Source organism: Brachybacterium epidermidis (assembly GCF_015209585.1).
GTDB classification, from domain to species: Bacteria; Actinomycetota; Actinomycetes; order Actinomycetales; family Dermabacteraceae; genus Brachybacterium; species Brachybacterium epidermidis.
On the sequence record NZ_JADEYR010000003.1, the window covers coordinates 1 to 115343 of the forward strand.

General features: G+C 70.8%; 92 protein-coding genes, 1 tRNA gene and 3 pseudogenes (1 of these 96 running past the window's edge). 50 read left to right on the plus strand and 46 right to left on the minus strand.

Features of this window, described 5'->3' with window-relative positions:
• The 3 genes from IOE58_RS04255 to IOE58_RS04265 form a co-directional block, all read left to right on the plus strand.
• The coding region (locus IOE58_RS04255; protein WP_193865193.1) for an ABC transporter transmembrane domain-containing protein at positions 1-1865 on the plus strand (1865 nt) is incomplete at its 5' end.
• Positions 1862-3733: an ABC transporter ATP-binding protein gene (locus IOE58_RS04260; protein ID WP_193865194.1), complete on the plus strand. Its 1872-nt coding sequence runs from the start codon at positions 1862-1864 to the stop codon at positions 3731-3733. The genes IOE58_RS04255 and IOE58_RS04260, both read left to right, overlap by 4 nt.
• Before the next feature lie 47 nt (positions 3734-3780).
• A complete protein-coding gene (locus IOE58_RS04265) occupies positions 3781-4635 on the plus strand; it encodes a class I SAM-dependent methyltransferase (protein ID WP_193865356.1) in 855 nt (284 codons plus the stop codon).
• A gap of 912 nt (positions 4636-5547) precedes the next feature.
• On the opposite strand, the gene IOE58_RS04270 is transcribed toward IOE58_RS04265, so the two are convergent.
• Together IOE58_RS04270 and IOE58_RS04275 are read right to left on the minus strand one after the other, a co-directional pair.
• Positions 5548-6447, minus strand: coding sequence for a hypothetical protein (locus IOE58_RS04270; protein WP_259890824.1), 900 nt, complete (start codon positions 6445-6447; stop codon positions 5548-5550).
• Positions 6448-6827: 380 nt separating this feature from the next.
• Positions 6828-7643, minus strand: coding sequence for a DUF6318 family protein (locus IOE58_RS04275; RefSeq protein ID WP_193865195.1), 816 nt, complete (start codon positions 7641-7643; stop codon positions 6828-6830).
• A gap of 299 nt (positions 7644-7942) precedes the next feature.
• Between IOE58_RS04275 and IOE58_RS04280 the strand changes: the two genes are divergently transcribed.
• From IOE58_RS04280 to IOE58_RS04300, 5 genes are all read left to right on the plus strand, one after another.
• Positions 7943-9679 carry an ABC transporter transmembrane domain-containing protein gene (locus tag IOE58_RS04280; RefSeq protein WP_193865196.1) on the plus strand — a complete coding sequence of 579 codons (1737 nt, stop codon included), beginning with the start codon at positions 7943-7945 and terminating at the stop codon, positions 9677-9679.
• Positions 9679-11808 (plus strand): ABC transporter ATP-binding protein, encoded by a 2130-nt coding sequence (locus IOE58_RS04285; protein ID WP_228018921.1) that lies wholly within the window; start codon positions 9679-9681, stop codon positions 11806-11808. The genes IOE58_RS04280 and IOE58_RS04285 overlap by 1 nt, the downstream gene beginning before the upstream one ends.
• A gap of 209 nt (positions 11809-12017) precedes the next feature.
• The gene (locus tag IOE58_RS04290; protein WP_193865197.1) at positions 12018-12941 is read left to right on the plus strand and encodes a transporter substrate-binding domain-containing protein; all 924 of its coding nucleotides are present in this window, start codon (positions 12018-12020) and stop codon (positions 12939-12941) included.
• A 213-nt stretch (positions 12942-13154) separates the two neighbouring features.
• Entirely contained in the window at positions 13155-13928 is a 774-nt protein-coding gene (locus IOE58_RS04295; RefSeq protein ID WP_431831692.1) for an amino acid ABC transporter permease, read from the plus strand.
• A 301-nt stretch (positions 13929-14229) separates the two neighbouring features.
• A complete protein-coding gene (locus IOE58_RS04300; RefSeq protein ID WP_193865359.1) occupies positions 14230-14991 on the plus strand; it encodes an amino acid ABC transporter ATP-binding protein in 762 nt (253 codons plus the stop codon).
• A gap of 125 nt (positions 14992-15116) precedes the next feature.
• Here IOE58_RS04300 and IOE58_RS04305 read toward each other — a convergent pair whose 3' ends face one another.
• Both IOE58_RS04305 and IOE58_RS04310 read right to left on the minus strand, forming a co-directional pair.
• On the minus strand, positions 15117-16073 hold the full coding sequence (locus IOE58_RS04305; RefSeq protein WP_348981865.1) for an endonuclease domain-containing protein: 957 nt from the start codon (positions 16071-16073) through the stop codon (positions 15117-15119).
• 495 nt (positions 16074-16568) lie between these two features.
• Positions 16569-18851: an HAD-IB family hydrolase gene (locus IOE58_RS04310; protein ID WP_193865198.1), complete on the minus strand. Its 2283-nt coding sequence runs from the start codon at positions 18849-18851 to the stop codon at positions 16569-16571.
• A 253-nt stretch (positions 18852-19104) separates the two neighbouring features.
• Here IOE58_RS04310 and IOE58_RS04315 point away from each other — a divergent pair, with 253 nt between their 5' ends.
• From IOE58_RS04315 to IOE58_RS04335, 5 genes are read left to right on the plus strand one after another with little or no spacing between them, the layout of a single operon-like run.
• On the plus strand, positions 19105-19881 hold the full coding sequence (locus IOE58_RS04315) for an SDR family NAD(P)-dependent oxidoreductase (protein ID WP_193865199.1): 777 nt from the start codon (positions 19105-19107) through the stop codon (positions 19879-19881).
• Between the two features lies 1 nt (position 19882).
• A complete protein-coding gene (locus IOE58_RS04320; protein WP_228018923.1) occupies positions 19883-20968 on the plus strand; it encodes a lysophospholipid acyltransferase family protein in 1086 nt (361 codons plus the stop codon).
• Positions 20965-22671, plus strand: coding sequence for an FAD-binding oxidoreductase (locus IOE58_RS04325; RefSeq protein ID WP_193865200.1), 1707 nt, complete (start codon positions 20965-20967; stop codon positions 22669-22671). Before IOE58_RS04320 ends, IOE58_RS04325 begins: the two co-directional genes overlap by 4 nt.
• A 25-nt stretch (positions 22672-22696) precedes the next feature.
• Entirely contained in the window at positions 22697-23488 is a 792-nt protein-coding gene (locus tag IOE58_RS04330; RefSeq protein ID WP_348981866.1) for a histidine phosphatase family protein, read from the plus strand.
• A 12-nt stretch (positions 23489-23500) separates the two neighbouring features.
• Positions 23501-23887, plus strand: coding sequence for a hypothetical protein (locus IOE58_RS04335; RefSeq protein ID WP_193865201.1), 387 nt, complete (start codon positions 23501-23503; stop codon positions 23885-23887).
• Between the two features lie 289 nt (positions 23888-24176).
• Here IOE58_RS04335 and IOE58_RS04340 read toward each other — a convergent pair whose 3' ends face one another.
• Positions 24177-25316, minus strand: a complete 1140-nt coding sequence (locus IOE58_RS04340) for an alpha/beta hydrolase (protein ID WP_193865202.1) — start codon at positions 25314-25316, stop codon at positions 24177-24179.
• A 585-nt stretch (positions 25317-25901) separates the two neighbouring features.
• Here IOE58_RS04340 and IOE58_RS04345 point away from each other — a divergent pair.
• The 3 genes from IOE58_RS04345 to IOE58_RS04355 are packed head-to-tail and all read left to right on the plus strand — an operon-like array spanning position 25902 to position 28202.
• Positions 25902-26675 carry a ThuA domain-containing protein gene (locus tag IOE58_RS04345; RefSeq protein ID WP_193865203.1) on the plus strand — a complete coding sequence of 258 codons (774 nt, stop codon included), beginning with the start codon at positions 25902-25904 and terminating at the stop codon, positions 26673-26675.
• The gene (locus tag IOE58_RS04350) at positions 26665-27942 is read left to right on the plus strand and encodes a Gfo/Idh/MocA family protein (RefSeq protein WP_259891383.1); all 1278 of its coding nucleotides are present in this window, start codon (positions 26665-26667) and stop codon (positions 27940-27942) included. Before IOE58_RS04345 ends, IOE58_RS04350 begins: the two co-directional genes overlap by 11 nt.
• A gap of 26 nt (positions 27943-27968) precedes the next feature.
• On the plus strand, positions 27969-28202 hold the full coding sequence (locus IOE58_RS04355; RefSeq protein ID WP_193865204.1) for an SDR family NAD(P)-dependent oxidoreductase: 234 nt from the start codon (positions 27969-27971) through the stop codon (positions 28200-28202).
• A gap of 16 nt (positions 28203-28218) precedes the next feature.
• On the opposite strand, the gene IOE58_RS04360 is transcribed toward IOE58_RS04355, so the two are convergent.
• The 4 genes from IOE58_RS04360 to IOE58_RS04375 form a co-directional block, all read right to left on the minus strand.
• Positions 28219-28291, minus strand: a tRNA-Arg gene (locus tag IOE58_RS04360).
• 162 nt (positions 28292-28453) lie between these two features.
• The gene (locus IOE58_RS04365; RefSeq protein WP_193865205.1) at positions 28454-29449 is read right to left on the minus strand and encodes an LppM family (lipo)protein; all 996 of its coding nucleotides are present in this window, start codon (positions 29447-29449) and stop codon (positions 28454-28456) included.
• A gap of 180 nt (positions 29450-29629) precedes the next feature.
• Complete coding sequence (locus IOE58_RS04370; protein WP_193865206.1) at positions 29630-30682, minus strand: SGNH/GDSL hydrolase family protein; 1053 nt, start codon at positions 30680-30682, stop codon at positions 29630-29632.
• 5 nt (positions 30683-30687) lie between these two features.
• Entirely contained in the window at positions 30688-31335 is a 648-nt protein-coding gene (locus tag IOE58_RS04375; protein WP_193865207.1) for a cell division protein CrgA, read from the minus strand.
• Positions 31336-31449: 114 nt separating this feature from the next.
• Between IOE58_RS04375 and IOE58_RS04380 the strand changes: the two genes are divergently transcribed.
• The 3 genes from IOE58_RS04380 to IOE58_RS04390 are packed head-to-tail and all read left to right on the plus strand — an operon-like array spanning position 31450 to position 33235.
• Positions 31450-32274: a DUF881 domain-containing protein gene (locus tag IOE58_RS04380; RefSeq protein ID WP_193865208.1), complete on the plus strand. Its 825-nt coding sequence runs from the start codon at positions 31450-31452 to the stop codon at positions 32272-32274.
• Entirely contained in the window at positions 32271-33035 is a 765-nt protein-coding gene (locus IOE58_RS04385) for a class E sortase (RefSeq protein ID WP_228018925.1), read from the plus strand. The genes IOE58_RS04380 and IOE58_RS04385 overlap by 4 nt, the downstream gene beginning before the upstream one ends.
• Entirely contained in the window at positions 33035-33235 is a 201-nt protein-coding gene (locus IOE58_RS04390; RefSeq protein WP_193865209.1) for a hypothetical protein, read from the plus strand. Before IOE58_RS04385 ends, IOE58_RS04390 begins: the two co-directional genes overlap by 1 nt.
• A gap of 86 nt (positions 33236-33321) precedes the next feature.
• On the opposite strand, the gene IOE58_RS04395 is transcribed toward IOE58_RS04390, so the two are convergent.
• From IOE58_RS04395 to IOE58_RS04435, 9 genes and pseudogenes are all read right to left on the minus strand, one after another.
• Positions 33322-33999: an anthranilate synthase component II gene (locus tag IOE58_RS04395; protein WP_193865210.1), complete on the minus strand. Its 678-nt coding sequence runs from the start codon at positions 33997-33999 to the stop codon at positions 33322-33324.
• Positions 33992-36223 carry a Stk1 family PASTA domain-containing Ser/Thr kinase gene (gene pknB / locus IOE58_RS04400; protein WP_311199702.1) on the minus strand — a complete coding sequence of 744 codons (2232 nt, stop codon included), beginning with the start codon at positions 36221-36223 and terminating at the stop codon, positions 33992-33994. Before pknB ends, IOE58_RS04395 begins: the two co-directional genes overlap by 8 nt.
• An 11-nt stretch (positions 36224-36234) precedes the next feature.
• The gene (locus IOE58_RS04405) at positions 36235-37731 is read right to left on the minus strand and encodes a serine/threonine-protein kinase (protein ID WP_193865212.1); all 1497 of its coding nucleotides are present in this window, start codon (positions 37729-37731) and stop codon (positions 36235-36237) included.
• On the minus strand, positions 37728-39173 hold the full coding sequence (locus IOE58_RS04410; RefSeq protein ID WP_193865213.1) for a peptidoglycan D,D-transpeptidase FtsI family protein: 1446 nt from the start codon (positions 39171-39173) through the stop codon (positions 37728-37730). The genes IOE58_RS04405 and IOE58_RS04410 overlap by 4 nt, the downstream gene beginning before the upstream one ends.
• Positions 39170-40411 carry an FtsW/RodA/SpoVE family cell cycle protein gene (locus tag IOE58_RS04415; RefSeq protein ID WP_348981867.1) on the minus strand — a complete coding sequence of 414 codons (1242 nt, stop codon included), beginning with the start codon at positions 40409-40411 and terminating at the stop codon, positions 39170-39172. The genes IOE58_RS04410 and IOE58_RS04415 overlap by 4 nt, the downstream gene beginning before the upstream one ends.
• Before the next feature lie 994 nt (positions 40412-41405).
• Positions 41406-41942, minus strand: a pseudogene (locus tag IOE58_RS14210) (PP2C family protein-serine/threonine phosphatase); the annotation flags it as partial.
• Positions 41939-42448, minus strand: a complete 510-nt coding sequence (locus IOE58_RS04425) for an FHA domain-containing protein FhaB/FipA (protein ID WP_193865214.1) — start codon at positions 42446-42448, stop codon at positions 41939-41941. The pseudogene IOE58_RS14210 and the gene IOE58_RS04425, both read right to left, overlap by 4 nt.
• A 7-nt stretch (positions 42449-42455) precedes the next feature.
• Positions 42456-43169, minus strand: a complete 714-nt coding sequence (locus IOE58_RS04430) for an FHA domain-containing protein (protein ID WP_193865215.1) — start codon at positions 43167-43169, stop codon at positions 42456-42458.
• 223 nt (positions 43170-43392) lie between these two features.
• Positions 43393-44166 carry a L,D-transpeptidase family protein gene (locus IOE58_RS04435; protein WP_228018929.1) on the minus strand — a complete coding sequence of 258 codons (774 nt, stop codon included), beginning with the start codon at positions 44164-44166 and terminating at the stop codon, positions 43393-43395.
• Between the two features lie 171 nt (positions 44167-44337).
• Here IOE58_RS04435 and IOE58_RS04440 point away from each other — a divergent pair, with 171 nt between their 5' ends.
• The 6 genes from IOE58_RS04440 (at position 44338) to IOE58_RS04465 (ending at position 52227) form a co-directional block, all read left to right on the plus strand.
• Entirely contained in the window at positions 44338-45180 is an 843-nt protein-coding gene (locus tag IOE58_RS04440) for a serine hydrolase domain-containing protein (protein WP_348981880.1), read from the plus strand.
• Positions 45181-45205: 25 nt separating this feature from the next.
• On the plus strand, positions 45206-46018 hold the full coding sequence (locus IOE58_RS04445; RefSeq protein ID WP_193865217.1) for a serine hydrolase domain-containing protein: 813 nt from the start codon (positions 45206-45208) through the stop codon (positions 46016-46018).
• A gap of 164 nt (positions 46019-46182) precedes the next feature.
• Positions 46183-49392, plus strand: a complete 3210-nt coding sequence (locus IOE58_RS04450; RefSeq protein WP_193865218.1) for an alpha-mannosidase — start codon at positions 46183-46185, stop codon at positions 49390-49392.
• Positions 49393-49658: 266 nt separating this feature from the next.
• Positions 49659-49823: a hypothetical protein gene (locus IOE58_RS04455; RefSeq protein WP_193865219.1), complete on the plus strand. Its 165-nt coding sequence runs from the start codon at positions 49659-49661 to the stop codon at positions 49821-49823.
• A gap of 117 nt (positions 49824-49940) precedes the next feature.
• On the plus strand, positions 49941-51089 hold the full coding sequence (locus IOE58_RS04460) for an NAD-dependent epimerase/dehydratase family protein (RefSeq protein WP_193865220.1): 1149 nt from the start codon (positions 49941-49943) through the stop codon (positions 51087-51089).
• A gap of 10 nt (positions 51090-51099) precedes the next feature.
• The gene (locus IOE58_RS04465) at positions 51100-52227 is read left to right on the plus strand and encodes a glycosyltransferase (protein WP_193865221.1); all 1128 of its coding nucleotides are present in this window, start codon (positions 51100-51102) and stop codon (positions 52225-52227) included.
• A 48-nt stretch (positions 52228-52275) separates the two neighbouring features.
• Here the strand turns inward: IOE58_RS04465 and IOE58_RS04470 are convergent, their stop codons facing one another.
• The gene (locus tag IOE58_RS04470; RefSeq protein WP_193865222.1) at positions 52276-52725 is read right to left on the minus strand and encodes a hypothetical protein; all 450 of its coding nucleotides are present in this window, start codon (positions 52723-52725) and stop codon (positions 52276-52278) included.
• Positions 52726-52844: 119 nt separating this feature from the next.
• Between IOE58_RS04470 and IOE58_RS04475 the strand changes: the two genes are divergently transcribed.
• Positions 52845-53486: a hypothetical protein gene (locus tag IOE58_RS04475; RefSeq protein WP_193865223.1), complete on the plus strand. Its 642-nt coding sequence runs from the start codon at positions 52845-52847 to the stop codon at positions 53484-53486.
• Between the two features lie 296 nt (positions 53487-53782).
• Here IOE58_RS04475 and IOE58_RS04480 read toward each other — a convergent pair whose 3' ends face one another.
• The 3 genes from IOE58_RS04480 to IOE58_RS04490 form a co-directional block, all read right to left on the minus strand.
• Complete coding sequence (locus IOE58_RS04480; RefSeq protein ID WP_193865224.1) at positions 53783-54640, minus strand: WD40 repeat domain-containing protein; 858 nt, start codon at positions 54638-54640, stop codon at positions 53783-53785.
• Positions 54641-54793: 153 nt separating this feature from the next.
• Entirely contained in the window at positions 54794-54991 is a 198-nt protein-coding gene (locus IOE58_RS04485; RefSeq protein WP_193865225.1) for a hypothetical protein, read from the minus strand.
• A 305-nt stretch (positions 54992-55296) separates the two neighbouring features.
• Positions 55297-56127 (minus strand): uroporphyrinogen-III synthase, encoded by an 831-nt coding sequence (locus IOE58_RS04490; RefSeq protein WP_193865226.1) that lies wholly within the window; start codon positions 56125-56127, stop codon positions 55297-55299.
• Between the two features lie 94 nt (positions 56128-56221).
• Here IOE58_RS04490 and IOE58_RS04495 point away from each other — a divergent pair, with 94 nt between their 5' ends.
• The 5 genes from IOE58_RS04495 (at position 56222) to IOE58_RS04515 (ending at position 60527) form a co-directional block, all read left to right on the plus strand.
• Complete coding sequence (locus tag IOE58_RS04495; protein WP_193865227.1) at positions 56222-56515, plus strand: hypothetical protein; 294 nt, start codon at positions 56222-56224, stop codon at positions 56513-56515.
• A gap of 293 nt (positions 56516-56808) precedes the next feature.
• Entirely contained in the window at positions 56809-57885 is a 1077-nt protein-coding gene (locus IOE58_RS04500; RefSeq protein ID WP_193865228.1) for a nitroreductase family protein, read from the plus strand.
• Position 57886: 1 nt separating this feature from the next.
• Complete coding sequence (locus IOE58_RS04505; RefSeq protein ID WP_193865229.1) at positions 57887-58918, plus strand: lysylphosphatidylglycerol synthase domain-containing protein; 1032 nt, start codon at positions 57887-57889, stop codon at positions 58916-58918.
• Entirely contained in the window at positions 58915-60141 is a 1227-nt protein-coding gene (locus tag IOE58_RS04510; RefSeq protein WP_193865230.1) for a polysaccharide pyruvyl transferase family protein, read from the plus strand. The genes IOE58_RS04505 and IOE58_RS04510 overlap by 4 nt, the downstream gene beginning before the upstream one ends.
• A 35-nt stretch (positions 60142-60176) precedes the next feature.
• Positions 60177-60527, plus strand: a complete 351-nt coding sequence (locus tag IOE58_RS04515; RefSeq protein ID WP_193865231.1) for a hypothetical protein — start codon at positions 60177-60179, stop codon at positions 60525-60527.
• Between the two features lie 49 nt (positions 60528-60576).
• Here IOE58_RS04515 and IOE58_RS04520 read toward each other — a convergent pair whose 3' ends face one another.
• The 10 genes and pseudogenes from IOE58_RS04520 to hemE form a co-directional block, all read right to left on the minus strand.
• Positions 60577-61395: a WD40 repeat domain-containing protein gene (locus tag IOE58_RS04520; protein WP_193865232.1), complete on the minus strand. Its 819-nt coding sequence runs from the start codon at positions 61393-61395 to the stop codon at positions 60577-60579.
• Positions 61396-61407: 12 nt separating this feature from the next.
• The gene (locus IOE58_RS04525; RefSeq protein WP_193865233.1) at positions 61408-61761 is read right to left on the minus strand and encodes a hypothetical protein; all 354 of its coding nucleotides are present in this window, start codon (positions 61759-61761) and stop codon (positions 61408-61410) included.
• 88 nt (positions 61762-61849) lie between these two features.
• Entirely contained in the window at positions 61850-63181 is a 1332-nt protein-coding gene (gene hemL, locus IOE58_RS04530) for a glutamate-1-semialdehyde 2,1-aminomutase (protein ID WP_193865234.1), read from the minus strand.
• 91 nt (positions 63182-63272) lie between these two features.
• Complete coding sequence (gene hemB / locus IOE58_RS14215) at positions 63273-64268, minus strand: porphobilinogen synthase (RefSeq protein ID WP_348981881.1); 996 nt, start codon at positions 64266-64268, stop codon at positions 63273-63275.
• A 153-nt stretch (positions 64269-64421) separates the two neighbouring features.
• Positions 64422-65234: pseudogene (locus tag IOE58_RS14220) on the minus strand (uroporphyrinogen-III synthase); the annotation flags it as partial.
• Entirely contained in the window at positions 65234-66241 is a 1008-nt protein-coding gene (hemC, locus tag IOE58_RS04540) for a hydroxymethylbilane synthase (RefSeq protein ID WP_193865236.1), read from the minus strand. The pseudogene IOE58_RS14220 and the gene hemC, both read right to left, overlap by 1 nt.
• On the minus strand, positions 66238-67560 hold the full coding sequence (locus tag IOE58_RS04545; RefSeq protein ID WP_396121474.1) for a ferrochelatase: 1323 nt from the start codon (positions 67558-67560) through the stop codon (positions 66238-66240). The genes hemC and IOE58_RS04545 overlap by 4 nt, the downstream gene beginning before the upstream one ends.
• Positions 67561-67642: 82 nt before the next feature.
• Entirely contained in the window at positions 67643-68293 is a 651-nt protein-coding gene (gene hemQ, locus IOE58_RS04550; protein ID WP_348981868.1) for a hydrogen peroxide-dependent heme synthase, read from the minus strand.
• Between the two features lie 88 nt (positions 68294-68381).
• Positions 68382-69911, minus strand: coding sequence for a protoporphyrinogen/coproporphyrinogen oxidase (locus tag IOE58_RS04555; protein ID WP_193865237.1), 1530 nt, complete (start codon positions 69909-69911; stop codon positions 68382-68384).
• Complete coding sequence (gene hemE, locus IOE58_RS04560; RefSeq protein ID WP_228018931.1) at positions 69908-71176, minus strand: uroporphyrinogen decarboxylase; 1269 nt, start codon at positions 71174-71176, stop codon at positions 69908-69910. The genes IOE58_RS04555 and hemE overlap by 4 nt, the downstream gene beginning before the upstream one ends.
• Before the next feature lie 81 nt (positions 71177-71257).
• On the opposite strand from hemE, the gene IOE58_RS04565 reads away from it, so the two are divergent.
• Positions 71258-72544, plus strand: coding sequence for a glutamyl-tRNA reductase (locus IOE58_RS04565; protein ID WP_193865238.1), 1287 nt, complete (start codon positions 71258-71260; stop codon positions 72542-72544).
• Between the two features lie 260 nt (positions 72545-72804).
• Here the strand turns inward: IOE58_RS04565 and IOE58_RS04570 are convergent, their stop codons facing one another.
• Together IOE58_RS04570 and IOE58_RS04575 are read right to left on the minus strand one after the other, a co-directional pair.
• Entirely contained in the window at positions 72805-74127 is a 1323-nt protein-coding gene (locus IOE58_RS04570) for a M18 family aminopeptidase (RefSeq protein WP_193865239.1), read from the minus strand.
• Between the two features lie 97 nt (positions 74128-74224).
• Complete coding sequence (locus IOE58_RS04575) at positions 74225-75553, minus strand: UDP-glucose dehydrogenase family protein (protein ID WP_193865240.1); 1329 nt, start codon at positions 75551-75553, stop codon at positions 74225-74227.
• A 164-nt stretch (positions 75554-75717) separates the two neighbouring features.
• Here IOE58_RS04575 and IOE58_RS04580 point away from each other — a divergent pair, with 164 nt between their 5' ends.
• On the plus strand, positions 75718-75936 hold the full coding sequence (locus IOE58_RS04580) for a hypothetical protein (RefSeq protein WP_193865241.1): 219 nt from the start codon (positions 75718-75720) through the stop codon (positions 75934-75936).
• 257 nt (positions 75937-76193) lie between these two features.
• Positions 76194-77945 (plus strand): hypothetical protein, encoded by a 1752-nt coding sequence (locus tag IOE58_RS04585; RefSeq protein ID WP_193865242.1) that lies wholly within the window; start codon positions 76194-76196, stop codon positions 77943-77945.
• Here IOE58_RS04585 and IOE58_RS04590 read toward each other — a convergent pair.
• On the minus strand, positions 77878-79368 hold the full coding sequence (locus IOE58_RS04590; protein WP_193865243.1) for a hypothetical protein: 1491 nt from the start codon (positions 79366-79368) through the stop codon (positions 77878-77880). The two genes, IOE58_RS04585 and IOE58_RS04590, sit on opposite strands and share 68 nt — an antisense overlap.
• Before the next feature lie 212 nt (positions 79369-79580).
• Between IOE58_RS04590 and IOE58_RS04595 the strand changes: the two genes are divergently transcribed.
• From IOE58_RS04595 to IOE58_RS04605, 3 genes are all read left to right on the plus strand, one after another.
• Positions 79581-80660 carry a glycosyltransferase family 2 protein gene (locus tag IOE58_RS04595; protein WP_193865244.1) on the plus strand — a complete coding sequence of 360 codons (1080 nt, stop codon included), beginning with the start codon at positions 79581-79583 and terminating at the stop codon, positions 80658-80660.
• A gap of 266 nt (positions 80661-80926) precedes the next feature.
• Positions 80927-81760 carry a glycosyltransferase gene (locus IOE58_RS04600; protein ID WP_228018933.1) on the plus strand — a complete coding sequence of 278 codons (834 nt, stop codon included), beginning with the start codon at positions 80927-80929 and terminating at the stop codon, positions 81758-81760.
• Positions 81760-82698 carry a lysylphosphatidylglycerol synthase domain-containing protein gene (locus IOE58_RS04605; RefSeq protein ID WP_193865245.1) on the plus strand — a complete coding sequence of 313 codons (939 nt, stop codon included), beginning with the start codon at positions 81760-81762 and terminating at the stop codon, positions 82696-82698. Before IOE58_RS04600 ends, IOE58_RS04605 begins: the two co-directional genes overlap by 1 nt.
• 54 nt (positions 82699-82752) lie before the next feature.
• Here IOE58_RS04605 and IOE58_RS04610 read toward each other — a convergent pair whose 3' ends face one another.
• The 4 genes and pseudogenes from IOE58_RS04610 to IOE58_RS04620 form a co-directional block, all read right to left on the minus strand.
• Positions 82753-83547 (minus strand): zinc-binding metallopeptidase family protein, encoded by a 795-nt coding sequence (locus IOE58_RS04610; protein WP_250646990.1) that lies wholly within the window; start codon positions 83545-83547, stop codon positions 82753-82755.
• 100 nt (positions 83548-83647) lie between these two features.
• A pseudogene (locus IOE58_RS14755) lies at positions 83648-83698 on the minus strand (hypothetical protein); the annotation flags it as partial.
• A gap of 153 nt (positions 83699-83851) precedes the next feature.
• The gene (locus IOE58_RS04615) at positions 83852-86017 is read right to left on the minus strand and encodes a DUF6541 family protein (RefSeq protein ID WP_193865246.1); all 2166 of its coding nucleotides are present in this window, start codon (positions 86015-86017) and stop codon (positions 83852-83854) included.
• A gap of 35 nt (positions 86018-86052) precedes the next feature.
• Positions 86053-88593 carry an acyltransferase family protein gene (locus IOE58_RS04620; RefSeq protein WP_228018935.1) on the minus strand — a complete coding sequence of 847 codons (2541 nt, stop codon included), beginning with the start codon at positions 88591-88593 and terminating at the stop codon, positions 86053-86055.
• Positions 88594-88749: 156 nt separating this feature from the next.
• Here IOE58_RS04620 and tgt point away from each other — a divergent pair, with 156 nt between their 5' ends.
• Complete coding sequence (tgt, locus tag IOE58_RS04625) at positions 88750-90006, plus strand: tRNA guanosine(34) transglycosylase Tgt (RefSeq protein WP_396121475.1); 1257 nt, start codon at positions 88750-88752, stop codon at positions 90004-90006.
• A gap of 7 nt (positions 90007-90013) precedes the next feature.
• Positions 90014-91702 (plus strand): outer membrane protein assembly factor BamB family protein, encoded by a 1689-nt coding sequence (locus IOE58_RS04630; RefSeq protein WP_348981869.1) that lies wholly within the window; start codon positions 90014-90016, stop codon positions 91700-91702.
• Positions 91703-91832: 130 nt separating this feature from the next.
• Here IOE58_RS04630 and IOE58_RS04635 read toward each other — a convergent pair whose 3' ends face one another.
• Positions 91833-92582: a hypothetical protein gene (locus IOE58_RS04635; protein WP_193865248.1), complete on the minus strand. Its 750-nt coding sequence runs from the start codon at positions 92580-92582 to the stop codon at positions 91833-91835.
• 218 nt (positions 92583-92800) lie between these two features.
• Positions 92801-95821 carry a glycoside hydrolase family 2 TIM barrel-domain containing protein gene (locus tag IOE58_RS04640; RefSeq protein WP_193865249.1) on the minus strand — a complete coding sequence of 1007 codons (3021 nt, stop codon included), beginning with the start codon at positions 95819-95821 and terminating at the stop codon, positions 92801-92803.
• 408 nt (positions 95822-96229) lie between these two features.
• Between IOE58_RS04640 and IOE58_RS04645 the strand changes: the two genes are divergently transcribed.
• The gene (locus tag IOE58_RS04645; protein ID WP_193865250.1) at positions 96230-97753 is read left to right on the plus strand and encodes a DUF3375 family protein; all 1524 of its coding nucleotides are present in this window, start codon (positions 96230-96232) and stop codon (positions 97751-97753) included.
• Between the two features lie 9 nt (positions 97754-97762).
• Here IOE58_RS04645 and IOE58_RS04650 read toward each other — a convergent pair whose 3' ends face one another.
• Together IOE58_RS04650 and IOE58_RS04655 are read right to left on the minus strand one after the other, a co-directional pair.
• Positions 97763-98212 carry a hypothetical protein gene (locus tag IOE58_RS04650; protein ID WP_193865251.1) on the minus strand — a complete coding sequence of 150 codons (450 nt, stop codon included), beginning with the start codon at positions 98210-98212 and terminating at the stop codon, positions 97763-97765.
• A gap of 141 nt (positions 98213-98353) precedes the next feature.
• Complete coding sequence (locus tag IOE58_RS04655; RefSeq protein ID WP_396121476.1) at positions 98354-98725, minus strand: MGMT family protein; 372 nt, start codon at positions 98723-98725, stop codon at positions 98354-98356.
• Positions 98726-98832: 107 nt separating this feature from the next.
• Here IOE58_RS04655 and IOE58_RS04660 point away from each other — a divergent pair, with 107 nt between their 5' ends.
• Together IOE58_RS04660 and IOE58_RS04665 are read left to right on the plus strand one after the other, a co-directional pair.
• Positions 98833-99903: a YeeE/YedE family protein gene (locus IOE58_RS04660; RefSeq protein WP_193865252.1), complete on the plus strand. Its 1071-nt coding sequence runs from the start codon at positions 98833-98835 to the stop codon at positions 99901-99903.
• Positions 99904-99981: 78 nt separating this feature from the next.
• Complete coding sequence (locus IOE58_RS04665; protein WP_193865253.1) at positions 99982-100212, plus strand: sulfurtransferase TusA family protein; 231 nt, start codon at positions 99982-99984, stop codon at positions 100210-100212.
• A gap of 105 nt (positions 100213-100317) precedes the next feature.
• Here IOE58_RS04665 and IOE58_RS04670 read toward each other — a convergent pair whose 3' ends face one another.
• Positions 100318-101145, minus strand: a complete 828-nt coding sequence (locus IOE58_RS04670; protein ID WP_193865254.1) for a hypothetical protein — start codon at positions 101143-101145, stop codon at positions 100318-100320.
• 227 nt (positions 101146-101372) lie between these two features.
• On the opposite strand from IOE58_RS04670, the gene IOE58_RS04675 reads away from it, so the two are divergent.
• The 6 genes from IOE58_RS04675 to IOE58_RS04700 all read left to right on the plus strand — a co-directional run bounded on the left by IOE58_RS04675 (position 101373) and on the right by IOE58_RS04700 (position 108636).
• Positions 101373-102044: a DUF4194 domain-containing protein gene (locus IOE58_RS04675; protein ID WP_193865255.1), complete on the plus strand. Its 672-nt coding sequence runs from the start codon at positions 101373-101375 to the stop codon at positions 102042-102044.
• Complete coding sequence (locus IOE58_RS04680) at positions 102044-103423, plus strand: D-serine ammonia-lyase (RefSeq protein WP_193865372.1); 1380 nt, start codon at positions 102044-102046, stop codon at positions 103421-103423. Before IOE58_RS04675 ends, IOE58_RS04680 begins: the two co-directional genes overlap by 1 nt.
• 97 nt (positions 103424-103520) lie before the next feature.
• Positions 103521-104588, plus strand: coding sequence for an ABC transporter substrate-binding protein (locus IOE58_RS04685; RefSeq protein ID WP_193865256.1), 1068 nt, complete (start codon positions 103521-103523; stop codon positions 104586-104588).
• Position 104589: 1 nt separating this feature from the next.
• Positions 104590-105585, plus strand: a complete 996-nt coding sequence (locus IOE58_RS04690; RefSeq protein WP_193865257.1) for a FecCD family ABC transporter permease — start codon at positions 104590-104592, stop codon at positions 105583-105585.
• Positions 105582-106688 carry a FecCD family ABC transporter permease gene (locus IOE58_RS04695; RefSeq protein ID WP_311199684.1) on the plus strand — a complete coding sequence of 369 codons (1107 nt, stop codon included), beginning with the start codon at positions 105582-105584 and terminating at the stop codon, positions 106686-106688. The genes IOE58_RS04690 and IOE58_RS04695 overlap by 4 nt, the downstream gene beginning before the upstream one ends.
• Positions 106689-106698: 10 nt before the next feature.
• Entirely contained in the window at positions 106699-108636 is a 1938-nt protein-coding gene (locus tag IOE58_RS04700; RefSeq protein ID WP_193865258.1) for an SIP domain-containing protein, read from the plus strand.
• 51 nt (positions 108637-108687) lie between these two features.
• Here IOE58_RS04700 and IOE58_RS04705 read toward each other — a convergent pair whose 3' ends face one another.
• A complete protein-coding gene (locus IOE58_RS04705) occupies positions 108688-109737 on the minus strand; it encodes a hypothetical protein (RefSeq protein ID WP_193865259.1) in 1050 nt (349 codons plus the stop codon).
• A gap of 153 nt (positions 109738-109890) precedes the next feature.
• Here IOE58_RS04705 and IOE58_RS04710 point away from each other — a divergent pair, with 153 nt between their 5' ends.
• Together IOE58_RS04710 and IOE58_RS04715 are read left to right on the plus strand one after the other, a co-directional pair.
• A complete protein-coding gene (locus IOE58_RS04710) occupies positions 109891-113280 on the plus strand; it encodes an ATP-binding protein (RefSeq protein ID WP_193865260.1) in 3390 nt (1129 codons plus the stop codon).
• Between the two features lie 147 nt (positions 113281-113427).
• The gene (locus IOE58_RS04715; protein WP_193865261.1) at positions 113428-113937 is read left to right on the plus strand and encodes a hypothetical protein; all 510 of its coding nucleotides are present in this window, start codon (positions 113428-113430) and stop codon (positions 113935-113937) included.
• On the opposite strand, the gene IOE58_RS04720 is transcribed toward IOE58_RS04715, so the two are convergent.
• Positions 113900-115343, minus strand: the 3' portion of a protein-coding gene (locus tag IOE58_RS04720; RefSeq protein ID WP_193865262.1) for a phosphotransferase. Its footprint extends 56 nt past the window's final position; 1444 of the gene's 1500 nt are visible here — the last part of the coding sequence; its start codon lies beyond the right edge, outside the window; it ends in the stop codon at positions 113900-113902. The two genes, IOE58_RS04715 and IOE58_RS04720, sit on opposite strands and share 38 nt — an antisense overlap.

The following is a 115343-nucleotide window of genomic DNA, read 5'->3' on the forward strand; positions in this document are numbered from 1 at the left end:
GCCCCGCACCCCTGGACCGGCAGCACCCCGCCGTCCTGATCCCCGGACTGAAGCGCCTGATCAAGGGATCCTGGGAGCAGAAGGGCTGGTTCACCCTCGCCGTGGCCGGCGCGATCGGCTTCGCCCTGCTGCAGATCGCGACCTCCGCGATCATCGGCCGCGTCACGGAAAATGTGGTGGTGCCCTCCTTCGAGGCCGGTCGAGCCAGCCCGGCCCTGCTGGCAGGCGGCGGCCTCGCGATCCTGGGCATCGGCGTTGCCCGTGCCGTCTCGGTGGTGGTGCGCCGCGTGTTCGCCGCCGCCACCCAGTACGACCTGTACCGCCTGTACCGCGAGCGCATCGCCGCCGTGTACGCGAAGGTCCCGCTGCTGTGGCACCGCCGCCAGTCCACCGGCACCCTGCTGAGCTCCGTGCACTCCGACGTGGAGGCCACCTTCTTCGCGATGGCCGCGTTCCCGTTCGCGCTGTCCACCGTGGTGATGCTGGTGTACGCGATCGCGGTGGTGTGGCGCATCGACCCGGTGATCCTGCTGGTGATGCTGGCGCTGATCGTGGCGCTGATCATCCTCAACGTGCTGCTGCAGCGCTACGCCGCCCCCATCGCCGTGCAGTCCCAGCGGCTGCGCGCCGAGGTCGCCGAGATCGCCCACGAGTCCTTCGACGGCGCCAACGTGGTGAAGTCTCTGGGCCGTGAGGACATCGAGGAGCAGCGCTTCACCCGCGCCGCCGAGGAGCTGCGCCGCAACGGCATCCGCTTCGGCTACGTGCGCGGCTGGTTCGATCCGCTGATCGACGCCCTGCCCAACCTGGGCATCCTCGCGGTCGCCGTGCTGGGCGCCTGGCGGATCGGTGAGGGCCACCTGAGCACCGGCCAACTGGTGGAGGTCGCCTACCTGTTCACCCTGATGTCCCTGCCGATCCGCTCCTTCGGCTGGGTGCTGGGGGACCTGTCCCGCACCGTCGTCGGCGGCGGGCGCGTCCAGCAGATCCTCGACGTCACCCAGGAGCGCACCTACGGCCCCGACCAGCTGCCCGCCGGGCCCGGCCGCCTCAGCTTCGAGGACGTCTCCTTCACCTACCGCGACGATCCCGAGACCCTGATCCTGGGCCGCACCGCCAGCGCCGCCGACCAGCACGTGCGCATCAGCGAGGCCGTCAGGGGCGTGTCCCTTACCGCCGATCCCGCCACCGGCACCCGGGTGCTCGCGGTGGTGGGCGCCACCGGCTCCGGCAAGTCCACCCTGGCGCTGCTCGCGGCCCGCCTGCTGGACCCCACGGCCGGACGCATCGCCCTGGACGGCGCCGACCTGCGCTCCCTCACCGCCGACGCCCTCACCAGCGACGTCGCCCTGGTGCTGCAGCAGGCCTTCGTGTTCGACGCGACCGTGCGCGAGAACATCACCCTCGGTGAGGACATCGACGAGCAGACCATCCGCTGGGCACTGCGCGTGGCCCAGGCCGACGGCTTCGTCGACGCCCTGCCCGGCGGCCTGGACGCCGAGCTGGGGGAGCGCGGCGGCTCCCTCTCGGGCGGGCAGCGACAGCGGATCGCCCTGGCCAGGGCCCTGGCCCGCCGGCCGCGACTGCTGATCCTCGACGACGCCACCAGCGCCTGCGACCCCAGCGTGGAGCTGGCCATCCTCGACGGGATCAGGCGCGAGATGACCTCCTCCACGCTGCTGCTGATCGCCTACCGCAAGTCCACCATCTCCCTGGCCGACCAGGTGGTGTTCTTGGACCACGGCGCAGTCGCCGCCCAGGGCACCCACGCCGAGCTTCGCGAGCACAGCGACGGGTACCGGGCCCTGGTGGACGCCTACGACGAGGCCGCCATCGCCCACGACCTGATGGAGGCCCCCGGATGAGCGCCCCCACCTCCTCCCGCCTGGGCAGCGAGGCCACCAACGACGAATCGGCGCTGGCCACCATCCGCCGCGGCCTGGCCCTCACCCCCGAGGCGCTTGCCGGCGTGTGGATCACCCTGCTGCTGGCCGTGATCGCCACCGCCGGCAAAGTCGTCGTCCCCATCGCAGTGCAGAGCATCCTGGACCGCGGCATCATCGAGCCCGCCCAGCCCGACCTCGCCTTCGTGGCCACCGCCGCCGGGCTGGCTGCCTGCGTGCTGCTGGTGACCGCCAGCTGCAACATCCTGATGAACCGTCGGCTGTTCCGGATGGCCGAGACGGCCCTGGCCACCCTGCGCACCCGCGCCTTCCGCCACATCCACGACCTGTCCCTGCTCACCCAGGGCACCGAGCAGCGCGGCGCCCTGGTCTCCCGCGTCACCAGCGACGTCGACACCGTCAGCCAGTTCATGAGCTTCGGCGGGATCATGCTGGTGGTGATGAGCATGCAGCTGGTGCTGGCCACCGGCGTGATGCTGCTGTACTCCTGGCCTCTCGCGCTGGTGGTGTGGCTGTGCTACCTGCCGGTGTTCTTCCTGCTGGGCGCACTGCAGAAGCGCATCCGGGCCCGCTACCAGCAGGTGCGGGCCGCCGTCGGCCGCATGCTGGGCTCCGTCTCGGAGTCCCTGGTGGGCTCGGCCACCGTGCGCGCCTACGGGATCGAGGAGCGCACCCGCGCCGGTCAGGTGGACCGGGTGCGGGACGTGCGCGACGCCCAGTTCGCCGTGCTGCGCCCGCAGTCGGCCAGCTTCTTCCTGTCCGAGACCGGGGACGGCCTGGCCACCGCCGTGGTGGTGGTGATGGGTGTGCTGATCGGCACCGGCTCCCTGGGCATCGACCTGCCCGGCGCGGATCTCACCGCCGGCAGCGTGGTCGCCTTCGTGTTCCTGGTGTCCCTGTTCAGCATGCCCGTGCGGATGGGCATCGAGATGCTCTCGGAGGCCCAGAACGCCGTGGCCGGTTGGAGGCGCGTGCTGGGTGTGCTGGACACCCCGGCCGACGTGGCCGACCCGGCCGGCGCCATGGACCCCCACACCGGCCGCCGCACCGACCCCGTGCCTGGTGTGCGCGCCCTGCCCCAGGGCGGCCTGGACATCGAGGTGGACCAGGTGCGCTACGCCTACCCCGACGGGCCCGAGGTGCTGCACGGCATCGACGTGGACGTCCCCGCCGGCAGCCACATCGCCATCGTCGGCGAGACCGGCAGCGGCAAGACGACCCTGGCCAAGCTGCTCACCCGCATGATGGACCCGGTGGGCGGCGAGATCCGCATCGGCGGGGTGCGGCTGGACCTGATCCCCTACGCGTCCCTGCGGGACCGCGTGGTGATGGTCCCGCAGGAAGGCTTCCTGTTCGACACCACCGTGGCCGGCAACCTCGCCTACGGCAGGCCCGACGCCACCCGGGCGGACATGCTGCGGGCCCTGGACGAGCTGGGGCTGAGCGCGTGGTGCGAGGACCTCCCCGAGGGCCTGGACACCCCCGTCGGCCAGCGCGGCGAGTCCCTCAGCGCGGGGGAGCGGCAGCTGGTGGCGCTGGCCCGCGCCTACCTTGCCGATCCCGATGTGATCGTGCTGGACGAGGCCACCAGTGCTGTGGACCCCGCGGCCGACGTGCGCCTGCAGCAGGCCATCGACGGCCTGGCCCGCGGCCGCACCACCCTCACCATCGCCCACCGTCTCTCCACCGCCGAGCGGGCCGATCAGATCCTGGTGCTGGACCACGGCGACCTGGTCGAGTGCGGCACCCACGCCGAGCTGGTGGACATCGAGGGAGGCATCTACGCGGGCCTGCACCATTCCTGGGTGGCGCACAGGGAGGCGCGGTGAGCTCCCCGGGATCGCCCCAGGCCGGGTCCGGGTGGGGCGCGCCGCGTGTGCCGGCCGGACCTGCCCCGACCGTCCCGCCCGTCTCCTCTCGTCATCAGCCGCGATTTCGCAGCGCCGAGCGGAAGGAGGCCCTCGCCGCCGCGTTCCAGGACCAGGGCGAGGACTACGACCGCCTGCGGCCCGGCTATCCCGGCGCCGTCGTCGAGGCGATCCTCACCCACCTGCCCGATACCGACGACGACGGTTCCGCTGCCGGCGCTGACGGCGGCGCCCGTGCCGTCGACCTCGGTGCTGGCACCGGGAAGCTCGCATGGGCCCTGGCCGAGCGGGGGCTTGACGTCACCGCCGTGGACACCAGCGCCGCCATGCTCGAGACCGCGCGCAGGCGAGGACCGTCGGCCCCCTCGCTCACCACCCACCTCGCACCTGCCGAGTCCACGGGCCTGCCTGAGGGGATGGCCCACCTCGTCACCGCCGCGCAGGCCTGGCACTGGTTCGACGCCCCGGCCGCCACCATCGAGGTGACGCGACTGCTCGCCCCCGGCGGGGTGCTCGCGCTGGTGTGGAACACGCTGGACGTCGCGATCCCCTGGGTGCACCGGCTGTCCCGGATCATGCACGCCGGTGACGTGCAGCGGGAGGACTTTGAGCCCGCTGTCGGTCCTGAGCTGGCGCTCATCGAGCGCCGGGTGCACCGCTGGGAGGACCCCATGCCCAGCCATGACGTGATCGACCTGGCCCGCACCCGCAGCTATGTCATCACCGCCGCCGCGGAGCGCCGCAACCGGGTGCTCGCGAACCTGGACTGGTACCTGCACGAGCACCTCGGTCACGCACGCGGAAGCATCATCGGCGTCCCGTACCGGACCGACCTGTTCCTGTACCGCGCGGCCGTGCCCTGAACCAGTCCCGCTACTCTGGCGATCGAACAGCTGACCACGTGCGTCCATGCCAGGGAGATGATGCGGATGAGCGCGAGATCCGGGGCTGGCCGTTGAGCGCGCGATCCGGGGCTGGCCGTTGAGCGCGAGATCCGAGGCCCGTCGTTGAGCGCGAGATCCGGGGCTGGCCGTTGAGCGCGAGATCCAAGGCCCACCGTCACCGGGACGAGGTGGGTGAGGTCCTCGCCGTCCACTCCGACCGGCCCGGTCCGCTGGTGGCCGGGATATTCGTGCTGGTGTGGGCGGTGTTCGCCGGTCTCACCCTGATCAACCCCGGTGAGAACGCGCTGTTCATCATCGGGCCCATCGCCACCTTCGCGCTCATCTTCGGCCTGATCCTGCTGTACATCAGTGGTGAACGGCTGGTGGTGTGCGAGCGCGGCCTGGTGATCGGCTCCGTCGCCCCAGGGCTGCGCCCGTACGTGGTCCGCTACGAGCAGATCGTGCCCGGCAGCGTGGTGCCCGTGACCGGCGCTCGGAAGTACGGGCGCGAGACCGGCCACTCCGGCTTCCCGCAGTCCACGGTGCGCCGCAGTGCCTGGACCGGCAGGGGCGTGCACTTCGTCGGCCCCTCGCCGAAGGAGGCGCGGCGCCACAACGCGCTGCTCGCCCCGCTGCAGGATCCCCCACCCCTGTCCATCGACGGGCGCTGGGTATGGTTCGCCGGCACCAGTTCCACCCCGCATCGCGGCCGGTTCGGTAGGACCTGCCCCGCGCTGCGGCCGGTTTGGCCCCCCGGTGAGGCTCGAGGGGCGTGTAGTTGGCGCTATCCAGGGCCGATTCCGCCAACTGCCTCGACGTCGCGGCGTCGGCCCGCGTGGCAGCCGCGGCCCGCGCGTCGGCGTACGCTGCCCGGTCGCCTTCAGGCTCGGCTCAGGGCTTCCACCCGTGCGCCAGGAGCTCGGACCGTACGATCTGGACGGCGTTCGCGCCGGAGGTCTGGACGTCATCGTTGGACAGACGGATCTCGTGGAACCCCGCAGATCTGGCTCGTCGGGCCCGCCGGATGTCGCGTCGGACCTGCTCACCATCGTTGTGGCCCTTGCCCTCGTACTCAGCGCACAGCCGATAGTCCGGCCACTGGAAGTCGGGGCGGTGCAGTTCCTCGCCGCGCGGTCCGTACAGCGGCTCATTGATGAGCGGCTCCGGCAGGCCGGCGTCACGGAACGCCAGTCGCAGCATCGTCTCCCGCGGGGAGTCCGAGCCCACGCGCACGTCGGCCAGCGCAGTGCGCAGCTTGGTGGCGTAGCGCCCCGTGCACACGGAACCCAGTTCGTCGAGGGTGCACCACGGGTTCTGACGCCCCTGTTCAATGGTGGGTCGAGGGCACCGCACCAGGTGATCCCCGATCGAGACCAGTTGCAGGTGTGTGAGGTGGGGAGCGAGGTCGCGCCAGGTGCGAGCCCGGGTCGACATGCGGAAGGCCGAGTCGGGGATGGCAGGCTCACCGGACGAGGCGCGGTGCTTGCCGATGACCCGCCCCACCTCTTCCGGCCGGAAAGTGAACATGTGCCAGCGGACTACGCGATCCGAGCTCCGATTCACACCCGGGATCGCGAGATGGGTCTGGCGGCCGGAATGCCAGGTCGCATCCTGCAGCGGGAGCGGCATCCCCAGCAGCCTCGCGGCCGAGAGTCCGACGACCACAGCTTCGGGAGTGTTCCGACACACTGCGGTGACGACGTCGAGCTCGGTGACGGCGCGGCCCCGGTGGGCGTAGAGGCCCCGGCGCATCTGGTAGAGATCGGCCCGCCGCAGTCGATCTTGTGACACCCCGTTCGCGAGAGCCTCCGACCGCGAGAAGACCCGCCAGGGGAGGGCATCGGGCAGTGGTCTCGGTGAACGGGGCACGTACCCAGGATGGAGCGGGGACGACGACGCGTCGGCAGGGTGTGGACCGAGGGCATGTAAGGAGGAACCTCGGGGCGCCCGGCCGGCGCGTGGGGACTGGGCTGGGGCGTCTGGCCGGTGCGGTGGGAGAGGGTTTGATGCGTCCGGCCGGCGCACGGGGGGAAGTGGACTCGGTACGTCTCCCGATCAGTACTCATCGGTACGTACGGACAGTTGGCGTTCGGGCCTAGCCATTCCGCCAACTGGACGTAGGTCGACGTACGTGTACACCGTCGGCGACGTGAAGAGACGAGCCTTGCCGCTCAGCCTCCGGTGCCTCCGTCAGCGGGTTCGGTGCCGCCGCCGTCCTGGGTGCCCGCGCCGGTGCCGCCGCCGTCCGATGCGCCGGTGCCCGCGCCGGTCGGCAGATAGCTCATGTCGCCCACCAGCCAGCGCTCGCCGTTCCACACCATCTGGGCCTGGATCTGGCCGGTCACGGCCTCCAGGGGAATCGACTCCTTGGTGGGGTCGTCCACCAGGATGCTCTCGGCCTGTGTGAAGGTCACCGTGGCCAGTCCGCTCGCGGGAGCATCCCCGGGGGCGGCGGAGCCACCATCCCCGGGGGCGGCGGAGCCACCGTCTGCGGGTGCGTCGCTGTCCGCGGCTGCGTCGCCATCGGCCGGAGCGTCCCCGCCCGCTGCCTGGAAGCTCGTGGACTCCACCGTGAACTCGCCGTCCACCAGGTAGCCGCCCTGCTCGTTCAGCACCCGTGCGTTGGCGAGGAAGGTCATGCACACCGAGCAGTTCGGATCCGTCGACTGCTCCCATACGGAGGTGTCGCCCGTGGTCATCATGTACGTGTAGGAGTCCAGCAGGTAGGTCAGGGTGGCCTCGGCGCCGGCCGTGGTCTGCTCGGTCATCGCAGCGGGGGGCTCGGGCTTGGCTATCTCGGGGCGCGGCGGCTGATCGGCCGGGTCCACGTCCGGCCGATCGTCGGCAGGATCCTGCTGCCCCTGCGATGACGAGGAGTCCTGGCCATCGGGCCCGCCCATCAGCCCAGTGATCCCCATGTAGCCGAGGGGGAGCACCAGCAGCAGGGCGAGCACGATGATGACGAGGCGCTGGACAGGTCTATCCACCCGGCCACGGTAGCGGACACCTGCTGGGTGCCCAGAAGGGCGGTGGCTGGCAGTGCGGTGACCGGAGGGGCGGTGTGCAGAAGGGCGGTGGCTGGCAGTGCGGTGACTGCAGGGGCGGTGTGCAGAAGGGCGGGGGTGGAGAGGGCGGGGGAGCCTCCACGCCGGTGCGCACGCGACCTGCTGGGGTGGGGAAGCCACTGCCCGGATGTCCACGGGTGGTCTGTCGGCCGTCTCGACTATGCTTCACGCTGCGCACGAACACGCCCCGTCCGCGCCCGTGCGCCCCTGGAAGGAGCCCCGTGATACTGCTTCGCCTCATCCTGAGGGCGCTCAAGCCGTACCTGCCGTGGGTGCTGCTGGTGGTGCTGTTCCAGATCATCGGCGTCATGGCCGCGCTGTACCTGCCCACCATCAACGCCGACATCATCGACGAGGGCGTGGCCAAGGCCGACATCCCCACCATCTGGCGCCTGGGCTGGATCATGACCGCCGTGTCCTTCGGGAACATCTTGGCGCTGGTGGCCGCGAACTACTTCAGCGCCCGCTCCGCGATGGGTGTGGGCCGCGATCTGCGCTCGCGCGTGTTCGCCCAGGTGCAGAGCTTCTCCCCGCGGGAGATGAGCGAGTTCGGCACCCCCTCGCTGATCACCCGCAACACCAATGACGTGCAGCAGGTGCAGCTGCTGATCTTCTTCGGCCTGAACTTCCTGGTCCAGGCCCCGGTCACCGGCGTCGGCGGGGTGATCCTGGCGCTCAGTGTGGAGCCGGGGATGGCCTGGCTGATCGCCGTGATGGTCCCGGTGATGCTGGTCAGCGTCGGCTTCCTGATCCTCAAGGCCGCGCCGATGTTCCGCCAGATGCAGGAGAAGATCGACCGCATCAACGGCGTGCTGCGCGAGCAGATCACCGGCATCCGCGTGCTGCGGGCCTTCGTGCGGGAGGAGCGCGAGCGTGAGCGCTACGCCGAGGTGAACTTCGAGCTCACCGACCTGAACCGGCGCATCGGCCTGCTGATGATCCTGATCAACCCGATCATCATGTTCATCATCAACATCTCCAGCGTGCTGGTGCTGGCCGTGGCCGCGCCCCGCATCGATGCCGGGCAGATGGAGATCGGCTCGATCACCGCGTTCATCGCCTACCTGATCCAGATCCTGATCGCGGTGATGATGGCGACCTTCATGACGATGATGATCCCGCGCGCGATGGTCTCCTCCGAGCGCATCACCACGGTGCTCGAGACCGATACCAGCGTGGTGCAGCGCACCGACGGGCTGCGCGACATCCAGGGCCCGGTCGAGCTCACCTTCGAGGACGTCTCCTTCACCTACCCCGGCGCGGAGAAGCCCGTGCTGCAGGACATCTCCTTCACCGCCCGGGCCGGTCAGACCGTCGCCATCATCGGCGGCACCGGTGCCGGCAAGACCAGCCTGCTGAACCTGGTGCCGCGCCTGGTGGACGTCACCGAGGGCAGCGTCAGGCTCAACGGCCACGACGTGCACGAGCTGCACGCCCAGGTGCTGTGGGACCGCGTTGGCCTGGTGCCGCAGCGGCCGTACCTGTTCTCCGGCACCGTCGCCTCCAACCTGCGCTTAGGCAACCCGAACGCGACCGACGAGGAGCTGTGGCACGCCCTCACCATCGCCCAGGGGCGCGACTTCGTGGCCGCCATGCCGCAGCAGCTGGACTCCCCGATCGCCCAGGGTGGCACCAACGTCTCCGGCGGACAGCGGCAGCGCCTGTGCATCGCCCGCGCCCTGGTGGCCCGGCCCTCCCTGTTCCTGTTCGACGACTCCTTCAGCGCCCTGGACCTCACCACCGATGCGAAGCTGCGCCGAGCCCTGGAGCCCGAGACGCGCGACGCCCTGGTGCTGGTGGTCGCCCAGCGCGTCACCACCATCACCTCCGCTGATCTGATCCTGGTGCTGGACCACGGCAGGATCGTGGACCGCGGCACCCACGCAGAGCTGCTGGAGAGCTCGGAGACGTACCGCGAGATCGTGCGCTCCCAGGGCGTCGAGGAGGAGGTGGCCTGATGACCGCGTCAGACAAGACCCCCGCGAAGGACCGCCGCAGGAACCGTCGGAAGGACCATGACGCGACGCCCGGGGGCTCCCCCGACGTGCCCACCACCGCGCCTGTCGTCGCCGGCGACGAGGCCGCCGAGGCCGAGGAGATCGCCAGCGAGAAGGCCGCCGAACGGGGGCTGCGCCCCGGCCAGAGCGCCAAGAACTTCTGGCCCTCCGCCAAGCGACTGGTCCGCGAGATCGGCCCGGAGCGCAAGTACCTGTACGCCGCGATCCTGATCGGCTTCGTCTCGGTGGGGCTGTCCGTGGTGGGGCCGAAGATCCTGGGTCGCGCCACCGACATCATCTTCACCGGGCTGATCTCCCGGGAGATGCCGCCGGGAGCCTCGAAGCAGGAGATCATCGACGGTCTGCGCGCTTCGGGTGAGGACCAGTTCGCCGAGATGCTCACCGGCATGGAGCTCACCCCCGGGCAGGGCATCGACTTCACCTCCCTGTACCAGGTGCTGGGCCTGGCGGTGGGCCTGTTCGTGCTCTCGGCGCTGCTGATGTGGCTGCAGGGCCTGGCCCTGAACCGGATCCTGGTGCGGATGGTCTACCGCCTGCGCCGCGAGGTCGAGGAGAAGCTGCACCGCCTGCCGCTGGCCTACTTCGACCGGATGAAGCGCGGGGAGATCCTCTCCCGCGTCACCAACGACATCGACAACATCCAGAACACCCTGATGAACACCGTCACGGGCCTGGTCAACTCGATCCTCACCGTGATCGGCGTGCTGGTCATGATGTTCACCATCTCCTGGCAGCTGTCGCTGATCGCGCTGGCCGTGATCCCGGTGGCGCTGCTGATCACCGGGGTGGTGGGCAAGAAGGCCCAGCAGCTGTTCGCCCAGCAGTGGGACGCCACGGGCGTGGTGGGCGCCGAGGTCGAGGAGGCCTTCACCGGCCACGACCTGGTCACCGTGTTCGGTCGCCGCGATCAGGTGGGCGAGCGGTTCGAGGAGCGCAACGAGGCCTTGTTCAAGGCCACCTTCGGCGCCCAGTTCATCTCCTCCCTGATCATGCCGCTGATGATGTTCGTGGGGAACCTCAGCTACGTGGCGGTGGCGATCGTGGGCGGCCTGCGAATCGTGCAGGGTCAGATCACCCTGGGCGACGTGCAGGCGTTCATCCAGTACTCCCGCCAGTTCACCCAGCCGCTGTCGCAGGTGGCGTCGATGGCCACCATGCTGCAGTCCGGTGTGGCCAGCGCCGAGCGCGTCTTCGAGCTGATGGACGCCACGGAGCAGGAGCCTGAGACCGAGAAGGAGGGCGCTGCGGCGGGCATCCGCGAGGGCCGCGTGGAGTTCGAGCACGTGCGCTTCTCCTACAGCCCCGACCGCGAGCTGATCCGCGACCTGTCCCTGGTGGCCGACCCCGGTCACACGGTGGCGATCGTGGGCCCCACGGGCGCCGGCAAGACCACCCTGGTGAACCTGGTGATGCGGTTCTACGAGGTCGACGGCGGCCGCATCACGATCGACGGCATCGACATCCGCGACCTCACCCGCGACCAGCTCCGCTCCCGCACCGGCATGGTGCTGCAGGACACCTGGCTGTTCAAGGGCACCCTGATGGAGAACATCCGCTACGGCCGCCTGGACGCCACCGACGAAGAAGTGATCGAGGCGGCCCGCGCCACCCACGTCGACGACTTCGTGCGCCAGCTGCCTGAGGGCTACGAGACCGTGGTGGACGACGACGGCACCTCGCTCTCGGCCGGTGAGAAGCAGCTGTTGACCATCGCTCGCGCCTTCCTGGCCCGCCCCAGCCTGCTGATCCTGGACGAGGCCACCTCCAGCGTGGACACCCGCACCGAGGTGCTGGTGCAGAACGCGATGAACCGCCTGCGCGAGGGCCGCACCTCCTTCGTGATCGCCCACCGCCTCTCCACCATCCGCGATGCGGATCTGATCCTGGTGATGGAGGACGGCGACATCGTCGAGCAGGGCAACCATGACCAGCTGCTCGAGCAGGGCGGCGCCTACGCGCGCCTGTACCGCTCGCAGTTCGAGGGCGCCGCCACGGACCTGGACGCCGAGGACGCTACCGCCGATGAGGAGCCTGCCACCACCACAGGTGGCATGTCGATGGGGTTCTGAGCCGACGGGCGGATCGCCGCTCGCGTCCCTGGTTGCGGGTTCAGCGCGCCCGCATCGCGCCCCGCGCGTCCCTGGCGCGCCCGCATCGCGCCCCGCGCGTCCCTGGCCTGCCCGCGGCGCTCCGCGCTCGCGTCGAAGTGGCATGTTAAGCCTCTCTCATTCCACGGAGAGTTCATAGAAGTATGCGCATGCATGCATAAGCTTGCTGCGTGAGCACCCCCAGACGGACCCTGCTGCGAGCCCTGCCGGCCGCAGTCCTCGTCGGCACCGCGGCGTCGGTGACCGTTGGCTGCACCCGGGCGAGTGAGCGCCTCGATGCCGAGTCGAACACCGTGCCCGAGGTGGACCTCAGCGGGATCGAGCGCCAGGACGACCTGGCTGCGATGGTTCCCGCCCCGATCCGCGAGCGCGGAGAGCTCATCAACGGTGCCGCCCTGAACTACGCCCCCGGCGAGTTCGTCGGCTCCGATGGGGAGGCCGTCGGGTACGACATGGACGTGCTCGCCGCCATCGGACAGGTGCTGGGCCTGTCCACCCGCACCGAATCAGCGGTGTTCGCGCAGATCATCCCCTCGATCGGCTCCAAGTACGACGTGGGGATCTCCAGCTTCACCATCAACGCCGAACGGCTCGAGAACGTCAGCATGGTCTCCTACTTCCAGGCCGGCATCGCCTATGCCGTGCGCACCGGGAACCCCTACGACATCGACCCGGCCGACCTGTGCGGCAAGCGCGTCGCCCTCCAGGTGGGCACCTACCAGGAGGAGCTGTCCCTGGAACGCTCCGACCAGTGCCGTGATGCCGGCAGGCCCGGGTACGACATGCTGGCCTACGTCTCCAACTCGGACGCGGCAACCAATGTCGCCGGCGGCAAGGGGGACATCCTCATGGCCGACTCCCCGGTGACCGCCTACGCAGTGGCGCGCTCGCGCGGCACTCTCGAGCAGATCGGCGACATCGAGGAATCTGCGCTCAACGGCATCGTCGTGCCCAAGGACCAGCCCGAGTTCGCCGAGGCCCTGCGGGGGGCCGTCCAGTACCTCATCGACTCCGGCCACCTCCGCGAGATCTTCGCGGCCTGGGGCAACGAGAACGGCATGCTCGAACGAGCAGAAGTGGACCCCCAACCGTGAGCAGCACCGTCTCCGACGCCCCTGGCCTGCGCGACGCCGCCGGCAACGAAGTCACCCCCATCCGTGCCCGCCCCGCCCCGCGCCCGGGGACCTGGATCGCCGCGGTGGTGGTGGGTCTGCTGACCCTCGCCCTGGTGAACTTCCTGATCACCAATCCGGTGTTCGAGTGGGACACGGTGGCGACCTACATCCTGGACCATCCTGGACGTCAAGGTGGTCCAGGGCGTCGGCTGGACGCTCCTGCTGACGCTGCTGTCGATGGTGCTGGGCACCGTCGTGGCGCTGACCGCCGCCATCATGCGCCGCAGCGACAACCCCGTGCTGCGCGCGGTGAGCTGGGGGTACATCTTCGTGTTCCGCGGCATCCCGGTGTACACCCAGCTGGTGTTCTGGGGCCTGTTCACCGTCATCGTCCCCAAGATCGCCGTGGGCGTGCCCTTCGGGCCGGAGCTGTTCTCCTTCTCCACCCGCGACCTGGTCACCGCCTTCTGGGCCGCCGTGATCGGCCTGGGGCTGAACGAGGGCGCCTACCTGGCCGAGATCATCCGCTCCGGACTGAACTCGGTGGACCGCGGCCAGGCCGAGGCCGCACGCGCCCTGGGCATGAGCGAGGCGAAGATCCTGCGCAGGATCATCGTGCCCCAGGCGATGCGGGTGATCGTGCCGCCCCTGGGCAACGAGACCATCGGCATGCTGAAGACCACCTCGCTGGTGCTGGCGGTCCCGTTCACCCTGGATCTCACCTTCGCCACCAACGCCATCGCCAACAAGCTGTTCACCCCGATCCCGCTGCTGATCGTGGCCGCACTGTGGTACCTCGCGATCACCAGCGTGCTGATGGTGGGCCAGCACTACCTGGAGAAGTACTTCGGTCGCGGCTTCGACGACCGCACCCCTGCGCGCCACGGCGGCCGCGGCGCCCGTCAGGCCGCCGTGAACCGCGCCGGCACCACCCCGAACGACCCGCTCCCGGAGGTGGAGCTGTGATGACCCAGGATCCCCGCAACGCCCCTGCTCCTACGGCGAACCGCGCCGACGCCGCGCCCGTTCCTACTGGGGCCCGCGCCGATGCCGCGCCCGTTCCTACTGGGGCCCGCGCCGATGCCGCGCCCGTTCCTACCGGGGCCCGCGCCGATGCCGCGCCCGTTCCTACCGGGGCCCACGCCGACGCCGCGCCCGTTCCTACTGGGGCCCGCGCCGACGCCTCACCCGCCCCCACCGGGAACCGCGCCGATGTCTCGCCCGCTCTACCGGGGCCCGCGCCGATGTCTCGCCCGCCCCCACCCCGCTGGTCGCGGTCACCGACCTGCACAAGAGCTTCGGTGACCTGCACGTCCTGAAGGGCTGCTCCCTGGAGGTGGCGCCGGGGGAGGTGTGTGTGCTGGTCGGCCCCTCGGGCTCGGGCAAGTCCACCCTGTTGCGCTGCATCAACCAGCTGGAGAGCCCGACCGCCGGTGAGGTGCGGATCGACGGCGAGCTGCAGGGCTACCAGTCCGAGCCGCTGGCCGACGGCCGCTGGCAGCGACTGTCCAACAAGCAGATCGCCGCCCAGCGCTCCCGCATAGGCATGGTGTTCCAGCGCTTCCACCTGTTCCCCCACCTCACAGCTCTCGGCAACGTGATCGAGGCGCCGATGCAGGTGCTGGGTACGCCGCGGGCACAGGCGGAGAGCGATGCGCGCGAGCTGCTGGACCGCGTGGGACTGGCCGATCGTGCCGATCACTACCCGGCCGAGCTCTCCGGCGGGCAGCAGCAGCGCGTGGCCATCGCCCGTGCCATGGCGATGAAGCCCGAGCTGATGCTGTTCGACGAGCCCACCAGTGCCCTGGACCCTGAGCTGGTCTCCGAGGTGCTCGCCGTGCTGAAGGACCTGGCGCGGGAGGGCATGACGATGGTGGTGGTCACCCACGAGATGGGCTTCGCCCGCGAGGTGGCCGACCAGGTGGTGTTCATGGACGACGGGCGAATCGTGGAGCAGGGACCGCCCCAGCAGGTGATCGACGCGCCCCGCTCCGATCGGCTGCGGGAGTTCATCGCCTCGGTGCTGTGATGTCGTGACCCGGCTCTATGGCGAACGACGGGATGCATATGAGGCGTCGCTGACAGTTTCAGCGCTCCGGTGACGAAATCGTCCCGTTGTTCGTCACTTGCGAAGCCCGCGATCTCGCTCAGCCCTCAGGCGGCCAGCAGCTGCGCCACCCGCCGTCGGCCCTGTCTGCCCACCTGGGCAACGGTCTCCAGAAGCGCCTCCTCGGTCGAGCGCCAGCTGTGCCACACCTGGGAGTAGCTCAGCCGCAGGATCTGCAGTCCGTGCCGACGCATCGCCAGATCCCGCCGGCGATCCTCGTTGAACGATTCCGGTGAACTGTGGTGCGTGCGCCCATCGATCTCCAGGAAGAGCCCGCTGACGTACGCGTCGACGAATCCGGCCCCCTCCACATACACCTGCTGCTCCACATCATGGCCGCGTCGGCGCAGCGCGCGCACCACCCGCGTCTCCGAGCCGGAACCGCTGGCTGCGGAGATCCCGCCGATGCGCTGACGATGCCGACGTGGGGCGTCATCCAGCAGGGCCTGGACCTGCGCGATGGACAGCAGCCCCTTCTCGATCGCGGACTCGAGGAGCACCGCCGCCGACTCCCCGTCCACGCAGCGGATCGCGTGCGCCAGGGCCAGTCGGAGGGAGGCGATGGCGTCCGTTTCAGGCCACGCCCGCAGGCCCGATCCGTGCGCTGCTGCCCACTGCGGGCACGCACTGCCCAAGCGGGGACGGTAGATGTGCAGGTCGTCATCCCGTTCCCGGGGAGGAACCCATAGACCGTGCAGTGCCGCCGCATCAACGCAGGTGAGGCGGGCGCCTGCGGGCAGTGCCTTGACGACCTTCGGGTTCGCGCCGGTCTTCGCGTACCAGCCGGGCGCGATGCTGCGCAGGTGCCCGCGCCGCACGGCGGTACGGATCTGGGCGTGGGTGAGTCCCTCATCTAGCAGGGCGGAGCTGGTGGCCACGCCGAGATCGGCGTCCGCCACGCGATGGGTGCCGCGCGGTGCTGGACGTGGCCGGAACGGAGCGCGCGCTCCCATCGGGACCACCAGTCTGCTGGGAAGGAACATGGCCCAAGGGTGGTCGTTCACCAGAGCCGATGGTGTGTGTGGCGCCGACGTGTGGAGAACCGGGGTGGGAGGAACGTCGTGGTTGCGTTACTGGGGGCGGGCGGGATGCTGGGTGAGCCGGGTGGATGCTGATGAGCCGAGTGCTGGGTCGGCCGGGTGCTGGGTGGGCTGGGTGCTGGTCTATCTGGCCGGACCGCTGGTGGGCCGGGTGCTGGTCGGTCTGGCCGGGCTGCTGACTGACGGTGGGACTCCAGTGAGGCGCGAAGCGCATTACGGCCCCGGAATCGGCGATTCCGTCCCACCGATTGCGAAACGGGAGAAATCGGGCACCGGTTGGGCGGGGCAGGGGCAGCGCAGCGCTGCGGGCAGGCTGGTGGCAGGTAGGGGTAGCGCAGCGCTGCGGGCAGGCGTGAAGGCACGGCTGGTGGCAGGCAGGGGAAGCGCAACCCTGCGGGCAGGCTGGCCTGCAGGCGGGCGGATGACCTGCAGGCAGGCGGATGACCTGCAGGCCCCTCCTCACCAGTCGGTGATGCGCCAGCGGTTCTTCTTGGCCACCGAGAACAGCCCCAGGTCCGGGGAGATCGCGGTGGGGGAGCCCACCAGGGACAGCCACGCGGCATCGGCGTGGGAGTCGCCGTAGCCGTAGGAGGCCTTCAGGTCTGCGCCATGGCGGTCGGCGTACTTGCGCAGCCAGTTGGCGCGGGCCTCGTCCACCAGCGGGGGAGTGGCGAGGTAGCCGGTCATCACGCCGTCGGCCCCGGCGTCCATGTGGGTGGCCACCACGTCGTCGAACAGGTCGGCCAGGGGCTCGACCAGCACGTCCAGGGCGCCGGTGACCAGCACGGCGCGGTGCCCGGCGGCGCGGTGGCGCTCGATCACCTCGAGCGCCTCGGGGCGGATGGAGGCGCGGATCTTCCGGCCCAGCTCACCGTTCATCAGCTCCCGCAGGTCCTGCTCGCGGTAGCCCTCGTACCGGCGGTTGACCAGGCGGATCAGCTCGGAGCGGTCACGCTGCTCGGCGCGCAAGTAACCGGGCAGGGAGGTGAGCACTCCGCCGATCTCCGCCGGCCACACGCGGCGCGGGCGGGTGGCGCGCACCACCGCGAAGTACTGCTGGACGATGTTGGTGGCGATCACCGTCCCATCCAGGTCGAACACGGCCAGGGCCGCCGGGTCGCTGGACAGCTCCGGGGCGGGGCGCTCGGCCCGCTTGCGCTGGGCGGCCTTGGCGCGGGAGTACGCCTTGGTGAGCTCGGTGACCGCGGGCAGGTGCAACTGCTGGAAGTAGTCGCGCCAGTTGATCTCGGTGACGTCGAAGTCGTGCTTCTCCAGGAACTGCGCCGGGAGCTCCTTGCGCAGGGCCCGGGTGTTCGCGTCGTCGAACACCATCTCGGTCTTGGTGTACTGGCGGTACAGCTCGATGTACTTGCGCAGCGTGGTGAGCCCGTTGGTGGCCTTGTGCAGGCTGGAGGTCCACTCGCGGGTGCGGCGGGAGGCCGGCAGGTAGGCCACGGCCTTCTGGCCGGCCTTGGCGGCGATCTCCTTGGCGCGGAAGCGCTGCTCGACCATCTCCACGGCCGGGAAGCTCCACTCGGGCACCACGATCGGGCGGCCCTTGTCGTCCTCCAGGGGCTTGGTCACGAAGTACTCGCGCACGGCGGAGACCATCTCGTGGAACGGCAGCGGGTTCGAGGCGCCGGAGACCACCTGGAAATAGGCGTCGTCGCCGCGGCGGGAGACGTCCTGGGTGGCCAGGGCCACGATCACGTTGACCACGAAGTCCACTGGGATGATGTCCAGGATGGAATCGGCCAGGCCCGGGAACTCCTGCAGCATGCCGCGGCCGTACGCCATGATCAGCGGATCGGCCACCTTGTAGCCGTCGATCCAGCCGGGGTAGGGGCTGTGCAGGGCGGACTCGATGATGGAGGGGCGCACGAAGGAGACCCGGTGGCCGGCGCCCGCCCACAGGTCCTCCGCCACGCGCTCGGCCATGGCCTTGGTGAAGGTGTAGATGTCGGTCCAGCCCACGGACTGGGCGCGGGTGCGGCCGAAGTCGACCAGGCGCTCGTCCACCCAGGCACGGCGGGCGGTCTCGGCGGCGGCGGCCACGGCCTTGGGGCCCATGCGGCCGTCGCGCAGGCGGGCGGTGCGCATCTGGGCGCGCAGCGTCTCGGGTCGACGCGACTCCGCCTCGACGCGGGCACGGGCATCCTGGGCGGCCTCGTACTCGCGGCGCCAGTCGACGTCGTGGACCAGGCGCCCCTCCTGGCGCAGGCCCTTGGAGATGCCGCCCACGTACGCGGTGGAGACGTGGATGACGTGCGGGTCCTGCCCGGAGGCCAGCAGCGCCTCGTACAGGTTGCGGGCCCCGCCCACGTTGGTGCGGAAGGCCTCGTCGATCGGCGGATCGAAGGAGACCGAGGAGGCGGAGTGGATCACCACGTCGTACGGCTCGGTCAGGGCCGGCAGGTCGGTGAGGTCGCCCTCCAGGGCCGACACCCGCGCGGCGAAGATCTCCCTGACCTCGTCCTTGCCGACCTTCTCGGCCCAGGTGGAGAACACGGGCTTGCGCAGCAGCTGCTCGAGGCGGGCCTGCCCGCTGACGCTGCCCTTGGGGCGCACCACGGCGGTGACGTGCACGTCCTCGGTGGTCTCCAGCAGGCACTGCAGCACCGCCTGTCCCAGGAAGCCGGTGACGCCGGTCAGGAGGATCCGACGACCCCCGGTGCGAGCATCGCCGGCGTGCGGAGAGGTGCTCTCGACGCTCTCGTCGGCGGCGGGAGTGGTGTTGTTCATGGGATCCCTCGATGGACGGGTTCGGCGGTGCGGGCGCGGTCGATCCCGTGCCGGGACGGGGTGCCCGGAGCGGATCCGCCTGCCCAGGCGATTCCACCGCGAACAGGCGTTCCTGTGCTGATCGGCGGCGGTCGCAGCGCAGGCCCGCCGTGCTCCCGAGATGGCCCCCGGGGCGGTTCTGCGATGTTCCCGTGCTGGTCAGCGGCTTGTCGTCATGCCCTGGTCAGGGCCTCGCTAGTGTATCGTAGCCGCCATGCACAGGGCCCTGATCACCGGCGGCACCGCGGGCATCGGGGCCGCTTTCGCCACTGCTTTCGCCAAGCGCGGCGTCCCCCTTGTCCTGGTCGCGCGCGATTCCGCACGCCTCGAGGAGTTCGCCGCACAGCTGCGCGCCGAGCACGGGGTGGAGGTGGAGACGATGGTCGCCGACCTCGTGGAGCGCGACGCCCAGCAGCGCGTGGCCGACCGCCTCGCTGCCGACGCTGATCCGGTCGACGTGCTCGTGAACAACGCAGGTTTCTCCGTGCGCGCGAGCCTGCTGGAGGAGGACCTGGACGAGCACGACCGCGGCTTCGAGGTGATGGTGCGGGCCGTCCTCAAGCTGGGCGGCGCGGCGGGCCGGGCCATGAGCGCGCGCGGCCGCGGCTGGATCATCAACGTGGGCTCCGTCAACGCCCTGATCACCCAGAACAACTACTCCGCCATCAAAGCATGGGTGGGCAACTACTCCGAGTCCCTGGGCGTGCAGCTGGCAGGCACGGGCGTCTCCGTCACCGCACTGATGCCTGGCTGGGTGCACACCGAGTTCCACTCCCGCGCCGGCATCAAGGGCTCCTCGATCCCTGACTTCCTGTGGCTGGATGCGGACCGCCTGGTGGAGGAGTGCCTGGCGGACGTGGCACGCGGCAAGCCCGTGAGCATCCCCAGCACCCGCTGGAAGCTGATCGCCGCGGTGCTGCGCAGCACCCCCCGCGGGCTCGTGGCCAGGCTCAGTGCCCTGCTGTCCCACCGTCGCAACCGGGAGCGCTGAGATGAGGGACGAGGCCGACGGCCGCACCCCCGGCGACGATCCGACCCCCGGGGACGCCCTGCCCGAGGGCACGGAGGATGCCGCCGTGGGCGGCCCCGAGCAGTCCGCGGACGACAGCTCCGCGCGCGAGCAGTCCGCCTTCGAGCGCACCGTGCGCGAGATGCTCGCCCGCGACAGGACCGCCAAGGCCGACGAGAAGGCCGCCAGGGCTGAGGAGAAGGCATCGAAGGCCGAGGCCAAGGCTGATGAGAAGGCCGCGAAGGCCGAGGCCAGGGCGGAGGCGAAGGCCGCCAAGGTGCAGGCGAAGGCCGCCGAGGAGCAGCGTGCCCGCCCGGTGCCGTCCCTGTCGGCCCGCTCCCGTGCCGAGGGCTGGGACGAGCCCGAGGGGGATCTCGCCAAGTACCGCTCCCATTGGCGGTCGGCGGTGCGCTTCGTCCTGCAGCGCGTGATCTTCAAGGCCGTGGTGCGCAGCGCCGTCACCCCGAAGTCGGTGGTGGCCCGCCGCGTGCGCACCGTGCGCGGCCCGTACGTGCTGGTCGCCAACCACACCAGCCACGTCGACGCGCCGATGATCGCGCTCAGCCTCCCGTGGAGCCAGGCGAAGTTCCTCTCCACAGGCGTTGCTGCCGACTACTTCTTCAACGTCTGGTACCGCCGCTTCTTCGTGCGCTGGATGTTCAACGCCTTCCCGGTCGACCGCGGCGGCTCCCGCAAGCACTCCGGCACCTCCCGGAACCTGCTGCGCTCGGGCGTGCCGATCCTGGTGTTCCCCGAGGGGGGTCGCCAGAAGGACGGGCGGATGAAGGACTTCAAGCCCGGTGGCGCGGCGCTCGCCATCAGCGTGGGAGTGCCGGTGATCCCGGCCGCCATCGTCGGCGGCTACGAGGCGATGCCCAAGGGCCGCAACTGGCCCGCGCCCGGCCGCCCGCCGGTCACCGTGGTGTTCGGCGACCCGATGATCGCCGACGAGGGCGAGACTGCGGTGGAGTTCTCCACCCGCATCCATGAGCGCGTCAAGGACCTGTACGACGACCACTACGAGGAAGTCCTGGGCGGCGCCGCCCAGGGCGAGGAAGGACCGGCATGAACTCTCCGCTGAGTGCCAAGGACGTCAAGCGGCACCGGTGGTGGGGCTGGGGCCTGGACGACGTCACCTTCAACTGGCGCAACAAGCCCGGCTTCGCACCGCTGGCCCAGGACGTGATCGGCATGGACCTGCACACCATGCCGGACCCGGTCACCCCCGAGCTGAGCGAGCACACCGTGCCGCCCGGTCGCCTGGGCGAGGACACCCGCGCCGCCCTGGTGGACGTGGTGGGCCCGGAGAACCTGCTGGACGACGACGAGTTCCGCGTCATCCACTCCTTCGGCCGCTCCCTTCCTGACCTGTTCCGCGCCCGCAACGGTCACTTCGAGCGCCTGGTGGACGCGGTGGTCTACCCCGGCAGCGAGGAGGAGATCGCCGCGGTGCTGCGGATCGTGCTGGAGCAGGACCTGGTGCTGATCCCCTACGGCGGCGGCTCCTGCATCTCCGGCTCGGTCACCCCGGACGTCGCCGAGCAGCGCCCGATCCTCACCATGAACCTGGGGCGCATGCGGAAGGTCCTGGAGATCGACGACACCGCGGGCCTGGCCCGGGTGGAGGCCGGCGTGTACGGCCCTGATCTGGAGGAGCAGCTGAACGAACTGGGGTGGACCATGGGCCACTTCCCGGACTCCTTCACCTACTCCACGCTGGGCGGCTGGGCGGCCACTCGCTCCACTGGAATGCAGTCCGACAAGTACGGCGACATCGAGCAGATCGTGCGCGGCATGCGCGTGGTCCACCCCGAGGGGATCATCCGCACCAAGGCCGTGCCCGGGCGGGACAGCGGCCCCAGCGTGCACGAGATGATCATGGGCAGCGAGGGCCGCCTGGGCGTGATCTCCGAGTGCACCGTCCAGGTGCACCGCACCCCGCCGGTGCGCCAGGTCATCGCCTACATGTTCCCGGACTGGGAGCACGGAATCCGCGGCATGCACGCGATCGCCCGCTCCGAGGTGCACCCCACCTTCGCCCGGCTCTCCGACGGGCCCGAGACCCGCTTCAGCCTGGCCCTGGTCAAGGCGCCCGAGTCCACCAAGTCCAAGGTGATGGCCAAGGTGCAGGACGGCCTGTTCGCCTACCTGCGCTCCAAGGGCTGGGACACCACGCAGGAGATGTGCATCTCCTACGTGTGCTTCGAGGGCACCAAGCAGACCGTCGAGCGGGAGAAGGCGATCGTCAAGAAGATCGTGGCGAGCAATGGCGGCATCAGCCTGGGCGCGGGCCCCGGCGCGGTGTACGACCAGAAGAAGTTCGACACCCCGTACCTGCGCGACTTCCTGCTGAACTACAAGGTGTTCGGCGACGTCTGCGAGACCGGCGCCAGCTGGTCGAACCTCAACGAGGTCCACTCCAAGGTCTACGACGCCTACTACGGGGTGCTGGCCGAGCACGACTCCCAGGGCTTCATGTTCTGCCACATGTCGCACAGCTACCACGGGGGCGCCTGCCTGTACTTCACCTTCGCGCTGCCGTACACGGAGGACTCCACGGCGCTGGCGAAGTACTACGACGCCAAGAACGCCGTGCAGCAGACCTTCGCGGACCTGGGCTCCCCGGTGTCCCACCACCACGGTGTGGGCACCGAGCACCGGCCGTGGATGGTCGAGGACATCGGCGAGGTCGGTGCGCGCGTGGTGCGCGGGCTGTTCGCCGACAACGATCCCGGCCGCAACCTCAACCCCGGCAAGGTGCTCGAGCCCTGATGGCCGGGCGCCCTCACGGTGCGAGGTGGCTGACACTCGAGAGCTCCCCGATCCGTCCGGGTCTGCTGCGGAGCTCGCGGCCGTTGACCCGTCCGGGTCTGCTGCCGAGCGTGCGGCAGGGGACCAGTCCGGCCCCGCCCACGGCATCTGGGTGCTGCGGCACGGCGAGTCGGTGGCCAACGTCGAGGGCGTGATCGTCTCGGCCGTCGGCCCCCGCGCCCTGATCGAGGTGGGCCTGACCGAGCGCGGCAGGCGCCAGGCCCGGGATGCGGCACGAAAGGCCGAGGGCAGGGGCATCGGGCCCGAGGTGGTCGTGCTGGCCAGTGACTTCGCCCGTGCGCATCAGACGGCCCAGGAGTTCTGCGTTGCTCTCGGCGCGCACGAGCCCCGGCTGGACGAACGGCTGCGGGAGCGCGGCTTCGGCACTCACGACGAGGGGCCGGCCAGTGCGTACGACCTGGTCTGGGCTGATGACGTGGCCCGGCGCGAGTCCGCCCATGGGGTGGAGCCCGTGTCCGAGGTCGCGCGCCGGGCGTGCGAGGTGCTGCGCGAGGCCGATCGGATCGCCGAGAGCGCACCGGTGGTGCTGGTCGCCCATGGTGATGTCCTGCAGATCATGCTGGCCGTGGGGGAGGGCATGGATCCCTACGCGCACCGTTCCGTTCCCCATCTGGGCAATGCCGAGCTGCGCCGTGTGGGGCCTGGGCGGGATCCGTCGGGCGCGGGGGTCACGGGCATGGGCGCCGAGGCCTCCAGCACGACGCCGGCCGTGGGCGTGAGCACCGGCGTTGCCGGCACGGGTTCCGATCCTGAGTGAGCGGAGAGTTCCATGAGTGAGCGCACTGCCTCGGTGCTGATGGTGATGCGTGGCGACGAGCAGGCCGCGCGGGCCGACGTGGCCGCGTTCTTCGATGCGCGCGGCTGGGTGCCGCGGGTGCGGGACGACGGCTCCCTCGCGTACGAGTGCGGCAGCCGCGGTCGTACCGTGCTGCTGGGAGCACTGGCCGGCCGGAAGTTCTTCCTCACCGGCATCATCGAGACCCGCCAGGATGCCCACACCACTGATGTGGTGTACCGGTGGGGGCCTGACGCAGGCCTGGCCCTCGGAGGGACCATCGGACGCCGGCGCGCTGAGCGCGCGCATGCCGAGACTGCCGAGGCCCTGCAGCGGCACCTCGAGGAGACCGGCCGGCTGCTGCGCACCCATCGCCGCTAGCGTCGCACCCACCGCGGCTGCTCCGCGCCCACCGCCGGTGGTTGGTCTGGCGCGCACCGCCGATGGTTGGTCTGGCGCGCACCGCCGATGGTTGGTCTGGCGCGCACCGCTGGGGGTGCTGAGAGCCGGGCGCATCTGAGAACCATGTCCTGGTTCTCAGATGCGCCCGGCTTCTAAGGCGCGAGCGCGGACCCCGGTGGGTCACCGATCGCGGTCACGGCAGTACTTCGGCGGTCAGGACATGCTGTGTGCTCAGCTCAGATGGCCGGCCCGCCCGCCCCAGCCGGTATCAGGCGTTCAGCACCTGCATCATGCCGGGAAGGTCCTCGGCGAGGTTGTCCCTCCACAGGCCCCACTCGTGGGTGGCGCCCTCGATGAGGGCGAACTCGTGGTCGATCCCCGCGGCGGCGAGGGCGTCGGCGAAGCGCCGCTGGTTGGGGTGCACCACGTTCTCGATGAGGTCCGCTCCGATCTCCCCGAGCTTCGCCTCGAACTGTCGCAGCAGGTCGCCGTGGGCGTGGAGGCCGTCGAACAGGTCATCCCACGGCCCATCGCCCGTGCGCAGGAACACCCGCTTGCCTCGGTATGTCTCGATGTTGTCCATCGGGTTGTACCCCTTGGCGATCTTTGGGTACGGGTGATGGCCCCACGTGGCCCCGGGAAGGTTCGAGGTGCCGAAGTACTTCTCCGCGTCGAAGCCCGGGCACACCCAGATCGCGCCGGCGACCGCGGCACCGTCCACGGTGGCCGGGTTGCAGTCGGCCGGTCCGGAGTAGGAGCTCACCGAGCGGAAGTGGCCCCAGTACCGCTGGCCCAGCGCCAAGGCGCCCCATCCGCCCATGGAGAGTCCTCCGATGGCCATCGCTTCGGGGCGGGTGCGGAAGTTCGAGTGCACGAACGGCAGCACCTGGTCCATGATGAAGGTCTCCCAGGCGGCTTCGCGGCCGGGCAGCGGGAAGTTGGCGTTGGAGTAGAAGCTTCCCGCGCCGCCGTCGGGCATCACCACGATGACCTCGTGCTTCTCGGTCTGCTCGATCACGCCGCCGATGTTGGTCCAGTCCTGGTAGAAGCCTCCGCGGCCGTGAAGCAGCACCAGCACCGGGTAGTGCCGGTCCGGGCTGGACTCGTAGCTGGGCGGCACCGTCACCCTCACCGACGGCGGGAAGGTCTTCACCATGCCGCCGGTGTCGAAGCGGAAGTCCACCGAGCGGATGTCGGGATGGATCCAGGGGCTGCCGTCGATCATCCGCAGTCCAGCTGCGTCGTGGAACCCGCTCAGTGCTGACGCGCTCGCGGCAGCTGCGGCGCCGACGGCGATCATCGGGGCCAGGGCGGCAGCGCCCTTCAGCAGGGAGCGGCGGGACGGGCTGATCGCCGGTCGATCAACGGTGAGGCTGGTGATCGGGTCGATGTGGTGCGTGGGCGGCATGGTGACTCCTCATCAGGGGCGGTCGTCGTCAAGGGACTCACGTTCCGGTGCACTGACATCTATGGCACGCTCGTGACGCGGACCACTTTTACGTGGCCCTATGAGGGAGCGCAAAGTTCCCAGGTGGGACCGGCGTGTTGCTGATGGGTAACTCATGGCCCAAACGTCGTGACGGTGGGACATAAGTGCTGGTCAGCAGCACAGGGGGAGGTACTTTCGTACCGGTTCGGCCGCCCGCCTCCGGGGCGTTCTCGGTGTCCGGAGCGCTGGGAAGAGGAGCGAGATCATGTCGGCGCCCGTGGAGTCGAGAAGAAGAAGGCGCCCGTGGAGTTGAGAAGAAGAAGAATAGGTCCCCTCGCCGTTGAGGGAACCTTGCGAAGAACCGTAGCCCAGGATCGAGAGGCGTAGATCACAACGGGGTCACGATCCGGGTCTTCGTGCTCTGGACGGGATGCCGCCGAGGGGACTCCTCCGCGCGCCCCTCCCCACCCTGCCGGATCGCCCCTACGATGGGGGGATCGTTGTCGCGACCAGCCGTTCCGGGCGTCGCGACCGCTGCTGACCAGTCACGACATGAGGATCGAGATGACACTGCGCATCGCCGTGTTCGGCGAGAACCGGCACGAGAAGGTGGACCCGAAGGTCCAGGAGATCTACCCCGAGGGCATGCACACCGTGATCGCCGACGGCCTGCGTGAGACCCTCGCCGCCGACGGTGTCGACGCCGAGGTGCGGATCGCCCTGCTCGACGACATCGAGCAGTCCCTCTCGGAGGAGGCCCTGGCCCAGACCGACGTGCTGACCTGGTGGGGGCACATGGCCCACGGCGATGTCCCCGACGAGGTCGCCGAGCGTGTGGTGCGCCGCGTGCACGAGGGCATGGGCCTGATCGCCCTGCACTCCGCCCATTACGCCAAGGTGTTCAAGAAGCTGATGGGCACCACCTGCAACCTGCTGTGGCGCAACGAGGGCGAGGAGGAGCGGGTGTGGACCGTCAACGGCTCCCACCCCATCGCCCGTGGCGTCCCCCACCCGATCGTGATCCCTGAGCAGGAGATGTACGGGGAGATGTTCGACATCCCCGCTCCGGACGAGCTGGTGTTCGTCTCCTCCTTCGCCGGTGGCGAGGTGTTCCGCTCCGGCTGCGTGTTCCGCCGCGGCAAGGGCAAGTTGTTCTACTTCAGCCCGGGCGATCAGGAGTACCCCGTGTACCGGCAGGCGGAGATCCGCCGCGTCCTGGCCAACGCCGTGGTGTGGGCCCGCCCGGAGGACCGCCCGGCCGCACCGGTCAAGATCGACAACGCCCAGCGCGACTGGTTCCGCGCTGCGGACGAGGAGGGCACCACGCGTGTCATCTGAGGTCCTCACCCACGCTCCCGGAGTGCACACCCCCGGCGCAGACGAGGCTCTCGGCACCCCCGCCCCGGGGGAGGCGCGCGCCGAGGCGCAGGCCCGTGCCCGACAGGCCGCACGGATCCCCGCCGACCGTCCTGCGCGGGTGGTCATCGTCGGCGCCGGTCTGATGGGCGACTGGTGGGCACGCGAGGTGGTCGACAGCCCCGTCGCCGAGCTCGTGGGCATCGCCGATCTGGTCGACGGTGCGCCGCAGCGGGTGATCGCCGGCTGCGGCGCTGCGGATCCCGCGTCGATCGCCGTGGGAGCCGACGGTGTCGACCTCGCCCTCGAGGTGGGGGCCGACATCCTCATCAATCCCACGGTGCCCGTGGCCCACCATCCGGTGACCGTGCGGGCCCTGCACGCCGGCATCCCGGTGCTGGGGGAGAAGCCCGTCACCGAGACGCTGCCCGAGGCGATCAGCCTGGTCGCCCACGCGGAGATCACCGGCGTGCCGTTCATGGTGTCCCAGTCGCGCCGGTTCTTCCCCCAGGTGCGCCAGCTGCGCCAGTTCGTGGCCGACCATGGACCCACGGTGATCACCAGTGCGTTCTTCTCCCTGTTCGAGGAGCACGAGGGGTACCGCCGCCACCAGCTGCACCCGATGCTGCGCGACATGGGCATCCATGCCTTCGACACGGCCCGGTACGTGCTGGGCACCGACCCGGTGGCGGTCACCGCCCGCGGTGCTCGCCCCGAGTGGAGCGTGTACGACCACGACGCCACCGTCACGGCCACCTTCGAGATGTCCGACGGCTCGCTGTTCGTCTACAACGGCACCTGGAACGCCCGCGGCGCCACCACCTGGTGGAACAGTGAATGGCGGATCGGTGCCCAGCACGGCACCGCCACCTGGGACGGCAGCGGCCTGCCGGTCCTCACCACCGCTGATGAGGAGGAGACAGCGCGCCTTCAGGCCTGGATCGCCGAGCAGCCGGACCCGGATTCGCAGCCGGATCAGATCGCCGCCTCGCTCATCGAGTTCGTCACCGCTCTGCGCGAAGCGCGCACCCCGATGTGCGAGGTCCACGAGAACCTGCTGAGCTTCGCGATGGTCGAGGCGGCTGTGGCCGCCGTGGACCATGGGACGCGCATCGAGATCGATCCGCTGCTGGAGGAGGCCAAGGAGCAGGCGATCGCCGCCGAGACCCACCCTGAGGCGCGCGCCCTGATGCAGTCCTGGACCTCGGTGCGGGACGTGCTGGACGCCTGGCAGGAGGCCCAGGGCTAGGACCGGGGCACTGCGAGGGAGCATCCATGGCCCTCACCCCTGCCCGGTTCGCCCGGCCCGCGTTCGCCCTGGAGGTGAGCATCGTGACCGGCGGCGCCTCCGGCATCGGCCGGGCGCTCGCGACACCGCTGCTCCAGCGCGGCGGGCGCGTGATCATCGCGGACAGGGACGCAACCGCCGCCGCCAGTTTCGGGTCCTGTGCTCGAACAGTGCTCGGACATGAGGAACGCCCCCCATCGCGCAGGAGAACCTGCAGATGAGGGGCGTTTCCTTCGGCGCGCCCGGAGGGATTCGAACCCCCAACCTTCTGATCCGTAGTCAGATGCTCTATCCGTTAAGCTACGGGCGCCCGTCGGTGAAGCCGACCTGCACGATTTTAGTGGGTTGGCGGTGGTGGTGCCAATCCTGCGTGCATGAAGCTCCTCACACGACGGTCAGGCCGAGAACTCCGGGCCCGTCACCAGCTGGGGTTCTGCGGGTTCTGGGGCGGCTGCTGGGGGTCCTGGGGCGGCTACTGGGGATTCTGGGGCGGCTGGCCCCATGGCTGATCCTGTCCCGGCTGTGCCTGGCCCCACTGCTGATCGGAACCGGCCTCGCCCTGACCGGGCTGACCCTGGCCCCAGGACTGCCCCTGCGCCGGCGGGGACTGCTGAGCGGAGCCGTTCCACTGGTGGCTGCCCTGCGGGGCCGGCGGCACCGCGGGGGAGCCCTGGTGGGCAGCGAACGGGGGAACGGGGGAGGAGCTCTGCGCGCCCGGCGCCGGTGAGGCCGGGGCACCCGGAGCCTGCGGGACGGCCGGGGCGCCCGCCGCAGAGGAGGAGCCGTAGCCGACCGGGGCCGAGGCGGGGGTCTTCCCCTTCTTCCGGGAGCGCATGAAGAGGAAGGCGCCCAGGGCGAGAGCGAGCAGCAGCAGGAAGCCCAGCACCACCACGGCGATCACCACGATCAGCCAGGGGAACCCGCCCCCGGCCTCGGCGACGATGTCCACGCCTTGGAAGAACTCCGAGATGTCCGTGTAGGTGACGGTGTTGCCGTCGATGGTGCCGCCCTTGGACTCCAGCACCTTGCCCGGGAAGCTGAAGGTCATGTGGAAGTCGATGTCGGAGATGCCCAGCAGCGACAGGTCCTCCTCGGTGAACTCCTCGTCGCCGAAATTCATCACCAGGTTGAGCTTGCCGTCCTCCTCGGTGACCCGGAAGGAGCTGTTGTAATCGGAGCTGTCGGCCTGACCGGTGATGCGGCAGCCCCACAGGTCACCCTCCTCGTAGGGCTCCGGTACCGCGTCGTCGATCGAGGGCTGTTCGCCACGCATGGCCTCGCACATCTCGGCGGCGGAGTTGTACTCCGTCTCCATCAGGGACTTCGGTATGGCGATGTCCATCGTCGTGACGACGTCCTCGGCGCTGTTGACCTCGATGTCGGCGTGGAGGCGGCAGCCGGCCAGCACGAGCAGGAAAGGGATGAGCAGAGCGGCGGTCAGTCGCCGACGCCACGAGAGGGTGTTCATGATGCCCCTGAGGGTGGAGGAGGAGTGGTGGGCGCGCCGAGCGGTCAGCATCGGCCACACGGCCAGCGTACCGTCCCAAATGTCGATCTGCCCTGGGGAGAACTCCCCATCTCGCTGGCGCTTCGAGGCCGGATCGGTCCGCCAACGGCTCGGGGCGGGACCCGCCGGCTTCGGACGCGTTCAGTCGTCCGTGCCCGGCGCGGGATTCGAGGAGGAGCTGCTCCCCGACGCGGCGTCGTCGCGCGACAGGGCATCAGCGGCGGCGGCCCGCACCGTGTCCGCGGCGGTGCCGACGGCGTCGGCCGCGGCGCGCACCGGGTCGGCGGCGGAGGAGCCAGGCGGCATGGCCTCGCCGAACACCGGGGACGGCTGGGGGCGCTTGGGGGCGATGCCGTCCCCGGAGGAGACCCCGCGGATGCGGCGCACCACCCACGGCCCCAGATGCTCGCGGGCCCATTGCAGGTCCTCATGCCGGGCCTCGCGGCGCGGCCGGGGCTCATCCAGCTCGTCGCCGAGCTCGATCCGGTCCAGCTCGTGGGGGACGCCCAGGGTGTCCAGCACCTCCACGGCGATGGTCTGGTGGCCGGTGGGGGAGAAGTGCAGGCGGTCCTCCGCCCACATCACCGAATGGGTGAGCGCGCGCAGCGACCACAGGTCCACCACGGCTGCCCCGTGGCGCCGCGCCACCGCCCGGATGTTCTCGTTGTAGACCGCGACCCGCCCTCGGATCAGGTTGAACACCGGAGTGTCGCCCACGTCCGGTCCGGTCCACAGAATCACGGTGGCACCGCCGGCCGCGAGCTGCGCGACGGCGTCATCCATCGCCGAGGCGATCTCATCCGGGTCGCCCCTCCGGATCACGTCGTTGCCGCCTGCGAAGATGCTGATCAGATCCGCGTCGAGGGCGAGGGCCGGCTCGAGCTGCTCCTCGAGGATCTGGCGGTACAGCCGTCCCCGGATCGCCAGGTTCGCGTAGCTGAAGTCCGGCACGGTGCGGCCCAGCTCCGCCGCCACGCGGTCCGCCCAGCCGCGGTGCCCGCCGGGGACCATCGGATCGGGGTCACCGATGCCCTCGGTGAAGGAATCGCCGAGGGCGACGAAGCGATGCCAGGGATGAAGGGCCTGCCCACCAGGGCCGGCTGCTCCCGCACCGGTGCTCGCGGACCCGTCAGCAGATGGATCCGCGGGGTCCGGGACAGGCGGGGGAGCGGGGCTGGGGGACGCTGTTGCCACGTCGTTCACTTCCAGAACATCAGCATGCCGCCGCCCATCATCATCAGGCCGAACCCGGCCGCGAGATTCCAGTCGCCGATCGGCAGCGGCAGGGTGCCGGCGGAGAGGTAGTAGGTCACAAGGTACACCAGGCCCAGGATCAGCAGGGCCACCGCCGTGGGAGCGAGCCACTGCGGGTTCATCTGCGAGGCAGCGGCGACCCGTCGGCCGCGGCGCGCACCCTCGCTGCTCGCCGGCTTGCGGGCCGCGGTGGAGCGCGAGGCGTCCTTGGCCCTCTCGCCCACCTCGCCGGTGGCGGCGCTGGTGGAGGAGCGCTTGCGGCGCGCCGGGTCCTTGCCGGTCGCGTCCTCGGACTCCGGGTCCTTCCCCTTCGAGCCCGCAGCAGCGCCCTTGGCCTTCGCACGCCTGCGCGCGCCCGGGGTGACCTCGCTGCGCTCGCCGTCGGTGTCATCGCCCTCGAGCGTCGACCCCCGGGGCGCGTCGTCCCTGCCGACGGGCGCGTCGTCCCCGTCGACGGCCGTGCCGGACTCCTCGTCCGCGGTGCCCGTGGCCTCGTCGTCCTCCGGGAGCTCTTCGAGGTGCTCCGTCCCGGACGTGGCAGCTGCCGGCGCCGCCTTCGCCCGTGCGGACCGCTTCCTCTTGCTCCTGGCCATTCCTCGGTGCTCCCTCACTCCTGCTGACCGCGCCATAGCGCGGTGATCCGCGGAAGCGGACCTTGGCTTAGGGTAATGGCCGTCGGGCGACTGCGCGAAAGGCGGGAGGGAACCATGGACCCACGACCCCCGGACCCTGCCGCTCCCGATCCCGGTGAGCGCACCGCCGCTCCCGATCGGGGCGAGCGCACCTCCGGGCCCGTCCAGCCGGACTCACCGGGGACACAGGTCCCCGCCTCCCGGCGAGAGTTCGCCGGGCGCCTGGGCGTGGGCCTGGTGATGGCGGCCTGCGGTGTGCTGTTCGTGACCACCTCCCGCATCTCGGGCGGGGGGTCGATCCGCGATGAGTCCAGCAGTGTGGCCGAGGTGCTGCGCGAGCGTGACCGCACCATCGGATCCCTCACGGACTCCGCGGCCGACAAGCGCGCCCGCATCGATGAGCTCACTCGCAAGGGCGGCGGCAGTGAGCACCGCACCCAGCTGGTGGCCGACGCGGTGGGCCTCAGCTCCGTCGTCGGCCCCGGGGTGCGGGTCACGCTCTCCGATGCCCCCACCAGTGCGCTGGGCAGCATCCCCGGGGTCACGCCTGACGACCTGGTGGTCCACCAGCAGGACATGGAGGCCTTCATCAACGCCCTGTGGGCCGGTGGGGCCGAGGCGATGATGCTGCAGGACCAGCGGGTGATCAACGGCAGCGCCTTCCGCTGCGCGGGCAACACTCTTCTGCTCGAGGGCCGCGTGTACTCGCCCCCGTTCGTGATCACCACCATCGGTGACCCCGACGCCCTCATGGCCGCGCTGGACAGTGCCCCGAGCGTGGCGCTGTACCGCGAGTGGGTGGACTACGTGGGCCTGGGGGAGCGCTCCGAGACGATCGACGAGGTGACCCTGCCGGCCTTCGAGGGCTCGCTCACCATCGACGTGGCGAGGGCCGGATGAGTCGGGGACGCCGCCGCGCCGACGGGACGGCCCGAGGCGCGCACAGGGCCAAGCGCACCTCGCTGCTGGGCGGGGCGATCGGGGTGCTCGGCGAACTGCTCCTGACCCTCGGCGCCCTGATGCTGTTGTTCCTGGTGTGGCAGCTGTGGTGGACGGATGTGGTCGCCGACCGCGAGCAGGACACCATCGTCGCCGAGCTCGACCAGCAGTGGGGCGAGGCGGAGCAGGCCATCGCCGCCCCCCAGGACGGCCCTCCGCCGGTGCCCGACACCCTGGGCGACACCATGGTGTGGGGCACGATGCACGTGCCCGAGTTCGACCGGCAGCGAGTGCCCCTGGCCGAGGGCGTGAGCCTGGAGAAAGTGCTCAACGTCAAGGGCGTGGGTCACTACCCCGAGACGGCACTGCCGGGCCAGGTGGGCAACTTCTCCGTGGCCGGGCACCGCAACACCTACGGCCGCCCCTTCGAGGGCATCGCCCGCCTGGAGGAGGGCGATGCGATCGTGATCGAGACGGCCGAAGCCTTCTACGTCTACGAGGTGACCGAGTCGCTGGTGGTGATGCCCGATGCGGTCGAGGTCATCGCGCCCACCCCCGGGCAGCCCGGTGTGGAGCCCACCGAGGCGATGCTCACCCTGACTGCGTGCCACCCCATGTACTCGGCGCGCGAGCGGTACATCGTGCACGCCGAGTTCGCCTACTGGACCGACCGTGCCGACGGCATCCCCGAGGCCCTCGCACCCAACGGACAGGAGGGCTGATGTACGCCTGGATGTTCCGCCGCCTGCCCGGCCCGCTGTGGGTGCGGATCCTGATCACGCTGGTGATCCTGGCCGCCCTCGTGGTGGTGCTGTTCGGCTGGGTGTTCCCCGCCATCTCCCCCTACATGCCGTTCAACGACGGTCTGGTCGGATCGCCGTCCCCAGGTGCCGGCGGCACCGCAGGAATGGGCGCGGCCTGATCACAGGACCACCCCACGAAGCGGCCCGATCACGCACACTGCGGCGCGACTGGGCCTGATCACAGGGTGCCGCGGCGCGGCCGGCCTCAGCCGGTGGTCAGCAGCGGTGCCAGGCCGCAGGAGCGCTCCTCGGCGTCGATCCCGTCGCACAGCTCCAGGAACCGCGCCAGCATCAGATGGCCGTTCTCAGTGAGCACCGACTCGGGATGGAACTGCACCCCGTGCAGCGGCAGCTCACGGTGCGCCAGGCCCATCACGATGCCGCTCGCGGTGCGGGCCGTGACCTCGAGCTGATCGGGGATCGTCTCCGGGACCACCGTCAAGGAGTGGTACCGGGTGGCCGTCATCGGACTGGGCGCACCCTCGAACACGCTGCGCCCCTCATGCACCAGCTCGCTGGTGCGCCCGTGCATCAGCTCCGGGGCGTGCTCCACGGTGGCCCCGTAGAACTGCCCGAGGGCCTGGTGCCCCAGGCACACGCCCAGCATCGGCACCTGGTCGTCCGCACACGTGCCGATCACGTCCAGGGAGCGGCCGGCAGTGGTGGGGCTGCCCGGCCCGGGGGAGACCAGCACCCCGGCGAAGCCGCTCAGGTCGATGCTGCCGTCCTCGTGCTGCGGCACCCGGTCGTTGCGCACCACCGTGCAGTGCGCGCCCATCTGCTCGAGGTAGCCCACGATCGTGTAGACGAAGCTGTCGTAGTTGTCGATCACCAGGATCGGGGTGGGGGAAGGCCCGGTGCGGGCCGGCTCCGGCTCAGCCACCGTTGCCTCTGCCGTTGCCCCGACCGCTGTTGTTCCCGGGGCCGGAGTTCGGGTTGTCGCCACCCTTGTTGGGGTTCGGGTTGTCGCCACCCTTGCTGTTGTCGTCTGCCGGATCGGTGGGCGGGTCGTCCCCGGGGTCGTCCGTGGGGCTGGGCTCCTCGGTGGGCTCCGGGTCAGTGGTCGGTTCGGGGTCGGTGGTGGGCTCGGGCGTCGGCTCGGGCCCGCGGGAGATGACCACCGTGATGGTGGAGCCGCGCTCCACCTGCTCCTGCGCGGCGGGCTCGGTGCGGATCACCGACCCCTCGGGCACCGAGTCGTGGTACTCGCGCTGGGGGTTGGCGCCGAACCCTCCGGCATCCTGGAGGATCTGCTGCGCCTCCTCGTACGTGCTGCCCACGACGTTGGGCACCGCCACCGGTCCCGCCTCGCTCGCGACCACCAGGGTCACCGCTGTCCCGATGCCCACCGTCTGGCCGGGGGCGACGCTCTGCTCGAGCACGGTGCCGGGGGCGTTCTCCGTGTCCTCCCGCGTGGTGGTGTCCGCCGTGAGCCCGAGATCCTCGAGCATCTGCGTCGCCTCCTCGATGTTCAGACCGTCGAGGTTGGGCATCATCACGTTCCCGGTGGCGACCCACACCTGGACCTCGTCGCCCGGCTGTGCGGTGCTGCCGGCCTGAGGGCTGCTGCGGATGATCTGACCGGCCTCGAGCTTGGCGGCGTCCTCCTCGGCCGCCACCGCCATGGTCAGGCCGAGGGCCTCGAGCTCAGCGCGGGCCTTCTCGCGCGACTTGCCGCGCAGATCCGGCACCTCCACGGCCTGGGGGCCGGAGGAGACGGTGAGCACGACGGTGCTGTCGACGGGGGCCTGCGCCTCCGGCGCCGGATCGGAGCTGATCACGGTGCCCTCGTCCACCTCGGCGGAGTTCTGGTAGTCCACCTCGCCCTTCAGGCCGACGTCCTCGAGCAGGCCCAGGGCCTCGTCCTCGGTCTCGCCCACCACCGCGGGGACTGCGACCGTCTCAGGGCCGTCGGAGCCGAAGGGGTCCAGGAACCACAGTAGCGCTGCGACAACGCCCGCCACCGCCAGCAGCACCAGGGCGATCAGCCACCACGGGGTGCGGCGCTTCCGCTCTTCCTCGACCTCGCCGGGGCCGGACGGGACGACGGCACCGTTCTGTGCGGTGATGGGGCCGGTCTGCGCGGAGGCCAGGGCGGAGCCGTGCACCGGGCCGGCGGCCGCGGCTCCCACGGCTCCCGCACCGGCGATCCCGGCACCGGTCATCACCGGCAGCGCCTCGGTGGTGTCGTCCATCGGGGTCAGCACGGTGGTGGCCCCGGCGTCGGCCCCGGCGGGCACCGCCCCGGCCACGAGCACCGGCGCCCTGCCGGAGACCACGGCCGCGATGTCACGGGCGAACGCGACCGCGCTGGCGTAGCGCTGCTCGCGATCCTTGGCCAGGCCGGTGAGGATCACGGCGTCCATCTCGGGGGTGATCGCCGGGTTGAAGTGCGAGGGCGCGTGCGGGATCTCCCGCACGTGCTGGTACGCGATCGACACGGGGGTGTCACCGGTGAACGGTGGGCGTCCGGTGAGCATCTCGTACATCACGCAGGCTGCGGAGTAGATGTCGGAGCGCGCATCGACGATCTGGCCGCGCGCCTGCTCGGGGGAGAGGTACTGGGCGGTGCCCATCACGGCCTGGGTGGCGGTCATCGCGCTGGTGGCATCGGCCACCGCGCGGGCGATGCCGAAGTCCATCACCTTGACCTGGCCGGACTCGGTGATCATCACGTTGCCGGGCTTGATGTCGCGGTGCACGATCCCCGCGCGATGCGAGTACTCCAGGGCGCTCAGCAACGCGGCCATCACCTCGCCGGCCTGGGCGACGTCCATCGGGTCCTCGGGATCGATGAAGGCGCGCAGGGTGCTGCCCTCCACGTACTCCATCACGATGTACGGGATGGTCACCTCGGCACCGGTGAGGGAGGTGCTGTGCTCCTCGCCGGTGTCGTACACGGCGACGATCGAGGGATGGTTCAGCGAGGCTGCGCTCTGCGCCTCCCGGCGGAACCGCTCCTGGAAGCTGTCGTCCCGGGCGAGGTCCGACCGCAGCACCTTCACCGCGACCGTGCGGTGCAGGCGGGTGTCCTCAGCCAGGAACACCTCGGCCATGCCTCCGTGTCCCAGCACCCTTCCCAGGGTGTAGCGGCCTCCGAGGACCACGTTATCTCCACTCAATGCCAAACCGCCCTCGTGCCGTGGCCGACAACGACCGATTCGACCATGGTACGCGCTGACTCCAGCCCCTCTGCCGCTCCTCGGGGGGCACCGGCCGAACCGAGCGGTAGCCATCCCATCCCGCCGGCGACGGCCAGCGCGACCACCGCGATCAGCAGGAGCAGCAGCACCAGCCCCGGCACCGACAGCGGACCGATCCGGGCCCCGGTGGTGGTGCCCCGCACGGTGCGCTCGGAGGTCCCGGTGTCCACGCCGTCATAGCGACGGTCATGGCCGTCATGACCGTCGCGGCCGCTCTCGCGCGGGGCCGGGCCCGTTGCCTCCCCGCCCTGCGCGGCGGCCCCCGCAGGCACCGCGGCCCCGCCGGGAACTGCAGATCCACCGGGCGGGGGGAGCTCGGAGTGCGAGGAGGGTCGGGGAGCCGTGGACGCCGAGGACGCCGACAGCGCCGAGGGGCCGGAGGCGGCCGAGCGGGCCGACGGCCCCGAACGGTGCCGCACGCCCCGGCCGCGATGCCGCTGCCGATGTCGGGCCGCGGCCGTGCGGGTGCCCGTGGGGGAGGCGCTGCCGGGCGATCCGGCGGAGCGCTCGGCGGCGCCCGAGCCTCCGGCGCCCGCCGGGTCGGCGCTGAGGGTGGGGATGGCCCCGGTGGTGAAGCGCGGTACGGCTCCGCGCTGGATGGCCTCCAGGATCCGGGCCACGGCATCGGCCGAGCGCGGCCGGTTCGCGGGGGCCTTCGCCAGCGTCATCATCACCAGCCGCTGCAGATCCGGATGGATGTGCGAGGGCAGCTCCGGCGGTTGCTGCTTCACCTGCGCCATCGCTATCTCGACCTGGCTCGAACCGGTGAACGGGCGGTGCCCGGCCAGCATCTCGTAGGCCACGATACCCAGGGCGTAGATGTCCGAGAGCGAGGTGGCCTGCTTGCCCATCGCCTGCTCGGGGGAGAGGTACTGGGCGGTCCCCATCACCAGGCCGGTCTTGGTCAGTCGTGCCTGGTCGGAACTGCGGGCGATGCCGAAGTCGGTGATCTTCATCGACCAGTCGTCGCTCTCGTCCACCAGCACGTTCTCGGGCTTCACGTCGCGGTGCACCACGCCCTTGGCGTGGGCGGCGTCCAGGGCGCGCGCCAGGGTGATCAGCACGGGGATCACCCGGTGCTCCGGCAGCCCGCCCGGGTTCTCCTCGATGATGTCCGACAGCGGCCTGCCCGGGCACAGCTCCATCACGATGTAGGCACGCCCGTCCAGCTCGCCGTAGTCGTAGAGCCCTGCGATCGCATCGTGGGAGAGGGCGGCGGTGTGCCGCGCCTCGGCCCGGAAGCGCTTGAGGAAGCCGTCGTCGCCGGCATACTCCTCGCGCAGCACCTTCACGGCCACCTGCCGGTCCAGCTCCTGGTCGTGGCCCTTCCACACCTCGCCCATGCCGCCGGTGGCGATGAGGGAGTCGAGCTCGTAGCGTCCCTCCAGGACGAGGCCCTGCTTGGTCTTCATCGCCAGATCACCGCTTCCATGACTTCCTTCGCGATCGGGGCAGCCACCCGCGATCCGTACCCGCCCTCCTCGACGAGCACGGCGACGGCGACCTCTCGATCGCCCATCTGCGCGTACCCGACGAACCATGAGTGGGGTGCGCGTCCCTCGCCCCACTGGGCGGTGCCCGTCTTGCCGCCCACCTCGGCGCCCTCGATCCGGGCTGCGCTGCCCGTGCCGTTCTCGACCGTCTCGATCATCATCCCGCGCATCTCGGAGGCGTTCGAGGCGCTCAGCGGCTGGCCCACCTCGCGCGGGGTGAGCTCGGCGATCGAGGACAGGTCCGAGGTGCGCACGGACTGCACGAGCTGCGGCTCCATCACCACGCCGTCATTGACGAAGGCGGAGGCCACCATTGCCATCTGCAACGGGGTCACGCGCGTCTCGTACTGGCCGATAGAGGTGGTGGCCAGCTGGGCGCCGTCCAGATCGGTGCCCATCGTCGAGGCGGTCCCCGCCAGTGGGATCTCCATCCGCTGCCCGAAGCCGAACTGCTCCGCGGTGGCCCGCAGCTGGTCCTCGCCCAGCTCCTGCCCCAGCAGGGCGAAGGAGGTGTTGCAGGACTGCCGCAGGGCGTCGGTGAGGGTGGAGGCGTCGTCCGGGCCGCACGGGGTCTGGTCGCCACCGGCGCGGTTGTTCATGATGGAGGAGGAGTTCGGCAGCTGGTAGGTGCCGGGACCGGGGATCACCGTCTCCGGTGTGTACTTCCCCGAGTCCAGTGCGGAGGCCGCCACCACCAGCTTGAAGACCGAGCCGGGCGGGTACAGGTCGCCGCCGGTGGCCCGGTTGGTCAGGGGGCGCGCAGGATCCTCGTTCAGCGCCGTCCAGGCGGCCTGCACTTCGGAGGAGCTGTGGCTGGCCAGGAGGTTGGGGTCGTAGCTGGGGGTGGAGACCATGGCCAGCACCGCGCCGGTGCTGGGGTCCAGTGCCACCACGGCGCCGCGCTGATCGCCAAGGGCGTCCCAGGCCGCCTGCTGTGCCTGGGAGTCCAGGGTGAGCTCGACCGTGGCGCCCTGCCCCTGCTCCCCGGAGAGGATGTCGGAGATGCGCTGGTAGAACAGGGCGTCGGCGTCACCGGAGAGGGTGTCGTTCAGCGCGCGTTCGATCCCGGAGAAGCCGTAGATCACCGAGTAGTAGCCCGTGACCGGGGCGTACATGGCACCGGGGTCGTAGGTGCGCAGGTAGCCGTAGGTGTCGCCGGACTCCTGCGAGCTGGCGATCGCGGTGCCGTCCACCACGATCGGTCCGCGATGGCGTCCGAACTCGTTGTAGATGGTGCGAGCGTTGCGGCCATCGGCGTTGAGACGGCCCTGGGCCACCACCTGGAAGTAGGTGGTGGAGGTGAAAAGCAGCAGGAACAGCATCCCCACCACGAGCCATACGTGACGCAGCGGCTTGTTCATGCCATCACCTCCGCTGGGGAGACGCGGGTGGAGCCGGGGACCTGGCGCGCCGCAGGACGGCGGGCTGCATCCGAGAGCCGCACCAGGATCCCGGCGATGATCCAGTTGCACACCAGGGAGCTGCCCCCGGCTGCCAGGAACGGCAGGGTCAGGCCCGTCAGCGGGATCACCCGGGTGATGCCGCCGACCACCACGAACACCTGCAGGGCGATCACGAAGCCCAGGCCGCCGGCCAGGAGGGTGCCGAAGCCGTCGGAGATGCCCACGGCCGCGCGCATCGCTCGCTGCACCAGCAGCAGGTACAGCAGCAGCACGGCGAAGGCCCCCACCAGGCCCAGCTCCTCCGCCAGGGAGGTGTAGATGAAGTCGGACTCCGCGTGGGGGACGACGTTCGGGCGTCCATCGCCCAGGCCGGCACCGGTGATCCCGCCGTTGGCCAGGCCGAACAAGCCGGCGTTGACCTGACCGCAGGCATCGAAGTTCTCCCGCGAGAGCGGATCCAGCCAGCAGTCGATGCGCCGGCGCACGTGCCCCATCTGGATGGCGGCGAACACCGCCGGCGGCAGGAACATCACCGCGCCGATCACCAGCCAGCTCAGACGGTCCGTGGCCACGTACAGCATCACCACGAACAGGCCGAAGAACATCAGGGAGGTGCCCAGGTCCGTCTGGAACACCAGCACGGCCATCGCGAAGCCCCAGGCCACCAGGATCGGTCCGAAGTCCGACCAGCGCGGCAGGTGGATGCCCAGCACCTTCGGCCCGGCCAGGGCCAGCGTGTCACGGCGGGCCACCAGGTAGCCGGCGAAGAAGACGGCGAAGGCGATCTTGGCGAGCTCGGCGGGCTGGAAGCTGTTGCCGGCGATGGAGATCCAGATGCGGGAGCCGTTGCGCTCGCTGCCCAGGCCCGGCACCAGCGGCATCAGCAGCAGCAGTGCCCCGGTGAGCGCGAAGATCCAGGTGTAGCGGCGCAGCCAGCGGTGATCGCGCAGCGCCACCAGCACGCCGATGCACAGCGCAGCCCCGAGCATCGACCAGATCATCTGGCGGTCCGCCATCGCGGTGGCCCGCGGCCCGTACAGGGTGTTGGCGGAGTCGATGCTGGCGATCACCGCCACCCCGAGCATGTTCAGCAGCACCACGATCGGCAGGATGGTGGGGTCCGCGTACGGGGCGCGCCACATCACCGCGATCTGCAGCAGCACGGCCACGACCGCAGCGCCGATGCCCACCTGCATCAGGTCGGCGGGCAGCTCCTCGAAGCGGCCCAGCCCCACCAGGGCATAGGCCGTCACCCCCACCGACACCGCGAAGGCCAGCAGCAGCGCCTGGGTGAGGCGGCGGGGCCGAGCGGTGTACGAGGATGGTCGCCATCAGCTCGACTCGCCCTCGTCCGGAGGCGTGGCAGTGCGCTCCGGCCGCTCGGGAAGGGGCTCGACGCCGCCGGAGCCTCCTCCGCGGGCTCGGAGGAGAGGCCCCGCCGTCGGGCGTGCCGGTGGTGCTGTCGGTCTCGGTGGGCTCCTCCGTCCCGGGGGGAGGGGTGGTGGGGGCGGCGAGCTCGGCGGCGTTCTGCAGGCGCATCACGACTTCCTCGGCCGCGTCCCGGTCCGGCGTGGAGATGGTGCGCTGCACCTGGTCGCGCATGATCGGCGGCAGCTGCTCCAGCTCGATGTCCGTCACCTCGACGGGACTGGACAGCGGGATCGGGCCCAGGTCCTGGGCGAGCCCCTGGTAGATCACCACGTGGGTGCCGTCGGTGCCCACGAAGAACTGCTTCTGCGACCAGGCATAGGCCGACCACAGGGCTCCGGCCACCACGGCCAGCAGCAGCGCCAGGGTCACCAGGGCCGGCCAGGGGCTGCGACGAGGGGGCTCCTCCTCGGAGAAGTCCTCGTCGGCGTAGGGGGCCTCCGCCTCGCCTCGCGTGAGCGCGGCGGCCTTCGCGGCGGGCCCGGAGGCGGCTGTGGGCTGGTGGCGGGTGCGGGCCGCGGACCCGACGATCTGCGGTGCGGTGGACGGTGGCTCCACGCCGCGCGGGAGCCGGTCCAGGTCCAGCACATCGGCGATGATGCAGGTGATGTTGTCCGGCCCGCCACCCTTGAGCGCCATCTGCACCAGGGCGTCGGCGCACTCGTCCGGATCCTCGATCTCCTGCATCGTGCGGCCGATGGTCTCCAGGGAGACCAGGCCGGACAGGCCGTCGGAGCACAGCATCCAACGGTCGCCCACGTGCGCGGGGCGCAGGGAGAGGTCGAGCTCAGGATCGGCGTCGACATCGCCCAGCACCCGCATCAGCACGGAGCGCTGGGGGTGGCGCTCGGCCTCCTCCTCGGTGAGCCTGCCCTCGTCCAACAGTCGCTGCACGAAGGTGTGGTCCTTGGTGACCTGCGTGGTCTCGCCATCGCGCAGCAGGTACGCGCGGGAGTCCCCGATGTGGGCGAGGGCGAACTTGCCCTCGGTGCGCAGCAGCGCGGTGATGGTGGTGCCCAGGCCCGCCAGCTGCGGTTCGTCGCGGGCGCGCCGCAGGATCTCCTGGTTGGCGTCCAGCACCGTCTGCTCGAGGGCGGCGACCATGTCGGAGGCGGGGGTCTCGCTGTCCAGCCGCATCAGGCGGCCGATGGCCACGGAGGAGGCGACGTCGCCTCCCGCATGCCCGCCCATGCCGTCGGCCACGGCCAGCAGGTGGCTGCCGGCATAGCCGGAGTCCTGGTTGTTCGAGCGCACGAGGCCCACGTCGGAGCGGGCGGCGTACCGCAGTGCGATGGTCATCGCGGGCCTCGTCTCAGTTCGATCTCGGTGCGGCCGATCCGCACCTGGGCGCCGGGTCGGAAGGCCACGGCCCCCTCGATCCGACGGTCCGACACGAGCGGGCCGTTGGTGGATCCCAGATCCTCCACCATCCACTCACCGTCGCGCTGGAACACGCGGGCGTGCCGGTTGGAGGCGTAATCGGCGTCCAGCACCAGGGTGCACTCGGGGGCACGGCCGATGAGGACGGGTGTGGAGCCCAGGGTGAGGGACGTCCCGCGCAGGGGCCCGGCGGTGACCACCAGGGAGGTGACGGTGACCGTGGGATCGGTGCGCATGGCGCCCACGTTCGCCGGGTTCGCGGGATCGGCGGAGGGTCGCTGCTCGCGCCGCGGGTTCTTGCTGGAGCGGGTGACGACGGTGGTGCCGAACAGGTCGTTGCGCAGCACCAGCAGCACCGCGATCACGAACACCCACAGCGCCAGCACGAAGCCCAGGCGCAGGGCGACGATGGTCAGTTCGCTCATGCGCCGCTCACCACGTGGAGGGGCCCGCGTCGGGACGCAGCACGGTCAGTCGGGTGCGTCCGATCGTGACCAGGGAGCGGTCCTGGAGGGCCACAGGGGTGCGGATCCGCTCGCCGTCCACGAAGGTGCCGTTGGTCGAGCCGAGGTCGGTGGCGATCAGGGTGCCGTCCTCCTCGGTGCGCAGCTCGAGGTGGTGACGGGAGACCCCCGTGTCCTCGAGGATGATGTCGGCGTCGCCGCCCCGGCCGATCACGGTGACGGAGCCGGTCAGCAGGTACTGCTGGCCGTCGATCTCGACCAGGGGATGACCGGCGGAGCCGGACTGGGCGGCATCGGTGGCGGGCGCGGCGTTGCCCCGCTCGGTGCGGGACTCGGTCTCGAAGCGGCCGGGGCGCACCTCGTCGTCGTTCTCCAGCGTCACGCTCACCCCGCCCACGAACATGTAGCGCTGCTTGTCGGCGTGCTCGATGATCACCCGCTCGAGCTCCTCCACCAGTGTGTCCTGCCAGGAGGCGAAGCGCTCGAAGTCCTCGGAGTGGAGGTAGACGCTGTACACGTTCGGCGCCAGCGTGCGCGTGCGGTCGAGCACCTGGATCTGGTCGTCGCACTCGCGCTTGAGGCCCTGGGCCAGGTCCAGCGGCTTGAGCTGCCCCCGCCCCCGCGAGAACACGCTCGTCACGCCCCTGTCCAGGGTGCGCTCGATGCGATCCAAGATCCCCACGGCGGTCCTTCGCTCTCGTGCCTCCCGCTGCCGCCGGTCGGCGGAGCTTGCTTCCTCGTGAACGGGTCGATCGTATCGCGACGCGGCCCTGGCGACGGGGTGCGCACGGTCGGGAGCAGCAAGGGGTTCGTGCAGGTCTCGTAAAGGAGGAGGGGCCCGGCAGCAGCGTCATCACTGCCCCGGGCCCCCTCGCGGCACCAGGAGGATGCCGCCGGTGGTGCGATCAGTAGATGAGCACGCGCCTGTTCTTGATGAACCAGCCGCGGGTCCACAGCATGTCGCTGGCGGCGGTGGAGATCCGCGAGCAGCCGTGGGAGGCGGGGTAGGGAGGGATGCTGCCCGACCCATGGATGGCCCAGCCGCGGTCGTAATAGCCGGGACGGTACAGGTTCCCCAGCGGGCCCGTCTGCCAGCCCCGGCTGTACAGGCTGTACATCCGGAAGTCACCGGTGGGTGTGGTGGCCGTCTTCCACCGGCCCCCCGAGTAGTAGCGCTCCCCGCTGCCTGTGGACGTGTTCAGGACGTAGGAGAGCCTCCCCTCGGAGGTGGCGATGAGCAGCTGGGAGGACTTGCTGACCTCGAAGCCTGTCCCGCTGGTGATGCGGCGCCTGGGCTGCACCTTGCGCCGGATCGCATCGTAGGTGCGCGGCCCCACCACGCCGTCGCGGGTCAGCCCCGCAGCCTTCTGGATCGCGTAGACCGCCTGCTGGGTGAGGTGGCCGAAGCTGCCGTCGACGGTGCCCAGCCAGTACTTCAGGTTGGTGAGGTCCCGTTGGAGCGCCGTCACGGCGCTGCCGCGGGATCCCTTGCGCAGCACGGGCGCGGCGCTCGCGGGCGAGGCCCCGGCGGCCAGCGCCGCCCCCAGGGTGAGCGCACCCGTCCCCACCAGCAGGCTGCGCCGCGATGGTGAGAGGAGCCCGGAGTCCCGCACCTCCATGGGCGGTCCGTCCGCGGCGTCGAGCGGTGCCGGCGTGGCGTCGATGGTGAAGGCGTTCATTCTTCCCCCTGTGAGTGATGTGCATCCCCTGGAGCGGCGAGGCCGCATGGACATCATGGACTACCCAAGGAACAGTAAACAAGAGATAAAGCCGATGAATCTGTGAGCGGTGCAGATCGCTCTCATCGACGCAGGTCAGCCGGGTGGGGAGGGGGAGCTTCGATCGCCGGGATCGCGGTATGGGATCCTGGGCGCGTGGCCACCGACGAGATCCCCACCGACGCCTTCGACTTCCCCGTCGCCTTAGGGGTGAGCGACCCTGACGGCACTGTCCACACCCAGGGCGACGAGCGTGCGGTCTTCCCTCTGGCCAGTGTGTCCAAGCCGATCGCGGCGCTGGGCGCACTGATGGCCGTGGACCGGGGCCTGGTGGACCTCGACGAGCCCGCCGGTCCTGAGGGCGCCACCGTGCGACACCTGCTGGCCCATACGGCCGGGTACGGCTTCGAGGGGGAGGACGTCCTGTCCAAGCCCGGAGCGCGTCGCATCTACTCCAACACCGGCTTCGAGGTGCTTGCCGCCCACGTCGAGCAGGCCACCGGGTACGACTACCCGGAATGGATCGAGCAGACGGTCGTCCAGGGCCTGGAGCTGACCGACCTGGACGTCGAGGGCAGTCCCGCGGCCGGCTACCGCGGCAGCATCCGCGACCTGCTGGCCGTGGGGCGCGAGCTGCTGGAGCCCACCCTGATCCCGGAGGCGCTGTGGCGCGAGGCCACCACCGTGCAGTTCCCGGGGCTCTCCGGCATCCTGCCCGGCTACGGCAGGCAGAAGAACAACGACTGGGGGCTCGGCTTCGAGATCCGCGGGGACAAGCAGCCGCACTGGACGGGGAAGGGATCCTCCCCGCAGACCTTCGGCCACTTCGGCCAGTCCGGCTCCTTCCTGTGGGTGGACCCGGCGCGTTCCCTGACCGCAGCCTTCCTGGGGGAGGAGCCGTTCGGTGCCGTCCACCAGGAGAACTGGCCCGCGCTCACCGACGCGGTCCTGGAGCGCTTCGGCCAGGGGACATGATGCCGGCGCGGCCGAGGGTGCTCCGGTGAGCGCGCTGGACCTGCTGGACGAGTTCGGCTTCGAGGCCGCGGCAGTGGTGCTGGGCCCCGAGGGCGTCCGCGCCCAGCGCGGCGACCTTCGGCTGGTGCGGGCCTGGCGCTCCGTCACCAAGACGGTGACCGGACTGGCCTGCACGATCGCCCTGCAGGAGGGGCGGGTGCACCTCGACGACGAGGCCGGCCCCCCGGGCTCCACGCTGCGCCACCTGCTCACCCATGCCTCCGGCTGCACCTACGAATCGCCCACCGCCCTCCAGCCCCCGGGCCAGCGGCGCCACTACTCCAACTACGGGATCGACGAGGCGTCCCGCCACGTGGAGCGCGCCGTTCGCCGCGACTTCGGGGACTGGGTGGCGGAGCGGGTGGCCGGGCCGCTGGGGATGGACCACCTGGAGTGGACCGGCTCGGCCTCGGTAGGTGCCATGGGAACGCTCGAGGACCTCTCGCTGTTCGCTGCCGAGATGCTGCGCCCCACCATGCTGGAGCCGGAGTGGCATCGGCAGATGACCACCCCTCAGCTTCCGGAGCTGGTGGGCATCATGCCCGGCTTCGGCAAGCAGACCCCCAATCCCTTCGGGCTGGGCGTCGAGGTGCGCGGAACCAAGAGCCCGCACTGGACCGGCGCTCACAACAGCGAGCAGACCTTCGGCCACTTCGGCATGCGCGGCAGTGCGTTCTGGGTGGACCCCGTGGCTGACCTGGCCCTGGTGGTGGGCACTTCCCACGACTTCTGCGATGCCCACCGCCGCGTGATGCCGCAGCTGTCGGACGCGGTGCTGGCCGAGCACGGACGCGCCTGAGCCGCCACCGCTGTCGCCGATGCCAGCGGGTGGGGTAAGCCGATCACTGAAACGCTTTAGCATGGCCTGCACCCCGTGACGCGGGCCTCACCCCCTGGGTAGGCTCGATGGTCCGGAAGCCCACGACGACCCAGCGGTGCTGCGCCGCCCCGAGGAGCCCCTCCATGTTCGACGACAGGGAACTCACCGAGTCCCGGATCCGCCGCTTCGCCCAGGACAACCTGGCCGCGAAGATCTACCAGGAGCAGGCGGAGGTGCAGATCTCCGTCTACCGCGTCCCCGGGGAGCCGATCCCGCCGCGCGAGGCCATCGCCCAGCAGTACGAGCCGATCGAGCTGGGCGCCCGCCTGGGCCGCGCCTGGTCCACCACCTGGCTGCACGTCACCGGCACCGTCCCGGCCGAGTGGGCCGAGGACGGCACCTCCGCCTGCGAGCTGATCGTGGACCTCGACTTCACCGGCCAGCCCGGCTTCCAGGCCGAGGCGCTGGTGTTCACCCCCGACGGGGTGCCGGTCAAGGCGATCAACCCCTACAACCGCTACCTCCCGGTCCAGCCCGGCGAGCAGCTCGACTACTACCTCGAGTGCGCCGCCAACCCCATGGTCTCCGGCGGCTGGGCCTTCGCCCCCACGCCCCTGGGCGATCCCGAGACCATCCCGGATGAGGAGCTCTACCGGATCAAGGAGCTGCACCTGGCCCGCCGGGACGTGCAGATCTGGGAACTGGCCGAGGACTTCCGCGCCCTCGGCGGCCTGATGGTCTCCCTGCCGGAGAAGAGCCAGCGGCGCCACGAGATCCTGCGCGCCCTGGAGGCGGCCTGCGATGCGGCCGATCCGGACGACATGCCCGGCACCGCCCAGCTGGCCCGGGAAGTGCTGCGCCCGGCCCTGGACTCACCGGCCAGCAGTTCCGCGCTGACGGTGCTGGCCACCGGCCACGCCCACATCGACTCGGCGTGGCTGTGGCCCGTGCGCGAGACGGTGCGGAAGGTAGCGCGCACCTTCTCCAACGTGTGCACCCTGATCGAGAACGATCCGGACATCACCTTCTCCGCCTCCTCGGCCCAGCAGTACAAGTGGCTCAAGGACCGCTATCCCGAGCTGTTCGCCCGCATCCAGGAGCGCGTGGCCGAGGGTCGCTTCATGCCGGTGGGCGGCATGTGGGTGGAGTCGGACACCAACATGCCCGGCTCCGAGGCGATGGCCCGTCAGTTCATCGCCGGCAAGCGCTTCTTCCTGGAGAACTTCGGGGTGGAGACCCGCGAGACATGGCTGCCGGACTCCTTCGGCTACTCCGCGGCCCTGCCCCAGATCACGGCCCTGGCCGGCCACGAGTTCTTTCTGACCCAGAAGGTCTCCTGGAACCAGATCAACACCTTCCCCCACCACACCTTCCGCTGGGAGGGGATCGACGGCACCAGTGTGTTCACCCACTTCCCGCCGGCCGACACCTACAACGGCATGCTCTCGGGGGAGGAGCTGGCCTACTTCGAGCGCAACTTCAAGGAGAAGGGCCGCTCCAGCATCGGCATCGACCTGTTCGGCTGGGGCGACGGCGGCGGCGGGCCCACCCGCGAGATGATGGCCGCCGGTCGTCGGGCCGCTGACCTCGAGGGCTCCCCGAAGGTCGAGTTCGGCAGCTCGCAGGAGTTCTTCGAGCGGGCCCGTGACGAGTACCCCGACGCCCCGGTGTGGAACGGCGAGCTGTACCTCGAGCTGCACCGCGGCACCTTCTCCGCCCAGCCCGGCACCAAGCAGGGCAACCGCCGCAGTGAGCACCTCCTGCACGAGGCGGAGTTCCTGGCCTCCCTGGCCGCGATCCGCACGGGCCACGAGTACCCCCATGACCAGCTCGAGGCCATGTGGGAGGACGCGCTGCTGAACCAGTTCCACGACATCCTCCCGGGCTCCTCGATCGCCTGGGTGCACCGGGACGCCGAGCGCAGCCACGCCGCGCTCGCAGAGCGGGCCGGTGCGATCATCGAGGAGGCCCTGGCGGCACTGGGTGGCGCGACGGTCGATGCGTCGGCCCCCGAGGCCCTGGTGACCGCCGCCGATGAGGCCGACGACCCCGACCGCGCCGTCGACGGCCCGACCCGTGAGGGAGAGGGCGCCGGGCAGGTGCTGGTGAACACCGCACCCGTGGCCCGTCGCGGTGTGCCCGCCTACGGTGCAGGATCTGTGGAGACCGCGCAGGAGGCCGTGGTGGTGGTCCGCGAGGGCGACCGGATCACCGTGGAGAATGAGTCCCTGCGGGCCGTGCTGGACGCCTCCGGCTCCCTCGTCTCGCTGCAGGACCGGGCCACCGGGCGCGAGTCCATCGCCCCCGGCGCCCGCGGCGCCCTGCTCCAGCTGCACCGCGACACGCCCAACGCCTGGGATGCCTGGGACATCGACGAGTTCTACCGCCACGTGGTGCGGGACCTCGATGCACCCACCGACGTGCAGGTCCGTGAGGACGACGGCGGAGTGCGGGTGGCCTACACCTACAGCACGGCGCTGGCCGAGGATGCCGGCAGCGCCGAGACCCGGGGCGTGACCGGTGCGGGCTCCACCATCGTGAAGACCTTCGTGCTGCGCCCCGGCGACACGGCCCTGGAGATCGTCAACGACCTGGACTGGAAGGAGCGCAAGAAGGCCCTCAAGCTCGCCTTCCCCCTGGACGTGCGCGCCGCCTCGATGAGCAGCGAGATCCAGTTCGGCCACGTGGACCGACCGGTCCCGGTGAACACCAGCTGGGACTTCGCCCGCTTCGAGACCTGCGCGCACCGCTGGGTGCACGTGGCCGAGGGGGACTACGGGGTGGCGATTGCCAACGACTCCACCTACGGGCACGATGTGCTGCGCACCGTCCGTGAGGACGACGGCGGCACCACCACCACCGCTCGCCTCACCCTGGTGCGGGCCCCCGAGTACCCCGATCCGGGAGCCGACCACGGCCGGTACACCATGCGGGTGTCGGTGCGCCCGGGCGCCGGGGTGCGCGAGGCCGTCGAGGAGGGCTACCGGATCAACCTGCCCGAGCGGTACGCTCCCGCCGCCGCGGCCCGGGCGATCGCCGCCCCGCTGGTCAGCGTGGATGCGCCCAATGTGCTGGTGGAAACGGTGAAGCTGGCCGAGGATCGCTCCGGTGACCTGGTGGTGCGCCTGTACGAGTCCGAGGGTGCGAGAGCGGTCGCCTCGGTGGTGCTCGATGAGGCGCTCGCCGGTGGCGAGGTCGCCGTGGTGGACCTGTTGGAGCGCCCCTTCGACGAGCACGCCCCGGCCTTCCGCTCCGCGTTCGAGCAGGGCGGCGACGCCGACCAGAAGGGCGCGGTCGGGCTGAACTTCCGTCCGTTCGAGATAAAGACGCTGCGCATCTCCCGCCAGGGCTGATCCGTCCGCGCTGGGGCTTAGCAGTCCTGTTGGGGCTGTGCGGCCCTGCCCGGCTGGTCGCCTTCTCGCGCCGCACGCCCCGTCTACATTCCTGTGCAGGCGGGGCGTGACTGCTGTCCAGGCCCGCTCATCCTCATCGCATTCGTTCAGGCGGGGTGTGACTGCTGGTGGGACGTATGTGAGGCGTGAACGTCCTTACCGGTCCGTAGGCGCTGATTTCGTCCCGCAGTTTGCGAAGCAGGGCAAAGCCGGCAAGCCTGGTGCTGGTGCTGGTGCTGGTGCTGGTGCTGGTGCTGGTGCTGGTGCTGGTGCTGGTGCTGGTGCTGGTGCTGGTGCTGGTGCGGGCGTCGCATGGCCCGTGCGTGACTGGCGCTGCACCGCTGGCCACTGCTTGTTCTTCGGCTGTTCACCTGCGCTTCGGTCCTCTTTGAGCCTGCTCCCACCTGGATGCACGGTGACCAGATACGTTAGGAGCAGGCACACAGTTCACCCCATTCTGGCCATGTGCATGCACCGGGCCGGACGCGACCCCTTGGAGGACTCGAAAGATGAAGATCGTCGTCGCCGGCGGAGACGGATTCTGCGGTTGGCCCACTGCCCTGTACCTCTCCCAGAAGGGGCACGAGGTCACGATCGTGGACAACCTGGTACGCCGTGAGATCGACGACGAGCTGGGCTCGAACTCGGTCACCCCGATCCTGCCGCTCGAGGAGCGGGTGGCGGCATGGAAGGAGGTCTCCGGCAAGGACATCGCCGTGAAGGTCGGCGACCTCACCGACTACGAGACCGTCTCCGGCCTGTTCCAGGAGCTGCAGCCCGAGGCCTTCGTGCACTTCGCGGAGCACCGCAGCGCCCCCTACTCGATGATCGACCGCGAGCACGCGATCGAGAACCACCGCAACAACGTCGAGGGCACCCTCAACGTGCTGTGGGCGATCAAGGACTACGCCCCCGACTGCCACCTGGTGAAGCTGGGCACCATGGGCGAGTACGGCCAGCCCAACATCGACATCGAGGAGGGCTGGATCGAGATCGAGCACAAGGGCCGCAAGGACCGCCTGCCGTTCCCCAAGCAGCCCGGCTCGTTCTCCCACCTCCCCAAGGTGCACGACAGCGACAACATCATGTCCGCCTGCCGCATCTGGGGCATCCGCGCCACCGACCTCAACCAGGGCGTCGTCTACGGCCTGGAGACCGAGGAGACGCGCCTGGACCCGCGCCTGGTCAACCGCTTCGACTACGACGCCGTGTTCGGCACGGCCCTGAACCGGTTCATCATCCAGGCCGCCATCGGCCACGACCTGACCGTGTACGGCAACGGCTCCCAGACCCGCGGCTACCTGAACATCCAGGACACCGTGCGCTGCATCGAGATCGCCTGCGAGAACCCCGCCGACCGCGGTGAGTTCCGGGTGTTCAACCAGTTCACCGAGCAGTTCTCCGTGCAGGAGCTGGCCGAGAAGGTGCAGAAGGTCGCCAAGGACCTGGGCACCGAGGTGGCGATCGACCACCTCGAGAACCCGCGTGTGGAGAAGTACGACCACTACTACAACGCGGTCAACACCAACCTGCTGGACCTGGGCCTGGAGCCGCACCTGCTGACCGACGAGCACCTCACCGAGGTGCTGAAGATCGCCCAGAACAACACCGATCGCGTCAAGCGCGAGCTGGTGCTGCCCACCGTCACCTGGAAGTGACCACGAGTCCGTGAAGATCGCGATCGTCACGGAGACGTTCCTGCCGTCCGTCGACGGCGTGGTGACAAGGCTCCGCCACGCCGTCGAACGGTTCACCGACCTGGGCCACGAGGTGATGGTGGTGGCTCCTGACCTGGGGGTCACCGAGCACCACGGGGCCCGGGTGGTGGGCATCCGGCCGGTCACGCTGCCGTTCTACAAGCACCGGCGCTTCACCCTGCCCAGCCCCAATGTCGACGGCATCATCCGCGGCTTCCACCCTGACGTGGTCCATGCCGCCCAGCCGCTGCTGCTGGCCTCCTCCGGCGCCTACGCCGCCAAGCGGCAGCGCATCCCCCTGGTGGCCAGCTACCACACGCACCTGCCGCGCTACCTGGACCTGTACCGGGCGTGGTCGTGGGGCAAGCGGCCCGTGTGGTGGCAGATCAAGCGCAACCACGCGCTGGCGGACGTCAACCTCGCGACCTCCGAGACCATGAAACAGGAGCTCACGGAGCAGGGCATCCACAACCTGCACGTGGTGCGCCGCGGGGTGGACACCGGCACCTTCCACCCTCGCTTCGCCTCCCGACAGATGCGGGAGAGGCTCACCCAGGGGCATCCGGAGAAGAAGCTGCTGGTGTTCGTGGGCAGGCTCGCTGCGGAGAAGGAGATCCACAGGCTGCGGCCCTTGATGAACCGGCGCGACGACGTGGCCCTGGCGATCGTGGGCGACGGCCCGTTCCGCGGTGAGCTCGAGCAGATGTTCGCCGGCACCTCCACCGTGTTCCCCGGGTTCATGGAAGGCGAGGAACTGGCCAGTGCCTTCGCCAGTGCGGATGCCTTCGTGTTCCCCTCGGTCACCGAGACCCTGGGCCTGGTGATCCTGGAGGGCATGGCCTCCGGTCTGCCCGTGGTGGCAGCACGCTCGGGCCCCACGCTGGAGCAGGTCACCGACGGGGAGAACGGGCTGCTGTTCGACTCCGGCGACGAAGCCAGCCTGGACCATGCGATCCACCGCCTGGCCGATGCGGACCTCCGCACGCGCATCCGCACCGCCGCTCGGGCCGAGGCCGAGAAGTACTCCTGGGAGAACGCCTCGGACGACCTGCTGCGGTACTACGAGATGGCGATCGGGATGCACGCGCCGCGGTACTGAGCGGGCTCACGGGAGCCCGGCGGCAAGTGAAGACGGTACGGGTGACGCTCAATCGCGACGACGACGGAACAGGGAGCGGCGCTCACCGGCGCGCTTGCCGTGCAGGGCCGGGCTGGGCTCCGGATCGGTTCGGAGCTCCTCGGCCTTCTCGTCGGCATCATCCGCTCCCGGGGAGCCGTCGGTCGTGCCGGGGTCGACGGCTCCGTCGGAGTCGTCGTCGATGTCGTCGTCCTCGATCCACACGTCGGTCCAACCGATGTCGGACTCGTCCCGGGGCCGGTACTCGCCCCGCGCAGGCAGCTGATCGGCGACGTCCTCCAGCTCGATCTCCTGTGGGGCTCGCACCTCTTCGCCCTTGTGGGGGACGGGGCAGGTCCAGAAGTAGGGGCACCCCGGGCAGCCTGCCGTCTCGTCGTCGGGTGCGGCCTCGCGCTGCATCTGCACGCCGTCCATCTGCTGCAGCATTCGCAGGCGGGACTCGTAGGGGTTGATCTCCATCGCCGCTCAGCGTACTCGCGCACGGCGGGGCGGAGCTGGACGCGGAGCGAGGGTTGGCGGGTGCGCGAGCGGCGCTACGCTGACCACTGCGACAACCGCGACGAAAGGGGATGGGGGATATGCGCACCAGGACCGGGCGTGCGGTGGCTGCCATGGCCGGGCTGCTCATGCTGAGCGGGTGCCTCCCGGGCATCGGGATCGGCCAAGGGCAACGGCCGGCCGGACCGGATGACCCGGTGCGAGACCCGGTCAACGAGCGCTGGTACACCCCCTCGGACCTCATCGACGGGACGGAGAAGATCCGGGAGCAGTTCCCGGATCTCGAGGTGGAATCGGGGATGTCCCTCGCCGGGACCTTCACCGAGCCGGACGAGCGGGAGCTGATCCCGGCCCAGGACGACTACTGGCGGCAGTCCGTCATGGTGGTGGGGGAGGAGGCGGTGGCCGAGCTCGTCGCTGCCTCGCGAGTCGCCGCGGTCTCGGATGGAGGCGGGGTCGACCCCCTCACGGGGGAGGGCACGAGTCCCATGAACAGCCCGGCGGGGACCCGCGCGGACGACGAGGTGATCCGGGGAGTGATCGTGCAGCCCCTGGAGGACGAGGCCGGACAGTGCCCGGACGGATGGATCCTGCTGGGCATGACCCTCACGGCCGATCCCACCGACACGATCCGGCCAGTCACCGCCGACGGCCTGGTGATCACGATGGCCGCGGTGTGCGAGGGCGGGGACCGCATCGTGGTGGACGCGCGCGATTTCTGAGTTCGCCCTGCAGCGGAACCACGGAGCGTCGTTCATCGCCGCCGACATCAGGGGATCTGCAGGAGCGACCACTGCGTGCCGTCCCAGCGCAGCACCCCGAAAGTCCAGCTGACCGCGTACAGCGCGGAGCCGTCGGGAGCCCACTGCACGCAATGGGCCGACCCGCGTGCCGGGGGCAGGTTCCTGTGCTGCCCACCGTGCACGTCCCAGACGGTCACGGTGCTGCCGGAATCACCGGACACAGCGACGACGTCCCCGGGGGAGACGCTGAGGCCGTACGGGCGCTCAGCCGCGGGCTAAGGCCCCGGGCGCACGGCACCCGAGGGGTCCACCACCGCCAGTGCAGCGGGTTCGTAGCTGCTGATCACGAGGGAGCCGTCGGACAGGTGAGCCACGCCCAGCGGCGACCCTTCCGGCGCCTCGACGGTGCGGAGGAGCTCGACGTCACCGACCGACCAGATCTGCACTGGGCCCGTGGCCCCGGCGACGGCCAGCTCGGTGCCGTCCGGCGAGAAGGACAGCGACGCCGGCATGAGGTCACCGAGGTCGATCACCTCACCGGCCTCGCACGCCCCCTCCCGGAACCGCCACAGGCGCAGTGTTCGCTCGGTGCTGAGCGAGGCCAGGAGAGCCCCGTCGGGGCTGAATGCGAGGTCGACGATCCTGCGGTCCTCGTCCGAGCCGAGGGAGTGCCCGGTGAGAGTCCACTGCAGTGCGCCGTCTCTGCCCAGGATGTCGATCTGGGACCGCCCTGCGGCAGCGAGCATGTCGCCGGAGGGGTGGCATGCGAGCGGACCTCGACGATGGTTGCCCGTCACTGTGAGGAGATCGCCCGACGCAGTGTCCCAGATCGCCGTGCCCCAGTCCTCCACGGACAGGGAGTCCGGGGCTGTGTGCTCCAGACCTGCTGCGACGAATGACGAATCCGGTGCGACGGCCAGTCCTTCCGGTGAGACGAGCTGGTCGGGAGAGATCCGGAACCCTCCATAGGGGTTCTCGCCCTGGGGGGCATTCGCAGCGGGGTGGCAGGTGCCCTCCGACGTCGTCACGGAGTCCTCCTCATCGTCCTTCTCGTTGCGCCGGGGGGTGCAGGCCGCGAGGGCTGTGACACCCACCGCAGAAAGGGTGAGGGCCCGACGCGTGAGCAGCGGCACGGGGTCACGGTATCGGGCTGAACGGCACGGGGGCGTCATGGTTTGTCTCGGATCCGCTTGAATTCCTCGACGGACAGTCCGCTGCCCTGTTCGTATGCCGCGGTGCGGGCATCGACCTCGACGGCCTGGTTCCGGTACTGCTCCATCTGTTCGTCATAGGCCGCCTGCTGCTCCGGGGTGGGGGAGATTGGCGTAGGCGAGGGAAAGGTGCATGTGTGCGGTGGGGGAGAGGCAGGCCCCGGGCATCTTCCTCCACAGTTCGTCGACGATCGCCTGGTGCTCCCCGGCCTTCGCGAGCGGCGCCACAGAACCGGCGATCATCACCATCGGGTCGTAGCTCGGTGCCGCCATGATCGCCCGATGCAGCTCGATCAGATTCTCAGCGGTGGGTCGAGAGCGTAGGCCTCCATGATGTCCGGGAAGCTCACGGGATCACATCCTTGGTGAGGAGGGCGGAATCGCTTTCAGTCTAGGTCTAGTTGGTCATGACGTTGTCGACGCCGGTGTGGAGGCGTGAGGCAGGGGTCCTTCCGTACGCCGCTTTAACGGCGCAGGGGTCGGGGGTCCTGTGATCACGATGGCGGTCGTGTGTGAGGGCGGTGACCGCATCATTGTGGAAACGCGGAGATTCTGAGCCGGTTCCGGCCGGGGGCTGATCAGCTCCCGGCCACGGCCCTGTCGATCGCTTCGGCCAGTGCCGCCCCGGTGGGCTCGGTGGCCTGGCCGTGGACCACGAGCGAGCGGGCCTCCGCGGCCTTGGTCGCCCCGGCGTGCAAGGTGACCACGCGAATGTCTCGGTGGATGCCCAGATGGCCCGCTAGGTCTGCCAGGAAGGTGCCGGGCAGCGCGACGGAGCTGTACCCGGCCAGCCGCAGATCGCGCACCACCTGGGGGTCCAGCCCCACGGGCACCGGACGGTAGCCCGTCACCCGCGTCACCGCGTACCCCGCCTGCTGCAGCTGCCCGGTCAGGGAGGCGGGGGCCGTGGCCGAGGTGATCAGCAGCAGCTCCTCGCCCTCCCGTGACGCGGCAGGGACTTCGAGGCCGGCCCCCGCGTCCAGGGCCGGGACCGTGCGGGTGGGCTCCAGGCCCACTTCGGCGAGGGCCGCCGCTGTGTCCTCCCCGATGGCGGTGATCTCGGTGCCGCGCGGCAGCGCGAGCACAGGACGGCCGGGGGCGTCCGGGTCCTCCGAGGCGGGGTCCGACTCCCCGTCGGACGGGTTGCCGCCGGTGTCTCGGGCATCCTGCAGATCGGCGTAGGAGAGCACCAGGTCCACCGCGCGGGCCCCCTCCAGCACCAGCTGCGTGAACCGGCCCTCCATCAGTGCGGCCACGGCATGCTTGGCGTCACTGTCGCGGTTCATCCGCAGCTCCACGAAGGGGGCGTGGTCCACCTCGTGCCCGAGCTCGCGCAGGCGCGCGACCAGTTCCCGACCCTCACCTGCAGGGCTCGGCACCAGGACGGGCTTCGAGGACTGTTCGCTCATGTGTTCCTCCCATTCCGACAGCACGTCACGCGGTCCATTGTGCCCCGTAGGATCGATGGCAGCCGATGCCCCACCGCCCCGCGGGAGATGAATGATGAGCACGCCCCAGCAGCGCGTCCACGACGCCACGCTCGCCCTGCTGAACCTGCTCTCCACCGGGGAGGAGGCCACCACCGCCGAGGCCATCGAGCTGCGGTGCGAGCTGGCCGAGGCCACGGCCGTCGCCGGGCGCCTCGAGGACGCCTTCTACCAGGCCGACGAGCTGCTCAAGGACGCCCAGCGCGAGTACCGTCCGGACGACCCGGCCATCGCCCGGGTGAGGCGCACGGTCTCCGCGATCGAGGAGGCGGCGCAGGAGGATCCGGGCCAACGCTCCGGCGGAGGCTGAGAGGTTCTCCTGGGAGAACGCGTCCGACGACCTCTTGCGCTTCTACGAGATGGCGATCGAGGTGCTCGGGCGAAGCTGAGACCAAGCGCGGTTCCGGCGCCGGCCTCACAGGACCTCAACGAGGTCCGCACAGATCACGCGCGTCACCCCCCGGAACCAGAGGGCCTCCAAGATACGATCTCAACGGCCTGCTGACCCGTTGGCGCGCGTCGTCGTGCATCGCACGAAGGGGAGGGGCCGCCCGGAGGGGACCCGCATCCGTCGGCCCCGAGCAAGACTGATCAGGAGTCCCCGTGCTCAAGAAGCTGAAGGCGATCGCCAAGGAGCTGCTGGCGATCACCGCCATCCGCCGCGTCTACGAGACCGTGAATCGTGCGTTCCTGGAGACCTTCGGATCCAGTCGCGTCCTCACCCATCTCTTCTTCGTGGTCAGCTTCCTGACCTTCAACCGGGAACAGAGCGCCGTCCTGCGCGGACGCCGCAACTACTACCGCAACAAGCACCGCGATCGCGTCACCCATGTCGAGCTGCGCCGCAACATCCACCGGCTCGAGAAGGGTCTGATCATGCGGCCGCGCCGCGATGTGTTCGCCCGCGACTACATCACGGAGACCATCGAGTTCTACGAGGAAGCGGCGCGCCAGTGCCGCACCGCCCCCGGCACCATGGACACCGCGGAGATGGAGTGGGCACACGACGTCCTGGCCGAGTACTTCCGGGTCGCCACCGGCGATGATCCCCGCATCCACGATGCCCGTGCCCGTTTCGAGGCGGCCGGTCACGACGGCGTCGAGACCGGGAAGATCCCGCATCCGAAGGAGCAGCTCAGCGATATCGACTACGACTCGCTCGAGAAGCTCGTCATGCAGCGGCGCTCCGTGCGCTGGTTCGAACAGCGCCGTGTGGAGCGTGACCTGATCGATCGTGCGCTGCTGCTGGCCCGCCAGGCGCCGACGGCCTGCAACCGTCTGCCCTACGAGTTCCGTATCTACGATGACCCGGCGCTGGCCAAGGAGATCGCCGGCATCCCCTTCGGCACCGGCGGCTACTCGCAGAATGTGCCCGCGATCGCCGTCGTCGTCGGCAAGCTCGAGTCCTACTTCAGTCCTCGTGACCGCCACGCCATCTATGTGGACAGTTCGCTGGCGGCCATGCAGTTCATGCTCGGCCTGGAGACCCTAGGCCTGAGCTCCTGCGTCATCAACTGGCCGGACTTCGAGCCGCTCGAGGCCAAGATGCAGAAGCGCCTGAAGCTCGCCGTCTCCGATCGTGTCGTCATGCTGATCGCCTTCGGCCACGCGGATCCGGACGCGCTCGTCCCGTACTCCGCGAAGAAGGAGCTCGACACCTTCCGCCGGTACAACGACTGACGTGGCCATCACCCCCTCACAGTCCTCCCCCTCGGGGGAGCACGGCGCAGATTCGTCGGCCCCCGCTCCGGGGCGGAAGAAGCCGCCGGCTACTAAGAAGGCGCTGCGCTGGGTCGTCACGATCCTGGTGGTCGGCGCCGTCGGCTGGCTGTTCTCCCGCTCCCTGATCGACAACTGGGAGGCGGTGCGCGCCAAGGACATCGGCTTCTCCTGGGAGTGGGTGCTGGCGACCCTCGCCTTCGCCCTGGCCGTCCCGGTCACCGGTGTCGCCTGGGGGAGGATCCTGCGCTGGCTCGACCGCGACGCCCAGTTCAGCCACCGCGAGGCAATCGCCGTCCAATGCCTCTCCTGGGTGTTGAAGTACATCCCCGGGCAGGTCGGATCCGTGGCCAACAAGGTGATCTGGGCTGGGAAGAAGGGCATCAGCCGCACCCTCGTGGTGATCACCTTCCTGTACGAGAACATCTTCCTGCAGCTCGCCTCGATCGTGCCGGCAGCCGTGATCCTGCTGATCAGCATCGGCCCCGAGGTCTTCGGTTCCAATGCCTCGCTGATGCTGGCGCCGCTGCTGGTGCTGATCCCCGCGATCGTGCTCCTGTACCCGCCGGCGTTCCGGGCGCTCATGAGCATCCCGGCGAAGAAGGTCCTCAAGCAGGAGATCCCGCGCGAATACTTCCTGAGTGCCCCGCGTGCGGCCCTGTCCTCGCTGGAGTTCATCCTGCCGCGCGTCGTCAACGGCGTCGGTTTCGTGCTGATCGCCCACACCGTCAGTGACATCACCCCCGCCCACTGGCTCCCCTTCGGCGCCGCCTACGCCCTCGCCGGCGCGATCGGGATCCTGGCGATCCTGGTGCCCAGCGGGTTGGGTGTGCGTGAGGCCGTCATCGTGATCGTCCTCAGCCAGTACGTCCCGGTCCCCGAGGCCGTGATCATCTCGCTGCTCGCACGGCTCCTGGCCACCATCGGCGACGCCCTCGTCGCTCTCATCTACCTGATCACCCGCAGAACCCTCCCGAAGGAGACGCGTCCATGACCACCCACCGCATCGCCATCATCGGCTCGGCCCTGTCCGGCAACAAGGGTGCCTCGGCCATGCTCGAGTCCGCCGTGCAGACGCTCACCGACCGTCTCGGTGACGTCGAGTTCACACTGCTGAGCATGTACCCGGCCGAGGACGACGCACAGAACCACTACCCGAACCTGAAGATCGTCAAGGCCGACCCGGCCACCCTCGGTGTGCGCATTAACTCTCTCGCCCTGCTCCACCGTCTGCTGCCGCCGCTGCGTCCGCTGCTGCGCCGGGACAAGGCCGTGCGCGCCCTGGCCGAGGCCGACGTCCTCCTGGACCAGGGCGGCATCACATTCACCGACGGCCGTGAGAAGTTCCTGCTCTACAACGTGGCTTCGATCCTGCCAGCCCTGAACCTCGGCACCCCGGTGTTCAAGTGCGCGCAGGCAGTCGGCCCGTTCAAGAATCCGATCAACCGGATCGTCTCGAAGATCTTCCTCCCGAAGGCCGCCTGCACTGTCACCCGCGGTCGCATCACCCACGAGTACGCCGAGGGCCTGGGCCTGACCAACATCGTGGCCGGCGCCGACTACGCCTTCTCCCTGGAGATGGACGGCACCGAGGCCGAGTCGGTCTCGCGCCATCTGGACCTGTCCTTCTTCGACAGGGGCGACGTCGTCGGCGTCTGCCCCTCGGTCGTGCTGCAGAAGAAGGTCGACGCCCGCGGCGGCGACTACATCGGCCAGATGGTCTCCTTCATCGAGCACCTCCGCGCCGAGGGCAAGAAGGTGTTGCTGATCCCGCACAGCGTGCGCACCGGCACCACCAAGACCCACAACAACGATCTGCCGCTGTGCACCGAGATCAACGGTCGCCTGCGCATGGGCAACGACCTGCTGTTCGTGGACCGCGAGCTGAGTTCCCAGGAGCTGCGCTACCTGATCGGTCGCTGCCACCTGTTCGTCGCCAGCCGCTTCCATGCCATGGTCTCCTCCCTGGCGATGGCCGTGCCCACCCTGGTGATCGGCTGGAGCCACAAGTACCGCGAGGTGCTGGAGATGTTCGAGCTGGAGGAGTGGGCCTTCGGTCACGACCAGCTCACCCCCGAGCACCTCACCCAGCGCTTCGCCGACCTTGAGGCCCGTCGCGACGAGGTGCAGGCCAAGCTCGATCAGCACCTGCCTGAGGTCAAGGCGAACTCGCTCATGCAGGCCGATCTGATCGCCGAGCTGGTCCGCAAGGCCTGACCGATGCATCGAGGCGGCGGGAGCGACAGCCCCAGGTGCTCGTTGCCCTCGCCTCTGTCCTCCCGGCCCTCAACAAGGGGCTGACCCGGCTCTCGGGGGGGCGCCCGCTGGCGCTGCTGGTCGCCGTCACGACCCTGCTGGTCATGGTCATGCTCGCGGCCATCGATCTGAACCGGCACCGGCCCGAGGGCCTCGAGAAGAGCGACATGTTCCTCTCGGAGACCTTCGGGCAGGCTCCATTCACGGTCATCGCAGTCCTCGTCGGTGTCGCTTCCGGCGTCCTCGCACTGGCCGTCCTCGGCCTGCTCGTGGTGACGGGGGAGGTGCGCCGCCCTGGTGTGGCTGCTCGCCCTGTGCATCGACCATGTGCTGTCAGCGGGGGCTGATCGCGCGCCACCGGACCCACCACCTCGAGGCAGGGGCGAGACGGCGGTCTCAGGGCGTCTCGAAGGCCGCCCAGTCCGAACCGTCCCAGACCATGACGCCCTGGGCCTGCGACAGGCCGTAGAGGGTGTTGCCGTCCGGTGAGAAGCACCACTGGGTGGTCTCCTCGCGGGGGAGCTCCTCGACCTCGCCCCGGACGCTGTCCCAGAGCAGCAGTGTGTCCGCACGGTCGGTGACCGCGACCTTCCCGCCGGGACCCGCGACCAGGTCCCCGAACCAGCCGGAGGTGAGCTCGGGCCCCGTGTCCACCGTGCCGCCGGGCCTGATGACCTGGACGACGCTCGGGTCCTCGGCGAGAGCCAGCACGGTGTCGTCCTCGAGCAGGGCGATCGCGAACACACGGCCCGTCGCCCCCTCGACGGGGCCGATCCGTTCGCCGCTGTCGGCGTCCCACCACTGCGGGGCGTTGTCCGGCGCGCCCTCGTAGCTGGAGCGGGCCGCCCCGATGAGCAGGCGGCTCCCGTCGGCGCTCCAGAGCACGGCGCTCGGATCGTCGTCCTGCTCGAGCTGCAGCGTCCCGTCGCCGCTGCAGGTCTCCGTGTCGACGGTGAAGAGACGGACCGTGTCGTCGTTGCCCAGGGTCGCGAGGCGAGACCCGTCGGGCGAGACGGAGACCGCTGACATGGAGGCGAGGTCGTCGGTCAGATCGTGGCCGAGCAGGTGGGTGAGGACCTCGCCGTCGATGGAGAGCACGCTGGCGTACCGCGGGTGGCCGACGACCAGGTGCTCGCCGTCCGCCAGCCAATCGACCGGCCCGCCGGCGCGCTCTTCGAGCTCGTGCGCGACGGCGCCGTCGGCGGTGCTCCACACGACCAGGCCGCCCTAGGTCTCGAACGGGGCCTGCTGGTCGGTGCGGTGAGCGGTGATCAGGCTGCCGTCCGGCGACAGGGCGAGGCCGCGCCGCAGGAACCTGTTGTCCGGCTTCGCCGGTGCGGGGTCCACTATCGTGCCGTCGGGGACTGTGTCCTCGTACTCCTCGGGGACCTGCTCACCGCCGTCCAGGCATCGGGTGACGGCACCGTCGCGCGGGCGTCTCCGTCGCGGCAGGCCGGGCAGGCCCGGCAGACCGGGAGGACGCGGCAGGTCCACCCCGCAGCCGCTCATGGCCAGTGCCGCCGGCAGTGCGGCGCCGCTCAGCAGCAGGCGCCGCCGCGGCGGCCGTCGGTCGTGCATCATCGCGATCCCCTCCTTCGGGGCGCCGCCGTCCCCCGACGCGGCGCCCCGCCAGGATCGCATACCGGGGCTCGGGAGCCCGGCGGGGAGGTCAGCCCTGTGCCGCCGCCCGGGCCGCCTGCGGCAGGGCCGTGATGATCCGATCGAGGACGTCGTCGGTGTGCGCGGTGGACAGGAACCAGGCCTCGAAGGCGCTCGGCGGCAGATGCACGCCCTGGGAGAGCATGGCGTGGAAGAAACGTCCGAAGGCATCGGTGTCCTGCGACTTCGCCTCGTCGTAGGTCCGCACCGGCGCCTCCCGGAAGAACACCGAGAACAGAGTGCCGGTGGACTGGACGACATGCGGGACGCCCGCGGCGGTCAGGGCCTCGGAGACCGCTGACTTCAGAACATCGGCGGCGCGGCCGATGGCGTGGTAGGCGCTCTCGTCGAGCCCGTCGAGCGTGGCCAGGCCCGCGGCGGTGGCCAGCGGGTTCCCCGACAGGGTGCCCGCCTGGTAGACGGGACCCGCGGGGGCCAGCAGGCCCATCAGCTCGGCCCTGCCGCCGAAGGCGCCCACGGGCAGTCCGCCGCCGATCACCTTGCCGAAGGTCATCAGGTCCGGTTCCCACCCCTCGCCGTCGATGCCGTACTGGCCCTCGCGGCTCGCCCGGAACCCGGTGAGCACCTCGTCGGAGATCAGCAGTGCCCCGGCGGCGTGCGCGGTCTCTGCCAGGAAGCGGTTGAAGCCGGTGCCGTCCTGCTCCGGCGGCGGGACCACGCCCATGTTCGCCGGTGCCGCCTCGGTGATGATCGCGGCGATCTCCCCGCCGCGCTGGGCGAACAGCTCGGTCAGGGCCGCCCGGTCGCCGTAGGGAAGCACCACGGTGTCCTTGGCGGTGGCGGCGGTGACTCCGGCAGAGCCGGGCAGGGCGAAGGTGGCGACCCCGCTGCCGGCCTCGGCCAGCAGGGCGTCCACATGCCCGTGGTAGCAGCCGGCGAACTTCACCACCACGTCCCTGCCGGTGGCGGCGCGGGCCAGGCGCAGCGCGCTCATGGTGGCCTCCGTGCCGGAGTTGACCAGGCGGATCTGCTCGACGGGGCGCACCCGCGCTGTGACCTCCTCGGCCAGCAGCACCTCGCCGGGCTGCGGGGCACCGAAGCTGAGGCCCTTGCCGGCGGCCTCCCGCACGGCCTCGACCACCTGCGGGTTCGCGTGGCCCAGGATCATCGGCCCCCAGGAGCCCACCATGTCCACGTACTCGCGGCCGTCGGCATCGCGCAGCAGGGCTCCCTCGGCGCTGACGATGAACGGCGGGGTACCGCCCACCGAGCCGAAGGCCCGCACCGGGGAGTTCACGCCCGAGGGGATCACGCTGCGGGCCCGCTCGAACAGCTCGGCGGAGGTGGGAGCAGGGGTGCGGTGTTCGGTGGCGTCGGTCATGGGGGTGCCTTTCTCGAGAGGGTTCAGGCGTGCGTGCTGGGGTCGGTCCGAGGCGGACGACGGGGGCCGGGGCCGCTCGGATCGGGTCGGGTCAGAGGAACTCGCGCAAGTGGGCGGGCAGGCCGTCCCGGTACCAGCCGGCCACCTCGCTGGCCCAGTAGGTCAGCACAGTGGTGGCGCCGGCACGGCGGAACGCCAGCAGGGACTCCAGGATCACCTTGTCACGGTCGATCCAGCCGTTGGCAGCAGCGGCCTCCACCATCGCGTACTCGCCGGAGACCTGGTAGGCGCCCACGGGGACGGGGGAGGCGGCAGCCACCTCGGCCAGCACGTCGAGGTAGGGCAGGCCGGGCTTGACCATCACCAGGTCCGCTCCCTCGGCCACGTCCAGCTCCAGCTCCCGCAGGGCCTCACGGCCGTTGGCGGGATCCTGCTGGTAGGTGCGGCGGTCACCGCTGAGGGAGGAGCCCACGGCGTCACGGAATGGGCCGAAGAAGGCAGAGGCGTACTTCGCGGTATAGGCGTACAGGCCCACGTCCAAGTGCCCGGCGGCGTCGAGCGCCTCGCGGATCGCGGCGATCTGGCCGTCCATCATTCCCGAGGGGCCCAGCAGGTGGGCGCCGGCCTCCGCCTGGGCGAGGGCCATCTCGCGGTAGCGCCCCAGGGTGGCGTCGTTGTCGACCCGGCCCTCGGCATCGAGCACGCCGCAGTGGCCGTGGTCGGTGAACTCGTCCAGGCACAGATCCGCCATGATCACGGTGGCATCGCCCAGCTCGCGGCTAAGGCGGGCCAGAGCCCGGTTCAGCACCCCGTCCGGATCGGTCGCACCCGAGCCCACGGCGTCCTTGTACTTGGGCACGCCGAACAGCATCAGGCCGCCCACCCCGCGTTCGGTGGCCTCGGTGGCGGCGCGCACCAGGGAGTCCTCGGTGTGCTGGAGGACGCCCGGCATGGAGGAGATCGGCTGGTCCTCGGTGATGCCCTCGCGCACGAACATCGGCAGCACCAGGTCTGCCGGGCGCAGGGTGTGCTCGCGCACCAGGGAGCGCATGGCACCGGTGGTGCGCAGGCGGCGGGGCCGCACGATGGGGACCGGCCCGCCGACGGCGGCATCGGGGGCCTGCTGCCGGGGCGTGCGGGGAGCGGTGGGATCAGAGGTCATGGGGGTCTCCTGGTGAACGCTGTCGGAGGGATCGGAAGGGTCGGACAGGGCGGCGCGGACGGCATCGGCCAGGCCCCGGTCGGTGGCGGTCCGGGCCTGGTGGTGGACGGTGAGCCCGGCGGCGCGGGCCGCCGCGGTGGACGGGTCGCCGATGGTCACCACCCTGGTGGAGGGATGCACGCCCTGCTCCGCCAGGATCCGCGCGATCATCGAGCTGGTCAGCACCACCACCCGGTACACCCCCGTGCGCAGGTCGTGCGCGACCTGCGGGGGCAGCGGGAGGGGGTGGGGCGTGTAGGCGGTCACCCGGGTGAGCGCGTAGCCCTTGGCCGCAAGGCCGTCCGGGACGGTGCCGGCCGCTGCCGCGGAGGCCGGGAACAGCACCCGGGCGCCGGTATCGGGGGCTGGCGGGAACTGCTCCACCAGGGCCTGCCCGGAGCCGCCGGCCACCCGGTCCGGCTCGCGACCGCAGGCGCGCAGGGCGCTCGCCGTGCCCTCGCCCACCACGGTCACGGTCACCGAGGCCGGGATCCGCAGCACCCCGGGCTGGTGCTCGGCGGAGCCCGTCTCCTGGAGCATGGGCCCGGCATCGGCGGTGCCCGTGCCCTCGGGCAGGGGGCTGGGGACGGCCGCGAGCGCTTCGACCGTGCGCGGGCTGGTGAGGACCAGGTGCTCCCACTGGCCTGCGGCCAGCGCAGAGACGGCCTCGCGCATCGGTGCGTCGTGGTGCAGGCGAAGCTCCACCACGGGGTGCTGCTCGACGTGCAAGCCCTGCTCCTGCAGCAGCCGCGCGAGCGCGCCGCCGCGGCCCTCAGGTCGTGGCAGCAGCACCCTCGCCGCGCCCCGGGACGGGGCAGCGGCCGACGGCGGCAAGGATGCGGTCACGGGCATCAGACCTGATCCGGTGCCGCGGAGGCCGCGTCCAGCAGGTCCCGGGCGCCCTGGTCCAGCAGCTCGGCGGCCAGTGCCTCACCGAGCCGGGCGGCGGAGTGCGCGTCAGATGCGCCAGCGCGCTCGGGCGCGGAGGTGCCGTCGGGGTCCACGCGGCGGGAGCCCTCGATCACCTTCGCGCCGTCGGGGGAGATCGCCAGGGCCCGCAGCTGCAGCGCCTGCGCCTCACCGGTGGCATGGGCCGCCACCGGGGCGCTGCAGCCGGCCTCGAGGGCCCGCAGCAGGGTGCGCTCAGCGGTCACCGCGGCCCGGGTGGGCGCGTGGTCGTAGGCGGCCAGGGCCTCGGCGAGCCACCCGCCGGCCTGCCAGTCCTCGGTGCGGCACTCGATCGCGAGCGCCCCCTGGGCGGGTGCCGGCAGCATCACCTGCACGTCCAGCAGATCGGAGATCTCCGCGGCGCGGTCCGCCCGGTGCAGACCGGAGGCGGCCAGCACCACGGCGTCCAGATCCGCCTCGGACCCCAGGGCGCGGTTGATGCGGGTGTCGATGTTCCCGCGGATCGAGACCACCTCCAGGTCCGGGCGGGCCCGCAGCAGCTGGGCGGCGCGGCGCGGCGACCCGGTGCCCACGCGCGCCCCCGCCGGGAGCTGGGCGAGCGTGAGGCCGTCGCGGGCCACCAGGGCATCGCGCGGATCCTGCCGAGCGGGGATGCAGGCCATGGTGATGCCGTCGGCCGGGGTGGTGGGCAGGTCCTTGCAGGAATGGACCACCGCGTCCACCTCGCCGTCCAGCAGCGCCTGCCGCACGGCGGTGACGAACACGCCCGTGCCGCCGATCTGGGTCAGCGGCCGGCGGTCCACATCGCCCGTGGTGCGCACGTGCACCAGCTCCACCGCCCGGCCGGTGCCGGCCACCAGGGCCCGCCCGGCCTGACCGGACTGGGCCAGGGCCAGGGCCGAGGCGCGGGTGCCCAGACGTAGCGGGGCCGGATCGGGGTGCGCCGTCATGAGGCGTCAGCCCCGGCGGTGCCTGCCCCGGAGGTGCCTGCCCCGGCCGCCTGCTCCTGCTCGCGAGCGGCCCGGGCGCGCTGCACGTCCCGCGCGGAGTCCACGCCGCTGGTGGTGGGTCGGCACATCCGGCCCACGCAGCAGTTGGCGCCGCACACGTCCGGCGTGGGCCCGAAGTCCGTGACCTCCTGCCGTGGGAAGGCAGGATCCAGGCGCTCCTGCACCAGATCCGCAAGGGCCTTGATGAACCGCGGATCGGTGCCGGAGGTGGCCACCCGCTCGAAGGTCAGGCCGTGCTCCTGGGCGGTCTCCTTCGCCTCGGTGTCCAGGTCCCAGACCACCTCGACGTGGTCGGTGACGAAGCCGATCGGCACCACCACCACCGCATCGGCCGACTGCTGCTCGGCGATCTCCTCGATCACGTCGTTGACGTCCGGCTCCAGCCACGGGATGTGCGGTGCGCCGGAGCGGGACTGGTACACCAGGCGCCACGACGGCAGCTGCGGCAGGGCGTCGTCCACCCGGTCCATCACGTAGCGGCAGGCCGCGAGGTGCTGGGCCACGTACCAGCCGCTGGAGCCCTCCACGCGGGTCTCCTCCGGACCGGAGGCCTCCGCCATCGACAGCGGCACCGAATGGGTGGAGAACAGCACCGCGATGCGGTCCACGTCGTGGCCGGCATCGCCGAGCGAGCGCAGCGCCTGCTCGAGGCCGTCGGCCACCGGGTCCAGGAACCCGGGATGGTTGAAGTACACGCGCACCTTGTCGATGGTGACCTCGTCCGCGAGGCCCGTCTCCTCGAGCACCATCGCGAAGTCCTCGCGGTACTGACGGCACGAGGAGTAGCTCGAGTACGCGCTGGTGACCAGGCCCAGGGCGTGGCGGTGACCATCGGCGTGCAGGGCCGTGACCGCATCGGCGTTGTAGGGCTCCCAGTTGCGGTTGCCGAAGTACACGGGCATGTCGATGCCGCGGGCGGCCAGCTCCACCTGAAGGGAGGCGATCATCGCGCGGTTCTGCTCGGTGATGGGGCTGCGGCCGCCGAGGGCCCGGTAGTGGCCGGCGACCTCCTCGAGCCGCTCATCGGGGATGCCGCGCCCGCGGGTGACGTTGCGCAGGAACGGGATCACGTCCTCCTGGCCGTCGGGGCCGCCGAAGGAGGAGAACAGGATCGAGTCGAACGCGCGCTGCTCACCGCGGCGGGTGTGGGTCTCGCTGTCGTGGTCCACCTCGCGCGGCAGAGGCAGCTCGTCGGCGATCTCGGTGACAGCGGCGGTGGTGGTCTCAGGGCCGGCTGCGGTCTTAGGGGGAATGGTCACGGGGGTCCTTCCAGAGCGGGTCGGGCCGGGGCCCGACGGGGGAGGCCCGGTGGCAGAGCGTCGCCACCGGGCCGATGACGGGTCAGGCCAGCAGGGCGGCGATGTCGGCGGCGGAGTCGAGGCGGCGGCCGGTGTGGAACGGCAGCTCCTCGCGCACGTGCAGGCGGGCATCGGAGTAGCGCAGGTGCCGCATCATGTCCACCAGATCGTGCAGGTCATCGGCCTCGAAGCTCAGCAGCCACTCGTAGTCGCCCAGGGCGAAGGAGGCCACCGTGTTGGCGTTGACCTGCGGGAAGTCGCGGCCCAGTTTCCCGTGCTCGATCAGCATGCGGCGTCGTTCCTCCTCCGGCAGCAGGTACCACTCGTAGGAGCGCACGAAGGGGTACACGCAGATCCACTGCTTGCGACCGCGGTTCTTCGTCATGAACGAGGGGATGTGGGAGCGGGTGAACTCGGCGGCGCGGTGCACGCCCACGGCTGCCCACTCGCGGTGCAGCAGGGTGCCCGCCAGGGAGTTCTCCAGCGTGCGCAGCCCGGCCTGCAGGGCCTCGGGCTCCTCCGCGGCCAACCACAGCATCAGGTCGTCCTCGGCGCGGAATCCGGAGACGTCGTAGAAGCCGAGCACCTCGCAGCCGTCGGCCTCGATCAGGGAGATGGTCTCCTCCACGGCGGTGGTGAGCTGCTCGGGGCTGGCCGCACCCTCGGCGGCCAAGCCGCCCAGGCGGCGGAACACGGTGTAGGAGGTGTAGCGGGTGATCTCCTTGCCGGCGCTGTCGGGGCTGTCGTGGCCCTCGGGGCGGGAGGGCGGGGGTGCTGGGTGGTCATGGGCGGTCCTCCTGGACTCGGTGGGTGGATGGGTCGGGGATGGTCATGGCGCGGGCGTCAGCCCGCACGATCGCGTCGATGCCGGTGCCGGCCCGCCAGGCCCCCACCAGCTCGAGGCTCGGCTCCTGGGCCAGCAGCTCGGTGATCGCGTCCAGGGCCTCGCGATGGCCGGGGCCGGGGCGGCGCATGGCACGCTGCCAGGTGATCACGCGGGCGGCCCGCCACTGGGAGCGGTCCAGCGGGGTGCGCAGGATCGTGGAGGCATCGGCCAGGGCCAGGTCGACGATGGTGCCCTCGGTGCCGTCAGGGCCGTGGGAGTCGTCCTCGGGAAGCTCCTCCCCGGGACGGCCGTAGCTCAGACGCACCACGTGCAGGCCGTCGGCCGCGCGGCGCACGTGCTCCCACTTGGCGGTGGCGTGGGTGAGGGCCTTGGCGCGCACCCCGGGGGTGCCGGCCGCCACCAGGGCGCCGGTGCCCGAGGGCGAGGAGTCCAGTGCGGGAGCCTCCAGCACCAGGGCCACCAATCGCACCGGCACCGCGGGCGCGGAGGGAATCGCACGGGCCAGCGTGGGCAGGGCCTGCTCCAGCAGGGTCGCAGCGACATCGGGCGGGCAGGCCAGCACGAGGTGCTCGGCCTCCAGGCGCACCTCGGTGCCGTCGGCACCACTGGTGGCTGCACCACTGGTAGCTGCACCACTGCTGCTGGCGCCTCGGTCCGTGCCGAACGCCGTGACCTGCCAGGTGCCGTCGTCCTTGCGTGCGACGGCGAGTGCGCGGGTTCCGGTGAGCACCTCGCCGCCGTGGCTGCGCAGCTGCGCCTCGAGCGCCCGGGGCAGCTCGGCCATGGTGGGGGTGAGGGCCTGCACGGCCGTGCCTGCCCCGCCACGGGAGGAGCGGGAGGTCGCCGGGCGCAGGGACCGCACCGCAGCGGCGAGGGAGCCGTTCTCCCGCACGGCGTCGGGCAGGCGGGGCAGGGTCGAGGCCAGCTCCAGGGAGTAGGGATCAGCGGAGTGCACCCCGCCCACGAGGGGTGCGACCAGTCGATCCACCACGCGCCTGCCCATCCGGCAGCGCACGTAGTCACCGAGGGTGACGCCCGGACGCAGCCCCCAGGAGGCCGGCAGGAGGCGTTCGGCCCAGGCACGAAGGGCCCCGGTGGTCCCCAGCACCTTGCGGGTCTCGGGGGACAGGGGCCGGGCCGGGATGCCGAACATGCCCCCGGGCGGCGCGATGTGCACGCCGGCGGCGGAGACCAGGCGGCTGCCCCGACCGGTCACGGGGGAGACCACCTGATCGGCCAGGCCCAGCTGCGCGATCAGCGCCTCGACCGCGCCGCTGCCGACCGACCAGGCCTCCGCACCGATGTTGATGTCGATCCCGCCGACGGTGCGGGCGGCGATCGCCCCGCCGGTGGAGGGCTCGGCCTCCAGCAGGGTCACCCGTCGGCCCGCGAGGGCGTGTCGCCGGGCGGCCAGCAGGCCCGCGATGCCGCCGCCGACGACGACGGTGCGCTCGGGTGAGCTCATCCGGCGGCCCCGGTGGTGGCAGGAGCCTCGACGCCGCCGGCGCCCGACTGGGCGGGCGCACCGGCCGTGGACAAGCCCTGCGACGACGAAGAGCCGTCCGACGAGGAAGCCGAGGCGGGGGGCTGCTCGTGCAGGTGGGCGACCAGGTCGGTGAGCACCTGCGGGTCCGTCTCCGGCGGGACGCCATGGCCCAGGTTCACCACGTGACCGGCCGCGGCGGCGCCGTCGGCGAGCACCCGATCGGCCTCGGCGAAGCGCACCTGCTCCGAGGTGAACAGCACGGCCGGGTCGATGTTCCCCTGCAGGGGGGTGCCGGGAGGCAGATGTGCGGCGGCCTCGGCGAGCGTGATGCGGTGGTCCACACCCATCACGGTGGCGCCTGCCTCATGCATCGGGGCCAGCAGGTGCGCGGCCCCCACCCCGAAGTGGACGCGCGGCACCGGCAGGTCCGCGACGTGGTCGAACAGGGCGCGGGAATGGGGCAGGGCCCCGGTGCGGTACGTGTGCTCGGAGAGCGAACCGGCCCAGGAGTCGAACTGCTGGACGGCGGAGGCGCCGGCCAGCACCTGCGCGCGCAGGAAGCGACCGGAGGCCTCGGCCACCCAGGCGGCCAGGCGGTCCCACACCTGCGGCTTCGAGCGCATCAGCGCTCGTGCGGCCAGGTGGTCCCGGCTCGGTGCCCCCTCGACCAGGTAGGAGGCCACGGTGAAGGGGGCGCCGGCGAAGCCGATCAGGGGAGTGGATCCCAGCTCGGCGACGGTGAGGCGCACGGCCTCACGGATCGGCTCCAGGGCCTCCTCGAAGGAGTCGTCCAGCACGGGCAGGGCATCGACGTCGGTCTCGGTGCGCACGGGACGGGCGAAGACGGGGCCCACTCCGGGCTTGATCTCCACCTCGAGGCCGGCCAGGCGCATCGGCACCACGATGTCGGAGAAGAAGATGCCCGCATCCACGCGGTGGCGGCGCACGGGCTGCACTGTGATCTCCGCAGCCATCTCCGGGATCAGGCACGAGTCCAGCATCGTGGTGCCCTCGCGCAGCTTCCGGTACTCAGGCAGGGACCGCCCGGCCTGGCGCATGAACCACACACTCGGCGGGGCGTCGGTGCTGACCCCTCGGTAACGGGCCAGCAGGGGTGCCTCGGCGGTGCCGGAGTCGGCGCTCGAGCGCTGCAGCGGATGGTCTTGTGGCAGGTGGGACCGGACGCGATCGCGATATGACGCCGTGTCGCTAAATACGGCCTCTGACGTGCTGTTTTCTGTCATGGCGACCCCATTGTGCACGACTCGTCACAGAGGTGGCTGTGGGGGCGGTGCCAAGGTGACATCAGTCGTAGGATCGTCGGCATGCTTGTGGCCGTGCGCGCTTCCCATGAGCACCTCGACCTCGGGGTGCTCGACGCGCTCTCCCGCGGCGCCGACCAGATCGACGACCTCCTGGCCCATGTCGACTGCATCCACGGGACTGTGGTGATCGCCACCTGCAACCGACTGGAGATCTACCTCGACGCCGAACGGTTCCACGACGCCGTCGCCGCCACCGTCGATGCGATCGCCCAGTGCTCAGGGATGGAGCGCGACGAGGTCGCCTCCCACGTCGACGCGCTCATGGACAGTGAAGCCGCCGCCCATCTGTACGAGGTGATGGCCGGGCTGCGCTCCCGGGTGGTGGGCGAGTCGGAGATCGCCGGTCAGGTTCGCACCGCCTTCAGCTCGGCGCTCGCTGCCGGCCGCACCACCGCGATGCTCAACGACCTGTTCCAGATCGGGCAGCGTCACGCCAAGCAGGTCGCCTCCACCACCGGGCTCGGTGCGGTCGGCCGCACCGGCGGGGCGGTCGCCCTGGATCGCGCCGCCGACGTCCTGGACCTCGGGATCGCCGACGCCGCCGTGCTCGTGATCGGCACCGGCTCCTATGCCCGTGTGATCACCGCAGATCTGCGCCGTCGCGGCACCCGGGACATCCGTGTCCACTCCGGGACGGGTCGGGCCGAGGCCTTCGCCAGCAGCCACCGGGTGCAGGCGGTGCCCACGGGGATGCTCCCGGAGGCCGTTGCCCACGCCGACCTCGTCGTGGCCGCCTCCGGCCAGGGCGACGCGGTGTTACGGCCTGAGCATCTCGCCGGGCGCGACTCCCGCGCGCTGGTCGTCCTGGACCTGGCCCTGCGTTCGGATCTGCACCCCGATCTGCGCGGACGCGAGGACGTGCGGATCATCAGCCTCGCCGATCTGGCGCACGACATCGACGACGACGGGCAGAAGCAGCAGGCCCGCGCCATCCTCGATGAGGGCGTGCGCAGCTTCATCGCTCGGCGCCGCATACGCAGCGTCGACCCGGCCATCAGCTACCTGCGCGGCAGCGTCTCCGGTGCTCTCGACGACGAGGTCGGCCGGATCCGCAGCCGCTTCGGCGACGAGGTCGCCGCGGAGTTCGAGCGCGGCCTGACGCGGATCGCCGCGAAGGTGCTGCACCCGCCGACGGTGCGCGCCCGGGAGCTCGCCGTCAACGGACGGGCCGAACAGTATGTCGCCGCGTTCCACACCCTGTTCGGCGTGGACGTGAGAGCCTCGCAGAAGGCGGCGGGCCACCCCGCCGATGACCGGACCGAGGCATCCCCGAAGGAGCACCGATGACCAGCCCCCCGAGCGTGTCAACGACGCCGCCCGTCGGCTCCTGACCTTGCTCGAGCACGGCCCCGATGCGCAGGTCGTCGGCGAGGTGCGCGCGGTCGTCGCCCGGATCGAGACCATCGCCCGCAAGAAGCTCCGCGGCCAGCAGTCGAAGCAGGGCTGAGGGGCACGCGGCGAACACCCGGTTTCGCAGGCTGTCCTCGAGACAGTGAGGGCCGGTCCGATACGTCGTCGGGCCGGCCCTCCTGTGTGGCGGTGTGGGGTCAGTGGCGAGGCGTGAGGAAGGCGACCGACGCCTTCTGCAGCATCAGCGGATCCACCACGGCGCACAGCTCGCGGGTGGAGTGCATCGACAGCAGGGCGACGCCGCAGTCGATGGTGGTGATCCCTAGGCGGGTGGCCGTAATCGGGCCGATGGTGGATCCGCAGGGCATCGCGTTGTTGGAGACGAACTCCTGGAACGGCACACCCGCCTGCGCACAGGCGGCGGCGAAGGACGCGGCGCCGACGGCATCGGTCGCATAGCGCTGCTGTGCGTTGATCTTCAGCAGCGGGCCGGCGCCCAGGCGCGGACGGTTCGCCGGATCGTGGCGCTCGGGGTAGTTCGGGTGGGCGGCATGGCCGGTGTCGCAGGACAGCACCATCGAGGAGGCGCTGGCGCGCCGTCGCGACGAGTCGTCCCCGCCGAGTGCGGCGTGCATGCGCACCAGGATGTCCTCGAGGAACGGACCGCCGGCGCCGGACCGCGTCGAGGAGCCGACCTCCTCGTGGTCGTTGGCGATGAACAGGGCGATCGGCCCGCTCGGAAGGGCCGCGGCGGCGACGTCGATGATGGCGCGCACCCCGCCGTGGGTCGAGGCCAGGTTGTCCAGGCGGGCGGAGGCGAACAGCTCTTCCCCGGCGCCGATCATGGCGGGCTCCTGGGTGTCGACGGTGACGACCTCCATACCGCGGATCCGCTCGGGATCGACGCCGGCGCAGCGCGCGAGCAGGCCGACGATGTCGACCTCGCCGAGGCCGGCGACCGGCTGCATGTGGCGCTGCGGGTCGAGCTTCAAGCCCTCGGCGTTGATGCCGCGGTCCAGGTGGACCGCGAGCTGCGGGATGCGCAGCACCGGCGGGGTGGAGACCAGATGGGTGGTGCCGTCATCGAGCACGAGACGGCCAGCCAGGCGAAGGTCGCGATCCAGCCAGGAGTTCAGCAGTGGGCCGCCGTACACCTCGACCCCGACCTGGGCGAAGCCCTCAGCGCCGATCGACGGCTTCGGCTTCACCTTGAAGGCCGGCGAGTCGGTGTGCGCGCCGAGGATCCGCCACGGGGTCGCGGCGGACACATCACCCGGCGTCACCCACGCGATCACGGAGCCGTCGCGCACCACGTAGCGCGCGCCGGTCACGGACTCCGCGCCCGCCCAGTCCTCGGTCTCCTCCAGGCGGGAGAACCCCGCCTCCTCGAGGCGCCGCGCGGCCTCGGCGGCGGCATGGAAGGAAGAGGGTGAGGCGGTCACGAAAGCGCCGAGGTCCTCGATGAACTCGCGGGCCTCGGCGTCCGGGCAGGTGAGGGTCTCGGTGCGCTGCGCAGTCATGTTCCTCATTCAAACAGACCGCCGCCCCGGTCACCGGGGAGATGACCGGGGCGGCGGAGATGACGCGTCGGCGTCGGCGTCGGGCGAGGCCCGAGGATCAGGGACGACCCATGGAACGGTAGTCCCAGCCGGCTTCGCGCCAGGCGGCGGGGTTCAGCACGTTGCGGCCGTCGATGAAGCGCGCCTCGGCGACGACCTCCTTCAGGGCGACCGGATCGAGCTGCTTGAACTCGTCCCACTCGGTGAGCAGCAGGACCAGCTCGGCGTCCTTCGCGGCCTCGAACGCGTCCTTAGCGACCTTCAGGTTCGGGCGCTCGGTCTTCACGCGCTCGTTGGCCGCCGGGTCGGTGACGGTGACGTCGGCGCCGCGGCCCGAGAGCTTCGAGGCGACGGACAGGGCGGGGGACTGGCGGGTGTCGTCGGAGTCCGGCTTGAAGGCGGCGCCGAGCACGGCGATCTTCTTACCGGTGAAGCTGCCGCCGAGCATCTCCCGGGACAGGTTAACGACGTGGTCGCGACGACGGTTGTTGACCATGTCGACCTCGCGCAGGAAGGACAGGGCCTCCCCGGCGCCGAGCTCGCCGGCGCGGGCCATGAAGGCACGGATGTCCTTGGGCAGGCAGCCGCCGCCGAAGCCGACGCCGGCGCGCAGGAACTTCGGGCCGATGCGGTCGTCCAGGCCGATCGCCTCGGCGATCACGGAGACGTCGCCGCCGGTGGCCTCGCAGACCTCGGCGACGGCGTTGATGAAGGAGATCTTGGTGGCCAGGAAGGAGTTCGCGGAGACCTTCACCAGCTCGGCGGTCGGATAGTTGCCGGTCACCAGTGGGGTGTCGGCCTTCAGCATCGGCTCGTAGACCTCGTCCAGAAGGGCCTTGGCCTCGGCGGCCTCGGCCCCGGCGTCCGGCAGGCCGTAGACGATGCGGTCGGGGTACAGGGTGTCCTTGACGGCGAAGCCCTCGCGGAGGAACTCGGGGTTCCAGGCCAGCAGGGTGTCCGTCCCGGCGTCCTTGAGCTTCTGCGCGAGGATCTGCGCGGTGCCCACCGGCACGGTGGAGCGGCCTACCAGCAGGCTGCGGCCGTCGGGGCACTTGTCCAGGTGCGGGATGAGGGCATCGACGGCGGCGTGCACGTAGGTGAGGTCGGCCCCGCTGCCGTTGATCTGCTGCGGGGTGCCCACGCAGATCACGTGGACCTGGTAGTCCGCGGCGTCGGCGTAGTCGGTGGAGAAGCGCAGGCGGCCGGACGCCAGGGCCTCGGTGAGGACCTTCTCGAAGCCGGGCTCGTGGAAGGGGGCGATGCCCTTCTTCAGATCGTCGATCTTCTTCTGGTCGACGTCCAGGCCGAGGACCTCGTGCCCGATCGAGGCCATCGAGGCGGCGTAGACGGCGCCCAGGTATCCGCATCCCACGGTCGTGATTCGCATGGGACCAGATCGTACCCGTGCGCGGGGGGTCGCCGCGGGACGGAGCCGGTGCGACGGATCACGGCCGACGCTGTTCAAGAACGTGGAGTTCTCGGGATCGTCGATCGTTCCCCGAGCGCACCCGCATCCACGAGCACCTGCTGCCGGGCCAGGACCTCCTGTTCGTGGACCGCGAGCTCGGCCCCCGGCAGCTGCGGCACCTGATCGGCCGCTGCCAGCTCGAGCCGGGCTACCTCTGGAAGCGCTTCGAGCAGCTCGAAGAGCAACGCGGCGAGGTCCAGGCGAAGCTCGACGCGCATCTGCCCGAGGGGCGCGAGCGCTCCCTGCAGCAGGCGGACCTCATCGCGGCGCTCGTGCGCGAGCGGTACGCCGCGCGGTGCTGATTGCCGGGTCGCGGGCGGTTCGCCGGTAAGCTCGGGCCCTGCCGTGGGGGACCGGGCGCGCGAGCACCGGTGCGTCCCCCGCCCTCGAGGACCGATCGCCCCGAGGGTCCATCGCCACCGAGAACTGAGGACCGTGAGAACCGATGACCGTGAGCGCTGACCCCGGAGCGACAGCGGCATCGGACCCGCATCCCCGCCGCGCCCCCGTTGAGGGCGCCGCTCGCGGCCTCGGACCACTGTGGCGCTGGGGCGCCGTGGTGAGCGTGGTGCTCGCCCTCACGCTCCACGTTGTCATCGCTTGGGGCGCCCGCACCCCCTCGTTCCCTTTCGACGAGATTGTGCTACTGCAGTACTCGAAGTTTCTCTCCGGCGCCGGCATGCCCACCCCGCCTCGCGGCGCCGGCTACTTCCCGGCGTGGAGCGCGATCATGGCCCCGATCTGGTGGTTCACCTCGAACCCCGCCGTCGCCTACCGGGTCGCGATCGGGCTCGGCGTGATCGCCGCGATCGTCACGATCTGGCCGCTGTCCCGCGCGATCACCCGCGTGGGCCTCAGCACGCCGCAGTCCGTCGTGGTCGCCTCGTTCGTCATGTCGATGCCCGCGCGTACCGTCCAGACCGGTTACGTCACCAGCGAGAAGCTGCTCTTCCTCGCCCTCGCCTGGACGGTCCTCGCGGCCCTGCGCCTCTGGGAGAAGCCCACGGTCCCGCGCGCGATCGTCTTCGCGATCGCCGCGGCCGTCCTCACCTCGACCCATTCTCGGGCAGTGGTGCTACTCATCGCGTGCGCGATCTGGCTGCTGTGCCTGGCGATCCGCTCGTGGAGGGCCTCGCTCGCGGGCCTCGTCGTGCTGCTCCCGATCGGCTACCTAGCCTTCTGGTCCGGCGGCCTGCTCAACCAGTATCTCGGCGGCGGCTTCAGCCAGGGCGAGAAGCTGCTGGGCAACCTCCTCGGCTCACGACCCTCGATCATCCTGCGCGTGGTTATTGGCCAGTCGTGGGAGCAGACGGTCGGATCGCTCGGGCTGGTCGTCGTGGGCCTCGTCGTCATGCTTGTGCTCGTGTGGCGTGAGCTGCGGCGAGAGCACGCGATCGGCCCCGTGTGCCTGATCGGCGCGATGCTGCTCGGCGTGGTGGTGCTGTCCGTCGGCCAGTGGTCCAACGAGACCGCCCTCTACCTCGCCTCCTGGCGCCGGCTCGACGCCTGGCTGTACGGGCGCTACCTCGACCCGGTGACCGCGCTGCTCGTCGCACTGGGCCTCGGCGCGGTCGTGCGGGGGCTGTCGCGCCGCGTGCTCGCCACAGCGCTCGTGCTCACAGCGGGCCTCGTTGGCGTGACCGTCCTGTGGCTCGCCCCGGACGCCCCCACGTGGGGCTATGTGACACCTGCGCATATCCCGGCCGTTATGCCCTGGTTCTCGACGCTGCCGACGGCGACCAGCGAGACCTGGCAGTGGGGCCTCATGCCGAGCCTCACCAACGAGAACCGCTTCTGGCTGCTCGCGAGCATCCCCGCCCTGCTGCTGCTCGCCGCGCTCACGGGCGCGGGTCGGCTGGGCCGTCGCGGCGGCGAGGTACTCGTCGCGGTGCTCATGGTCCTCGCGAGCGTCGGCACGATCGCCTCGACGCGCGCCACCGATCACTTCCAGCAGCTCGAGGGCGGCCGCCCGGTCCTGGCTGATGAGATCAACCGCCTCGAGGCCGAGCACGACGGCGAGCTCACGGTCGACTTCGACCGCTTCTGCACGCCCGGGCTCAGCAACAACGCCGTCGTCCAGAACAAACTCGCGTACTGGATCTCACCCACCACGATGGACGTGACCATGGATCGCAACACGTCCCAGGCGCAGATCGTCCTGGGCTGCGACATCTGGCCCGAGGGCAGTGCGAAGGGCGCGCGGATGATCAGCGGGGTGGAGAGTTACGGCTACCACGCATGGGTCATGCCGGGGCCGCTACTCGACGAGCTCGACGCCCAGGGCCGCCTGGAGCCGGTCGCGACGTCATGACCACCCCGATCAGCACCGCGGCGACGGTCACGACGGCGGCCGCGACCGCGAAGCCCACCAGCGGTAGCGCGAGGTCTGGGCGGAGCTCGGCCTGGCCCCGGGCCGCGGTGCGCGGTCGTCCGAGCAGGAACACGACGATCTGCCACCAGGCCGTCGCGGACCACGCGAGCACCAGGAGCGGCGCGGCCCGGCGAAGACCGCCGAGGCCCCAGGCGATCAGCAAGCAGGTCACGGAGAGGATCGGCAGCGAATAGCGGGGGAAGAGGTTCCCCGCCGCCGCGGAGACGTACACGAACTGCATCGTGATCAGGAGGCCGGAGACGGCCGCCAGCATCGCCACGCCCGCCAGGGCGACGGGCCGCTCGGCCGCCCCCGGGGTACGGGAGCCGTGCGGCGCGCTCCGCCCTCGGCGGGAGGCGGCGCCCAGCACGGTCGCGAGCACCGCACCGAGCAGGGCGGGAGCCGCGAGCAGAGCCCAGAGAGTCAGGCCGTCCGGGGTATTCCCCGGAGAGAAGATCCCGAGCAGCTTCGACCAGTAGACGGGATCCGCGGCCACCTCGAGCGGCGCCGGGGGAGAGGTGCGGCCCGTGTTCGCCTTCGCCCAATCGGGGTGCCCGCCGGCGACGGTCCCCGTCAGCCGCACGTTGCGCAGGTAGAACCAGCCCGTCGCCGCGATCATCGCGATCCCGATGAGCACGGGGCGCAGCAGCCATGAGCGGCGCGGGAGCGGGCCCGGCGCGAGGAGCCCCCGCAGCACCAGCGTGCCGAACACCACGGCGACGATCGGCACCAGCGCGAACCGGGTGGACGCAGCGGCCACGGCGGCGATCCCGAGCACCCACCACATGCCGCTCCGGGTGGCGAAGACGCCCGTACCCTCGCGTGGCAGGGTGATCAGCCGAAGGGCTGCACCGAGCACCACCGTGATCTCGAGGGCGGCCATGTTGTCGTTGTAGATCGCGCTGCCCACGCCCATGACCCAGGGAGAGGAGGCGGCGGTGAGACCCGCGATCCACGGGAGCCAGCGGCGGCCCCCGCAGAGCGGTCGCACGGCCCACATGACGGCGGCGCACAGCACGGCGGCGATCACGGTGTTGACCATGCGACCGGACATGCCGGCGAGGTACGGACTCCCTGAGTCGTACAGCGGCCCGACGACCGGCGCGAGCAGCACGTAGAACAACGGCGGGTGCTGGGAGGTCCACTGCACGGGCGGGCGGACGCCCCACGGCAACTCGACCTGAAGACCGTCCTCGAAGACCGGCAGGTCCCCGTGCCACACCTGCACCGCGTAATCGAAGTGGGCCATCTCGTCCCCCGAGGAGAACAGCGGGGTGAGGAGGCTGCGGGCCGTGGTCGCGGCGAGCACCATGATCACGATCCCCGAGGTCACGACGAAATCGAGCGGGCTGGGGCGACGCATGGAGGCTCCTCGTGACGTGGACGCGGCATGCCCAGCCTAGAGGGGCGGGCGTCGACCCCCGCTGGTGCGCGGGCTCACGCGGCCGGGGTGAGCGTCGTAACTGCTCGTCCCAGGTCGTTCTGGATACACTGACGCGGTTCCGCGCAGTGCCGGGGGCCTTCAGCGGAAGAGTCCGCGGGGCCCGGTCACGTCCACGACAAGGTGATGTCCCCATGAAGGTCTTCGTCCAGATCCCGTGCCTGAACGAGGAGCAGACGCTCCCGATGGTGCTCGACACGATCCCGAAGGAGCTGCCCGGCGTCGACTCCGTCGAGGTGCTCATCATCGATGACGGCTCCACCGACCGCACCATCGAGGTCGCCCAGGCCCACGGCGTCAAGCACATCGTGCGACATGCGAGGAACATGGGACTCGCGCGCTCCTTCCGCGACGGGGTCGACTACGCCCTCGCCCACGGCGCCGACATCGTCGTCAACACCGACGGCGACAACCAGTACAAGCAGGAGCGCATCGCCGACCTGGTCGCCCCCGTGATCGCAGGCGAGGCGGACATCGCGATCGCCGACCGTCAGACCAAGAAGATCGCGCACTTCTCACCGTTCAAGAAGGTCATGCAGCAGGTCGGCTCGCATGTGGTGAACCTCGCCGCGGAGACCGAGCTGCCCGACGCCGCCTCCGGCTTCCGCGCCTATTCCAAGGGCGCGCTGCTCCGCCTGAACGTCATCACGCAGTTCTCCTACTGCATGGAGACGATCATCCAGGCCGGCAACAAGCGCCTGCGGATCGCGTCGGTCCCGATCGACACGAACCCCAAGACCCGTGAGTCGCGGCTGTTCAACAACATCTTCCAGCACATGGCGAAGTCCGGGTCCGCGATCGTCCGCGCGTACCTGATGTTCAAGCCGCACCAGGTGCTGCTGTGGATCGCCATCGCGATGGGAGTGCTGGGCGCCATCCCGTTCGTGCGCTTCCTGTACTTCTTCGTGCAGGGCCAGGGCGGCGGCCACACCCAGTCCCTCGTCTTCGGCTCCACCCTGCTGATGTGCTCGTTCATGAGCCTGGTGCTCATGATCATCGCGGACCTGCAGCGCACCAACCGCACGCTCATCGAGGAGTCACTCGAACGTCTCAAGCGCCTCGAGTACGGAGATCCTGCTCTCGCCGCAGCACCCCTGCCTCGCGCTGGGGCACCCGTCGCGTCCTACGATCCGCACTCCGCCGGAGAGGCCCTTGTGCAGACGGCTTTCTTCGAACCTGCCTCACCGCAGGAGCGTCGAGGTCCCCACGCGTGAGTCGGCTCCTCGGCTTCGGCACCTTCGACGAGTCGGCCCATCCGCGCATCCGGGTGCTCCTGGAGGGGATGGCGGACCGCGGGTGGCAGGTCTCCCGCCTGAACCGCCCGCTCGGCTTCTCCACTGCTGAGCGGGTCGAGATGCTTCAGAAGCCATGGCGAGCCGGTCTTCTCGCCGCGCGCCTCGCCGATCGGTGGACACGCCTCGCGTTGGGCAGCCTGCGTTTCCGAGGCGCAGCCGCTCCTGACGCCGTGATGGTGGGGTACATGGGGCACTTCGACGTTCTTCTGGCGCGCCTCCTCTTTCCCCGGACCCCGATCGTCCTGGACCATCTGATCTTCGCCGCAGGGACGGCATCGGATCGGGGTGCGAAGGGAACGCTCCTGCTGAGCGCTCTCCGGCTCCTTGACCGGATCGCGCTCGGGGCGGCAGACGTGATCGTTGGGGACACCGCAGAGCATCAAGCCCGCCTCACCCCCGTTCAGCAAGAGCGTGCTGTCATCGCAGCCGTGGGCGCCCCCGAGGCATGGTTCGAGGTGGCCCATGGCCGTCGTTCTCAGGGCCCGTTGCGGATCGTGTTCTTCGGCCTGTTCACTCCGTTGCAGGGGACGCCGACGATCGCACGGGCACTGCGCCGTCTCCACGACCGTGATGTGCCGTTCCGCGCCACGTTGATCGGGTCAGGGCAGGACCACGCTGAGTGCCGCCGGATCCTCGAGGGCGTCGATGAGGTCCAGTGGGTCCCGTGGGTCGATGGGGCGGACCTGCCGGCGCTCGTGGCCGATCATGATGTCTGCCTGGGCATCACGGGCACGACCCCCAAGGCTGCCGATGTCGTGCCGAACAAGGTCTATCAGGGAATCGCCGCCCGCTGCGTCGACATCACCAGCGATACCGCACCGCAGCGCAGGGTCCTGGCTGATGCCGCGGTGCTCGTGCCAGCCGGTGACGACGACGCGATGGCTTCCGCGCTCCAGACGCTGGCGAACGACAGTTCCGCTCTCGACTCCGCGCGCGAGCGCTCGGAGCGAGCTCGGGACAGGTTCCGGCCCCACGAGGTCGTGGCCGATCTCGAGGCCAGACTGTGCGCGGTGCGCTGATGGGGCGGATTCTGGAGGTGCTGCGCTCCACGCCGGTTCGGGCAGGATTCCTTCTCCTGGCTCTCGGACTGGCCATCTGGGCGATCGCTGCACGCTGGGATGAGGTGGTGGATGCTCTGGGACGGACTGCGCCCTGGGCGGTCGGAGCGGCCCTGGTCCTGTCCCTCATCTATGTGCTCTTGACGATGATGGCGTGGAGGGCGGTTCTCGCGGACCTGGGCTCCCGATTGGCACCGTCCGCGACAGCATCCGTGTTCCTCGTCTCCCAGCTGGGCAAGTACGTGCCAGGCGGGGTGTGGAACATCGTGGCGGCCGCCGAAGGCGGGTCGGGTCACGATGGGCCTCGTCGTCGCTCCGTCTCAGCGATGGCTGTCGCGGTGCTGCTCTCTCTCGTCGGCGGTCTGCTGCTGGCCCTTGCCGTGGTGCCGTTCGCCCCCAGCGAGATCGCTGATCGCTTCGGTTGGGCCTTCGTCGCTCTGCCGGTGGTGGTCGCGGTGCTGATGCCCCCTGTGCTGAACCGCCTGCTCGGGATGCTCCTGCGGCTGACTCGACGTCCCCCTCTGGAGACTGCACTGACCTGGAGGGGGGTCGGTGAGGCACTGGCATGGACGCTGGCGTCATGGATCGCAGCCGGCGTGCAGGTCTGGGTACTGGCGGTCGGGGTGGGGATGACACCGGATGTTCCCACGTTGCTGCTGTGCATCGGCGGGTACGCGATGGCATGGAGCGTCGGCTTCCTCGTGATCTTCGTTCCGGCCGGGGCAGGCGTGCGCGAGGTGATCCTGGCGGTCGTCCTCGGAGGGAGCCTCGCCGCGGGGGGAGTGCTCGTCGTCGTCATCCTGTCGCGACTGGTGCTGACCATCGCTGATGTGGCCCTCGGCATGCTCGGGCTGGTTCTCGGCCGTCGGATGAGGCGCCGGCGCTCGACAGGGGCGTGAGCCGCAGAACGGCGGCCGAGCAGCCGCGTGGACGATGGCGCTCTCAGCGCTGGCTCAGGACCATGTCGACCTGGGCATCGCGTTGTTGGACACGAAGTGCTGGTGGGGCACGCTGGCCTCCTCGCAGGCCTGGACGAACGCGGCGATCCCCACCGCGTCGGTGGCGTACCGCTGCTGGGCGTTGATCCTCAGCATCGGGCCCCCGCCCAGGCGTGGCCGGGTCACTGGATCGTGCCGCTCGGGGTAGTTGGGGTGGGCGGCGTGCCCGGCATAGACCGAGAGCACCATCGAGCCCGCGAAGGCGCGTCGGCGCGTGGAGTCGGTTCCGCCGACGGCCTCGTGCATGCGCACCGGCACATCCTCCAGGAAGGGACCGCCCGCGCCGGAGCGGGTGGCGGAGCCCACCTCCTCGTGGTCGTTGGCGACCATCAGGGCGATGGGGGCGTCCGTGTCGCGGCGAGTGGAGGCCACGGTGATCAGGGCCTGCACCTCCGCGTGGACGGAGGAGAGGTTGTCCAGGCGCGCGGAGGCCAGGAACTCCTCGCTCGCACCGAGCAGGGCCGGCTCCTGCGCATCCATGGTCACCACGTCGAAGCCGACGATCTCGTCCACCCCGATGCGCCGGCCCTCGTGCTCACCGGCCCGCTCAGCCAGGACCTCCAGCACGTCCGCCGGGCCGATCCCCAGGATCGGCTGCATGTTCCGCTGCGGATCCGGCTTCAGTCCCTCGGCATTGACCCCGCGATCCAGATGGACGGCAAGCTGGGGGACGACGGTCGGGACATGACCTCGGTCCCGCAGCAGGGGCGGGGTGTCCACCAGCACCGTGGTGCCGTCGCGCAGGGCCAACTGCCCGGCCAGCCGCAGCTCGCGGCCCAGCCACGAGTTCAGCAGCGGACCCCCCGTAGATCTCCACGCCCACCTGCGAGAGCCCCTCCCCGCCGAGCTGCGGGTTCGGCTTGAGCTTCAGGGCCGGGGAGTGCGTGTGGGAGCCGACGATCCGCCAGCTGCTCTTGGCACCGGCACCTTCCGGGGCGGACTAGGCGATGACCGCGCCGTCGCGCACCACGTAGCGGGCGGTCATTCGGGGGTGTCATCCGGTCATTGAACCATCACCTCGGCGACCGGGGCCCGTACGAGTGCGATCCCCGCCTCAACAGGCGGTGACCTCGTACAGGTACGTGTCGCCGACCTGGTGGACGAGGTCGAAGCCGGGGGTGTGCTCCGTGATCCCCTCGTACCCCTCGAACCCGGAGACCTCGATGTCGTCGTCGTAGATCCGCAGCTCCTCGAGATCGAGGAAGTACAGGGGGCGGTCCTCGGGCAGCGTGCCGCAGATCTTCGGGTCGAAGGCTATGTGCTTGAAGTTGTCGTCGAGGTACCGCTCGGCCGGTGTCCGTGACAGCGTCATGTAGAGCCGGGACACCTCGCGCCCGGTGAAGGCGTACACGAGCCCGCCGCCCTCCCAGGGGTCCGAGATGACGTACGCGTCCCCCGGTACGTGCTCCGGCAGGTCCTCCAGCATCTCGAACTCCGTGGGGGACAGCATCTCGGAGCCGTCCCAGGTCCGGTAGGCCTCGGCTGCCGTGTAATAGCGTTGCCGCACCTCAGGATGGGACGAGACGTGCCAGGCGAGCACCGTGGACACGAGGACTCCGGCGACCGTGAGGATCACTGCGCGGGAACGGGGCGCGCTCGCTTCGCTGCTCGCAGCTCGGGACCCACCGCCGGCACGGCCCTCGGCACCGTCACCGCTCGCGGACCGGAGCGAGGCGGTCCGCTTCCGCCCCCGGCGCGAGGCCCACAGGCGCTCTGCCGCGTCCCACGTGCACTGCGCCCCCCATATGGCCAGGGGCACGGCCGTCACCGTGAGCATCGCCGCGGTGCGGAGACTGTCGCGGTACATGAACCCGGACAGCAGGTCGCGCCACCACGCGACCAGGACAGCCGAGGAGGCCCAGTACACGATCACGGGCCCCAGCATCGCCAGCAGCGGCAACCGATCCCGGCCCCGGCCGAACGCCGACCCGATCAGGCCTGCTGCGCTCAGCAAGGTGATCACGAGAAGCGTGTACCGCTCGATCGCGCCGCCGAGGAATGCCTCACCGAGAGCCTGCGGTGTGGACTGGAACGGCACCCAGGGAGCGGAGGCGGTGCTGGGGGCCAGACCTGCCCAGAGGATGAGGCTGCCGACCACCACAATAGCCAGCACCGCTGCACGCAGCTGAGCGGGACCGGGCATCTCCCTCACGCCGCGGATCGTCGCGGACAGCCGACCAGCCAGGGAGCTGGAGTTGCGCCCGTCCCCCTGACCCGTGCCCTCCCCCGGTTCCGGCGCGTTCGTCGGACCGGCCGGGTTCCTGGCCATGATCCTCGAGGCCCGGAGATGACGGACCAGCGCGACAGCGACGATCGGCAGGGCGATGATCAGAGCCGACAGCGCTGCACTGGGGTGGGCGATGCCCACTCCCACCCCCGTGAGTCCGATGAGGCCAGCTGTGCGCACAGGACTTCGCAGAAGCTCCGGGTCGAGTGCCAGGTGGATGAACAGCGCCGCCATGGCAGGGGCGACTGCCAGCCCCAGGATCGTCGGGTAGACGAGGCCCCAGTCCAGCAGTACCGCGGGGTAGCCGGCGAAGGCCAGGCTCAGCGGCCCGGTGATGAGCCTGGCCAGGGTGCCGGGGCGGGCCAGGACCTCCACCAGCAGCCAGATGGACCACGGCCACACGACCAGCATCGTCACCAGCGTCAGGGCATGCACGGCTGACTGGAGCTCCAGACTGCTGAGCTGCTGGACCAGTGCTGCTGCGCTGTGCCAGCCGTTGGGGTAGATCGAGCCCCGCAGCAGCGCACCGGTGTCGAACGGGGTTGCCTGACCGGTGCGCGTGATGGCGGAGATGGCATTGAGATGGAACGCGTTGTCGTACCGCTGTGCGATCGTCGTGGGCTCCACGAAGGCGGTCAGGAACAGCGGTGTCATGAACAGCCATGCGATCGTCTGGCCCATCAGGTACTGGCCGGCGGCGAGTGCGGGCAGCGGAGACCACCGCGGGATCCGACGGCCCCAGGGGGTGGCCCACCGCAGCAGCGCGACGACCCCCACGGCCAGCGTCGTGGCGATCACCAACCAGTCGACGCCCCACCACGAGTCCGCGAGCCGGGCCAGCAGACCTGAGAGGAGGACGAGGGCGAGAGAGACCGGTGGAGCCGCGACCAGCGCGGTCGGCCAGTGGACCCGCCAGCACAGCAGCCCCGCCGCGCCTGGTGCGATAAGCAGCACGAGGGCGACGATCACGCCGGGGATCACATCGGTCCACATATCGGGGTCATCCTGTCATGCGGGGCAGGCGGAGCTCACGCGTCGAGAGCACCGGCCAGCACATCAGTGAGCGCCCTCTCGACGAAGAGCCGGCTGAGGTGGTTGTCGTCCATGTACACGTAGGTGTCGCCGAGGATCGGTGAGCAGCGCCCGTTCGGACACACGTGCTCGGTTGCGTCGATCACGGTGACCGACGCGGCATCGTCGGCGGGCGCATCGGAGGGGCCCGCGCCACCGCGCAGCCCGGCCAGTGATGCGGCCGGGTTCTCGGCTGCGAGCTTCTCCTCCACGTCCGCGCCGCACGCGAGATCGGCATCGGCAGGGGTGCCGCCCGCGACGATCTCTTTCTCCGCGCACTCGTACTGATCCTGCGACCAGCGTGGGGTGTCCCGCATGGCGATCACGTCGATGCCGCGGTCCAGCAGCATCTGCACGGCTGTGTCCATGCTGGCGTGCATGGCGTCCTGCGATGAATCGGGCGCGCTGCGCGTGACCGTCGTCAGCACTGTGCTCGGTTCGACCTGGTCGACATACTTCAGCACGTACTCGTCGTATCCGTTGCAGTACTCGCTGCGTTCGGCACCGGCTTGGAACGCACAGCCGTCCATCGCGAGGTTCACGATCTGGACATCGCGCTCCTGGGCCCAGGGGATCAGAGCGGGGATGAACTGGCGAGCGTGCGAGCTTCCCACCACCACGATGGTCTCCTCGGCGGTGGCGTCCCCGGGAAGCAGCTGCTGGCAGGTCACGTTGTGGAACGGCTCTGGGGGCGCCCATGGCCCGGCGCAGGCGTGGGGAAGGTTGGGCCACTGCTCTCCCAGCTGCCAGCCGAAGGGCCGGATCACCGGTGCGGTGTCGGTGACGACCTCGTCGGTCGGCAGCGCGGGGCCGGCCGAGGCCACCGGCTGCTGAGGGGTGCTCATGGTCAGTGTCAGCCACCATCCGCCGGCGGCGCCGAGTACCAGTGCGATGCTGGCAGCCACCGCTGTCAGGGCGCGCCAGGGGCGGGCCTCCAGCCAGGCGGAGCGACGGATGGGGGCGTCGACCAGGCGTGTCAGCAGCCAGGCGAGCACGCCTGAGGCGAACAGGACGACCAGCCCGTCGAGGAGACCGGCACGTTCCTGGCCGCTGCGGTGCAGCCACAGCACCAGCAGCGGCCAGTGCACCAGGTACAGCGCGTAGGAGATGTCGCCGATGAATGCAGCGGGCCGGGTGGACAGCAGCCGGTCCACGCCCCAGCGGGTGCCGGTATGTCCGGCGATGACGACGGCTGCGGCGCCGGTGAGCGGCCAGATCGCGATCCAGCCGGGGAACACCGAGGAGACGTTGAGCAGGATGCCGCAGGCGAGCAGAGCGATGAGACCGGCCCAGCCGAGCATGGCCCGCTGCGTGCCGAAGCGCGGCGCGGTCGCGTCCTCGGGGCGACGGGCGCCGGTGTGATGGTCGATCCACGGCAGAGCGAGGGCGAGCATCGAGCCTGCGGCGAATTCCCAGAGGCGGGCTCCGGTGTCGAAGTAGGCCACGGGCTGGTTGCTCGCGGTCTCGATGATCGACCAGGTCAGCGAGGCCGCGACGATCAGCGCCATCAGGCCCAGCAGTGGGCGGCGCACCGCTTTCCCGCGGCGGGCGAGCGGCACAGCCAGCAGGAACAGCAGCGGCCACAGCAGGAACGCCTGCCCCTGCACGCTCAGCGACCACAAGTGCTGCAGCGGCGAGGAGGCCCCGGCGTCGCGTGCCTGGTAGTCGACCTCCTGGAACACCAGCAGGACGTTCTGCACATAGCCGATGGACGCGGCGGACTGCTGCATGACCGTCGGCCAGATCGAAGGCGGCAGCAGCCACCAGGTGGCCACCAGTGTGGCGAGGATGGTGACCGCGGCTGGGGGCAGCAGGCGCTTGAAGGTGTGCAGCCAGTAGCGCGGCACAGCGAGCGGGCGCCCGGCGTCCAGACGGCGCACGAAGGTGCCGGTGAGGAAGAAGGCCGAGAGGAACAGGAACACGTCCACACCGCCGGAGACCCGGCCGAGCCAGATGTGGTACACCGCCACCAGCATCAGCGCCAGGGCGCGCAGCCCGTGCAGCTCCCGACGGAACACGGGGCGCTCCGGGTGGGTCTTCCGCGCGCCGGTGCCTCCCCGGTGGCCCGCAGGTGCCGCCGACGTCGCCTCGGCCTCCTGCGCGGCACCGTGAGCGAGCGCGGTGCCCAGCGGTGCGGCGGTGCCCTGCTCGATCGTGGCCCCGCGGTGCTGGCGGTCCGGGTGGCCGGTCACGGACTCCGCGGTGGACCAGGCGTCCTCCGCGGACTGCTCCATGTGGTCCTCGAGCGGGCCCTGCAGCCAGTCGTCGAGCGAGGAGGCCGGCACCGGCCCCTGGGTCCAGTCCTCCAGCCGGGAAGGTGCCATCGAGCGTGCGGCGGCCGCACCGGCGGGCGGCGCGGATCGCTCCGGGCTGCTGTCAGTCCCCACGGCGGGCTGGACCCACGGGTCCTCGCCGATGGGCTCGGCGCGGCGGGCGTGCGGGGTCGGCTGATCACCAGGCGAGCTGATCGTGATCTCCTTCCGCTCTCCCGCTCCCATGCTCCGTCACGGCTCTCCGAGGTTCCGGACAGCAGGCGCTGCCGTGCGGCGCGCCGGGCGCACTGCGGAGGATCCTATGCGAGAGCACCCCACCGGTGACCATGGATGGAACCGCGATCACAGGGCACCGCGGGTGGCTCATGGGAGCATGGGAGGGTGAACGAACTGCCTGCCGACGTCGGCTTCGAGGTCACCGCCCGCCATGGCGAGAAGGCCCGCGCCGGCGTGATCTCCACGCCCCACGGTCCGATCGCCACGCCCGCCTTCATCCCGGTGGGCACCAAGGCCACCGTCAAGGCGGTGCTGCCGGAGACCATGGGTGAGCTGGGAGCGCAGGCCCTGCTGGCCAACGCCTACCACCTGTACCTCCAGCCCGGTCACGACCTGGTGGACGAGGCCGGGGGACTGGGCGCCTTCATGAACTGGCCCGGCCCCACCTACACCGACTCCGGCGGCTTCCAGGTGATGAGCCTGGGCGCCGGGTTCAAGAAGGTGCTCTCCAGCGAGTTCGCCGGCGGCTCCAGCGCCCGCACCTCCACCGGGGAGGACGACGCCGTCGCGGAGGGCAAAGAGCGACTGGCCCACGTCGACGACGACGGCGTCACCTTCCGCTCCTTCATCAACGGCGACGTGCACCGCTTCACCCCTGAGATCTCCATGCAGATCCAGCACGGACTGGGGGCCGACATCATGTTCGCCTTCGACGAGCTGACCACGCTGATGAACTCCCGCGGCTACCAGGAGAAAGCGCTGGAGCGCACCCGGCTGTGGGCGATCCGCTGCCTGGCCGAGCACACCCGTCTCACCGCCGAGCGCACCCATCGGCCCTACCAGCAGCTGTGGGGTGTGATCCAGGGTGCCCAGTACGAGGACCTGCGCCGGCAGGCCGCCCGCGACCTGGGCGGCATGGACGTGGACGGCCAGGTGTTCGACGGCTTCGGCATCGGCGGGGCGCTGGAGAAGGAGAACCTGGGCACCATCGTCGGGTGGGTCACCGACGAGCTGCCCGAGGACCGGCCCCGCCACCTGTTGGGCATCAGCGAGGTGGACGACCTGTTCACCGCAGTCGCGGCCGGGGCCGACACCTTCGACTGCGTCTCCCCCTCACGCGTGGCCCGCAACAGCGCCGTGTACACCCGGAAGGGCCGGGTGAACCTCACCGGCGCCCGCTACCGCCGCCAGTTCGCACCCATCGACGAGACCTGCGACTGCTACACCTGCACCCACTACACCGCCGCGTATGTCCACCACCTGTTCCGGGCAAAGGAGATGCTGTCCAGCACCCTGTGCACCATCCACAACGAGCGGTTCGTGGTGCGCCTGGTGGATGAGATCCGCGCCTCCATCGCCGACGGGGACTTCGAGGCCCTGCGCGAGCAGCGCACCGCCGACTACTACGGCTCCCCGCGCTGAGGTCCCCGTGGCCGCCCCCGATGACGAACCCCCGAGGTTCGAGCTGCTGCAGTTCGAGCTGCCCGAGTCGCCGGAGCACGAGGACACGACCGGCGCGGAGCCTCCGCGCGAGGACCCGCCCCTGGATGCCACCACCGCCCTCGGTGCTGCCGTCACGCTGCTGGCGCTGGCAGCCCTGAGCGCCCTGCTGGGGCAGCACTTCCTGTGGGGATGGCTGCGCATCCTGGCCGGGGTGCTGGGTGGTGCGGGGGTCGGTGCGGCCCTGCTGATGGTGCTGCACCGGCGCCGCTGGGTGCTGGCCGGGATCGCAGCGGCCCTGCTGGCACTGGTCCTCACCGTCCCCGCAGTGCTCTCCGCCCGCGCCGCGCCACTGGCCTCCATCGCCCTCGCCTCGATCCCCGCGCTGGCCGACGACGACCGCGTCACCTCTCTCCCGATCCAGGACAGCCCGGTGCTGGTGCAGCGCGCCGACGGCTCAGGGGAACTCCTGCGCGGCAGCCGGGTCGACGAGATCCCCGCGCAGGCGGGGGAGATCCTGGCCCTGAGCGCCGAGGGCACCCGCCTGCTGCGGGTCACCGGCACCACCGGTGAGGCCGAGGGTCCCACCACCACCGTGCTCGACCTGCCCCCCGACACGGTCCCTGTGCCTCTGACCGCACTGGACGGGGCACCGATGGCCCTGGCCGGAGACCTGCTGGTGCTGCGGACCTGCACCGAGGGCACCTGCCGCATCAGCGGCCACGACCTGAGCCTCGCGTCGGATGGCAGCACCGCGGTCCCCGCCCTGTGGACGATCTCCGACGGCACCCAGAGCGATCCCGGTGCTGTGCGCGGAGCAGATCCTGCCGGGATCCCCCTGCCGGCCACGGGCGCGCAGCCTGCCGGCCTGCTCGATGCCCTGCGCAGCACCGGGATCCTGCCGGAGATCGCCCTGGTCCACGACCCCGCACAGGGATGGGTGCAGCTGGACCCCGCCACCGGCTTCCCCCAGGGCCAGGTCCTGGCCCGGCCCGAACAGGACTGCCGGATCGCCTCCACCGCCGCGCCCCCTGGGCCGCCGTCGCTGCAGGAACCGGGAGCTGTGGTGCTCACGGTGTGCAGCCAGGACGACGGCGCGATGACCGCCACCGCCCACCGCGACGGATCAGTGCTGTGGACGTCCGAACCGTCCCCGGCCGGCGAGTGGATGGTGACCCTGGACCAGGGCAGGGTCCTCGCCGCCGGCACCGAGCAGGGGAGCGAGGTGAGCGGCGAGATCGTCGCTGGGGAGGCGCAGTCCGCCTGGACCGCTCCCGGCGGCTCCGTGCTCCAGCAGGCCTCGGCCCTCACCTCCCGGATCGGCATCGACGGGGCCCGCATGGTGGTCACCAATGATGCGGGCCAGCTGGTCGCCTACGACACCGCCGACGGGGAGAACACCTGGACCTCGGCCGTCCACGACGAAGCGGCTGCCGCGCAGGGCGTCCCGGGGGTGCGCGGCGTGCTCGGTGCCGGATCCGCGGTGGTGCTCGACCCGGCGGTGCGCACGGCACCGCTGGATGCCCGGGACGCGCGCCGGCTGCGCATCTTCGATGCGGCCACCGGTGAAGTGAGGATCGAGGTCGTGGTGGAGGGGGACCTCGAGCCCGTGGCGGCCGTGGGTGTCGGTGCCGCACTGGTCACCGAGGGCGACCGCACCCTGCTGCTGAGCCGCTGAGCCGCTGAGCCGCTGAGCCGCTGAGCCGCTGAGCTGCTGGGCCGCTGACGCCGGGCGAGGCCGCATGCAGAACCGGCCGCCCCCAGGGGACGGCCGGTTCGGCTGCGAGGTCGACGGGGTCGGGATCCCGTCAGGCGCTCAGCGCGCCTGCGGAGCTCTGCTTGACCCAGCGGCGGGCCATCATCGCGCCCACGATCAGGGCCACCGCGATCAGCAGCCCGCGGCCGATCTCCAGCACCAGGACCACCAGAGCCCACACGCCGACGCTCGTCGGATCGGTGGAGGCGCCCACCGCGATCATGTAGATCACCTGGACGATCCAGTACAGGATCACCGCCAGCACGATCGCGCCGACGACGATGAGCGCACCGATGCGGCCACGACCACGCGCCTGGACGGCGACGATGATCGCGACCACGAGCAGCGCCAGCGACACCACTCCGTTCAGCAGCAGCATGAGCAGTGCGACGATCCCTCCGCCGAGGGCCGTCACCCCCATGGTGTCGCCTCCGCCTGCCGACGAGGCGCCGATGGCGAATCCGGCGACGGCGCCCACGATGTACTGGGCGAGCCGGACCGTCACCACAGCGATCGCGAGGATCAGCAGCCACTTGGTCAGCTTGTCCAGCGTCGAGGGGGCGGTGGCCGGTGCACTGGGAGCTGCTCCCGCGGCGCCGGGGTAGCCCGCCGGAGCCGACGCCGGGGATCCGTACCCGCCCGGGGCCGGCGCAGGGGAGCCGTACGCCGGCGCGGGCGAAGCACCCGGTGCCTGCCCCCACTGCTGCTGGTCAGCCGGGGCCGCGCTGCTGCCACCGGGCTGGCCCCAGCTCTGCTGCTCAGGCTGGTGCCCCCAGCTCTGCTGCTCAGGCTGCTGCCCCACCCCTGCTGCTGGTCCCCCTGGCCGGCGGGCTGCTGGCCGTACGGGTCCATCGGATTGTTCTGCTGTCCGTACCCCTGAGTCATGACTCTCCTCGATCGTGGCGATGGCGCGGTGACGCCCCGCGACAGGCTATCTGTCGCGGGGCGCCAGCGGTCACGCGCCGACCCATCGTGACCGAAGGGTTTCCCCGAGGTCGCCGTCCGGCGGTCCGCTGTGCGTCAGCCGTTCACCGGCCGCAGGCGGAAGGTGAAGGTCTCCTCCCGCGCCGTGAGCACGTACGTGTCCAGCGGGATCGGGCCGCAGGCCGCGGATCCCACGCCGTGCATCGCCGCCGTCAGCGTGACCCAGGTGCGACCGTCCGGCCGCAGCGCGCCGTCGTGCAGGCGCAGGTCCAGCTCCGCCGTGGACCAGGGCCGCACCGCCAGGCCCAGGCCGTCCGGTGCCTGCAGCTCTAGTCCTGCGCCATCACCACTCAGCGCGGCACGCACCACATCGGCGCGATTGCCGTTCTCCTGCGGGAACACATACGGGACCTGGAGATCGGCCAGCGTGGAGCGCCAGGTGCCGAAGGTGGTCCCACCCCCGGTGTCCGGGTAGGACTCGTGGGGGCCGTAGCCCTGGTACTCCACCTCGTCCAGGCCGCCCGGCAGCGACAGGGTCCAGCCGATCCGCGGCAGTGGCAGGTCCGCCGGCCAGAAGTCCACCGGGGTGATGGTCACCTCGGCCTCGACCTCCGTGGCCGTGCCCCGCCAGCGCTCGGTCACCTCGGCCCCGAGCTTGGAGCCGTCCAGCCCCAGGCGCGTGCGCACCACCAGCTGATCGCCCTCGACCGTCACCTCGATCAGGCGGCGACGGGCATGGTCCAGCCCGATGCGCTTCCATCGCGCCTCCAGCGGGTAGCGGGTGCGGGCGCGCTCGTTGTCCACCGGGGCGCGGTACAGGTCCGCGTAGGCGTGCTCGACGTCCATCGAGCCCAGCTCCACCAGGCGGCCCAGGTCGTCGAAGCGGGCCGGGCCCAGTTGCCAGGAGCCGTCCTCACCGTGCTCGGGGGCGACGGCCCCCTCGAAGGCGGGCACCGCGGCGCGGCGGTGCACGGCATCCACGTGGTCGGCAGCGACCACGATGTGATCGGCCGGGACCGGGCCCACCGCCTCGCGGGTCAGCAGGCGCACCGTGGTGACATAGCCCTCGCCGGTGGGGAGGGCGACCTCAGCGCTGTGGCCGGCAGCGAGCTCGGGCAGCTCCAGCTGCTGCCACGTCTCCTGGCCGTCCAGCGAGACCTCTGCGCGCAGACCGCTGAGGTCCGAGAACGCGTAGCGGTTGTGGATGCGCACCGAGCCGCGCGTGACCTCCAGCCCCACCGGGGAGTAGTGGTGCTTGGCGTCCAGCAGGGCAGGGGAGGGGGTGCGGTCCGGCAGCACCAGGCCGTCGGCCACGAAGTTGGCGTCATGCAGGCGCTCCCCGAAGTCACCGCCGTAGCCGTAGATGCGGTTGCCCTCGGCGTCGGTGGTCTCCAGGCCGTGGTCGATCCACTCCCAGATGAACCCGCCGTGCAGCGCCGGGTACCGGTGGGTCAGCTCCATGTACTCCTTGAGGGAGCCGGCCCCGTTGCCCATCGCATGGGCGTACTCGATCCACAGGAACGGCTTGGACAGTGCCGGGGCCGGGTCCTCGGCGGTGCCGAAGCCATCGTCGGGAGCATCCACACCCAGGTGACGCAGCATGCTCACCAGCTTCGCGCGGTACTCCTCGGAGAGCTCGCGCCGACCGATCTGCTCTGTCTCGTCGACCGTGCTGTACATCAGCGAGAACACGTCGGACTGGTCGCAGCGGTAGTCCTGCTCGTAGATCACCGGGTGGGTGGGGTCCACCTCGCGCACCGCCGCGATCATCGCGTCGGTCACCACGCCGGTGGCGGCCTCGTTGCCGATCGACCACATCACGATCGAGGCGTGGTTGCGGTCGCGCAGCACGAAGCGCTCGCTGCGCTCGACCAGCAGCTCCTCGTACATGGTGTTGTCGGCCGGGCGCTCCGCGGCGCCGGTGGGGTCCTCGCCCCAGGTGGAGTCGGCGTGGAAGCCGTGGGTCTCGAAGTCGCCCTCGCAGATCACGTACAGGCCGGCCTCGTCGCACACCTCCAGGAAGCGCTGGTGGGGCGGGTAGTGGGAGGTGCGCACGGCATTGAGGTTGTGCTGCTTCATCAGCGCCACGTCCAGGTCCTGGTTCCCCAGGTGCTGGGTGCGGCCCACGACCGGATCGGTCTCGTGGCGGTTCACCCCGCGGAACACGATGCGCTCGCCGTTGACCCGGAAGATCTCGCCGTCCACCTCGATGCGGCGGAAGCCCAACCGCAGCGTGACCGTCTCGGCACCGGTGGAGACCGTCGCCTCGTACAGGTGCGGATCCTCCGCGGACCACGGCCGCACCTGCCCGGCGTCGATCTCGGTGCCGGAGGAGGTGGACAGGCCCAGACCGGGCACCTCCACGGCGGCGTCGATCTCGGAGCCGTCCGCGTCGTAGGCGGTCACGCGCAGGGTGCCCGCGCCCGTGGCGGGATCGAAGTCGGCCACGGTGGCGAGGTCGTGGATGCCGCCAGCCGGTCGCAGCAGCAGGTCCACACTGCGGAAGATCCCGGAGGCCCACCACATGTCCTGGTCCTCGACGTAGGTGTTCACGGACCACTGCACCACGCGCACGTCCAGCTGGTGCTCGCCCGGGCCGGAGAGGGCCTCGGTGACGTCGAACTCCTGGGTGAGCCTCGAGCCGGTGGTCACACCGATCTCCTGGCCATCGATCCACACCATTGCCGCGGAGTCCACGCCCTGGAAGCGCAGCAGGACGCGCGCACCCTCCTCGAGGGCCGAGGACCAGTCGGCGGGCACGGCGACGGAACGGGTGTAGTGCCCGGTGGGGTTCTCGTCGGGCACGTAGGGGTGGTCGCGGGGGATGGGGTAGATGACGTTGGTGTACTGGGGTGCGCCGTAGCCCTGCAGCTGCCACAGGCCGGGCACCTCGATGGGGGCGCGCTCGCCCAGGTCCGAGCCGTCGGCCCGGGTTCCGTAGCGGAAGTCCCAGGTGCCGTCGAGGCTCAACTCGGGGGCGTCGCTGTGCAGGTGGGCGCGCCCGCGCAGACGGTTCCTCCCGGCGGGCAGCTCCTCCCACCAGTGATCGGTCAGGGCGGTGGCGGGGATGGTGATGCCGGTACCGGTGGCGGCGGCGGACGGTGACGGGGTGGTCATCGATGCTCTTCCTCGAGTGGTCCTGGACTGTGGGATCAGGGACTCCCGGCCCGGCGACGTCGCGGTGGATCGACCGTCGTGGACGGCCCGGACCGGTGCAGCCGAACAGGGTTCGTGAACGTTCCCGAAACAGGCTACCGCCCCACGTCCGGCCGCGCACCCCGGATGTCCCGAGGCCCCCGCGCCACGTGCCCGATCCGGGTGCATCCGCGGCAGACGCCCCTTCTCGCACCCGCCCCACACGGTTACGGGTGAGTACCTTCCACGATCTGGAAGCCAGGCGCCCGGTGCTGGAGCCGTCGCGCGGCGAGGGAGGCCGGCACCCGGTCCGGGGCCTGGCCCCGGTGCGGGAACTGCCGCCCGGTGCACGGAGCCCGGTTCAGGGCCGCACCGGTAGACTCGCCCCTCGTGACCACGCCTGAGCCGAACCGGTGGCCCTCGCCCCGCGCCGCCGCGGTGGTGGCCCGCAAGGAGAACTACGAGCAGCTGCGGCGCCTGAGCACCTGGCGCCTGCTGGCCGCCACCAAGGCGCCCGCTGTCCTGGCCATCCTGCAGTCCGTGTTCCCCGCCGGTGACCGTCGACTGCCGCGCAGCGAGCTGGTGGCCCGCGTGGGCACCCACCTCGCGCTGCTGCACGACGACGAGCCGGAGCCCAGCACCGGCCGCACCGGCCGCACCGGCCGCACCGCGCCGGAGTACGTCGACGGCTGGGTGCGCGAGGGCTACCTGACCCGCCGCGACGATCCCGCGCAGACCGAGACCACCTTCGAGCCCTCCCCGGCCACGATCGACGCGATCCAGTTCATCGCCTCGCTCGAGGAGCACCGGCCCACCACCACCCAGTCCCGCCTGCAGCTGGTGGTCCAGCAGTTCGACCGCCTCGCGCAGGAGACCGAGACTGACCGGGACGTGCGCCTGGCCGATCTGCAGCGTCGGCGCGAGCGCATCGAGCAGGAGATCCGCGACCTCGCCGAGGGCGAGCTGATGCTGCCGAGCGCCGAGGCCTCCCTGGACCGCCTGCGCGATGTGCTGCAGATCGCCGCCGACCTCTCCGGCGATTTCCTGCAGTACCGAGAGGACCTGCGGGCCGTGGACCTGCACCTGCGCGAGCAGATCCTCTCCCCGGAGGGATCACGCGGCGAGGTGCTCGAACAGCTGCTGGCCGGTGACGACCTGCTGGGGCAGTCCAGCGTGGGCCGCACCTTCACCGCGTTCTTCCGGATGCTCAACGACCCCGTCCAGACCCGCACCGCCCAGGAGCTGGTGGACCGCCTGCTCTCGCGAGACTTCGCCCGGGCCCTCAGCCGCGAGGAGCGCGAGCGCCTGGCCAACGTGTTCTCGGATCTCTACGAGCCGGCCCAGGAGGTGCTGGACGTCAAGACCGAGCTGTACCGCTCGCTGGCCCGATTCGTGCGCTCCCAGGACTTCCGCCAGCACCGGGTGCTGCTGGAGGCGCTGCAGGAGGCGCAGGGCGTGGCCCTCGCACAGAAGGACGAGGTCTCCACCCGCACCCCGTTCCCGCTGGAGCTGGACCTGTCGCGGGTACAGATGTCCTCTGTGGCGCAGCACCGGCTGAAGGACCCCACCGATCCCGGGGCGCCCGCCGAGGCCGAGGTGCACGACGTCACCGCGCTGAGCGTGGAGGTGCTCGAGGACCTGGTGCGGGTCAACGACATCGACATCGTGGGCCTGACCGGGCGGGTGAACGACGTGCGCGGCTCGGCCGGGCAGGCATCGATCGGGGACGTGCTGCGCTCCCATCCGGCAGACCAGGGCCTGGCCAGCATCATTGGCCTGATGTTCCTGGCCACGCAGTACGCGCAGGAGCGCGAGGGTTCGACCGAGCTGGTGGGCTGGCGGGAGCTCGACGGTCGCGACTACGCCGCGAAGGTCCCCGCCTACTACTTCCTGGACGACGTCCCGGCGCAGTGACCGGGGTGGTCATCGACCCCTGAGGGCTCTGCGCAGCTGCTCCTGGGCCTCCGGCTGCAGATCCTCGCTGGGCTCCGGCCATCCGGGGATCTGCTGCAGGTGCGAGTTGCGCTCGGGTGAGAGCCTTCCCGGCGGCAGGGCCTGGGCGAGGATCGCGTCGGCCGGTGCCGCCCCGGCGTCCTGCATGGCCGTGGCGATGCTGCGGATCAGGCGTTCGGCACCGCCGGTCACACTCATGATCTCCGTGGTCCCGCCGAGGTGCCGGGTCATCTGGTTCTCGCTGAGCTGACCCCCGCTCAGGTCACCGGCGCGACGAGCGCGGAAGGTGATGCCGTGCCGGGAGCCCCGGTTGACCCGGCCAGCGGTCATCAGTGCTGGGATGCGGGCCGAGCGCAGGAAGGCGCTCAGGTTGCTCCATGCTCGGATCGTGCTGATGTCGATGTCCTGGAACAGGTACACGCTCCGGGTGAATCCTGGCAGGAACGACCCAGTGACGATCGCCCGGTCGGTCACATGGATGCGGAACGAGGCGAGAACCCACAGCAGCGGCAGCGTGGCGAACCGGGCTCACCCGAGAGCCGGCCCGGCGGCAGCGCCCACTCATGTGGTCGCTCCTTCCTCCCCCAGCTCCGCCAGATGGGGCTCGGCCCGCTCGCGCAGCACCTCCACATCGACCCCGTACTCCTTCATCCGACAGCCCAAGCCGTTGGGCTTGACCTCGATGCCCTCCTGCTGCCAGTGGGGCAGGGCCCGTCCCAGCAGGGGGTGGTCCCCCGAGGCGCTGGTGACCCGCCACCACGGCACCCCGGATCCCCACTCGCGCATGATGCGACCCACCAGGCGCGGCCCCACCCCGGCGATCGCTCCGACCTCCCCGTAGGCGACCACTCTGCCGGGCGGCACCTGCTCCACCACCCGCAGCACGCGCTCCACGGTGATCTCGTCCATCCGGGCTCGCGGTGCGGCAGGCATGCCCGAAGTCTGGCACGAGCGTCACCGGATCCGGCAGGGGCTTCAGCTCGTCATACTCCGACATCATGGGTTCTGCTTATGGCAGTCATAAGTTAGCGTCGGGCCCCATGATCATCACCGGACTTCTCCTCGGCGCCGCGCTGGGCTACGTGCTCCAGCGCTCACGCTTCTGCGTCACCGGCGCCTTCCGTGACCTCTACCTGGCTCGATCCACCCGCTACTTCACGCCGTTCCTGCTGGCCATCGCCATCCAGGCGGTCGGTGTCGCAGCGCTCACCGGCATCGGCGTGATCGCTCCGGAGCCCGCCTCCTTCGCCCCCCTGGCCGTGATCGGAGGCGGCCTGCTGTTCGGCGTGGGCATCGTCCTGGCGGGCGGCTGCGCCACGGGCACCTACTACCGAGCGGCAGAGGGCCTGGTGGGCTCGTGGATCGCCCTGATCTTCTACGCCCTGTTCGCCGCGGTCATGAAGTACGGGCCGCTGGGCGGCTTCACCGAGGCCGCTCGCTCGCGCACGGTGGGCGATGCGACCGTGCACGAGACCCTGGGAGTGAGCGTGTGGGTGCCCACCGTCGTGTTCGCCGGGATCGTGGGTGCGCTCGTCGTGCGCGAACTGCGCCGCAGCAGCGGCAGGAAGGTCGCTGCCCTGCCGCCGCGCCGCACGGGCCTGGGCCACTACCTCGCCGACATCCCGTGGAGCCCGTGGGTGGGCGGCGTGCTGCTGGGCCTGATCGCCATCGCCGCCTGGGTGCTGTCCACGGCCGCCGGCCGCAACGGCGGCCTGGGGATCACCACCCCGTCGGCCAAGGCGGTCACCTTCCTCACCACCGGGGATGCGACGCTCGTTGACTGGTCGGTGATGCTGGTGCTGGGAATCCTGGTGGGCTCCTTCGCCGCCGCCAAGCTCTCCGGCGAGTTCCGCTGGCGCACCCCGGACTCGGCCACCATCCTGCGCAGCGCCGGAGGCGGCGTGGTGATGGGCATCGGAGCCGCGCTCGCCGGCGGCTGCACCATCGGCAACTCCCTGGTGGAGACCAGCCTGTTCAGCTACCAGGGCTGGGTGTCACTGGTGGCGATCATGGCCGGCACCTGGGCAGCGGCCTGGTTCCTGCTGGTACGGCCCCAGCGCGCAGCCCGCGGCACCGCTCGACCCGCCCCTGTTCTCAGCCCGGTCGCCTGAGCCGCTCTGCAGCTCTGGATCCGACCGGTGGCATCTCAAGGACCGCTGGATCGAACCCCACCCCTGAAAGGACACCCCATGGCCACCTACACCCTCGAGACCAACGGGGCCGTGTGCCCCTTCCCCCTCATCGATGCCAAGCAGGCCATCGCGCAGCTCGATGCCGGTGACGACCTCGTGATCGGCTTCGACTGCACCCAGGCCACCGAATCCATCCCGCAGTGGGCTGCCGACGCCGGCCACGACGTGGTCGCCTTCGACCGCACCGGCGATGCCGGCTGGACCATCACCGTGCGCAAGGGCAGCTGAGAGCGGGCGCCCTGCACGGCACCTGATTGCAGCCGCTCCTGACGGCCGACGGGCCGGGAACCGATCATCGGTTCCCGGCCCGTCGCTGTGGCGGCTGCGGTCGGATCAGATCCGACGGTCGGTGCCGTCCTCGGGGCGGTGCTGCTGGTCGGCCTCCCGGATCACGTCGCCGCGCTCGTCGGCGCCACCGTCGCGCTGCTGGAACTGGCCCTCGTCGCCGTAGCCGTCCTGCTGGAACTGGCCCTGCTGCTGGTGGCCGTCCTCGCGCGCGGCACGGCGGCCGTGCTCCGAGCCCGTGGGGACCGTTCCGTCCGCATCGCGGTTGCTGTCCGGCCCGGGATGCTCGACATGCGAGCCCGCGTGGGATCCGTCGTGGTGCCCGTCGCGCAGGTCGCCGCGGTCACCGTGGTGCTCGCGGTCATCACGCACACCATCGTGGTCCCGGTCTCGCCCCACGCCGTCGCGATCGTCGCGGCGGTCATGGTCATCGCGGATGCCGTCCCGGTCCCGGTCATGGGCGGCCGCAGCGCCGGCGGCACCTGCACCGGTGGCACCCGCACCTCGGCGGTCAGAAGCGCCGCCGGGGTCGAGGCGGTCCGCCTCCTGGAGCTGCTCGTCGAGGTGACGACGCTGCTTGTCGGCGTCCACGCGCTGCTGCTCGGCAGCCTTGGCCTTCTTCTCCGCGTCGAGGCGTGCGCGATCGGCCTCGATCTGGGACTCGCGAGCCTGCAGGTCCCGCTCCTCAGCGGCGGTGCGATCCTTGTCCGCCTGCTGTCGCAGTTCGTCGGCACGGCGTCGATCCTGCTCGCGCTGACGCTCCTCCTCGGCACGCTTCCGCTTCGAAGCAGCCATGGCCAGGAGTGCGATCAGCAGAAGCAGGAGCAGCACGCCCACCACGATGGCGATGATGACGCCTGTCGATAATGATTCCATGTCGGTCTCCTTGCGTCCGGGTCCGCGGCCCTGACGGTGCCGCGGGGTCCTGCTGTCGTTCCCGATTCCACCAGAAAACTCGCGCAGCGGGGAGGATTTGGCCGGTACTGGTCTTCGAGCGGGTCGGGAGCCGCCGCCGCGAGCAGCACCAGGGGGGGTCCCCACACGTGCCGGGCCGGTACGGATCCCTCCATCGGCCGACGCCCGCGCCGGTAGGGTGGGCTCTCGTGACCAGCATCGAGCACCGTTACACCGACGACGACGCCACCGCGGAGCAGCAGGACGCGCCCGCGCCCGCAGGATCCCTGGTGGACGAGTCGCGCCGTGCGCTCGTGGCGCTGCTCCAGGGCCCCTTCGTGGACGGGCGGCGCGACAGCAGCCGCTACGCCCAGGTGCTGCGCGACCGGGTGGCCATCGAGGCGCGCCTGGCAGACATGTACCTCGAGCTGGTGATCGACGACGACGCGCAGGTCGCGTTCGTGCGCCAGAGCGAGGACGATCCCGATGCGCCCAAGCTGCTGCGACGCCTCACCGGCATGAACCGCCTGGACTCTGTGCTGCTGCTGGTGCTGCGGCAGATGCTGCTCACCCAGTCCTCGCGAGGCCAGCGCACCGTGGTCTCCGAGGCCGAGATCCAGCAGGCCCTGGCCGCCTACCGACGCACCACCTCGACCGATGAGGCCGGCTTCGCCAAGGAGGTGCGGGCCGCGATCGCCAAGGTGCAGAGGGCCGGACTGCTGGACGAGCAGGGGGACGACTACGAGGTCTCCCCGGTGCTGCGCCTGATGATCGGCCCGGACACGGCCCGCGAGTTCATCGCCCTGTACCGGGAGGCGGGGGTGGGCGGCCTGGAGGACCCGGCCGACGCGACCGATCCTGAGGACCCGGCCGAGGCGTGATGCGTGCCGACGGCGTGACCGGTCCCCAGCTCGAGGACCCGCTGGTGGCGCGCCTCGCCTCCGGGAAGGAGACCTCCTGGCTCCGCCCGCAGCTGGACCCGGCCGAACAGTCCCTGGGCGCCTGCTCGCTTCCCGCGGGACTGGTGGAGGATGCCCGTCGGCGCTTCCGCCGCTTCGCGCCCTGGTTCGCCGATCACTTCCCGCAGACCCGCGCGGCCGACGGGATCATCGAGTCGCCCCTGGAGAGAGCAGGCGCCCTGCAGTCCCGGATGGGCGAGCTGCTCGGCGCCGAGCTCCCGGGGACCCTCTGGGTCAAGCGCGATGACACCCTGCCCGTCAGCGGGTCGATCAAGGCGCGCGGCGGTTTCCACGAGGTGCTGCAGGTGGTGGAGGGCATCGTCGAGTCCGAGCAGCTCGGTGCGGCCGGGAGCGATGGGCACCGGTCGGAGGGTGCTGCGGGTGTGAGGGCGCTGAGGGACCCTGCCACGGCGAGGACGCTGCACCAGCACGGCATCGCGGTGGGCTCGACCGGCAACCTGGGGCTGTCGATCGGGCTGCTCGCCGCCGAGTTCGGTCTTCGCGCCACCGTGCACATGTCCACCGATGCGCGCCCCTGGAAGAAGGACATGCTGCGCAGCAGGGGAGTGGAGGTCGTCGAGCACGCGGGGGACTTCAGCGCCGCGGTCGCGGCGGGGCGCACCGCCGCCGGGGCCGACCCCCTGACCCACTTCGTGGACGACGAGTCCTCCCTGAGCCTCTTCGCCGGCTATGCCGTGGCCGCTCGCCGTCTGGCCGGTCAGCTCGCCGCCCTCGAGGTGACGATCGATGAGTCCTCCCCGCTGTTCGTGTACCTGCCCTGCGGAGTGGGAGGGGGACCGGGAGGGGTCACGTACGGGCTGAAGCAGGTGTTCGGCGATCACGTCCACTGCATCTTCATGGAGCCCACATCGGCGCCCTCCATGGTGCTGGGAGTGCGCACGGGCCTGCACAGCGAGGTGAGCGTCCAGGACATCGGCCTCAGCGGCAGCACCATCGCCGACGGTCTGGCCGTCGCACGGCCCTCCCGGTTGGTGGGCGAGCAGATCGGCGGGATGATCGACGGCTTCGTCACCGTCGCCGACGAGCGGATGGCCGCGCTGGTGAGCGTGCTGGACGAGACTCACGGATGGCGTGTGGAGCCGTCCGCGACCGCGGGCGCGATCGGCCCCTGGCGAGTGATGGCCGACGCCGCCTACCGCGAGGCGCGCGGGCTCGACGCGCGCTCCATGGCCCGCGCCCATCACATCGTGTGGTCGACCGGCGGGAGCATGGTGCCCGAGGACGAGATGAACGGCTACCTGCAGCAGGGCAGAGCGGCGCAGGGGATCTTCTACGCCTGACAGCCCCACCGGACATCAATTGTGCACCAACGGCGTTGCGTAATAAGGTGAGGCTTACCTAACCACCGCCGTGGTGGTTCTGTCCGGAAGGCCCCGCGTGAAGATCTCCCGCCGCACCCTCGCCCTGACCGCACTCGCCCTGCCCGCGCTCTCCGCCTGTGGCTCCACCGGCCAGGACGGTGACAGCGCCGGTACGGGCACCTCCGACGGGGGGTCCGGGCAGGGCTCCGCCGATCCCGGCGCGTTCCCCGTCGCCGTGACTCACCTGTACGGGCAGACGGAGGTCGCCGCCCAGCCGCAGCGCATCGCCACGGTCTCCTGGGTCAACGGGGACAGCGTGCTGGCGCTGGGCATCGTGCCGGTCGGGATGCCCGCCGTCGAATGGGGCGGCAACGACAACCAGTCCACCGACTGGGCCGATGCGAAGCTCGAGGAGCTCGGCGCCGCCTGGGGAAGCCAGAGCGCCCCGACCACCTACTCCGAGGCCGACGGCATCCCCGCCGACGAGATCGCCGCCCTCACCCCCGATCTGATCATCGCCGCCTACTCGGGGCTGACCCAGGACGAGTACGAGCAGCTGAGCCGCATCGCCCCCACCATCGGCCCGATCGCCCCGAACTACACCACCTCCTGGCAGGAGGCGATCACCGCGATCGGCCAGGCCACCGGGCGCGCAGATGCGGCACAGCAGGTGATCGACGAGGTCACCGGCGCGCTGGCCGCCGTGGGGGAGGAGAACCCCCAGGTGCAGGAGTCCACCTTCATCGCCGGCACGCTCGGCCTGACCGACGACACCATCACCCTGTACACCGCCGGTGACACCCGCCCCCGGTTCTTCACCGCACTCGGGATGACGCAGGCCCCGGTGGTCACCGAGAACACGCAGGACGAGTCCACCTTCATGCTCTCGTGGTCCGCCGAGCGGGCCGACGAGCTGGACTCCGACATCTTCTACACCTGGGCCGCAGCAGGCTCCACCGTGGAGAGCTTCCAGGACCACGCACTGTTCGCCCAGATCCCGGCCGTGGCCCGCGGCAGCATGGTGCTCACCGCCGACGACCACCAGACCCTCTCGATCTCCGCCGCGAGCGCGCTCAGCCTGCCGTGGGCGATCCAGAACGTCGTGCCCTCGGTGCTGGACGCCGTCCAGGCCGCCCAGGGCTGAGATGCGCCGTACGCCGCTGCTCGCGGTCACCGGCGGAGTGCTCGCCGTGCTGGCCGCGGCCGCACTGTCCGTGCTGGTCGGCGCCCGCAGCGTGGATCCCTCCGCGGCCTGGCAGGCCCTGACCGCCTTCGACCCCGCCGTCACCGACCACGTGGTGGTGCGCGCCCGTGTGGACCGCACCCTGGCCGGCATCGCCGTCGGGGCCTCCCTGGCCGCAGCAGGTGCCGCGATGCAGGGGATGACTCGCAACCCGCTGGCGGATCCCGGGATCCTGGGCCTGAACGCGGGCGCGGCCGCGGCCGTGGTCGTGGGCATCTACGCGCTGTCCATCTCCAGGGTCGTGGAGTTCATGGCCTTCGCTTTCGTGGGCGCCGCGATCGGCACGGCGCTGGTGTACGCCGTCGCGTCCCTGGGACGCGACGGCGCCACCCCCGTCAAGCTCGCCCTGGCGGGCGCCGCTCTCACCGCCGGTCTGGGATCCCTGGTCAATGCCCTGGTCCTGCTGGACCAGGAGTCCCTGGATCGTCTCCGGTTCTGGCAGGTGGGCACCCTGGGCGCCCGCGGTCTCGGCGACATCGCCACGGTCGGCGTGTTCATGGCGCTGGGCGTGGTGATCGTGCTGCTGGCCACCGGGACCCTCAACGCCCTCGCGCTCGGGGACGATGCCGCCGTCGGCCTGGGGGTCCATGTCGCGCGCTCCCGCGTAGTGCTGGGAGCGGCGATCGTGCTGCTGTGCGGGGCGGCGGTCGCGCTCGCCGGCCCGGTCGGGTTCCTGGGCCTGGTGGTGCCGCATGCCGCCCGTCTGGTCGTCGGCGGGGACTACCGGCGGATCATGCCGGTCGCACTGCTGATGGGACCGGTGCTGATCCTGGTGGCCGATGTGGTGGGACGGGTGATCGCGCCACCGGCGGAGGTCCAGGTGGGCGTGATGACCGCCCTGATCGGCGTGCCCGTGTTCATCGCGCTGATCCGCACCCGCAGGCAGGTGGGGCTGTGACGCGACCTGCCGCCGGCCCCGTCCGTGCCCCGTCTTCTGCCGCCGGTCCTGTCCGGGCCCCGTCCGCCCGCCGTGCCACGCCCACGCGCGGCCCCGGTCGGGACCGTCGGCGCGCTGCCGGGACCCTGTGCGCGATCACCCTCCTGGTGCTGGTCGCGATGGCGGCCCGGGTTCTGCTGGGCACCCCCGTGGTAACCGCCGGCCAGGCCCTCGCCGTGCTGAGCGGCGAGCAGGTCCCCGGCATCTCCTTCATCGTGATGGACTCACGCCTGCCCGCCGCCGTGGTCGCGGTGCTGGCGGGGATCGCCTTCGGGCTGTCCGGCACCATCTTCCAGACCCTGCTGCGCAATCCCCTGGCCAGCCCCGACGTGATCGGCGTGACCCTGGGGGCCTCCGCCGGGACGGTGGTGGCGATGACCGTGTTCGGAGCCACCGGCGCCGCCCTGTTCTGGAGCGCCCTGCTGGGCGGCCTGGGGACGGCCGTGCTGATCCTGCTGGTCGCCGGAGCTGGTCGCGCCGGAGCCGCCGGCGCTGTGGACAACCGCTTCGTGCTGGTCGGCATCGGCGTGGGTGCAGCGCTCAATTCCCTGATCAGCTACCTGCTCACCCGCATCAGTACCCGCTCCGCCGGCGACGTGATGCACTGGATGATCGGCTCGCTCAGCACCTCCACCTGGGAGCGCGCCCGCGTGCTCGCCCTCGCCCTCGCGGTCCTGGTCCCGGTGCTGATGGTGCTGGTGACACGGCTGCGGATCCTGCAGCTGGGCGACGACATGGCCACCGGCCTCGGCCTGTCGGTGCCCCGCACCCGCATCGGCCTGATCCTGGTGGGCGTCACCCTGTCGGCCCTCACCGTCGCCGTCACCGGGCCGCTGTCCTTCGTCGCATTCCTCGCGGGCCCCCTCGCGCGGATGCTGCTGGGCCGCCCCAGCTTCCCCCTGGCCGCCGCGATGGGGGCCGCGATCGTGCTGCTCGCCGACGTCGTCGGTCAGAACGCCGTTCCCAGCACCGCACTGCCGGCCGGTGTGATCACCGGCGCACTGGGTGCCCCGTTCCTGCTGTGGATGCTCACCCGCACCCCCGGCTCCCGAGACGAGAGGTGACACTCCCGCCATGGCCCTGATCGAAGCGCGCAGCCTGCACCTGGGCTACGAACGCCGTGACGTGGTGCGCGACCTGGACCTGACACTGCCCGAAGGACGCATCACGATCATCGTGGGGGCCAACGGCTCGGGGAAGTCGACCCTGCTCCGGGGACTCTCGCGCCTGCTCCCACCCCGATCCGGCACCGTGCTCCTGGACGGTGAGGACCTCCGTGCGCTGCGCGGCAAGGAGCTGGCCCGTCGACTGGGCCTGCTGCCTCAGAGCCCCATCGCGCCCGACGGGGTGAGCGTGCGGGACCTGGTGGCCCGTGGCCGGTTCCCGCACCAGGGCCTGTTCCAGCAATGGACCGCTGAGGACGAGCAGGCCGTGACCGAGGCGCTCGCCGCCACCCGCACCGATGAGCTGCAGGACCGGCTGGTCGAGGAGCTCTCCGGTGGCCAGCGCCAACGGGTGTGGATCGCGATGGCGCTGGCCCAGCAGACCGAGGTGCTGCTGCTGGACGAGCCCACCACCTTCCTGGACGTCACCCATCAGCTGGAGGTGCTGGACGTCGTCCGCGATCTCAACCGGCAGCGCGGCACCACCGTGGGCATCGTGCTGCACGATCTCAACCTCGCCGCCCGCTACGCCGATCACCTGGTGGCCGTGCGCCGCGGCGAGATCCACTCCCAGGGCACCCCGGATCGCGTGATCACCGAGCAGATGGTGCACGAGGTGTTCGCCCTGGACTCCCGGGTGCTGCCCGACCCCGTCACCGGCACCCCGATGGTGCTGCCCCTGGGGCTCGACCCCCGGCCTGAACTGGGCGAGTCCCGGCCCGGACAGGAAAGCGGAGCCGACGCGCACCGCCCGCCCCAGGCCGCTCCCACCGATGCCCCTGACCCCCTCGTCGACCCCGAACCGGAGGACGCCATGACCACCATCGAGACTGCCGCCCCCTCACCCGTGACGGTGCCCGCGCTGGAGCACAGCCCCCAGCTGGCCTTCGACCTCACCGTCGCCGCAGTGCGCCCTCTCGGCGAGAACCTGGTGCGGATCACCTTCGCCTCACCCGAACTGATCCACTTCGGCACCGGCGGCCACCCCCTGGACCTGCGGATCAAGCTGATCGTGCCCGGCCCCCGGCCGTCGGCCGATCATTTCGCCTCGATCCGCCCCGGCGGGCAGCTGGACCCTGCACAGGCCACCGACTGGTACCGGACGTGGCTGCAGATCGACCCCGAGGACCGCGGATGGCTGCGCACCTACACCGTGCGCGAGCAGCGCGGCGCCGGCCACCCCGGCAACCTCACCGAGCACCCCGAGCTCGACGTGGACATGGTGCTCCACCTCGAACCGGAGCAGCGGCCCGGGCGTGGGGTCGCCGCACGCTGGGCGCAGCAGGCCGCCGTCGGCGACCGGATCGACGTGCTGGGACCGAACCGGCACCTGGTCGATGCGGAGTACGGAGGAATCGAGTTCCGCCCCGGCACGGCCCGCACCCTGCTGCTGGCCGGCGACGAGACCGCCGCGCCCGCGATCTGCTCCATCCTGGAGGCTCTGCCGCCCTCCATGAGCGGGCACGCCGTGATCGAGGTGGGCCATGAGTCCGACCAGCAGCAGGTGCTCACCCGCTCCGGGGTGCAGGTCACCTGGCTGGTCCGCGGCGATGCCCCGCACGGGGAGCTGCTGGATGCCGCGGTGCGTCGGCTCATGTGTGAGAACGCGCAGGCCTTCCGCGAGCAGGGCGGGGGAGGGGATCCCGCGAATCCCGAGCTGGAGGACGTGGACATCGATGCCACCATCCTGTGGGAGACCACCGTGGGTCAGGGCTCCTTCTACGCCTGGCTGGCAGGGGAGGCCGGCGTGATCAAGGGCCTGCGGCGCCACCTGGTCTCCGAACTGGGCATCGACCGGCGGCAGGTCTCCTTCATGGGGTACTGGCGTCAGGGCCGCCCGGAGATGTGACCAGTCGAAGGGCTGCTGGCAAAAGGCTGCGGAGTGTGTCGCGCTCAGGTTTCAAGCGGACAGTTCGGCCCGGGGACCGTCTCCGGCGATGGCTGTCCCCACTCGGTTGCCCCATAGCGCCGGGAAGCGCGTCGGGAACACGCGAAGACTTTCCTGATCCGGGCCATCGATCTGCGCGCTCGTCGCGACGATCGCACCGCGGCCCGAAGGGATACCACGGATCACGAGCGGTGTCGTTTGATCTCCTCGTGCGGTCTGGGAGGCGATCAGATGCAAGCGGTCGGAAAGATATGAGACGTCCGACGGAGCGAAGTGTGCAGCGATCCGATCCGCATAGGCTGAGATGGTCACACCGGTGTGTGTGTCCATGCCGAATGTGTTCGCTGTTTGATGGACCAGAGTCTGCATCCAATCGCGAACCGCGCCGTTCGAGAGCGCGGTGACGCGGAGCGTATCCGGTTGACCTCCGCTGCCCCGTGTCTCGAAGAGCGCGAACAGGGCATCCCCCATGAGGTCACGGCGTGTTGTCGCAGCGAGCGTGAGATGCAGATCCGATAGTCCGCGGACTGCTCCGGAGAATCCGCCGACGGTCAGCGCAGATTTCTTCCCCGCAGCCTGGCTCACGGACACCGCCGATCCGAACATGGAGAACTGGTGCATGGCCGCCCCCCTCGCGTCACCCGCGGTGCGCTCGTCGAAGTGTCTCTCGACTTCGATCAGGCGGTGCGGGGTGAACTCCTGGACGTTCTCCGCGACGTAGGCGATGTGCGGAGGTTCCTGCAGAAGTGCTTCGCAGTGGTTCGCCAGTCTTTCGGCGAGAGCCCAGTCGACGCGGTTCACCTTGTTCGCCTTGCGCTCGCCCAGCAGCCCCACTGTGAGGAGCACGAACCCGACGACGCCCAGGGATCCGCCGGCGAACACCATCAGGAACAGTGCTCCTGCCAGTTGGGTTGCCGCGTCGGTCTCTCCGCCCGCACGCATCAGGAACCACCCTGCCACGCCGATCAGAAGGACGAACCCGATCAGGAGCGTTCCGAAGGCGAGGGACTTCCGATGGCGATGCAGGCGCGCGCGAGCGCTCATCTGTGGGGGCTTGCTCATGGCCACGACCGTAAGCGACTCATCAGGGCAGCGCGACCAACAACCGCGGATTGGGGATAGGAGTCTGTTCTTCCCGGTTTGCCTGAGGGTTCGTCCACTGGTCTTGATGATCGCGGGCCGACCTCACAACCGCCGGCCCGGTAGCCTACCGGGGTGGAATCCACCGCTGAGACCCTCGACCTGCCCGGCGTGAGCGCAGGCCAGGACGCCCCTGCCGACGCCATCGTGCGCGACCCCGAGCACCCGCACCCCGGCCAGTGGCGCCTCACCCACGTCCAGGTCTCCAACTGGGGCACCTTCCACGGCACCCACGACCTGGCGATCTCCCCCAAGGGCTTCTTCCTCACCGGTGGCCCCGGCACCGGCAAGTCCACGCTCCTGGACGCCATCAGCGCCCTGCTCACGCCGCCGCGCACCCTGCAGTTCAACGCCGCCGCCTCCGATGCGGGCCCGGCCCGCTCCAAGTACCGCCGCACGGTGGCCAGCTACGTGCGCGGCGCATGGGCCATGCACTACGACCAGGCCACCGGTGAGTTCAGCCAGGAGGTGCTGCGCGAGAAGACCACCCTGTCCGTGATCACGCTGCGCTACTCCGACGGCCAGGGCGGCACCGTGCAGCTGTCCCGCCTGCTGCTGCTGCACGCCGGGCACACCTCCGACTCGGACGTCAAGAGCCTGTACGTCATCGCCCGCACGCCCCTGGACGTGAGCGACCTGCGCCAGTTCGTCTCCACCCAGATCGAGGGCAAGTCCCTGGAGGCAGCCCACCCGGGCACCGAGACCTTCCGCCAGTTCCGCGAGTACCGCGCCGCGTTCTGCCAGCTGCTGGGCATCCCCGACGAGAAGGCCCTGGGGCTGCTGCACAAGATCCAGTCCGCCAAGGAGCTCGGTGACGTCAACGCCCTGCTGCGCGACTACATGTTGGATGCCCCCCGCACCTTCGAGCTGGCCGATCAGGCGCTGGCGAACTTCCACAACCTCTCCGAGGTGTACGAGGCGCTGGTGACCGCCCGTGAGCAGCGCGACCTGCTGCGGGGGCTGCGGGAGAACCACGAGGCATGGACCGCCATGCGCACCCGCGGCGGCGAACTGGTGGACCGCCGCTCCGACATCGACGTGTACGCCGCCCAGCACCTGGTGCGCCTGCTGGGGGATGAGGAGCAGCGCCTCCAGCTCGAGCGCGACCGGCTCGGCGCCCAGCAGCGCCGCCTCACCCAGGACGTCGCCGAGGCCCGCGCCGACCTCGCCCAGCTCAAGGAGCAGCGCAAGCGGGCCGGAGGCGGCGAGATCGACGACTGGAAGCAGCAGATCGCCGGTCTGGAGGTGGAGCGGGAACGGCGCCGCGAGCGCGGCACCGAGTTCGCCGCCCAGCTGGCCACCGTGGAGCTGGGCACCCCCGTCAGCGAGGACGTGTTCCTCTCCCTCCAGCGGGAGGTCACCGCCCGCCGCGAGCAGCTCGAGGCCGAGGAGAAGGACTCCGATGCCGCCCGCTGGGACGCCGAGGCCGCGGTGCGCGACCTCGCGACGACCCTCGAGAACACCCGCCAGGAGCTGAAGTCCCTCACCGCTCGCGCCTCCAACCTGTACTCCGAGGACGTGGCGCTGCGCGACCACATCGCCGCCGAGGTGGGAATCGCCCCCACCGAGCTGCCCTTCGCGGCCGAACTGCTGCAGGTGCGCGCCGGTGAGGAGGAGTGGACCGCCGCCGCCGAACAGGCCCTGAGGGGCCTTGCCCGCTCCATCCTGGTGCCCGAGCGCGCATACCGGGACGTGGCCGCGGTCATCGACCGCACCAAGCTGCGCCGCCGCATCTCCTACAACCGCGTCAACACCGACCTGCGCCGGCCCGCCAAGAACATCGACGAGCGCTCCCTGGCCGCCAAGCTCGACGTCAAGGACGGGGAGTTCCACGTGTGGCTCAGCCACGAGATCGCCTCGCGCATGGACTACACCTGCGCGGAGACCCTCGAGGAGTTCACCCGCCTCTCTCGCGCGGTGCTGCGCTCCGGGCAGATCAAGCACTCCGCCACCCGCCACGAGAAGAACGCCGACCGGCAGATCAACGACCGCTCCCAATGGGTGCTGGGCTTCGACAACCGTGCCAAGCGCGCCGTGTTCGAGGCCGAGCGCACCCGCGCCGAGCAGGCCCTGTTCGAGGCCCAGGCCCGCCGCGCCGATGTGGAGACCGCGCGCCGTCGCCGCCGCGAGCACCTCTACGCACTCCAGGCCATCAGCGGCGTCACCTGGGACGACATCGATGCCGCCTCGGTGGCCCGGCGCATCGCCAACCTGCGCGACATGGTGCGCGCCGCCGAGGACGGCTCCGCGGCGCTGACCGAGCTGGCGCGGCAGATCGACGACGTGGAGCAGGCCATCGCCGATGCCGACGAGGAGCTGCTCGACGTGGTGCGCACCGCGGGCAAGCTCGGCGAGCAGGCCGAGCGCGCCGCCGAGCGCCTCACCCAGGCCCGCTCCCGCCTCGCCGAGCGCACCCTCACCCCCGAGGTGGAGGCGGAGCTCGCCGAGCGCTTCACCGCGATCGCCCCCACCCTGGTGCTGGCCACCATCGACCAGGTCACCAAGGACGCCTCGGCCACCCTGGACGCGGAGCTGATGGACCTCACCCGCCGCACCTCCCGCGCCGAGGAGGACATGCGCACGGCCATGCGGGAGTTCGCCCGCCGCTGGCCCGCCCAGGCCGGGGACACCGACACCAGCCTCGAGGCGGCCGACGACTTCCTGGCCATCCTGCAGCGCATCGAGGAGGAGAAGCTGCCCGAGGTGGAGGACCGCTTCTTCGAGTTCTTCACCGGCAACACCCTCGGCGACGTCCAGGCACTGGCCACCGCCATCGCCCGCGAGCCGGCCGAGATTCGCAAGCGGCTGCAGCGCATCAACGCGCTGCTGGCCCAGGTGGAGTTCCACGCGGGGCGCTACCTGCAGCTGTCCATGCGGCCCGTGCACCTGGCGGCGCTGGACGAGTTCAAGCGCGCTCTCGAGGACGCGGTCGTGGACACCACCCAGAACGACATCAGCCGCGACCGGGAGCTGGCCGAGCAGCGGTTCCTGTCCCTGCGCCACCTGATGGACCTGATCTCCGCGGCCCGCACCAAGGACGACCAGGTCTCCCGCGCGATCCTCGACGTTCGCCGCCACGTCCACTTCCACGCCGAGGAGGTCGACGCCGCCGGCACCGTGGTCCACGCCCACGAGTCCGGCGGCCCGCTCTCCGGCGGCCAGAACGAGCGCCTGGCCACCTTCTGCCTCGCAGCAGCGCTGCGCTACCAGTTGGCCGGTACCGGGCAGGACGTGCCCCGCTACGCCCCGATCATCATCGACGAGGCCTTCTCCAAGGGCGCCGGGAAGTTCATCACCGCCGCGATGGAGTCCTTCCGTCACTTCGGATTCCAGGTGGTGCTCGCCAATCCCGGCAAGAACCCGCAGGCCCTGGCCCCGTTCATCGGGGGGGTCGGCGTGGTCTCGATCCGGCAGGACCGCTACTCCTCCGTCGCCCCGATCGAGTTCGTGCCGGTCCCCGCGTGAGCGGTCCGCGGTCGCCGATGGGGAGTTCTCCCCATCGGCAGATCGCGGCCGCGGGCCTACCCTGGACGCCAACCGTTTCGCGCGCGCCCGACGGGCCGGACGGGGAAGCATCGACGGACCGGGACACACGTGGGGAGGGGCACACGGATGTCAGCTCTGCCGGCGAAGACGCCCGATGCCATCGCCTCCCAGGACGAGACCCATCTCCACATCCATGAGCTGCTCACCGCGGCCACCCAGGCCCTGCTGCACGAGCAGCCCGGCCTCGGCACGTTCGAGGACCATCGCCCCCAGCGCGACCGCCCCTCGGGGGAGGCATGGAACGGCCTGGAGACGATGTGCCACGTCAGCGCCCTGCTGATCGCAGGTCGCTCCCCGGACCTGAGCGAGTGCGGATCGCAGCGCCTCCTGGACGCCGTGGACTCCGCCGTGGCACCTCTGCGCCTGACGCGTCAGGACGACCGCGAGGACAGCGGCGTGCGCACCGTCGTGTGGCGGGACCCCGACGGGGTGCGCCTGGAGGTGGTGATCGGGGTGCGAGTGGCCGTGCGGGCGATCAGCATGCCCTTCCTGCCGGGCTCCCTGCGGCCGCTGTGGACCACCAGCCCCGCCTCGCCGATCAGCCCGCTGACCCCGCCGCCGCAGCCGCTGCACTGATCCGCTCCAGGGCGCCCAGCGGGATCGGCAGCCAGTCCGGGCGGTTGCGCGCCTCGTACAGCGCCTCGTACACCGCCTTGTCGGCCTCGAACGCCGCCAGCAGCACCCGCAGCGACGCGTCCTCCGCGCGGATCCCCGCCCCCTGCGTGTACCCGGCCAGGAACGCCTCCCGGGCCCTGCTCGACCAGTCGGTGACGTCCCTGTCGTGCTCGAGCGCCACGGCACCGGCCGCGTAGTCCAGGCTGCGCAGCATCCCTGCCACGTCCCGCAGCGGGGAGTCCGGGCGGGAGCGCTGGGCCAACGGCCGCAGCGGCTCGCCCTCGAAGTCCAACAGCACCCAGCCCCGTCCCGGCGCGGCCAGCACCTGGCCCAGGTGCAGATCGCCGTGGATGCGCTGCATCGCAGGCCAGGAGGCATCCAGCGCCGCTCGCTGGAGGGACTCGAGAGCAGCACGGTGCTCATCGACCTCCGCCACCTGCAAAGCCACCTCGTCCAGCCGCTCCCGCATCTGCTGCACCATCGCGGCGGCGACGTCCCGATCGGTACGGACGGTGCCGAGCGCGGCGGCCAGGTCCCGGTGCACCTCCGCGAGAGCGGTGCCCAGCCTGCGGGCCGCAGCGGAGAAGTCCTCCCCGGCCACGGCCTGCCGCAGGGCCGTGCGCCAGGCGTCCTCCACGCCCGGCAGGAACTCCTGTGCGAACAGTGCGTGCGCCCGCAGCTCGCCCAGGGCCAGGTGCGTCTCGCCGACCACCGGCGGCACCCGCGTGGAGCCGGCATCGGTGAGCGCCCCCTGCAGCACCACATCAGGGTTCTCGCCGTCCTGCAGCACCCGGAACAGCTTCACGATCACCGGTCGCGCCCCCTCGGCCTCGAAGATCATCGAGGTGTTGGACTGCTCCCCGGACAGCAGGCGGGAGGAGGCACCCGGTCCGACGGGCAAGCCGCGCGCTCCGTCGTCCTGCGCGGGCGCAGCCGCCCCATCGGCCTGCGACGGGCCACCGGCCACGGTGCGCGAGCTCAGCCGCAGATCCGGTCCCGCTGCGTCAGCGCCGGCCGCCAGCATGCGCAGCATGGCGGCGCGACCGTCGGGATCACGGGTGGCGTCATCCGCTCGCAGCGGCCCGCCCGGCACGGCCAGCACACCGATCTGCGCCCCTTCCTCGCCGGTGGCCCCCTGGCCGGGACGACGCAGCACGACGGGCACCTGGTACAGGGCCTCGCTGCCGGTCTCGGTCCCGGCGCCGATCACGGTGGCCACCACCACATGGTCACCGGCCACGTGCAGGGGTGCCCACCCCAGCAGCCGGACCGTCGGCACCCCGGTCCCCTTGTGGGCGTACCAGCGCTGGGAGTGCATCCAGGCGGCCAGGTGCTCGGCAAGGAAGGGCAGCAGCTCGCCGAGAGGG

Coding starts and splice junctions, on each gene's coding strand:
- IOE58_RS04600 (WP_228018933.1), top strand. CDS start 80,927: ATGGGGCACTTCGACGTTCTTCTGGCGCGCCTCCTCTTTCCCCGGACC.
- IOE58_RS04670 (WP_193865254.1), bottom strand. CDS start 101,145: ATGGAATCATTATCGACAGGCGTCATCATCGCCATCGTGGTGGGCGTG.
- IOE58_RS04690 (WP_193865257.1), top strand. CDS start 104,590: ATGCGCCGTACGCCGCTGCTCGCGGTCACCGGCGGAGTGCTCGCCGTG.
- IOE58_RS04375 (WP_193865207.1), bottom strand. CDS start 31,335: ATGGCCAGGAGCAAGAGGAAGCGGTCCGCACGGGCGAAGGCGGCGCCG.
- IOE58_RS04285 (WP_228018921.1), top strand. CDS start 9,679: ATGACCGCGTCAGACAAGACCCCCGCGAAGGACCGCCGCAGGAACCGT.
- IOE58_RS04355 (WP_193865204.1), top strand. CDS start 27,969: ATGGCCCTCACCCCTGCCCGGTTCGCCCGGCCCGCGTTCGCCCTGGAG.
- IOE58_RS04315 (WP_193865199.1), top strand. CDS start 19,105: ATGCACAGGGCCCTGATCACCGGCGGCACCGCGGGCATCGGGGCCGCT.
- IOE58_RS04460 (WP_193865220.1), top strand. CDS start 49,941: ATGAAGATCGTCGTCGCCGGCGGAGACGGATTCTGCGGTTGGCCCACT.
- IOE58_RS04340 (WP_193865202.1), bottom strand. CDS start 25,316: ATGCCGCCCACGCACCACATCGACCCGATCACCAGCCTCACCGTTGAT.
- IOE58_RS04655 (WP_396121476.1), bottom strand. CDS start 98,725: ATGCCTGCCGCACCGCGAGCCCGGATGGACGAGATCACCGTGGAGCGC.
- IOE58_RS04595 (WP_193865244.1), top strand. CDS start 79,581: ATGAAGGTCTTCGTCCAGATCCCGTGCCTGAACGAGGAGCAGACGCTC.
- IOE58_RS04510 (WP_193865230.1), top strand. CDS start 58,915: ATGACCACCCACCGCATCGCCATCATCGGCTCGGCCCTGTCCGGCAAC.
- IOE58_RS04705 (WP_193865259.1), bottom strand. CDS start 109,737: ATGAGCAAGCCCCCACAGATGAGCGCTCGCGCGCGCCTGCATCGCCAT.
- IOE58_RS04325 (WP_193865200.1), top strand. CDS start 20,965: ATGAACTCTCCGCTGAGTGCCAAGGACGTCAAGCGGCACCGGTGGTGG.
- IOE58_RS04525 (WP_193865233.1), bottom strand. CDS start 61,761: ATGATGCACGACCGACGGCCGCCGCGGCGGCGCCTGCTGCTGAGCGGC.
- IOE58_RS04565 (WP_193865238.1), top strand. CDS start 71,258: ATGCTTGTGGCCGTGCGCGCTTCCCATGAGCACCTCGACCTCGGGGTG.
- IOE58_RS04590 (WP_193865243.1), bottom strand. CDS start 79,368: ATGCGTCGCCCCAGCCCGCTCGATTTCGTCGTGACCTCGGGGATCGTG.
- IOE58_RS04495 (WP_193865227.1), top strand. CDS start 56,222: ATGAGCACGCCCCAGCAGCGCGTCCACGACGCCACGCTCGCCCTGCTG.
- IOE58_RS04490 (WP_193865226.1), bottom strand. CDS start 56,127: ATGAGCGAACAGTCCTCGAAGCCCGTCCTGGTGCCGAGCCCTGCAGGT.
- IOE58_RS04555 (WP_193865237.1), bottom strand. CDS start 69,911: ATGAGCTCACCCGAGCGCACCGTCGTCGTCGGCGGCGGCATCGCGGGC.
- IOE58_RS04310 (WP_193865198.1), bottom strand. CDS start 18,851: ATGAACAACACCACTCCCGCCGCCGACGAGAGCGTCGAGAGCACCTCT.
- IOE58_RS04485 (WP_193865225.1), bottom strand. CDS start 54,991: ATGGCGGCACCGAGCTACGACCCGATGGTGATGATCGCCGGTTCTGTG.
- IOE58_RS04700 (WP_193865258.1), top strand. CDS start 106,699: ATGGCCCTGATCGAAGCGCGCAGCCTGCACCTGGGCTACGAACGCCGT.
- IOE58_RS04605 (WP_193865245.1), top strand. CDS start 81,760: ATGGGGCGGATTCTGGAGGTGCTGCGCTCCACGCCGGTTCGGGCAGGA.
- hemE (WP_228018931.1), bottom strand. CDS start 71,176: ATGACAGAAAACAGCACGTCAGAGGCCGTATTTAGCGACACGGCGTCA.
- IOE58_RS04640 (WP_193865249.1), bottom strand. CDS start 95,821: ATGACCACCCCGTCACCGTCCGCCGCCGCCACCGGTACCGGCATCACC.
- IOE58_RS04615 (WP_193865246.1), bottom strand. CDS start 86,017: ATGTGGACCGATGTGATCCCCGGCGTGATCGTCGCCCTCGTGCTGCTT.
- IOE58_RS04575 (WP_193865240.1), bottom strand. CDS start 75,553: ATGCGAATCACGACCGTGGGATGCGGATACCTGGGCGCCGTCTACGCC.
- IOE58_RS04470 (WP_193865222.1), bottom strand. CDS start 52,725: ATGGAGATCAACCCCTACGAGTCCCGCCTGCGAATGCTGCAGCAGATG.
- IOE58_RS04425 (WP_193865214.1), bottom strand. CDS start 42,448: ATGAGCGAACTGACCATCGTCGCCCTGCGCCTGGGCTTCGTGCTGGCG.
- IOE58_RS04415 (WP_348981867.1), bottom strand. CDS start 40,411: ATGCAGGTGGGCATCGGCGCTGCGGTCGTGGCCGTGCTGCTGCAGATC.
- IOE58_RS04435 (WP_228018929.1), bottom strand. CDS start 44,166: ATGAACGCCTTCACCATCGACGCCACGCCGGCACCGCTCGACGCCGCG.
- IOE58_RS04410 (WP_193865213.1), bottom strand. CDS start 39,173: ATGAACAAGCCGCTGCGTCACGTATGGCTCGTGGTGGGGATGCTGTTC.
- IOE58_RS04335 (WP_193865201.1), top strand. CDS start 23,501: ATGAGTGAGCGCACTGCCTCGGTGCTGATGGTGATGCGTGGCGACGAG.
- IOE58_RS04365 (WP_193865205.1), bottom strand. CDS start 29,449: ATGAACACCCTCTCGTGGCGTCGGCGACTGACCGCCGCTCTGCTCATC.
- IOE58_RS04475 (WP_193865223.1), top strand. CDS start 52,845: ATGCGCACCAGGACCGGGCGTGCGGTGGCTGCCATGGCCGGGCTGCTC.
- hemL (WP_193865234.1), bottom strand. CDS start 63,181: ATGACCGACGCCACCGAACACCGCACCCCTGCTCCCACCTCCGCCGAG.
- IOE58_RS04715 (WP_193865261.1), top strand. CDS start 113,428: ATGTCAGCTCTGCCGGCGAAGACGCCCGATGCCATCGCCTCCCAGGAC.
- IOE58_RS04260 (WP_193865194.1), top strand. CDS start 1,862: ATGAGCGCCCCCACCTCCTCCCGCCTGGGCAGCGAGGCCACCAACGAC.
- IOE58_RS04665 (WP_193865253.1), top strand. CDS start 99,982: ATGGCCACCTACACCCTCGAGACCAACGGGGCCGTGTGCCCCTTCCCC.
- IOE58_RS04385 (WP_228018925.1), top strand. CDS start 32,271: ATGAGTCGGGGACGCCGCCGCGCCGACGGGACGGCCCGAGGCGCGCAC.
- IOE58_RS04390 (WP_193865209.1), top strand. CDS start 33,035: ATGTACGCCTGGATGTTCCGCCGCCTGCCCGGCCCGCTGTGGGTGCGG.
- IOE58_RS04405 (WP_193865212.1), bottom strand. CDS start 37,731: ATGAAGACCAAGCAGGGCCTCGTCCTGGAGGGACGCTACGAGCTCGAC.
- IOE58_RS04380 (WP_193865208.1), top strand. CDS start 31,450: ATGGACCCACGACCCCCGGACCCTGCCGCTCCCGATCCCGGTGAGCGC.
- IOE58_RS04680 (WP_193865372.1), top strand. CDS start 102,044: ATGCGTGCCGACGGCGTGACCGGTCCCCAGCTCGAGGACCCGCTGGTG.
- IOE58_RS04620 (WP_228018935.1), bottom strand. CDS start 88,593: ATGGGAGCGGGAGAGCGGAAGGAGATCACGATCAGCTCGCCTGGTGAT.
- IOE58_RS04660 (WP_193865252.1), top strand. CDS start 98,833: ATGATCATCACCGGACTTCTCCTCGGCGCCGCGCTGGGCTACGTGCTC.
- IOE58_RS04570 (WP_193865239.1), bottom strand. CDS start 74,127: ATGACTGCGCAGCGCACCGAGACCCTCACCTGCCCGGACGCCGAGGCC.
- IOE58_RS04345 (WP_193865203.1), top strand. CDS start 25,902: ATGACACTGCGCATCGCCGTGTTCGGCGAGAACCGGCACGAGAAGGTG.
- IOE58_RS04320 (WP_228018923.1), top strand. CDS start 19,883: ATGAGGGACGAGGCCGACGGCCGCACCCCCGGCGACGATCCGACCCCC.
- hemC (WP_193865236.1), bottom strand. CDS start 66,241: ATGACGGCGCACCCCGATCCGGCCCCGCTACGTCTGGGCACCCGCGCC.
- IOE58_RS04450 (WP_193865218.1), top strand. CDS start 46,183: ATGTTCGACGACAGGGAACTCACCGAGTCCCGGATCCGCCGCTTCGCC.